Source organism: Cohnella sp. GbtcB17 (assembly GCF_019091135.1).
Classification (GTDB): Bacteria; Bacillota; Bacilli; order Paenibacillales; family Paenibacillaceae; genus Cohnella.
In genome coordinates, this window is the sequence record NZ_JAGXJW010000023.1 from 1 (window position 1) to 110,299 (window position 110,299).

The 110,299-nt window shown below is 58.1% G+C and carries 91 protein-coding genes and 2 pseudogenes; 67 read left to right on the forward strand and 26 right to left on the reverse strand.

Going from position 1 to position 110,299, the window contains the following annotated elements; genetic code table 11:
* Nucleotides 1–1,387, reverse strand: a 1,387-nt coding sequence (locus KVT38_RS14300; protein WP_217594407.1) for a DEAD/DEAH box helicase, incomplete at its 3' end; no start/stop codon positions are given.
* Nucleotides 1,388–1,716: 329 nt separating this feature from the next.
* Here KVT38_RS14300 and KVT38_RS14305 point away from each other — a divergent pair.
* Nucleotides 1,717–4,392 carry an adenosylcobalamin-dependent ribonucleoside-diphosphate reductase gene (locus tag KVT38_RS14305; protein WP_368859097.1) on the forward strand — a complete coding sequence of 892 codons (2,676 nt, stop codon included), beginning with the start codon at nt 1,717–1,719 and terminating at the stop codon, nt 4,390–4,392.
* 61 nt (nt 4,393–4,453) lie between these two features.
* Nucleotides 4,454–4,756 (forward strand): DUF5597 domain-containing protein, encoded by a 303-nt coding sequence (locus KVT38_RS35190; protein WP_217594408.1) that lies wholly within the window; start codon nt 4,454–4,456, stop codon nt 4,754–4,756.
* Nucleotides 4,757–5,359: 603 nt separating this feature from the next.
* On the opposite strand, the gene KVT38_RS34770 is transcribed toward KVT38_RS35190, so the two are convergent.
* From KVT38_RS34770 to KVT38_RS14330, 4 genes are all read right to left on the reverse strand, one after another.
* Nucleotides 5,360–5,908 carry an MMPL family transporter gene (locus tag KVT38_RS34770; RefSeq protein ID WP_368859099.1) on the reverse strand — a complete coding sequence of 183 codons (549 nt, stop codon included), beginning with the start codon at nt 5,906–5,908 and terminating at the stop codon, nt 5,360–5,362.
* Between the two features lie 18 nt (nt 5,909–5,926).
* Entirely contained in the window at nt 5,927–6,724 is a 798-nt protein-coding gene (locus KVT38_RS14320; RefSeq protein WP_217594409.1) for a hypothetical protein, read from the reverse strand.
* 169 nt (nt 6,725–6,893) lie between these two features.
* Nucleotides 6,894–7,517 (reverse strand): hypothetical protein, encoded by a 624-nt coding sequence (locus tag KVT38_RS14325; RefSeq protein ID WP_217594410.1) that lies wholly within the window; start codon nt 7,515–7,517, stop codon nt 6,894–6,896.
* Nucleotides 7,518–7,539: 22 nt separating this feature from the next.
* Nucleotides 7,540–8,226 carry a zinc metalloprotease gene (locus KVT38_RS14330; RefSeq protein WP_217594411.1) on the reverse strand — a complete coding sequence of 229 codons (687 nt, stop codon included), beginning with the start codon at nt 8,224–8,226 and terminating at the stop codon, nt 7,540–7,542.
* A gap of 700 nt (nt 8,227–8,926) precedes the next feature.
* Between KVT38_RS14330 and KVT38_RS35195 the strand changes: the two are divergent.
* The 3 genes and pseudogenes from KVT38_RS35195 to KVT38_RS35870 all read left to right on the forward strand — a co-directional run.
* Nucleotides 8,927–9,097 (forward strand): annotated as a pseudogene (locus KVT38_RS35195) (IS110 family transposase); the annotation flags it as partial.
* Between the two features lie 401 nt (nt 9,098–9,498).
* Nucleotides 9,499–9,633 carry a hypothetical protein gene (locus KVT38_RS35200; protein WP_256454857.1) on the forward strand — a complete coding sequence of 45 codons (135 nt, stop codon included), beginning with the start codon at nt 9,499–9,501 and terminating at the stop codon, nt 9,631–9,633.
* 163 nt (nt 9,634–9,796) lie between these two features.
* Nucleotides 9,797–10,063 (forward strand): annotated as a pseudogene (locus tag KVT38_RS35870) (transposase zinc-binding domain-containing protein); the annotation flags it as partial.
* A gap of 67 nt (nt 10,064–10,130) precedes the next feature.
* Here KVT38_RS35870 and KVT38_RS14340 read toward each other — a convergent pair.
* Genes KVT38_RS14340 through KVT38_RS14360 form a run of 5 tightly spaced genes read right to left on the reverse strand, consistent with a single transcriptional unit; the run spans nt 10,131 to nt 14,444 of the window.
* Nucleotides 10,131–10,907 carry a 3-hydroxybutyrate dehydrogenase gene (locus KVT38_RS14340; protein ID WP_217594485.1) on the reverse strand — a complete coding sequence of 259 codons (777 nt, stop codon included), beginning with the start codon at nt 10,905–10,907 and terminating at the stop codon, nt 10,131–10,133.
* Nucleotides 10,908–10,946: 39 nt separating this feature from the next.
* Nucleotides 10,947–11,600, reverse strand: a complete 654-nt coding sequence (locus KVT38_RS14345) for a 3-oxoacid CoA-transferase subunit B (protein WP_217594486.1) — start codon at nt 11,598–11,600, stop codon at nt 10,947–10,949.
* 36 nt (nt 11,601–11,636) lie between these two features.
* The gene (locus tag KVT38_RS14350) at nt 11,637–12,323 is read right to left on the reverse strand and encodes a CoA transferase subunit A (RefSeq protein WP_217594412.1); all 687 of its coding nucleotides are present in this window, start codon (nt 12,321–12,323) and stop codon (nt 11,637–11,639) included.
* A gap of 25 nt (nt 12,324–12,348) precedes the next feature.
* Nucleotides 12,349–13,536 (reverse strand): acetyl-CoA C-acetyltransferase, encoded by a 1,188-nt coding sequence (locus tag KVT38_RS14355; RefSeq protein WP_217594413.1) that lies wholly within the window; start codon nt 13,534–13,536, stop codon nt 12,349–12,351.
* Nucleotides 13,533–14,444 (reverse strand): 3-hydroxyacyl-CoA dehydrogenase family protein, encoded by a 912-nt coding sequence (locus KVT38_RS14360; protein ID WP_217594414.1) that lies wholly within the window; start codon nt 14,442–14,444, stop codon nt 13,533–13,535. The genes KVT38_RS14355 and KVT38_RS14360 overlap by 4 nt, the downstream gene beginning before the upstream one ends.
* Before the next feature lie 137 nt (nt 14,445–14,581).
* On the opposite strand from KVT38_RS14360, the gene KVT38_RS14365 reads away from it, so the two are divergent.
* The gene (locus KVT38_RS14365) at nt 14,582–15,475 is read left to right on the forward strand and encodes a LysR family transcriptional regulator (protein ID WP_217594415.1); all 894 of its coding nucleotides are present in this window, start codon (nt 14,582–14,584) and stop codon (nt 15,473–15,475) included.
* 165 nt (nt 15,476–15,640) lie between these two features.
* On the opposite strand, the gene KVT38_RS14370 is transcribed toward KVT38_RS14365, so the two are convergent.
* Nucleotides 15,641–16,225 (reverse strand): SCO family protein, encoded by a 585-nt coding sequence (locus KVT38_RS14370; protein ID WP_217594416.1) that lies wholly within the window; start codon nt 16,223–16,225, stop codon nt 15,641–15,643.
* A gap of 471 nt (nt 16,226–16,696) precedes the next feature.
* Here KVT38_RS14370 and KVT38_RS14375 point away from each other — a divergent pair, with 471 nt between their 5' ends.
* From KVT38_RS14375 to KVT38_RS14410, 9 genes are all read left to right on the forward strand, one after another.
* Nucleotides 16,697–17,707, forward strand: coding sequence for a LacI family DNA-binding transcriptional regulator (locus KVT38_RS14375; protein ID WP_217594417.1), 1,011 nt, complete (start codon nt 16,697–16,699; stop codon nt 17,705–17,707).
* Nucleotides 17,708–17,943: 236 nt separating this feature from the next.
* A complete protein-coding gene (locus KVT38_RS35205) occupies nt 17,944–18,078 on the forward strand; it encodes a hypothetical protein (RefSeq protein ID WP_256454858.1) in 135 nt (44 codons plus the stop codon).
* A 6-nt stretch (nt 18,079–18,084) separates the two neighbouring features.
* Nucleotides 18,085–19,458: a sugar ABC transporter ATP-binding protein gene (locus tag KVT38_RS14380; protein ID WP_254639226.1), complete on the forward strand. Its 1,374-nt coding sequence runs from the start codon at nt 18,085–18,087 to the stop codon at nt 19,456–19,458.
* Nucleotides 19,455–20,417: an ABC transporter permease gene (locus KVT38_RS14385; RefSeq protein ID WP_217594418.1), complete on the forward strand. Its 963-nt coding sequence runs from the start codon at nt 19,455–19,457 to the stop codon at nt 20,415–20,417. Before KVT38_RS14380 ends, KVT38_RS14385 begins: the two co-directional genes overlap by 4 nt.
* A complete protein-coding gene (locus tag KVT38_RS14390) occupies nt 20,414–21,367 on the forward strand; it encodes an ABC transporter permease (RefSeq protein WP_217594419.1) in 954 nt (317 codons plus the stop codon). The genes KVT38_RS14385 and KVT38_RS14390 overlap by 4 nt, the downstream gene beginning before the upstream one ends.
* On the forward strand, nt 21,364–22,425 hold the full coding sequence (locus KVT38_RS14395) for an autoinducer 2 ABC transporter substrate-binding protein (RefSeq protein WP_217594420.1): 1,062 nt from the start codon (nt 21,364–21,366) through the stop codon (nt 22,423–22,425). Before KVT38_RS14390 ends, KVT38_RS14395 begins: the two co-directional genes overlap by 4 nt.
* A 53-nt stretch (nt 22,426–22,478) precedes the next feature.
* A complete protein-coding gene (locus KVT38_RS14400; RefSeq protein WP_217594421.1) occupies nt 22,479–22,988 on the forward strand; it encodes an ureidoglycolate lyase in 510 nt (169 codons plus the stop codon).
* 18 nt (nt 22,989–23,006) lie between these two features.
* The gene (locus KVT38_RS14405) at nt 23,007–24,335 is read left to right on the forward strand and encodes an ArgE/DapE family deacylase (protein WP_254639227.1); all 1,329 of its coding nucleotides are present in this window, start codon (nt 23,007–23,009) and stop codon (nt 24,333–24,335) included.
* A gap of 63 nt (nt 24,336–24,398) precedes the next feature.
* On the forward strand, nt 24,399–25,130 hold the full coding sequence (locus KVT38_RS14410) for a glutamine amidotransferase (protein WP_217594422.1): 732 nt from the start codon (nt 24,399–24,401) through the stop codon (nt 25,128–25,130).
* A 77-nt stretch (nt 25,131–25,207) separates the two neighbouring features.
* Here KVT38_RS14410 and KVT38_RS14415 read toward each other — a convergent pair whose 3' ends face one another.
* Together KVT38_RS14415 and KVT38_RS14420 are read right to left on the reverse strand one after the other, a co-directional pair.
* Complete coding sequence (locus KVT38_RS14415; RefSeq protein ID WP_217594423.1) at nt 25,208–26,398, reverse strand: ATP-binding protein; 1,191 nt, start codon at nt 26,396–26,398, stop codon at nt 25,208–25,210.
* Between the two features lie 219 nt (nt 26,399–26,617).
* Nucleotides 26,618–27,679 (reverse strand): LLM class flavin-dependent oxidoreductase, encoded by a 1,062-nt coding sequence (locus KVT38_RS14420; RefSeq protein WP_217594424.1) that lies wholly within the window; start codon nt 27,677–27,679, stop codon nt 26,618–26,620.
* Between the two features lie 148 nt (nt 27,680–27,827).
* Between KVT38_RS14420 and KVT38_RS14425 the strand changes: the two genes are divergently transcribed.
* The 9 genes from KVT38_RS14425 to KVT38_RS14465 all read left to right on the forward strand — a co-directional run bounded on the left by KVT38_RS14425 (nt 27,828) and on the right by KVT38_RS14465 (nt 38,252).
* Complete coding sequence (locus KVT38_RS14425) at nt 27,828–29,531, forward strand: sensor histidine kinase (RefSeq protein ID WP_217594425.1); 1,704 nt, start codon at nt 27,828–27,830, stop codon at nt 29,529–29,531.
* On the forward strand, nt 29,528–31,201 hold the full coding sequence (locus KVT38_RS14430; RefSeq protein ID WP_217594426.1) for a response regulator: 1,674 nt from the start codon (nt 29,528–29,530) through the stop codon (nt 31,199–31,201). The genes KVT38_RS14425 and KVT38_RS14430 overlap by 4 nt, the downstream gene beginning before the upstream one ends.
* Before the next feature lie 177 nt (nt 31,202–31,378).
* Nucleotides 31,379–32,737, forward strand: a complete 1,359-nt coding sequence (locus KVT38_RS14435; RefSeq protein WP_217594427.1) for an ABC transporter substrate-binding protein — start codon at nt 31,379–31,381, stop codon at nt 32,735–32,737.
* A 77-nt stretch (nt 32,738–32,814) separates the two neighbouring features.
* Entirely contained in the window at nt 32,815–33,687 is an 873-nt protein-coding gene (locus KVT38_RS14440) for a carbohydrate ABC transporter permease (protein WP_254639228.1), read from the forward strand.
* A 9-nt stretch (nt 33,688–33,696) separates the two neighbouring features.
* Nucleotides 33,697–34,524, forward strand: coding sequence for a carbohydrate ABC transporter permease (locus KVT38_RS14445; protein WP_217594428.1), 828 nt, complete (start codon nt 33,697–33,699; stop codon nt 34,522–34,524).
* Nucleotides 34,524–35,483 carry a phosphoglycerate dehydrogenase gene (locus KVT38_RS14450; protein WP_217594429.1) on the forward strand — a complete coding sequence of 320 codons (960 nt, stop codon included), beginning with the start codon at nt 34,524–34,526 and terminating at the stop codon, nt 35,481–35,483. Before KVT38_RS14445 ends, KVT38_RS14450 begins: the two co-directional genes overlap by 1 nt.
* Before the next feature lie 79 nt (nt 35,484–35,562).
* Complete coding sequence (locus tag KVT38_RS14455) at nt 35,563–36,456, forward strand: dihydrodipicolinate synthase family protein (RefSeq protein ID WP_217594430.1); 894 nt, start codon at nt 35,563–35,565, stop codon at nt 36,454–36,456.
* Nucleotides 36,457–36,476: 20 nt separating this feature from the next.
* Nucleotides 36,477–37,490: an ureidoglycolate dehydrogenase gene (allD, locus tag KVT38_RS14460; protein WP_217594431.1), complete on the forward strand. Its 1,014-nt coding sequence runs from the start codon at nt 36,477–36,479 to the stop codon at nt 37,488–37,490.
* 372 nt (nt 37,491–37,862) lie between these two features.
* On the forward strand, nt 37,863–38,252 hold the full coding sequence (locus KVT38_RS14465; RefSeq protein WP_217594432.1) for a hypothetical protein: 390 nt from the start codon (nt 37,863–37,865) through the stop codon (nt 38,250–38,252).
* Here KVT38_RS14465 and KVT38_RS14470 read toward each other — a convergent pair.
* A complete protein-coding gene (locus KVT38_RS14470) occupies nt 38,243–39,679 on the reverse strand; it encodes an MFS transporter (RefSeq protein WP_217594433.1) in 1,437 nt (478 codons plus the stop codon). The genes KVT38_RS14465 and KVT38_RS14470 overlap by 10 nt on opposite strands.
* A gap of 144 nt (nt 39,680–39,823) precedes the next feature.
* Here KVT38_RS14470 and KVT38_RS14475 point away from each other — a divergent pair, with 144 nt between their 5' ends.
* On the forward strand, nt 39,824–40,798 hold the full coding sequence (locus KVT38_RS14475; RefSeq protein ID WP_217594434.1) for an AraC family transcriptional regulator: 975 nt from the start codon (nt 39,824–39,826) through the stop codon (nt 40,796–40,798).
* Nucleotides 40,799–40,835: 37 nt separating this feature from the next.
* Here the strand turns inward: KVT38_RS14475 and KVT38_RS14480 are convergent, their stop codons facing one another.
* The gene (locus KVT38_RS14480; protein ID WP_254639229.1) at nt 40,836–41,912 is read right to left on the reverse strand and encodes a LacI family DNA-binding transcriptional regulator; all 1,077 of its coding nucleotides are present in this window, start codon (nt 41,910–41,912) and stop codon (nt 40,836–40,838) included.
* A 245-nt stretch (nt 41,913–42,157) separates the two neighbouring features.
* Between KVT38_RS14480 and KVT38_RS14485 the strand changes: the two genes are divergently transcribed.
* The 11 genes from KVT38_RS14485 (at nt 42,158) to KVT38_RS14535 (ending at nt 60,115) form a co-directional block, all read left to right on the forward strand.
* Nucleotides 42,158–44,794: a glycoside hydrolase family 78 protein gene (locus KVT38_RS14485; RefSeq protein WP_217594436.1), complete on the forward strand. Its 2,637-nt coding sequence runs from the start codon at nt 42,158–42,160 to the stop codon at nt 44,792–44,794.
* Between the two features lie 110 nt (nt 44,795–44,904).
* Nucleotides 44,905–46,764, forward strand: coding sequence for a cache domain-containing sensor histidine kinase (locus tag KVT38_RS14490; protein ID WP_217594437.1), 1,860 nt, complete (start codon nt 44,905–44,907; stop codon nt 46,762–46,764).
* Between the two features lie 84 nt (nt 46,765–46,848).
* Nucleotides 46,849–48,195, forward strand: a complete 1,347-nt coding sequence (locus KVT38_RS14495; protein ID WP_217594438.1) for an ABC transporter substrate-binding protein — start codon at nt 46,849–46,851, stop codon at nt 48,193–48,195.
* A gap of 119 nt (nt 48,196–48,314) precedes the next feature.
* Nucleotides 48,315–49,184, forward strand: coding sequence for a carbohydrate ABC transporter permease (locus tag KVT38_RS14500; protein ID WP_217594439.1), 870 nt, complete (start codon nt 48,315–48,317; stop codon nt 49,182–49,184).
* On the forward strand, nt 49,184–50,002 hold the full coding sequence (locus tag KVT38_RS14505) for a carbohydrate ABC transporter permease (protein WP_217594440.1): 819 nt from the start codon (nt 49,184–49,186) through the stop codon (nt 50,000–50,002). The genes KVT38_RS14500 and KVT38_RS14505 overlap by 1 nt, the downstream gene beginning before the upstream one ends.
* Before the next feature lie 35 nt (nt 50,003–50,037).
* Nucleotides 50,038–51,642 carry a response regulator gene (locus tag KVT38_RS14510; RefSeq protein ID WP_217594441.1) on the forward strand — a complete coding sequence of 535 codons (1,605 nt, stop codon included), beginning with the start codon at nt 50,038–50,040 and terminating at the stop codon, nt 51,640–51,642.
* Between the two features lie 16 nt (nt 51,643–51,658).
* Nucleotides 51,659–53,386 carry a glycoside hydrolase family 127 protein gene (locus tag KVT38_RS14515; protein ID WP_217594442.1) on the forward strand — a complete coding sequence of 576 codons (1,728 nt, stop codon included), beginning with the start codon at nt 51,659–51,661 and terminating at the stop codon, nt 53,384–53,386.
* A gap of 16 nt (nt 53,387–53,402) precedes the next feature.
* The gene (locus tag KVT38_RS14520; protein ID WP_217594443.1) at nt 53,403–54,086 is read left to right on the forward strand and encodes an aspartate/glutamate racemase family protein; all 684 of its coding nucleotides are present in this window, start codon (nt 53,403–53,405) and stop codon (nt 54,084–54,086) included.
* Complete coding sequence (locus tag KVT38_RS14525) at nt 54,083–55,399, forward strand: ribulose-bisphosphate carboxylase large subunit family protein (RefSeq protein ID WP_217594444.1); 1,317 nt, start codon at nt 54,083–54,085, stop codon at nt 55,397–55,399. The genes KVT38_RS14520 and KVT38_RS14525 overlap by 4 nt, the downstream gene beginning before the upstream one ends.
* A 5-nt stretch (nt 55,400–55,404) precedes the next feature.
* On the forward strand, nt 55,405–56,904 hold the full coding sequence (locus tag KVT38_RS14530; RefSeq protein WP_217594445.1) for a four-carbon acid sugar kinase family protein: 1,500 nt from the start codon (nt 55,405–55,407) through the stop codon (nt 56,902–56,904).
* Nucleotides 56,905–56,908: 4 nt separating this feature from the next.
* Nucleotides 56,909–60,115 carry a glycoside hydrolase family 2 TIM barrel-domain containing protein gene (locus KVT38_RS14535; RefSeq protein WP_217594446.1) on the forward strand — a complete coding sequence of 1,069 codons (3,207 nt, stop codon included), beginning with the start codon at nt 56,909–56,911 and terminating at the stop codon, nt 60,113–60,115.
* A gap of 71 nt (nt 60,116–60,186) precedes the next feature.
* On the opposite strand, the gene KVT38_RS14540 is transcribed toward KVT38_RS14535, so the two are convergent.
* Nucleotides 60,187–61,056 (reverse strand): AraC family transcriptional regulator, encoded by an 870-nt coding sequence (locus tag KVT38_RS14540; protein WP_217594447.1) that lies wholly within the window; start codon nt 61,054–61,056, stop codon nt 60,187–60,189.
* A 147-nt stretch (nt 61,057–61,203) separates the two neighbouring features.
* Between KVT38_RS14540 and KVT38_RS14545 the strand changes: the two genes are divergently transcribed.
* From KVT38_RS14545 to KVT38_RS14555, 3 genes are read left to right on the forward strand one after another with little or no spacing between them, the layout of a single operon-like run.
* Nucleotides 61,204–62,034 carry an amidohydrolase family protein gene (locus tag KVT38_RS14545; RefSeq protein WP_217594448.1) on the forward strand — a complete coding sequence of 277 codons (831 nt, stop codon included), beginning with the start codon at nt 61,204–61,206 and terminating at the stop codon, nt 62,032–62,034.
* 36 nt (nt 62,035–62,070) lie between these two features.
* Nucleotides 62,071–63,024, forward strand: coding sequence for an aldo/keto reductase (locus tag KVT38_RS14550; RefSeq protein WP_217594449.1), 954 nt, complete (start codon nt 62,071–62,073; stop codon nt 63,022–63,024).
* Nucleotides 63,021–64,037, forward strand: a complete 1,017-nt coding sequence (locus KVT38_RS14555; protein WP_217594450.1) for a zinc-binding alcohol dehydrogenase family protein — start codon at nt 63,021–63,023, stop codon at nt 64,035–64,037. Before KVT38_RS14550 ends, KVT38_RS14555 begins: the two co-directional genes overlap by 4 nt.
* A gap of 177 nt (nt 64,038–64,214) precedes the next feature.
* On the opposite strand, the gene KVT38_RS14560 is transcribed toward KVT38_RS14555, so the two are convergent.
* The gene (locus KVT38_RS14560; protein ID WP_217594451.1) at nt 64,215–64,502 is read right to left on the reverse strand and encodes a type II toxin-antitoxin system Phd/YefM family antitoxin; all 288 of its coding nucleotides are present in this window, start codon (nt 64,500–64,502) and stop codon (nt 64,215–64,217) included.
* Nucleotides 64,503–64,590: 88 nt separating this feature from the next.
* On the opposite strand from KVT38_RS14560, the gene KVT38_RS34775 reads away from it, so the two are divergent.
* Together KVT38_RS34775 and KVT38_RS14570 are read left to right on the forward strand one after the other, a co-directional pair.
* Complete coding sequence (locus KVT38_RS34775) at nt 64,591–64,785, forward strand: HAD family hydrolase (protein ID WP_254639230.1); 195 nt, start codon at nt 64,591–64,593, stop codon at nt 64,783–64,785.
* A 164-nt stretch (nt 64,786–64,949) separates the two neighbouring features.
* On the forward strand, nt 64,950–65,408 hold the full coding sequence (locus KVT38_RS14570) for a DUF2691 family protein (RefSeq protein ID WP_217594452.1): 459 nt from the start codon (nt 64,950–64,952) through the stop codon (nt 65,406–65,408).
* Nucleotides 65,409–65,977: 569 nt separating this feature from the next.
* On the opposite strand, the gene KVT38_RS14575 is transcribed toward KVT38_RS14570, so the two are convergent.
* On the reverse strand, nt 65,978–66,775 hold the full coding sequence (locus KVT38_RS14575) for a helix-turn-helix domain-containing protein (protein WP_217594453.1): 798 nt from the start codon (nt 66,773–66,775) through the stop codon (nt 65,978–65,980).
* 128 nt (nt 66,776–66,903) lie between these two features.
* On the opposite strand from KVT38_RS14575, the gene KVT38_RS14580 reads away from it, so the two are divergent.
* Together KVT38_RS14580 and KVT38_RS14585 are read left to right on the forward strand one after the other, a co-directional pair.
* Nucleotides 66,904–69,153: an FAD-dependent oxidoreductase gene (locus KVT38_RS14580; protein ID WP_217594454.1), complete on the forward strand. Its 2,250-nt coding sequence runs from the start codon at nt 66,904–66,906 to the stop codon at nt 69,151–69,153.
* Nucleotides 69,154–69,336: 183 nt separating this feature from the next.
* On the forward strand, nt 69,337–69,969 hold the full coding sequence (locus KVT38_RS14585) for a zinc dependent phospholipase C family protein (protein WP_217594455.1): 633 nt from the start codon (nt 69,337–69,339) through the stop codon (nt 69,967–69,969).
* Between the two features lie 3 nt (nt 69,970–69,972).
* Here KVT38_RS14585 and KVT38_RS14590 read toward each other — a convergent pair whose 3' ends face one another.
* From KVT38_RS14590 to KVT38_RS14600, 3 genes are read right to left on the reverse strand one after another with little or no spacing between them, the layout of a single operon-like run.
* Nucleotides 69,973–70,341: a GntR family transcriptional regulator gene (locus KVT38_RS14590; RefSeq protein ID WP_217594489.1), complete on the reverse strand. Its 369-nt coding sequence runs from the start codon at nt 70,339–70,341 to the stop codon at nt 69,973–69,975.
* On the reverse strand, nt 70,341–70,994 hold the full coding sequence (locus KVT38_RS14595) for an ABC-2 transporter permease (RefSeq protein ID WP_217594456.1): 654 nt from the start codon (nt 70,992–70,994) through the stop codon (nt 70,341–70,343). The genes KVT38_RS14590 and KVT38_RS14595 overlap by 1 nt, the downstream gene beginning before the upstream one ends.
* Nucleotides 70,987–71,841 (reverse strand): ABC transporter ATP-binding protein, encoded by an 855-nt coding sequence (locus tag KVT38_RS14600; protein ID WP_217594457.1) that lies wholly within the window; start codon nt 71,839–71,841, stop codon nt 70,987–70,989. The genes KVT38_RS14595 and KVT38_RS14600 overlap by 8 nt, the downstream gene beginning before the upstream one ends.
* Before the next feature lie 177 nt (nt 71,842–72,018).
* Between KVT38_RS14600 and KVT38_RS14605 the strand changes: the two genes are divergently transcribed.
* The 3 genes from KVT38_RS14605 to KVT38_RS14615 all read left to right on the forward strand — a co-directional run bounded on the left by KVT38_RS14605 (nt 72,019) and on the right by KVT38_RS14615 (nt 75,448).
* Nucleotides 72,019–72,768 (forward strand): creatininase family protein, encoded by a 750-nt coding sequence (locus KVT38_RS14605; RefSeq protein ID WP_217594458.1) that lies wholly within the window; start codon nt 72,019–72,021, stop codon nt 72,766–72,768.
* The gene (locus KVT38_RS14610) at nt 72,765–73,646 is read left to right on the forward strand and encodes a GNAT family N-acetyltransferase (RefSeq protein WP_217594459.1); all 882 of its coding nucleotides are present in this window, start codon (nt 72,765–72,767) and stop codon (nt 73,644–73,646) included. The genes KVT38_RS14605 and KVT38_RS14610 overlap by 4 nt, the downstream gene beginning before the upstream one ends.
* Nucleotides 73,647–73,795: 149 nt before the next feature.
* Nucleotides 73,796–75,448, forward strand: a complete 1,653-nt coding sequence (locus tag KVT38_RS14615; RefSeq protein WP_217594460.1) for an S-layer homology domain-containing protein — start codon at nt 73,796–73,798, stop codon at nt 75,446–75,448.
* A gap of 28 nt (nt 75,449–75,476) precedes the next feature.
* Here KVT38_RS14615 and KVT38_RS14620 read toward each other — a convergent pair whose 3' ends face one another.
* Both KVT38_RS14620 and KVT38_RS14625 read right to left on the reverse strand, forming a co-directional pair.
* On the reverse strand, nt 75,477–76,109 hold the full coding sequence (locus tag KVT38_RS14620; protein ID WP_254639231.1) for a GntR family transcriptional regulator: 633 nt from the start codon (nt 76,107–76,109) through the stop codon (nt 75,477–75,479).
* Nucleotides 76,106–76,909, reverse strand: coding sequence for a sugar phosphate isomerase/epimerase family protein (locus KVT38_RS14625; protein WP_217594462.1), 804 nt, complete (start codon nt 76,907–76,909; stop codon nt 76,106–76,108). The genes KVT38_RS14620 and KVT38_RS14625 overlap by 4 nt, the downstream gene beginning before the upstream one ends.
* A 186-nt stretch (nt 76,910–77,095) precedes the next feature.
* Between KVT38_RS14625 and KVT38_RS14630 the strand changes: the two genes are divergently transcribed.
* Genes KVT38_RS14630 through KVT38_RS14645 form a run of 4 tightly spaced genes read left to right on the forward strand, consistent with a single transcriptional unit; the run spans nt 77,096 to nt 81,071 of the window.
* On the forward strand, nt 77,096–77,950 hold the full coding sequence (locus KVT38_RS14630) for a phosphogluconate dehydrogenase C-terminal domain-containing protein (protein WP_217594463.1): 855 nt from the start codon (nt 77,096–77,098) through the stop codon (nt 77,948–77,950).
* Nucleotides 77,951–77,962: 12 nt separating this feature from the next.
* Nucleotides 77,963–79,030: a Gfo/Idh/MocA family protein gene (locus tag KVT38_RS14635; protein ID WP_217594464.1), complete on the forward strand. Its 1,068-nt coding sequence runs from the start codon at nt 77,963–77,965 to the stop codon at nt 79,028–79,030.
* The gene (locus KVT38_RS14640; protein WP_217594465.1) at nt 79,027–79,788 is read left to right on the forward strand and encodes an amidohydrolase family protein; all 762 of its coding nucleotides are present in this window, start codon (nt 79,027–79,029) and stop codon (nt 79,786–79,788) included. Before KVT38_RS14635 ends, KVT38_RS14640 begins: the two co-directional genes overlap by 4 nt.
* Entirely contained in the window at nt 79,785–81,071 is a 1,287-nt protein-coding gene (locus KVT38_RS14645) for a glycoside hydrolase family 140 protein (RefSeq protein WP_217594466.1), read from the forward strand. The genes KVT38_RS14640 and KVT38_RS14645 overlap by 4 nt, the downstream gene beginning before the upstream one ends.
* A 77-nt stretch (nt 81,072–81,148) precedes the next feature.
* On the opposite strand, the gene KVT38_RS14650 is transcribed toward KVT38_RS14645, so the two are convergent.
* Nucleotides 81,149–82,102: a TRM11 family SAM-dependent methyltransferase gene (locus tag KVT38_RS14650; protein ID WP_217594467.1), complete on the reverse strand. Its 954-nt coding sequence runs from the start codon at nt 82,100–82,102 to the stop codon at nt 81,149–81,151.
* Between the two features lie 191 nt (nt 82,103–82,293).
* Between KVT38_RS14650 and KVT38_RS35555 the strand changes: the two genes are divergently transcribed.
* The 12 genes from KVT38_RS35555 to KVT38_RS14710 all read left to right on the forward strand — a co-directional run bounded on the left by KVT38_RS35555 (nt 82,294) and on the right by KVT38_RS14710 (nt 102,052).
* On the forward strand, nt 82,294–83,010 hold the full coding sequence (locus KVT38_RS35555) for a GNAT family N-acetyltransferase (RefSeq protein WP_368859098.1): 717 nt from the start codon (nt 82,294–82,296) through the stop codon (nt 83,008–83,010).
* 280 nt (nt 83,011–83,290) lie between these two features.
* Nucleotides 83,291–85,561, forward strand: a complete 2,271-nt coding sequence (locus KVT38_RS34780) for a fibronectin type III domain-containing protein (RefSeq protein ID WP_254639232.1) — start codon at nt 83,291–83,293, stop codon at nt 85,559–85,561.
* 604 nt (nt 85,562–86,165) lie between these two features.
* Nucleotides 86,166–88,523: an MGH1-like glycoside hydrolase domain-containing protein gene (locus KVT38_RS14665; RefSeq protein WP_217594468.1), complete on the forward strand. Its 2,358-nt coding sequence runs from the start codon at nt 86,166–86,168 to the stop codon at nt 88,521–88,523.
* Nucleotides 88,524–88,690: 167 nt separating this feature from the next.
* Nucleotides 88,691–89,605, forward strand: coding sequence for an ABC transporter permease (locus KVT38_RS14670; protein WP_217594469.1), 915 nt, complete (start codon nt 88,691–88,693; stop codon nt 89,603–89,605).
* A gap of 15 nt (nt 89,606–89,620) precedes the next feature.
* Complete coding sequence (locus KVT38_RS14675; protein WP_254639233.1) at nt 89,621–90,571, forward strand: carbohydrate ABC transporter permease; 951 nt, start codon at nt 89,621–89,623, stop codon at nt 90,569–90,571.
* A 101-nt stretch (nt 90,572–90,672) separates the two neighbouring features.
* Nucleotides 90,673–92,211: an ABC transporter substrate-binding protein gene (locus tag KVT38_RS14680; protein ID WP_217594470.1), complete on the forward strand. Its 1,539-nt coding sequence runs from the start codon at nt 90,673–90,675 to the stop codon at nt 92,209–92,211.
* A 72-nt stretch (nt 92,212–92,283) separates the two neighbouring features.
* On the forward strand, nt 92,284–94,611 hold the full coding sequence (locus tag KVT38_RS14685; protein ID WP_217594471.1) for an AraC family transcriptional regulator: 2,328 nt from the start codon (nt 92,284–92,286) through the stop codon (nt 94,609–94,611).
* Nucleotides 94,612–94,742: 131 nt separating this feature from the next.
* A complete protein-coding gene (locus KVT38_RS14690) occupies nt 94,743–95,711 on the forward strand; it encodes an alginate lyase family protein (RefSeq protein ID WP_217594472.1) in 969 nt (322 codons plus the stop codon).
* A 332-nt stretch (nt 95,712–96,043) separates the two neighbouring features.
* Nucleotides 96,044–97,564 carry a malate:quinone oxidoreductase gene (locus tag KVT38_RS14695; protein WP_217594473.1) on the forward strand — a complete coding sequence of 507 codons (1,521 nt, stop codon included), beginning with the start codon at nt 96,044–96,046 and terminating at the stop codon, nt 97,562–97,564.
* A gap of 174 nt (nt 97,565–97,738) precedes the next feature.
* Nucleotides 97,739–99,640 (forward strand): PAS domain S-box protein, encoded by a 1,902-nt coding sequence (locus KVT38_RS14700; RefSeq protein ID WP_217594474.1) that lies wholly within the window; start codon nt 97,739–97,741, stop codon nt 99,638–99,640.
* Between the two features lie 123 nt (nt 99,641–99,763).
* Nucleotides 99,764–100,534 carry a YheC/YheD family protein gene (locus KVT38_RS14705; protein ID WP_217594475.1) on the forward strand — a complete coding sequence of 257 codons (771 nt, stop codon included), beginning with the start codon at nt 99,764–99,766 and terminating at the stop codon, nt 100,532–100,534.
* Nucleotides 100,535–100,747: 213 nt separating this feature from the next.
* Nucleotides 100,748–102,052: an FAD-binding protein gene (locus tag KVT38_RS14710; protein WP_217594476.1), complete on the forward strand. Its 1,305-nt coding sequence runs from the start codon at nt 100,748–100,750 to the stop codon at nt 102,050–102,052.
* A gap of 6 nt (nt 102,053–102,058) precedes the next feature.
* Here the strand turns inward: KVT38_RS14710 and KVT38_RS14715 are convergent, their stop codons facing one another.
* Nucleotides 102,059–102,898, reverse strand: a complete 840-nt coding sequence (locus KVT38_RS14715; protein WP_217594477.1) for an AraC family transcriptional regulator — start codon at nt 102,896–102,898, stop codon at nt 102,059–102,061.
* Between the two features lie 148 nt (nt 102,899–103,046).
* Here KVT38_RS14715 and KVT38_RS14720 point away from each other — a divergent pair, with 148 nt between their 5' ends.
* The gene (locus KVT38_RS14720; protein ID WP_217594478.1) at nt 103,047–105,119 is read left to right on the forward strand and encodes a beta-galactosidase; all 2,073 of its coding nucleotides are present in this window, start codon (nt 103,047–103,049) and stop codon (nt 105,117–105,119) included.
* Between the two features lie 123 nt (nt 105,120–105,242).
* A complete protein-coding gene (locus tag KVT38_RS14725; RefSeq protein ID WP_217594479.1) occupies nt 105,243–106,358 on the forward strand; it encodes a glucuronyl esterase domain-containing protein in 1,116 nt (371 codons plus the stop codon).
* 153 nt (nt 106,359–106,511) lie between these two features.
* Here the strand turns inward: KVT38_RS14725 and KVT38_RS14730 are convergent, their stop codons facing one another.
* Nucleotides 106,512–107,396 carry a helix-turn-helix domain-containing protein gene (locus KVT38_RS14730; RefSeq protein WP_217594480.1) on the reverse strand — a complete coding sequence of 295 codons (885 nt, stop codon included), beginning with the start codon at nt 107,394–107,396 and terminating at the stop codon, nt 106,512–106,514.
* 147 nt (nt 107,397–107,543) lie between these two features.
* Between KVT38_RS14730 and KVT38_RS14735 the strand changes: the two genes are divergently transcribed.
* The 3 genes from KVT38_RS14735 to KVT38_RS14745 form a co-directional block, all read left to right on the forward strand.
* Nucleotides 107,544–108,302 carry a sugar phosphate isomerase/epimerase family protein gene (locus tag KVT38_RS14735; protein ID WP_217594481.1) on the forward strand — a complete coding sequence of 253 codons (759 nt, stop codon included), beginning with the start codon at nt 107,544–107,546 and terminating at the stop codon, nt 108,300–108,302.
* 32 nt (nt 108,303–108,334) lie between these two features.
* Nucleotides 108,335–109,498 (forward strand): Gfo/Idh/MocA family protein, encoded by a 1,164-nt coding sequence (locus tag KVT38_RS14740; protein ID WP_217594482.1) that lies wholly within the window; start codon nt 108,335–108,337, stop codon nt 109,496–109,498.
* The coding region (locus KVT38_RS14745) for a Gfo/Idh/MocA family protein (protein WP_217594483.1) at nt 109,495–110,299 on the forward strand (805 nt) is incomplete at its 3' end. The genes KVT38_RS14740 and KVT38_RS14745, both read left to right, overlap by 4 nt.

Consider the following 110,299-nt stretch of genomic DNA (forward strand, 5'->3'; position numbering starts at 1 on the left):
CGGCCTCGGTCGCCACCATCACCTGCGTGCGCCTGCGGTACAGGTCCATCATCCAGTCCTTTTTCCCACGGTTCATCCCGCCGCGGTAGGGGACGGCGATCAGCCCGTGCTCCTGGAAAAAGCGGAGGAGGTATTCCTGCGTCTGGCGGTACTCGGTGAATACGATGACTTTATCGCCGATCTCCTCGATGAGCTTCATCGTCGCTTCGGCCTTCGTGTTCGCCTTGACGTTGCGAATGAACTCGACGAGCTCCCAGATTTTCGGGCGGCGCGGAGAGTCTTCGGGCGTTTTTTTGAACAGGTTGACGAGCGTCAGAAATACCGCGTCGCGACTCGAGCATACTTCGCGCTGCAGCGTGACGAGCGACAGCATGCTGGACATGTCGACGCCTTCGACGGTCGCGTTCTCCCGGACGTAGCGGGTGACGGCCTCGTACAGCGCTTGCTCCTCGGGCGACAGCCGCAGCGGCACGTTGGCCACGAAGCGCTTCGTGAACTCGACACCGCCGTCGGTGCGGCGGTTGCGGATCATGACCTGGCCGAGCGCCTCCTGCAGCTTGTCTTCGTTTTTGGCGACCCGCTTGCCGGCGACGTAGTTCGCGGAGAAGTCGCCTTCGCCGCCGAGCTGGCCGGGCTTGAGCAGGGTGATCAGGTTATACAGCTCGTTCATGTCGTTTTGCACGGGCGTCGCCGTCAGCAGCAGGCAATATTTCTTTCGGATGTCGCTGACGAATTGGTAGTTCCCGGTCTTCTTGTTCTTGAGCTTGTGCGCCTCGTCGATGACGAGCATGTCGTATTCGGTATCGAGCAGCAGCTCGCGGTGCGGGTCGCGCTTGGCCGTGTCGATCGAGGCGACGACGATATCGTTGTTCCAGTGATAAGCCTTCTTCTGCGCGATGGCGGGAATGCCGAATTTGCCGTTCAGCTCGCGCACCCACTGCAGGACGAGCGATGCCGGCACGAGGATGAGCGCTCGCTTCACGAGCCCGCGGACCATGTACTCCTTCAGGATCAATCCGGCTTCGATCGTCTTGCCGAGACCGACTTCGTCTGCGAGAATCGCTCTGCCCCGCATCTCGTGAAGGACGCGCCGGGCCGTATCCTCCTGATGGGGAAGCGGCGTGAGGCCGGGCAGCACCCGCATGCATTGCAGTTCGTGGAAGTCGGTGACTAGCTGCGCTTCCTCGGCTTCCCACGACATCTTGTACAGCGACCAGTCGTCCCACGGCCCTCCGCGGTCGGCTCTGCGCTCGAGTTCTTCGAACGCGGCGCGGTCGACGTGCAGGTCGACGAGCGGATGCAGCTTGCGGACGTTGCGTGCAGCTTCCTCAGACGCGGCGGCGGCATTCGCCGTTCTGCTGCCGGAAGGGAGGGCGTTCGGCTGCATGCTGGCCGGCGTCGCGCCTTCGTCCGGCGCGAGGGAAGGGGCGATGCTGACGGCGATTTTGACTTCGGCCTCGGAGCCGTGGGGATGATGGAATGGGGGACGCAGACGCTTCTCCTCCTCTTGGGTCTATTCTTCTAGTATGAGCAAGCGCGCGTTTTTCATAACCTCCGTACGTCACCTAATCAGGCGCGTTCGGCAGCTCGCGCCGGATGCCCGAATTTTTTGGGACATTTGTCGCAATTGACGGATGAGCCTCTCGAATATCTATATTTCGTAGCGTATAATGGGTAAAGTCGCAATATATTGTGTCCTATGAGGAGAGTGGCGAAGTGAGCGTCCAATTGAATAACGGCGGGGCGAACAAGTCCGCAGGCCGTCGTCTCGAAGGTTTGAGCGAGAAAATTTTCCTCGATCGGTACGCATGGAAAAACGCCGATACGAACGCGGTCAAGGTCGGCGACACGGTGCTGGCGCTGACGAAGGACGATCCGAAGTTCCCGGCCAAGGAAGTCGGCGAGGTTGTCGCACGGGACGGCAAGCGGGTGACCGTGCGCACGCGCGCGGGCGATCTGGTCGAGACGTCGCCGGAAAAGCTGACGCTGACGATCGAGCAGACGCCGGAGGAAATGTGGGACCGGCTGGCGGGCGCGATGGCGTCCGTCGAAGCGCCGGAGCGTCAGGAAACGTGGCGCGAGCGCTTCCGCTGGCTGCTCGACGACTGGAAGCTCGTGCCGGGCGGCCGCATCGCGGCGGGAGCCGGCGCCAGCGACGAGCTGACGCTGTTCAACTGCTACGTTATTCCGTCGCCGAAGGACAGCCGAGGCGGCATCATGGAGACGCTGACCGAGATGACCGAGATCATGTCGCGCGGCGGCGGCGTCGGCATCAATCTGTCGTCGCTGCGTCCGCGCCGGTCGATCGTGCGCGGGGTGAACGGCTCCTCAAGCGGCGCCGTGTCGTGGGGCGGCCTGTTCAGCTACACGACCGGATTGATCGAACAGGGCGGCAGCCGGCGCGGCGCGCTCATGCTCATGATGAACGACTGGCATCCAGACGTCGTCGATTTCATCACGGTTAAGCAGACGATGGGGCAGGTTACGAACGCCAATTTGTCGGTTTGCGTGAGCAACGGCTTCATGAAGGCGGTCAAAGAGGACCTGGACTGGGAGCTCGTGTTCCCCGACACGTCCGACGCCGAGTACGACGCGCTGTGGGACGGCGATCTGGACAAGTGGAAGTCGCTCGGCAAGCAGGTTATCCCGTACCGCACCGTCCGCGCGCGCGAAGTGTGGCGCACGATCATCGAGTCCGCCTGGAAATCGGCCGAGCCGGGCGTCGTGTTTATGGAGTATTACAATCAGATGTCGAACAGCTGGTACTTTAATCCTATAATTTGCACTAATCCATGCGGAGAACAAGGGCTTCCGGCATGGGGTGTTTGTAACCTGTCGGCCGTCAATCTGTCCCGCTTCTACGACGAAGCGAAGCATGACGTCGCCTGGGAAGAGCTTGGACGGGTCGTCCGATATTCGACGCGATTCCTCGACAACGTCATCGACAAGACGCCTTATCACTTCCCGGAAAATGAGGCGAATCAGAAGCTCGAACGCCGCGTCGGTCTCGGCACGATGGGACTCGCGGAGCTGATGATCCGGCTCGAGATCCGTTACGGCAGCCCGGAGAGCCTCGCGTTCCTCGACAAGCTGTACGGCTTTATGGCGAAGGAGGCATACCTGGCCTCCACGGAGATCGCAGCTGAGAAAGGTTCGTTCCCGGCATTCGATGCGGAGCCGTTCCTGCAAAGCGGCTTCATGAAAAACATGATCGAGACGTATCCGGAGGTCGGCGCGGCGGTGCGCGAGCGCGGCATGCGCAACGTCACCGTGCTGACGCAGGCGCCGACGGGCTCGACCGGCACGATGGTCGGAACGTCGACGGGCATCGAACCGTACTTCGCGTTCGAGTTCTTCCGGCAGAGCCGGCTCGGCTACGACAAGCAGCTCGTGCCGATCGCGCAGGAGTGGCAGGACGCGCATCCCGGCGAGCAGCTGCCGGCGTGGTTCGTGACCGCGATGGATCTGTCCGCGAAGGATCATATCCGCGCGCAGGCCGCGATCCAGCGCTGGGTGGACAGCTCGATCTCCAAGACGGCGAACTGTCCGTCCGACTTCACGGTTGAGGAGACGGCGGAGCTGTACGAGCTCGCGTTCGAGCTGGGCTGCAAGGGCGTCACGATCTACCGCGACGGCAGCCGCGACGTGCAGGTGCTGAGCACGACGAAGGATGAAAAAAAGGACGAGAAAAAGGAAGAGGGCAAGGACGATGCGGCGCCGATCGCCGAAGCGGTAGCGGCGGTGCAAGCCGTACTGCCGGCGACGTCGGCTCAAGCGGCGCCTAGCGCGCCGGCAACATCGGTTGTGCCTGTCGTGTCGGCGCCGGCCGACAAAGCCTACAAGAGCCGCCCGAAAATTCTGCGTGGGGCGACGTACAAGTTCAATACGCCGTTCGGCATGGCGTATATTACGGTCAACGACCTCGATGGCACGCCTGGCGAGATCTTCCTTAACGTAGGCAAGGCAGGCTCCGACGTATTCGCGATGGCCGAAGCGCTCGGCCGCGTCTGCTCGCTGTTCCTGCGGTACGGCGACCACGGCGACAAGGTCCAGCTGCTCGTCAAGCACCTCAAGGGCATCGGCGGCTCCGGCGCCGTCGGCTTCGGTCCGAACCGCGACGAGTCGATCGCGGACGCCGTCGCCAAAGCGCTCGAGCTGCACGCCGGCATGCTGGCCGAAGAAGCCGCTGCATCCGAGGCGCTGGACGACGCTTCAAGCGGCAGTGCAGCGGGTTCGATCGCAGCGACCGCGATTCCCGCGCCGGCGGCTTACGGCTACGGCAAGTCCGGCCACACCTCGACGGACCTGTGCCCGTCCTGCGGCTCCGCGTCGCTCATCAACGTCGAGGGCTGCAAGACGTGCACGAACTGCGGATACAGCAAGTGCAGCTAACCGATGACTGGCGATACAGATAATCGGGCAAGTAGGGATAGAAAAATTGGAAGAAAGCGCAGTGGATACCAATCTACTAGCGGCGCTGACTATTGAGTCTTCCGGCTTTACCCTGAATGGTACTGGACCCTATCTCGCACGCAGTTACGAACTGCTGGGGAACATGCTAGGGATCATTCAAAAATTCCGTGGCACCGGGAAAATGACGGGTTTTCTGCAAGAGAACACGCTGGGATGCACTTTGCCTTTTTCCCAATATGATCTGAACATAACCTATTCAACCAGGCAAGAAGGGAAACCGATATCCGGTGGAATCGTCATCGAGCTCTCGGATTATGAAATTATATTTAGGTATTGGATTTAGTGTTGAGTTCCTTCCGAAAAACCGAGAAACGTGTAAAGTCGGATATATTAGAATTGGAGAAGGAACTTTCGATCAGAATGAATAGGTACGGGAACGCGTCTTGAATGGTGATGAGGCGTACTTAAAAGTCGCAAGTCAACCAGCCTCCCTCTTCGTTGAGAAATGTACAAATATAATTAATGCAGGTATAACCCAGTTTTAATTAAAACGTTCCATTTTGAAACCTCATGTGCGCTTAAATTCCGCACATGGGGTGTTTTGATATGAGGAATAGAGCCATTTCTATTTTAATCAACCCAGTTTGATCGAAATAAAATGGAGAACGCTCCACCAATTCTTTTTGGAAGGTGAGTCGTAAGCGAAATGAAACTGGTTAAAAATGAAGTAAGTAGGGACGCTACCATGAAGGTGAATATAAAACTGATTTTGAAATATAATATACTGCCTATTCCCAAGCCTAATAATGCTAAGTACTGTACCATGTCGGGAAGTTATGTCGAAAGATTCTTGAACGAAAATAACAGCTCGTAAATAAAAAATAAATCAGATATCGTAATAAGAAAAATAAGCAACATGTCCAAAAATTTCGAATGAACAAGGTGATTATTCCGACCAAAAGCGTGAGAACAAGAGAATATAAGATTCATGCATCAATTCTATCCCGGATTTACCTTGGTACCAAGGAAGCAAAAGACTGGTTCCGTAGACGAGCAAACTGACAATACTTATGGAATCGATTTTGCGCAACACTTTTATTATAAAACTTTTCATAGTGATGAAAATGAACAGGCCAGCCAGATAAACCGACTGGCCTGTTAAAGACTGTTTACTGAACGACTTTACGGAGTGGTTCAGCTTGGCACTTGAGAAGCGATTGCCTCCTACATCTATCTTGGGCAGTATTCGAACAAGCCACTTAGGGAAGTACCAGGCGGATTTACCAAGCAGTGTCATGGCTGCCGGTACAATCATGAGTCTTACGATAAAAGCGTCGAAGAAAATGCCGAAAGCCAGAGCGAGACCCATCGATTTTTCCATTGTATCCTCAGCGAAAATAAAGCTCGCGAATACGGACACCATAATTAAGCCTGCAGCCGTAACGATTTTACCACTGTTTTTAAGACCAAAGAAGTAATCTGGCAGGTTGAGGATTCTATATTCGTATGAGAGCTAGTAGCGAAGATCGCTTCCCGCATATTCCATGGTAATCGGATTAAAATACATCTTAATGTTTCCCAGCAAGCCATCCAACTCTGTGCTAAATTGAACGGATACAACAAGTTCTAGTTTTTTGTTTCGGTCCAACGGCTGCTCGACGTTTTCTCCAGCTTCCAGGACTACGATGGCTTTCTCCATCGGAGTTGTCAAAGTTTTCTTTTCCTTATCAGACAGACGATTCCAAGCCAGCTCGCGGTACTGTTTTTCCTCTTTAACTTTGTCATAGTGGTAGACATAGTAGTACCAGCTGCCGCCAAGATCCGTATAGTTTTTTACGTAACTAAATTTTGATGGATCATCTTTAAGCAATTCCGGTAGGTTGATATAGATGATGCCTTGTCGAAACAAGCCAGGTTCTTCTTCGATTAAAATATCAATGGTTTTAGTAGGGTCATCGTTTAAGGAGGAAATCTCTTTTATTACATCTTCTTGGAATAGCTGTTGAGCGAATGACTGAATAGCGGGGTCTTTAATCTTGATGATGTTGTAATCTTGATGAAGAATGACAGGGCGGGACTGGAAAACACTTTCATTCTCGAGAATGTAGTTGCCCATTTCTTCTATGTTCTCACGTCTCTTTTGAAAATATTTTAGCACATCCGCCTCAGGATGTTTTATTACTTCGGTAATATTCAAGGGGATGATTAGATCGCTCACGTTTACTTGCTCCTTGCCATTGCTTTCACAACCGCTTGCCGTAAGGACAAAACAGATCAGGATCGGAATAATTTTTACCGACAATTTTTTCATAATGATCCCTCCGATCAATTGTTGTTTATTCGCTTGAAATATACATGCACAACACTCAAAAGTCCTTTGGTAGGGGATCTACTTTGAATAATAAATGAAAGAAAGATGCAGCTAACAACGGTCGTAACTTTAAAAGGAAAGCCGCAATACAGCGGCTTTCCTTTTAAAGTTATTCAATATCCTTGATTTTCCTCTTCACTTCATCGTATGCTTCGTTTTTTAAATTCGCAAATTCTTTTGTGCTGTCGAACATAGGTATGACTTTATTGTCTGCATTAACTTTTAAATAACCTGCGACAGGATGAACGTCGATGTATCTACCTATTGGTTCGCTGAAAGCCAAGTTAAAGATTAATTCATCGCTGATTTTCAATTCCGGGCGGAGATTTATTTCATCCTCCCTAATAAACAATATGATTTCCTTATCTTCAAGTTGCCCTTTTATTACATCTGTGACTGAAATGGTATAGTTTGTTCCCGAACGAATATGAGTTGATTTTCCGCCCTGCGCATCGACTGCTGTCCTCTCGGGAGTTCCTTCTATTAATTGGACTTCTTCTTGTACATTTTCCGCTTTAACAATTTCTCCTTTGACAATCAAAGGGGAATGATCAACTAATTCCTTCAAGCTTTGGGGATTCCTAATTTGAATTAACCTTCCGCTTGCAGTTTCAACAATTTGGGATTCTACTGCGGGCTCTTCTGCCGCCTTGGTTTTATTTCCCGAAAGCTCAACGCTGCTATAGACAGTGACCGCCAGAACGGTACAGGCTATTAAAAGGTATTTTTTCATAAGGTGTGTTCCTTTCCTTGGATTAATATCCATACATATTTTTAACATCGTTTACTTCATGATTCTGGGGGAGGTAGCTCGTCCCGACATTAGTAAAATACGTATAACTCATTATTGAAGGATCTGTATTCGGATTAGCCGGCGAGTAATCAGATAAATGAGAATGACCTAAAGCAAGAACATGTCCGAGTTCATGGCTCATAGTAAACCGATAAGTATAAGCTGTTCCTGAATTAGGACTTGGATTTAAATAAATGTTTGCCCCTTTTAGCTGTTTGGTAGAGGCATTCGCAGTAGCGTATGAAGTAATAGATGAACCATTAGTATCATATAATTCTGTAACTCCTAATGTTTCAGTAAAAAAACCATCGGGGTACATAGTGTCCCAATATTGCTGAGTAGTAGTGACCATATAAGTATTTGGCACTTGTGATGCGCTGGCGGTTGTAACTTCCACAGGAACCGCAGAAGAGTGCCAAGCCGTCCGAGCATCCTCATAGTATGTTGCCCAAGATCCGGATAGACTTTGTTGGTTAATCATTACTTTTAGTCGTCCAGTGCTCGTGTTTTTTGGAGTCCATCTGAGTGGAATCGTGCTGATCGTCGAGCCACTTTTTACATAGTAAATTTCGTGAGCAAAAGAATTTGCACTAGTTAAGAACGCAAAGATTGAAAACATAGACAGCGTAAATGTTAATTTTTTTTTCATTATAAGGACACTTCCTTTGCGTCAATAGTAACTTATTAAAAATGGCTTGTTTTCATACCTTTCAAAAGGAAATATTAGATTGCTCATTAAAAATTCTTGAAACAGAAGAGCGCTAAAGGCCTATGATCTCATCACATCACCTTCCTTTGGGATAAGTTAGATATCCACCCAAAGTAGTAAATTATGTATAAATTTTTGGATATAGATAAATTGTACTATTTTCTAGATATGTAAAAATATTTATTGTAGATGTAAAATGATGAACCATACTTATTTATCAAGATTTACTTTACTTGGCCAATTGTCCTATACGAATGAGTTAACATCCCTTTAAAGAAATCGATTTATGAGTATAACCTTATCAAAGAATGATTTGATACTTATAGTCTGTAGACAATATTTCACTACAACCTTATTATGAAATTCCCAATTACTCGTATGTGATACATATATCTAGTATACAATAAATTACACAATATTTAAAATATGTAAATTTGATTCGAGTTATCTTCTTGCTAAAATAATACTCAAACTGATGAGGAATTACTGATTTTAGTTCATAAGCAGGGTGGAACGATAGTCGGAGTCTAAGGTGGATCTACGCCTACTTTCCAGGATGTCAAAATTCAATGACAGAGAGCCGTTGGCGAGTTTGAAACTCGCCAGCGGCTGTTTTAGCGGAAGGAGTTCGCTGCGACCGAATCTTGTGCATCATTTTAAAGCAGCAGATATTATGTGTGGCGTGGTGAATCCACTGCAAGTGAATCGGACGAAAGAACTCGACGACAATTCTCCGACGAAGAATGACGTTAAAGACGCACGCGTCATTGCCCAACTGGTCAATGACGGACGGTACGCCGTACCCAGCCTGCCGCAGGACGTTGAGATATTTGTTTTTGTGGGAACGCAAATGCCTCAGATGACTGCAAGTATAGAAAGGCGTAGTAAGATTCAAAATTTTGTTTAGAGGATTTTGGTGAGTGAAAGCCTCGATCAATTCTGATCGAGGTTTTTTGCGCAGTTTTTAATCATCACGAGTACCCTAACTTACGGCGGAATACCACCGTACTTATTTGCCGAAAACAGAAGTTATAAATAACTGACAATTTAAGAGACGATAAGTTAGTATTATGACATTTAATGATACAGCATATGTCATTTTGATCTTACAATAGCCGGGTAAAAGGCATTTATTTAATGACAAAAGAAGATACAGCGGACACAAGCAAGTGAGGAGATCCGGACGCGGGCGAGCAAGGCGAGGGGATGGCCATGGCCGGCCTGATCTGCGGGATTATCGGGGCGGTGGTTTACTTTGCCTTGATCGTGCTCATGATTATCGGTTTCGTCGACGCAGACGACTACTATAATTACAGCGACTTTTCCAACGTGATTATAGGAACATAGGCTGCGCGCCGGCCACAACTTTCTCTGAAAAAGCATACGGCGAATGGGCTGTCCGTCGGTCATGCAACATGACCGAAAAGACAGCCCATATATTATGATGTATACGCAACTGGAAAGTCTTAAATCCCCTTTCAACATTGATCGAGGCTTTTTACGTTAAAATATGATACAAAAGCAATGTCAGCGAAACGTAAATTTGGAAGTGTGCCATATGTCGAAGTGCGACGACGCGCGTAATGGCTTCAAGCTCCTGGTATGTGAAGGATGCCACGATTTGAAGATGGTGTCCTGCAGGTGTTAGGGACGGTTTTGCACACTGCTCCTGCGGGGAAACCGAAGAGTGGAGCCGGTTGCTCATGGATGACGTGCTGCAGGTTCATCATCTTCATGTGGTTTTACGATTGATGAGGGGCTGTGGGATGTTTTTTTGTGGAGCGTGAGTATAGTAGCAATGCTCTGTTGCGGTTGGACTTCATTTTCATTGACTGCTTCAAACGTTATTGCGCAGTATAGCCCCCATCAAGCAAGACGGCCTGACCGGTAACTCCCTTGGCTTTCTCGCTGGCGAGGAACAGGGCATAATCCGCAATCTCGCCCACTTCCAGGAATCGGCGCTGCGGAACAAGCGGGAAAATGACTTCTTCCAGCACTTTCTCCACGGGTATGCTGCGGGCAGCGGCCAAATCTTGCAGCTGTCCACGCACCAAAGGCGTATCGACATAACCCGGACATAACGCGTTAACCGTAATGCCGAACGGGGCTGCTTCCAGTGCCGCTACTTTGGTTAAGCCGATGACCCCATGCTTGGCGCTATTGTAAGCCGCTTTGCCCGGGAAACCGACAATTCCGTTAATCGAAGCAATATTGAGAATGCGTCCGTAGTTCCGTTGCTTCATAAGGGGGAGGGTGTGTTTGATGGCGATGAAGGGCGCAGTCAGCATAATCTTGATCATGAGCTCGAACTTTTCAGTCGGAAAATCCTCGATTGGCGCGACGTGCTGCATGCCTGCATTGTTGACAAAAATGTCCAATCGGCCATACAGGGATGCCGTTTGTTCGATGAGTTCGATGATGTCCTTTTCCACCGTCATGTCCGCTTGAATAGCAACCGCTCTGCAGCCGGACTCGGCTAATTCCCGTACGGCTACTTCAAGTACAGGGCCGTTGCGATCCGAAAGAACGACCGTTGCGCCTTGCCGGGCAAAGCGCTCGGCAATATTCAGTCCGATACCTTGGGCGGCACCGGTGACGATAACAACGCGATTCGTGTAAATGGTCCTCACCTTTTCCGCGGAAGTCGTTAAACCAGCTCACTAATAGGCATTCATCAGCAGCGTTTCGGACATCAGCAGCGGCGGCTCCGTTGCGCCACGGATATCCTCGATCGAGCAGCCTTCGGCGACCTCGACCAGAAGCAGGCCTTCAGCCGTAACATCAATAACCGCCCGGTCGGTAATGATCCGATTCACAACTTGCTTGCCGGTCAAGGGCAGGCTGCAATGGTTAAGGATTTTGGGCTGACCTGCCTTGTTGACATGGTCCATAATGACTACGATCCTCTTCGCGCCGTGTACCAGGTCCATCGCTCCTCCCATGCCCTTGACCAACTTGCCGGGAATCGACCAATTGGCCAGATCTCCGACTGCGGACACTTCCATGCCGCCCAGAATAGCCAGATCGGTATGCCCGCCCCGTATCATGGCGGACGAATCGGCACTGCTGAAATAAGCTGCACCGGTCATAGCGGTGACGGTTTCTTTGCCGGCATTAATCAAGTCGGGGTCGACGCGATCCGGCGACGGATAGGGGCCGATGCCGAGTAGACCGTTCTCGGACTGCAGCACGACTTGTTTGTCCGGCGAGATATAATTGGCAACCAGGGTGGGGATGCCGATTCCGAGATTGACATAATAGCCGTCAAGAAGTTCCTTTTCCGCGCGCCTGGCAATTCGTTCGCGAATGGACATCGGTTCGCTCAATTCTCCGTTCTCCTCCTTGGCCAATCAACGTGTCGTTAGCCGCTCAATTCGCTTCTCCTGTTTCCCTACAATGATTTGCTGTACGTAAACGCCCGGTGTGTCAATGGATTCCGGATGCAGATCGCCCGTTTCAAACAACTGCTCCACCTCCGCGATCGTGACCTTGCCTGCGGTCGCCATCATCGGATTGAAGTTGCGGGCCGTCTTGTTATAGATGAGATTTCCCATCCGATCTGCGCGTGCCGCACGAACGAGGCTGAAATCAGCGGTTAAAGCGTGCTCAAGAATATATTCCTTGCCGCCGAAGACGCGGGTTTCGCGTCCGTCGGCTAACGGAGTTCCGACCCCGGCAGGCGTGTAGAATGCCGGTATGCCGGCGCCTCCCGCTCTAATTCTCTCGGCAAGCGTGCCTTGCGGGACAAGTTCGGCTTCAATTTCGCCGCTTAATACCTGACGCTCGAACTCTTTGTTCTCACCGACATAGGAGGCGATGACCCGCTTAATCTGCTTGTTGCGGAGGAGCAATCCCAGTCCCCAATCGTCGACCCCGCAATTATTGGAAATCACGGTTAAATTGCGAGTGCCGCGGTCAGCCAGCGCGACAAGCAACTGCTCCGGAATGCCCACCAAGCCGAAGCCCCCGACCATGAGCGTCGCGCCGTCCGGAATGCGGCTGACGGCATCTTGAAAGGAAAGCAGTATTTGTTTCATCGCGCGATCGTCTCCCTTCGCATCGTTAAATGGCCTCGACAACGGTCGCAATCCCTTGACCGCCACCGATACAGAGCGAGGCTAACCCGTATCGGGAGCCGCGGCGCCTTAACTCGTGAAGCATCGTAACCAGCACACGGGCGCCGCTCGCGCCGATCGGATGACCCAGGGCGATGGCACCACCGTTAACGTTAAAGATCTCCGAATCAACATCGAAATGCCTGGTAAAGGCCAAAGACTGCGCGGCGAATGCTTCGTTCACCTCAAGCAGGCTGATATCGGCCATGCTTAGACTGGCTTTCTCGAGCGCGCGCTGCGAAGCGGGAACCGGACCGATTCCCATCATGGCGGGATCGACGCCCGCAGAAGCGTGAGAGCGAACGATGGCGAGAGGCTTCACACCAAGCGCCGCGGCCCTGCGTTCGGACATAATGACTAACGCCGCTGCGCCGTCGTTGATTCCGGAAGAGTTGCCGGCCGTAACGATTCCGTCTGGCTTGAATGCCGGACGCAGCTTGGCAAGCGCTTCTAGCGTCGTATCCGGGCGCGGGTACTCATCCGCGGCCGCGGTCAGCGATGCGCCTTTTTTCTGCGGAATGTCCACGCTGACGATCTCGTCGGTGAACCGTCCGGCTGAGACGGCTTCGGAGGCTTTCCTCTGGCTGTCCACCGCAAAGCGATCTAGCTCTTCGCGCTTAAATCCATATTTCTCGCAAATCTTCTCGGCTGTGATTCCCATATGGTAGTCGTTCGTTGCGCACCAGAGCCCATCCCGGATCATCGAATCAGTAACGGTCTGATCTCCCATCCGGTAACCGGAGCGGGCGCCTTGCAGCAGATATGGAGCCAAGCTCATATTCTCCATGCCGCCGGCTACGACGATGTCGCTGTCACCGCAAATAATGGCGTTATAAGCCAAGCTGACCGCCTTCATTCCCGACCCGCACACTTTGTTGATCGTCATCGCGGTGCATTCTACGGGTAACCCGGCGGTTAGCGCGGCTTGGCGGGCCGGATTCTGGCCCAGTCCTGCCTGCAGGACATTGCCCATGATGACTTCATCCACTTGCGCGGGGTCGATCCCCGCACGGCGGATCGCTTCGGCAATGGCGACGGCTCCCAGCGTGACGGCCGAAACGTCCTTGAACATCCCGTTGAAGTTACCGACCGGGGTCCGGACCGCGCTTGCGATCACCACGTTATTCGTAGTCACTGGGGAGGTCCCTCCGTATTCTTATTCGTTTTTAACGAGATCAGCTTTTGCAGATTGCTATGCAGTTCCTCGGCCGTTCCGACAGGATCCTCGTAGCTGTAATAACCTTGGCCGCTTTTGATGCCGAGATGGTCTTCTGCGGTTCTCGTCAAAATGGATTCCGGTTCATCCGTGCTCACGCTGAGCTTGGGGAAGAGATGCCCGGTTACCTTGGACCAAATATCGAGCCCGCCCAAATCCGCAATCTCGAACGGCCCATTGAATGCCCAACGCAGACCGAGTCCTTCCTTGACGGCCGTATCGATCTGTTCGACGTCGGCAACTCCGTTTTCCAGCAGGTAGCATGCTTCCCTCATCAATGCCGCTTGCAAGCGATTGGCTATAAATCCAGGAACGTCCTTGTTAAGTACGATCGGGGCTTTCCCGCATACGCGCATCAGCTCAACGATTTCCTCCATGTCCGCAGGAGAGGTTGTGGGCAATCCCACGATCTCGACCAGGGGAATAAGATGCGCCGGGTTGAAAAAATGGGTGATGACCATCCTGTCGGCGAACGGCTGTCCTTCTGCCAGCGTTTCGAGCGCAAAGGTGGAGGTGTTGGAGACAACGATGGTCTGTTCCTTAATGATCCGTGCCAATCGACCGTACACGTCCCGCTTGATCGTCAGCTGCTCAGGAACGGCTTCCACGATCAGGTCGGCGTCTGTAACCGCTTTCTCAAGTTCGCTGAAAAAGAGGACTGCGCAATGTTCATCGGCTCTCTCCAGCGAGAGCAGCTTCTCCCTGGCGGAAGGCAGCAAAGCTGCATTCGGTTCATACAACGATACGGCGAAGCCGTGGGTGGCGAAAAGATGGGCGATCCCGATCCCCATTGTGCCGGCTCCCAGGACAGCGATGCTCTTGATCATGAAATGGCCTCCTCATCGAACGCCAAGACCGTATGATGCAGGTCCTATATTCTTATTTTACAATCGATATTTTTATAGGTAAAATACATATATAGAATATTATATATGCAATTTATCTATATAAAGGTGAGAATGCTATGGATTTACGGCAATTAAGTTATTTTATGGCGGTGGCTAGTCATGCCAGCTTCTCCAAGGCTAGCGAATCTATTCATCTCTCTCAGCCTACGCTGAGCAAAATGGTAAAAAACCTGGAGGAGGAGCTAGGCGTCGTGCTGCTCAACCGCTCCACGCGGAAAGTCGTGTTAACGGAAGCGGGGAAAGTCGTGCAGACGCATTCCCAGACGATATTGAATGCGATGCAGAACCTGCTGTCGGCGGTAGCGGATTTGACAGAGATGAGGAAGGGGCGATTCACCTTGGGACTGCCACCGGTAATCGGGGCAAGCTTCTTCCCCAAGGTGATCTCCGATTTCCATCAACTGTACCCGGATATCCACATTCAGCTTGTCGAGGAGGGAGGCAAGAGGATCGAACAGCTGCTGCTGGAGGGTGCGATAGATTTGGGCGTGGTCGTGCTGCCGGTTGACGAGAGGCTGTTCGAGATCGTGCCGGTTGTGGAGAGACATTTAAATCTGGTTGTTCCCCTGTCACATAAATTGTCGGGGAGGGAGAAGGTACTGCTGACCGATCTTCGGGACGAATCGTTCATTCTCTTCCATCAGGAATTCAACCTGCATGATCGGGTGAAGGAAGCGTGCGTCCGCGAAGGGTTCGAGCCGAGGGTTGCCTACGAAAGTACGCAGTGGGATTTCATCTATGAGCTGGTATGCGCAGGTGAAGGGATATCGTTGCTTCCGGAGACGATCTGCGCGAAGTTCGATCCGGGCATGGTTAAGGTCATCCACCTGATCGAGCCTGATATACGTTGGGATCTGGGGATCATATGGAAGAAGGACGGCTATGTGTCCCATGCGGCGCAAGGATGGATCAGTTTTGCTCAGCAGGTATTCGGAAGGGCTGGAAGGTAGGCATTTAATTATCGCGAGCCGGTGGATGACCACCGGCCATTGGATAATGACAATCCCGCTTTGAAAAGCGGGATTGTTCGATCAGTTGGAACCAACATTGTACAACGAACGGCACAGGCACGATGAGCGAAGCGCGGTGGACGGAGCTGCAGTGGGTCATTCCCGTTATGCGCGCTCTTTGAGCAGCGCTTTAATATCCTTCACGATGCGTTCGTTATCCATGTCCATCCCCATCTTATAGACACGCCGAATTCTTTGTTTTCGGTCAATCAGAATGAGGGAGGTCGCGTTATGTACGAATTGGCCGTCTCCAAAGTTTTGCACGTCTGCGCCGTATTGGCCGGCAACATCGGCCGTTTCCGTTTCTTCGCCGCGTAGCAGTACCCAGCCTGATAGATCCATTTTCATTTTGGCCGCATAGTTCCGGAGCACTTCCGGCGTATCCCGTTTGGGATCGAACGTAACGGCGATCATCTTCATCTCCTCTCCGAACATCCCCTGTTTCTTCAGTTCATTTTGAATGAGCACCATGTTGTAGCTCGTGGCCGGGCAAATGTCCGGGCAACTGGTGAACATGAATTCCATCAATCGCACCTTACCGTCCAGGCTGTCGGAGCTGAAGGGCTGACCGTTCAAATCCTGCAGCGAAAACTTGGGAGCGGCGCCCACCACGCGAAGCCCGTTGTCCGGATGCAGCCTGTTGTACCCAATATAAGCGACTAGAACAAGCAGTGTGGTGCACAAAACCATAGGGAATAGGTATCTTCGAATTCGATCGGACATCCCGATGCTCCTCTCGATATAATCGACATCATTCTAACACCGGCATGCTGTACGAACTATGACTCGAAAGGGTCAATTCTTCGGATTTACAAATATTGCGACTCTTTAAGAGTATGATTTGTTATTCTGATCGAGTTTACACAGCTGAATCAAATATATTGCGTTATATATTCTTACGTAAAATAAAAGTAATCATCGGTTTTTTACGATAATTTCCTTTAAATTTAAAAATCACGTCATATTTTATGACTGATAGCGCTTTACTTTTTATTTAATTTTCAGAAACCTATTGAAATCTGATTTTTCGTGTATTAAAATGAAAACAGAAATTGCGTAAACGTTTTTACAAAATACATCGAGTATTTAAAAGGAATAGCGTATTAAAAGAAAGTGTATTCGTAAAAACGTTATTACTTCTTTCGGAAATTGGGGGGCGCCGTGTCGAATCGGAATATCACGATCAAAGACGTAGCCAAGCAAGCCAACGTATCCGTAGCCACCGTATCCCGGGTCATCAACGGACTGGACCGCGTGAGCGACGCTACCCGCAAGCGGGTGCTCAAGATCATACAAGAGCTCAACTTCGTGCCGAATACGATGGCCGCCTCGATGGTAAACAAAAAGACGAAGATGCTCTCCGTCGTCGTGCCCGATATTCAGAATCCCTTTTACACGGCGGTGATCGAAGGCACGGTAGAGGTGGCGAAGCGGGAAGGATTCTTTACGCTGGTGCTCTCGACCAACGGAGACGAGACCGAGGAAGAAGAGTTTCTGGAGAGCTTCCTGGGGAAAAACGTGGACGGCATTATTATGATCGGCAGCCACAAGGAGGCGGATTTTTACCGGAGAATTCAGAAGCCGACCATCCTCGTGGACCGATATTTCAACGACTGCGGTTTTGACGGCGTGATGATCGACAACTACCGCGGGGCGTACGAGGCGATTAAGCATTTTATCGAGTTCGGGCACGAACGGATTGCCATCGTCGACGGCGAGCACGACTTCAACGACGGGAAGGACCGTTTCTGGGGTTATCAGCAAGCGATGCTGGAGAGCGGACTTAAGCCGGATCCCGATCTCCATAAGCAGGGCCGCTGGGCGGAGGATGAGGGCTACCGGATGACCACCGAGCTGCTGCAATCCAAGAAGCCTCCAACGGCCATCTTCGCCGCCAACAACGTACTGTGCAAAGGCGCCATCCGGGCCATCCGTGATCTGAATCTGGAGTTGGGGGAGGATATCTCGCTGATCGGCTTCGACGAGAACGAGCTGGCGCAATTCGTAAAGCCGCAGGTAACGGTCGTACGCAGACCGACCAGGGAGATGGGCGTGCAGGCGACGGAACTGCTCGTTCGCAAGATTAGAGACGCATCGCAGGAGCAGGGCAATCCCATGCGTGTCGTGCTTAGCGTAGAACTGCTCAAACGAGGCTCCGTCAAAAAAATGTAGTAAACCGTGCTAGGATGCCGGCGGCGGCTACGCGAGCGATGGCAGCTTATTTGACTGCGAAGCTGTCCGCTCGCAAGGCAATGCCCGACGAACACTCCCCGCTATTTTTCAAGAAAATCGCATTGCTGCACCCAAAGACTTTGATGCATTAACGCTGAGTCTTGTTAAACATACGCAAAATCAGCCTTACGCAAGCCCTGAATAACCCTATCGACCGATAGAGGGAGGGAGTTATCATGGATCAGCCGGTTCTGACGATGGAAGGAATCAGCAAGGAATTTCCCGGCGTGAAGGCTTTGTCCAACGTTCGATTCGAACTTTATCCGGGCGAGGTTCATGCTCTGATGGGCGAGAACGATGCCGGTCAATAGACACTCATGAAGATTCTCTCCGGGGTGTACCAAGCGACGGAGGGCGTGATCCGCCTGAAGGGCAAGGAGGTCGCGTTCGGCAGCCCGCTCGACGCCCAGAAGCAGGGCGTATCGATCATCCACCAGGAATTCAACTTGTTCGCCAACCTGTCCGCAGCCGAGAACATCTTCATTGATCGTCCGGAGATGGTCGGCAGGCTCGGGCGGATCCGATGGTCGAAGCTGAACGCCGAGGCGCAGCGGCTCGTCGACTCGATCGGCGGCGGTGAGATCGACGTTCGCCGCGAAGTCCGCCACCTGGGCGTGCACAGCCAGCAGGTGATCGAGATCGCCAAGGCGCTTTCCTTTAAGGCCGATGTGCTGATCATGGACGAGCCTTCGGCGGCGCTGCCCGAAAATGAAGTGCAAAAGATGTTCGACGTTGTGAAGCGGCTGAAGGCGCAAGGCGTCGCGATCGTATACGTCTCGCACCGGATGAAGGAAATATTCGAGATCGCGGACAAGGTGACCGTGCTCCGCGACGGCGCCTGGATCGATACCCGGCGCATCGAAGAGGTCACGGAGCAAAGCCTGATTCAGATGATGGTCGGCAAGGAAGTGAATCAGCTCTACCCGGTCCGCGATCAGGAGCCCGGCGACGAACGGGTGCTGGAGGTCAGGCAGCTATCGCTGGACGCGGCCCACGCCGTGTCGTTCGAGCTGCGCAAAGGCGAGATTCTGGGACTGTTCGGCTTGCCGGGCTCGGGTTCCCATACGATCGCCGAGCGGCTGTTCGGTCTGAAGCGGGGAACGGGCGACGTTCTCGTAGGCGGTGCGCCGGTGCGAATCCGCCGTCCCGCGGACGCCAAGGCGAAGCGCATCGCCTATGTGCCGCCGGATCGTCACCGCCAGGGCATCATCAAGCCGATGACCATCCGCCAGAATCTCTCGCTTCCGCTGCTGCCCGAGCTTTCGAAGGGCCCGCTGTTGGACGGGAAACGGATCGAACAGGTGAGCCGGGAATATGTGGACAAGCTGCGGATCAAGGCGCCAAGCGATGAGCAGAGCGTCGACTTCCTGAGCGGCGGCAATCAGCAGAAGGACGTCATCGGCAAGTGGCTGGCGGCCCGGCCGGAGATTCTTATTCTCGAAGAGCCGACCCGCGGCGACGACGTGGGCGCCAAGGCGGAGATCTACGGCATCATACACCAGCTGGCGCAAGAGGGCTTAAGCATTCTGCTGATCTCTTCGGAGATGCCCGAGGTGATCGGGCTCAGCGATCGCATTCTCGTTCTGTACAAGGGCGAGATCGTGCACGAGTTCGCCCGCGGGGAGGCCGACCAGGAGCAGCTGCTCGGACGCGCTTCGCATCCGCGCGCTGCGGAAGGAGGCTTCTCATGAAGCGGATCGCCAATATTCACGAAGCGCCCATTATCCTATTCACTTTGATCGTTATTGCCTTGTTTTCAAGCTTGTCCCCGGATTTCCTCCAGTTTGACAACGCCAGGCTTATATTGGATCAGAACATTTCCTCCTTCATCGTTGCGATCGGCATGACCATGGTTATTTTGCTGGGCGGCATGGACCTGTCCGTCGGCTCCGTGCTGGCGCTTACCGCCACCTCCGTGGGCGTCTTCCTCAATCACGGGATGCATCCGTGGCTCGCAGCGCTGCTGGGCGTCTGCATCGGCGTCCTGTGCGGGGCCGTGAACGGCTACTTTATCGCCAAGTGGAAAATTCCGGACATCATCGTGACGCTGGCGACTATGTATATTTTCCGCGGCATCGCGGTCGGCATCAGCGGCGGCACATGGATGACCAACTTCCCCGAAGGCTTCCGTTACTTCGGCCAAGGCGAGCTGTTCGGCGCGTCCTTCCCGCTGCTCGTTGCAATCGTATTGATCGCCATCTTCATCTACGTGATGAGATTTACCCGAAGCGGGCGCAAGATTTATGCGATCGGCGGAAACGGTTCCGCCGCCAAGCTGGCAGGCATCAACGTCGCCCGGACGAAGTTCACCGTTTACGTGTGGACGGGCATGCTGGTCGGCATCGCCGCGGTGATCTTCGCATCGAAGGTAGGGAGCGTACAAGCCTCGACGGCCGGGAGCAGTCTGTCCTTCGAAGTGATGGCAGCCGTGCTCATCGGCGGCGGCAGCATCTTTGGCGGCGTCGGTACGGTGGCGGGTACGATGATCGGCGTTCTGTTCATGGGCATGATCAAAAACGGCTTGATCATCTCCAAGATCTCGCCTTTTTGGGTAGATGCCACGACCGGATTTCTGATTATTCTGGCAATTGTCATCAATACGTTGCAGCGAATCAGACAAAACAAAAGCAAAGAGGGTGATCTGCTATGAGCGAACGGACGATTCGGCTCCCGTTCAGGCAGAACAAGCTGCTGGTCCAGCTCTTCCTGCTGCTCTTCATTCTCGTCCTGTTCAGCTTCCTCTCCCCCTATTTTTTTACCGTCACGAACTTTATGAACGTGTTCAATCAAATGGTCGAGGTCGGCTTGATCGCGATCCCGATGACGATGATCGTCATCTCGGGCGCGATGGATCTCTCGGTCGGCTCGATCCTCGGCTTCTCGGCCGTCTGCATGGGTATCGCATTCGAGCATGGCCTGAACATCTGGGCCAGCGTCGTCGTCGCGCTCGTCGCGGGACTGCTGTGCGGCGCGGTCAACGGTTACCTGATCGCCCGGCACCGCATGCAGGCGATCGTGGTGACGATCGGGATGCTGGTCATGCTGCGAGGCCTTGTGTACGTGTTCAATGAGGGCAGGCCGATTAGCGGGTACCCGGACAGCTTTTATTTCCTCGGCCAGGAGTATGTCGCAGGCGTTCCGTTTAACGCGATTTTCCTTGCGCTCCTGTTCTTGCTGGCCAACTTCGTCATGAAGCGCACAAGGTTCGGCACATACGTGTACGGCATTGGCAACAACGAAGAAGCGGTTCACTACTCCGGGATTTCCGTCGTGCGAACGCGAATGATCTTGTTCCTGCTCAGCGGCTTGTTCTCGGCTACGGCTGGTGTCTTCCTGGTGTCGCGTCTGGCAAGCGCGGAAGCGACATCAGGTACCAATATAGAGCTGGATGTCCTCACAGCTACATTGATAGGCGGCACGCATATTTTCGGAGGGAGGGGGAGCTTGTCGGGGACGTTCGTCGGGCTGCTGATCATCGTTTTCCTGCGCAATGGCTTGAATCTGCTGGGGGTATCGGTACTCTATCAGGCGGTTATCCTGGGCGCTTTACTGCTCATCGCTGTAGGCAACAAATCATTTAAAGGGAGGTCTTTTCAATGAAAAAAGTAATTTTGACCGTACTCACAGGCGTTATGGCACTAAGCTTGGCGGCATGCGGCAACAACAACGGCAACAACGGCAACGGCGGCGGCAGTCAAGCGGCGCCGGCCGCCAGCGGGAGCGCGTCCGCCGGCTCGTCCTCCGCATCCCGGACGTACTTCATTAATCCGAAGTCCATCGGTCCGGCCTATTGGGCGGCCGCTCAGAAGGGAGCCGAGCAGGCAGCCGGCGATCTGAACGTCAAGGTCGTCTACAACGCGCCGACCGAAGCCGACTCCGCCAAGCAAATCAACATGATTCAAGACATGCTGACGCGCAAGGTGGACGGCATCGGCGTATCGCCGAACGACGCGAAGGCTGTCGGTCCGATCTTCAAGAAGGCGCTCGGGCAGGACGTCAAGATCGTGACCTGGGACAGCGACGCACCCGAGACGGACCGTCAATATTATGTCGCTCCGGACACCGACAAGACCGTAGGCGAGCTGCTGGCCAAGACGATCGGCGACGAGATCGGCGGCAAGGGCAAAGTGGCCTTCATGGTCGCAGGACTCGGCTCGGAAAATCAAATCGCCAAGTCGGACGCGGCCAAGGCATACTTCGCGGCGAACTATCCGGACATCGAGGTGGTGACGACCGTCTCCAGCGACGACGATCAGCAGAAGGCCTACGCCAACGCGCAAAATCTGATCAAGACTTACCCGGATCTGAACGGCATCATCGGCTTCGCGGGCGGCGAGCCGCCGGCAGCGGCCGAAGTCGTCGAGCAGGCGGTCAAAGCAGGCACCTTGAAGGCAGGCCAGGTTGCGATTACGGGCATCGCCGTGCCGAGCGTCGTCAAAAACTATATCAAAAACGGCACGATCAAGACGGACATCATCTGGGATCCGGGTAAGCTGGCCTACACGACGGTCTATGTGCTCGATCAGCTGGCGCAAGGCAAGGAGATCACGGACGGCATGGACATTCCGACGGTCGGCAAGGTGATCGTGGACGGCAAAAACGTCTTCATCGGCACGCTTCAGGTGACCAAGGATAACGTGGACAGCTTCGGTTTCTAATTGCGCTTTTGTATTGAAAGATTGCTTTGAAAGATCTTTGGGAGGTTCATTTCATGCAGCATCAATTGCAAATTCAGGAGCTGACGCCGCAGGCGTTCGCTCCCTATGGCAAAGTGATCGATCTGCCCGGCGGCGCCCCTTCCAAGACCGGGGACGGCTGGGACTGCTGGAGCTATGTCCAGATGCTCGATGCGAACGTGCCGATCGGCTTCGGCCTGGTCGTTACCAGGCGGCGCGAGCTGGTCGTGGCTGCGATGGAGCGGCATGTCAGCCGCGAGGAGCTGCTGCTCACGTTCGACCGGGAGATTATCCAGCCTGTGGCGCGATGCGCCGACATCGACGATCCGGAAGAGAGGCCGGACCCCGCTACGGCGATGTGCTTCAAAATAAAACCCGGTCAAGCGATCGTGATCGGCCGCGGCGTCTGGCACAGCCCGGCGTATGCGGCCGGGGACGACGCCCGGTATCTGTTCGGCATCGAGAAAAAAGCCGACAAGTTCGGCGACGAGATGGTGAATCCGTGGGTGAATTTTCAAAACGACGACACGATTCGCTTCGGCTAACCCGGAAGGAGCAACAGCATGATTGACAGAGAAGGTATGAATCAGGAACAGCGCATCATGCAGTGGATCGACGGGCACCGGGAGGAGATTCTGACCTTTCTGCAGCAGCTCATTCGCATTCCCAGCGTCAACCCGTGGTTTTTCGACGAACCGGCGCCTTCGAAGGAAAAGGAGCTTCAGCAATTTTTGCTCGAAAAACTGTCCGGGCTCGGTGCGAGCACCGAGCTGTGGGAGCCAGTCGCGGACGAGCTGAAGCAGTATGAAGGAATGGCCGGATACTATCCGGGCAGAGACTTTGCAGGCCGGCCCAATCTGGCGGCGACTTTCGAACCCGATGCGAAGGGCAAGTCGCTGCTGCTATTCGGCCATATCGACGTCGTCATGGCGGGGAGCAAGTGGACCGTCGACCCGTTCGAAGGCGTCATCCAGGACGGCAAAATGTACGGCCGCGGCACGGTCGATATGAAAGGCGGCGTCGCCGCGATGATCATGGCGGTCGAAGCGGTCCTCCGCAGCGGCTTCAAACCGAAGGGTTCCGTGGTCGTCGGGACGGTCGTGGACGAAGAAGCCGGCGGCATGGGCGCGCTGGACTTCATTCATCATGGCTATCGGGCCGACGCCTGTATCTTGACCGAGCCGACCTCGCTCACGATCGCTCCGCTGTGCAGAGGCATATTGTGGGGCAAGATCAAGGTGCAGGGCCGCAGCGGACATATCGAGATGCCGCAGGCGGACTGGAAGGACGGCGGCGCGGTCGACGCGATCAAAAAGGCGCGGTATGTGCTGGGCAAGCTCGACAGTCTGAACGAAGACTGGGCGGTGCGCAAGACGCATCCGTACCTGTCGATCCCGTGCCAGGTGCATGTCGCGCAGCTGAACGCCGGCGAGTATCCGACTTCGTTTGCGAACGAAGCGGAGATTGTGTTTAATGCGCAGTATTTGCCGTCCGAACGCGACGAGAAGCTGGTTGGCGGCAACGTGAAGAAGGAGCTGACGGCATTTCTCGCCGCGGCGGCGAAGGAGGACCCATGGCTGAGCGAGCATCCGCCGGAGATCGAGTGGCTGGTGGACGCCGACTGCGCGGAGACCGATGCCGCTCATCCTTTCGTGCAGACCTGCGTCAGCTCGTTGAAGGCGATCGGCGAAGAAGGGAAGATCGAAGGGCTGGGCTTCCATACGGACATGGGCTGGCCGGTCAACGTCGGCATTCCGACGGTCAACTTCGGTCCGGGCGATCCGAGCCTGGCTCATCACAGCGACGAATTCACGCCGGTGGAGGAAGTGATTCAGGCCGTCAAAATGATCGCGAAAACGATCGTCGACTGGTGCGGCGTCGAAGAGGCATGAGCATTCGATCCGGCGCTGGCGCGGAAGCTGCAGCTAGATCAAACTTTGGAGGTTAAGGCCATCATGAAAATTTTGTTCGTCGGCGAATCCTGGATCGTCCATATGATCCATACGAAGGGCTACGACAGCTTCACCTCGACCAAGTACGAGGAAGGCGCGACCTATCTGCTGTCGTGCCTGCGGGACAACGGCATCGACGTCACCTATATGCCGGCGCATGAAGTGCAGGTGCGGTTCCCGCAGTCGCTTGCGGAGCTCAAAGCCTATGACGCCATCGTGCTGAGCGACGTCGGCGCGAATACGTTTCTGCTGCAAAATGCGACCTTTTACCAGATGCAGGTCGTTCCGAACGCGCTCGAGCTCATTAAGCAGTTCGTGGCCGAAGGCGGCGGTCTGCTGATGGTCGGGGGCTACCTGACCTTCATGGGCATCGAGGGCAAGGCCAATTACAAAAACACGGTGCTGGCCGACGTGCTGCCGGTCGTCATGGCGGACGGGGACGACCGCGCGGAAATGCCGAGCGGCGTCGCGCCTGTCGCGACCGCGTCGCATCCGCTGACGGACGGGCTGGGCGAGTGGCCGAAGCTGCTCGGCTACAATCGGCTGACCGCCAAGCCGGACGCGGAGCAGCTGCTCGCTCACGGCGACGACGCGATCCTGACCGTCGGCACCTTTGGCGCCGGCAAGACGGCGGCGTTCGCCAGCGACTGCTCGCCGCACTGGGGCTCGCTGGAATTCATGAACTGGGCGCATTATCCCGCATTCTGGTCCAATCTGATCCGGTATTTGAAATAAAATGCCGCCTTCCGAAAACAGAAAAGAGCCATTCTTCGATCCGAGAGAAGAATGGCTCTTTTCATTCATTTTTCGGATTATAAAGGGTGGGCCGGGAGGTGAAGATGAAAGGTCGTGCCCTGGCCTAATTTGCTTGTTACGTTAATCGAGCCTCCGTGCTGGTGAATCGTTGTAAATACTTGCGTTAATCCCATGCCCGTTCCGTCGTTTTTCGTTGAAAAAAAGGGCGTCCCCAACATTTTCATTTGTTCTTCCGGAATTCCCACGCCCGAATCTTTAAACTTGAGATGAATAAATCCGTCTTTGTAAAAATGCTCAATCGTAAGTTCGCCTTTTCCTTCAATCGATTCCAGCGCATTTTTGATCAAATTAAAAAACGCTTTAAACAACAAGTTTTTCTTGCCGCTAATTTGCTTATCCTGATCAAGGAAAACTTTGGTGACCTTAATGTTATACAATTTTTCTTGGAACAAAAATATCAGGGAATCCAACTCCGGACATAATTGGATGGAAACGCTTGGTTCATCGTCCAAATCCGGTTTGGCGACTTGCAATAAATTGTTGAGCGTTTTAATTGCATTGTCCAGCTCTTCTACGATAATATCGAAATACGAGTGGCTGACCTGCTTCTGCAAAAGTTGAACAAACCCCTTTACGGTCGTCAACGGGTTTCGAACCTCATGCGCAATCCCGGCCGCCATTTGCCCGATTGCGGATAATTTCTCGGCAGCGGACAAGCGTTTTTCCGCGGCTTTCCGTGTCGTGCTGTCCAGCACCCTGAGTTGAATAAGCGTCTCATGGCCCATAACGTACGGCGCAACCGCGATAACGACATCCATGAACTCGCCGTCTTTCCGAATCATTTTTTGTTCGACAAGCTCAACGGGTTCGCTGTTGCTGTTACTAATATTGGAAAACTGCTCGATAAAAACGCCATGATCGTCCGGATGCAAAAATTGCCGGATATCGACACCAATAATTTCATCAGGGTAGGACAAACCTAGGAAATTGAATCCGGTTTGATTCACGTAGATCACTTTCCAATGTTGAAGCACAAATATCGCTTCGAGTGAATACTTAACCAATTGATCGTAATCCAATTCTGCTTTCCCAAGCATTTTAGTCAAGATACTGCCCTCCCGTCCTTCGATCAAAATATTGCGGCGCAGCAATTCTTTTCTGATTTGCTTTACAAATTCGATGTCAAGACTTGATTCCAATGCGGTGGAATAAGCTGTAAGCAATTGTTGATCGGTAATGCTGTGCATGGTGGGCCTCCGCCATTTTCAATATGAGGATTGGTGAATAAGGATTAAGAAGGGATATCCGCGCTATGTATAAATCTGTACTATTATTATCCTTTTCTTCTCTAACAACTGTCAAACTATTTGGTTCGACATTCGCATGAACGCATGAAGAAGAAGACCGGGCACATATCGCCCGGTCTCCGTTTGTTTTCACGCCTAGTTTTAAGCGCTAGTCGATCATTATTGCGCGGCTTGGCGGGCCAGCTCCTTGTGAACGATCGGCGCCACCTTCGTGCCGAGCAGCTCGATGGTGCGAAGCAGCTCACGGTGCGGCAGGGTGCTTACGTCCGCGTGCAGCAGGAAGCGCGTCAGGCCCAGATTTTGCCGCAGCAGTACGATCTTCTCGGCCACGTACTCCGGATCGCCGACATAGAGAGCGCCGCGCAGACTGCGGGCAGCGTCGAACGAATCGCGTGTATACGGCGGCCAGCCGCGCTCGCGCCCGATTGTGTTCATCTGGGCTGCCGTCGACGGGTAGAACAGATCCGCCGCCTTTTCGGTCGTATCCGAGATGAAGCCGTGCGAGTGCGTCGCGATCTGCAGCTTGCTCACGTCGTGTCCGGCCTTCGCGGCCGCTTCCTTGTAGAGGGCAACGAGCGGCGCGAACCGCTCAGGCATGCCGCCGATGATGGCGAACACGACCGGCAGTCCGAGCGTGCCGGCGCGTACTGCGGACTCGGGGTTGCCGCCGGTGCCGATCCATACGGGCAGCGGCTCCTGGACGGCGCGCGGGTAGACGCCAAGGTTTTTGATCGCGGGACGATGACCGCCGCGCCAGTTAACCTTTTCCGATTCGCGAATCGCGAGCAGCAGCTCCAGCTTCTCGTCGAACAGGCTGTCGTAGTGATTCAAGTCGTACCCGAACAGCGGGAACGATTCGATAAACGAGCCGCGGCCCGCCATAATCTCCGCCCGGCCGTTCGACAGGCCGTCGAGTGTCGAGAATGCCTGGTACACGCGAACCGGGTCGTCGGACGACAAGACGGTCACGGCGCTCGAGAGCCGGATCCGCTTGGTCGTGGCCGCTGCCGCGGCCAGGATGACGGCAGGCGCCGAGCTCGCATAATCCGCGCGGTGATGTTCGCCGATCGCATAGACGTCAAGGCCGACTTGCTCGGCCAGATTAATCTCTTCGACAGCCTGCCGCAGCCGCTCGGCGTGCGTGACGCCGCCGTCTCTTGGAGCGGCCTCGAGAAAAGTGCTGATTCCTATTTCCATTTTAGAAGTCGTTAGATCGGACATGATGAATCGTCTCCCTTCCGGATAAAGCCATTATACTTTAAATTTTAAGGTAACTCAACAATCGTAAGTTTATTTCTCGTCTTGATCGATATCCGCCGTTTTGCTTTAATTAGATTCAACTCTCAAACGACGCTGGAGGCCGGAAACGATGAAAATCACGACGTTCGGAAAAGTCGTCGGTCTGATCTTATGTTTGCTCATTCCGATCATTGTGCTGTACGGCTATTCGTACCGAGTCAGCATCGATACGGTGCGGGGAACGATCGAGGACCAGAACAGCAGCCGGCTGGGCTTTTTCGTCAATCAAATGGACATGATGGTCGATCAGCTGGTGAAGCACTCCGTGACGACAAGCCGGGATTACAGTATCAGAGAATACCTGGAAGGCCGTTCGAGAGACGACTTGCGCGTGCAGCTGCAGCGGCAATCGAGAATCGTCGACATGCTGAATATGCAGACGAGTACGAGCGCCTGGAGCAATCAGATTATCTTTTATTTAAAGGATTCCAAGGAGACGATCTCCACCGATTACTCGGCCAAATACAACGAATCGTCGATTGTCGGGCGGAAGCTCGGCGAATGGTCGCACGAGAACTTGCTTACGTTCGGCAATAAGGAAAATCTGTTCACGCGCCTCCAGGAGACCGATCATCCAAATGTGCTGGTCGAGGTGAGATTCAACGACGTGAATCTGAAAAACATGCTGGTCTCGCTGAAGCAGCAGGCGGCACGCGAGCCGTTTCTGTATTTTCCCGGCGAAGATCCGATCATGGGCTTCAACGCCGACTTCGCCGCCGTGAAGCAGACGGCCGCCGAACTGGACAGGCAGACGCTTGCGGGCAGCGGGAGCTTTAACGTCAAGCTGAACGGCGGCAAATATATTGTGCACTATGTCCGCTCGGCGTCGCTCGGCTGGTACTTGGTGGATATGGTGCCGCTCGGGACGTATTTTGCCCCGATCAACACGAGCCGCAATCTGGTATACGCTTCCATCGCGCTGCTCATGACGTTAAGCGTGCTGGCAGCGCTGCTGCTGTACCGCAACGTGCAGCGGCCGATCAGCCTGCTGCTGCGCGGCGTTCGGCATGTGCGGGACGGCGATTTCTCGTTCCGGCTGTCCAAGCGGCCTGGCAACGAGTTCGATTTTCTGTTCCTCAGCTTCAATGAGATGGCCAAGCAGATCCAGGAGCTCATCGACAAGGTTTACAAGGAGACGCTGCGTTCCAAGGAAGCGACGCTCAAGCAGCTTCAGTCGCAGATCAATCCGCATTTTTTGTATAATTGCCTTTTTTACATCAAGAACATGGCCAACCTGGGAGAGAAGCAGGCCGTCGTCGACATGGCGCTTAATCTCGGCGAATATTACCGCTATACGACCCGGCAGGAGCAGGAGACGACTACGCTTGGGGAGGAGCTCAAGCTGATCCGCAACTATTTGAACATCCAGTCGATGCGTCTCCAGCGGTTCCACTTCGAGATCGAGATCCCGGAGACGATGCTCGCCTTGCGTATTCCGAGGCTGCTGCTGCAGCCCCTGGTGGAGAACGCGGTCATACACGGCGTGGAGAACAGCGTCCAGTTCGGGCTGATCGTCGTTCGAGGCGAGCAGGGAAGCGGCGTGAACCGAATCGCGGTAGACGACAACGGACCGGGCGTCCCCGATGAGAAGCTGGCCGCGCTGCAAGGGAGGCTCGCGGTGCCGATGGACGAGCAAACGGGCACAGGCTTGTGGAACATCCATCAGCGCCTGATCTATATGTACGGGGGACGCTCGGGTCTGACGTTTGCGAAGTCCCCGCTCGGCGGATTCAGGGCGGAATTGGTCTGGGAAGAGAAGGAGGGCTCGGCATGAGCGACCGGGAAGAGCTTCAATTGCTGCTGGTGGACGACGAGGCAAGCGTAGTCGACAGCCTGGCGGAGACGCTGCCTTGGCCGGACATCGGCATTGCGAACGTTTTTAAAGCGTATTCCGGACAGGAAGCGCTGGAAATTCTAAATACGAATTCGGTGGATGTCATCATATCCGATATCCGGATGCCGGGCATGGACGTCATGGAGCTGCTCGCGCAGGTGAAGCGCAGGTGGAAGAGAATCAAGTTCATCCTGCTGTCCGGCCATGCGGAGTTCGCTTACGCCCAGCAGGCGCTGGCGCACGAGACGTTCGATTATTTGCTTAAGCCCGCCAGCGACGAAGAGATACTAACCAAGGTGGAGCTGGCGGTGGAGGCGCTTCGCCGGGAGCGGGACGAGTACCGGATGCACGAGCGCGTAGCGAAGGCGTTTCAGGAAAGCCTGCCCAAGCTGCGGGGCGAGCTGCTCAGCGAGCTGCTGCAGGGCTTCAAATATTCTCCCGAGCGGCTCGAGAAGCGGATGGACTCGTTAAAAATCGATTTGCGGCCGGGCGCCCCGTATTCGTTGATGCTGGTGCGCGTGGAGGGGCAGCTGTTGGAAATGGATTTTTACAGCCTCTCCCTGATGGAATATGCGATCGTCAATATGGCCGAGGAATGGTTCGAGGACCGGTTCAGGCTCTGGTCGTGCAAAAGCGTGCACGGATACCTCGCGTTCGTCGTCACCGCGACACCCGAAGCTGCAGGCGAGCTGACGCCGGATGGATTGGAGCAGGAGCTCCGGCACAAGGCCTCCCAGCTGCAGCTGAGCGTCGACCATTATTTGCACGGCACGGTATCTGTATTGATCAGCAAGCGAGGCGAGTTTCCGCTTGACGTGAAGCGCTTGTACGACGACCTGCTGCTGGCGCTCCGCAGACACATCGGCAGCCAGACGGGCCTGTTCGTGCAGGCCGCGGACGAGATCGAGCAGCAGCCGGTCCATTCGCTGCAGCGGCTGTACGAGCCGCCCCTGCTGCTGCATCTGCTGGAATCGGGCAACTGGGAGCTGACCGAGGAAAAGCTGACGGGCATCTGGAGCGAGCTGAATCAGCGGTGGGCTCATTCGCCGGAGCATCTGACGGAAGTTTTTTTCACCGTGTACGCCTCATACGCCTCCTTCGCCCACAAGAACGGACGGGCGCTCGCCGACATGATCGGGCCTTCGCTGTCCGATGTCGCGGGGCTGCTGCCGAGCCGGTCGGCGGCGTCCCTGCAGAGCTGGATGCTCGATTCGTTCCGCATGATCCGCCAGAGCATGGAGAACGAAGAGCGGGACGATCGCGAGGTCGCCGTGGGCAAGATCAAGAGCTTCGTCCAGAAGCATCTGGTGGAGGACGTGTCGCTGCAGACGCTGGCCGACTATATGTACATGCACCCGGTCCACGTATCGCGATTGTTCAAGCTCCAGACGGGCGAGAACCTGAGCGACTATGTGCTCCGTTTGAAGATGGAGATGGCCGCCTCGCTGCTCGCGAACCCCGCGATGAAAAGCTATGAAGTCTCGCTGCGGCTCGGCTATCAGAACCCGAATTATTTTAACAAGGTGTTTAAGAAATACTACTCGTTGACGCCGCAGGAATACAGGCAGAAGCTTGCATCGACGGTCGACGACCCAAGGACGCGTCCATAAGAGGCGCGTTTTTTGTTGGCGCAGCGACGGCGCATCGTTCGGGTATCCTGTTAATTTTGTATCATCGGCGTTAAATTGTTGCCATTTTAACCGCTGCGAGATCGTTTTATGATGATGTTGTAGCCGGACAGGACAGCCGGTCACACGCTGAACTCTACACAACTTGGAGGTTCGTCAATGAAAAAGACTTGGTGGAATAAAGTAGCGGCCGTCACTCTGCTCTCCGCGCTTCTCGCCGGTTGCGGCAATAACGGCGGCGATAACGCCGGCAATAACGGCGCAAGCAATGCTGCGGGCTCGTCCGGCGCAGCGGCGCCTGCCGGCCAGAAGGGCAAGCTTACCTTCTGGATGAAAAAGCAGCTGTTCGAGGATCAAAACAATCTGATCGTCGAGCGCGCCAAGCAATTCGGCAAAGAGAATAATGTCGACGTCAACGTCGAGGTCATCGCATACGAGGATTTCTATCCGAAATGGACCGCGGCGATCGAGTCGAAAAGCGTGCCGGACGTTTCCTTCTTCGGTTATCAGGAGGTCGGCCAATTTTACGGACAAGGCGTGCTCGAGGATGTAAGCGATCTCGTGGGCGAGCTTGAAAGCAAAAACGGCGAAATTCGCCCGAACGTCAAAAAAGCGGTCACCTTCGGCGGCAAACAGTACGGCGTGCCGTTCTGGACGGAATCCCAGGTGCTCTACTACCGCAAGGACATGCTTCAAGCGGCCGGATACACGGCGCCGCCGGCGACCTGGGACGAATTCAGAGAAATGTCCAAGAAGCTGACCGATCCGGGAAAAGGTTTGTACGGCGCGGGCGTCGGCTACGGCAAAGGCAATTCCGACGCCGAGTTCCTGACTCGCGGCATCATCTGGTCCTACGGCGGCTCCGTCGATACGAAGGACGGCAAAACCGTCATCGCCGATTCGCCCGAGACGGTTCAGGCGGCATCGTTCATCCGCGATCTGTTCCTGACCGACAAGAGCACGCCGCCGAGCGCGATCGGCTGGGACGACAGCGGCAACAACAAAGCGTACTTGAGCGGACAGGCCGCCATGATCTTCAACACCGGCAGCGTGCTGGCGACGATCAAGAAGGACAACCCGGACCTGTACGAAAAGACGGGCATCGCGCCTTATCCGGCAGGACCGAAGGGCACGTTTATTCCGGGCATCAGCAACAACCTCGGCATTTTCAAGGACTCGAAAAACAAGGATCTGGCCAAGAAATTCATCGCCTACATCCTCGCGCCGGACTGGTACAAGACATGGGTGGAAGCAGGCGCACCGCTGACGGGCCCGATCTACACGGCGCTCACGAAGGAAGCGGTATGGCAGGAGGAGAAAAACAAGGCGTTCGTCGATTCGGTCGATGGCTTCAACTTCCTCGGCTACCCGGGCGAATACAATCCGAAGGCCGGCGAAGTGTTCAACATGCGGGTCGTCAACGATACGTTCCAGAAGCTGCTCCTTGAATCCAGCTATACGCCGGAGGCCGCAATCAAGGATCTGCAGGCGAAGGTGCAGGAAATATACAACAAATAAAGCACACGGCAAAGAAAAGGAGGGGATGACGGTCCGTCCGTTCATCCCTTCATTACGAATGTAAGGCGGGATTCCACTTGAAAATACGATTGGACAACAAGCTAGCGTACCTGCTGATGAGTCCCGTGCTCGTGTATCTGCTGGCGATTATGCTGCTGCCGTTCGGTTGGGCGCTGTACCTGAGCTTCACCGACAAGACGGTCGGCGTGCCCGCCCACTTTATTGGCTTCGGCAATTATGTCGAACTGCTCAAGGATTCGATGTTCTGGAAGGCCGTCAAAAACACGATTATTTTCACCGCGGTCGCGGTCGTGCTGAAGTCGGTTTTCGGCATGGTCATGGCGCTCGTGCTGAACGAGAAAATCATTTTCCGCAACTTGTTTAGGGTGCTGCTGTTCCTGCCCTGGACGATCCCGACCATCGTCTCCGTATTCACCTGGCAATGGATCTACTCCGACGTCGGCGGAGTGCTGAACTACCTGCTGCTGAAAATCAATGCGATCGGCCGCCCGATCGGCTGGCTGGCCAAGCCCGACCTCGCCATGATGTCCGTCATCATCGTCAACGTCTGGCGCGGCATTCCGTTCATGGGCATCGCGATCCTGGCCGGCCTACAGTCGGTCTCCAAGGAAATGTACGAGGCGGCCATGCTGGACGGGGCCGGCGCGGTCAAGCGTTTCTTTTATATGACGCTCCCATCGGTCAAGGAGGTCACGATCCTCGCGGCCGTCATGACGACGATCTGGACGCTGAACGACTTCGAGATTATATGGCTGCTCACGCGCGGCGGTCCGGACAACGGAACGCAGGTGCTGTCCACGCTCAGCTACACGATCGGATTTTTGAATATGAGTCTGGGCAAAGCGATCGCCATCGCCATTATGACGATGCCGCCGTTGATCATGCTGATCAACTATGTGACCAAGCGCTCGCTCGCCTCGGCGGATTAGGTGATTCTTATGGAAAACAGATCGGTAACCAAACAAGTCGTCGTCTATGTCACGCTGGCCTTCATGCTATTATGCGCTTTATTTCCGCTCTACTGGATGATCAACACCTCCTTCAAATCGCAAGGCGAGATCTATAATCTGACGCCGAACTTCTGGCCGAAGAACTTCACCTGGGCGGGCTACGACAAGCTGTTCGAAAAAGGCTTCCTGAAAAACGTCAAAAACAGCCTCGTCGTCTCCCTGGTCGTATCCGTGTTCTCGATCGCCGTCAGCATGCTGGCCGCCTATGCGATCTCGAAGCTGAAGTTCAGCGGACGCGGCGTCATCTCCAAAGGCATTCTGTACGCGTACCTGATGCCCCGCTCGGTGCTGTTCATTCCGCTGTATATGCTCGTATCCGCGCTTGGCGCGGGCAACTCGATCTGGGGCCTCATGCTGATCTATCCGACGATCACGATTCCTTATGCGACCTGGATGCTCATCTCGTACTTCAAGTCGATACCGGTCGAGATCGAGGAGGCGGCGATGATCGACGGATGCAGCCGGTCGCGGACGCTGCGAAGCATCGTGCTCCCGCTGGCGGCGCCGGGTCTCGCGGCTACGTTCATCTTCTCCTTCACGCTTTGCTGGAGCGAATATCTCTATGCCCTCGTCGTCGTGACCAAGGGCTCGGACAAGACGATCACGCTCGGCTTGGCCGATATGATCGTCGGCGACGTGTTCGCCTGGGGACCGCTCATGGGCGGCTCGATCATCGCTTCGATTCCGGTCGTCATCATGTACCTGTTCACATCCAAATATATGGTTAGCGGCATGACCGTAGGAGGCGTCAAGTAATGGCGGCTAAAAAAGTGCTCGTCACGGCGACGAACTATTCCGCGCTCTGCGCGGAGGCCAAGCGGCTGCTCGAGGAAGCGGGCTGCGAGATTGTCGAGAATCAGCTCGGTCGACCGCATACGTATGAAGAGCTGATCCCGCTCGTCGGCGACATCGACGCCGTAGTAGCCGGCGTCGATACGTGGGACGAAGCCGTATTCAAGCAGGCGCCCAAGCTGAAGGCGATCGCACGCTTCGGCGTCGGCGTGGACAATATCGATCTGGAGCAGGCCAAGGCGTACGGCATTCAAGTGACAAACGTGCCGGGCGGCAATGCCAACGCGGTCGCCGAGCTGACCGTCGGCCTGATCCTGTCGATGATGCGCAACATCCCCGCGCTCCAGGAATCGGCCAAGCGCGCGTACTGGGACCGCCGGGTGGGTGTGGAGCTGGCGGGCAGAACGGTAGGTCTGCTCGGCTTCGGCAACATCGCGCAGATGGTCGCCAGGAAGCTTCAGGGGTTCGATGTCCGGTTGATCGCCTACGACAAGTTCCCCAATCCGGCCAAAGCGGAGGCGCTGGGCGTACAGCTGGTCGACTCGGACGAGGTGCTGCGGCAGAGCGACGTCGTCAGCATGCATCTGCCGAGTCTCAAGGAGACGCATCATATGATGAGTGACGCGCAGTTCGGCCTGATGAAGGAGAGCGCCTACTTCGTTAATACGGCGCGCGGCGCCCTTGTCGACGAGCAGGCGCTGTACAGGGCGCTTCAATCCAATCGCATCGCCGGCGCGGCTATCGACGTCTATGAGCGCGAACCGGTCGCCGCGGACAATCCGCTGCTGAAGCTGGACAATCTGCTCGCGACGCCGCATACGGCCGCCGAGACGGAAGAGACTTATCGACGCGTCGGGCTGGCGACGGCGCAGGCGCTGCTGGACGTGTTCGAAGGCCGCAAGCCGGCTAACCTGCTCGGCTGAGGGGCGCAGCGCTCGATTACCTCCCTTATTGAAATTATCGCTATCCCGAATCTAATATAAAACGCGCTGGAGGATTTCCATGAAACGTTTATATGGCGTTACGACCGCGATGGTCACCCCTTTCGACCAGGATGGACAAGTGAATCTGGAGAAAGTCGCGAAGCTGACGGAATTTCTGATCTCGAAGGGCGTACATTGCCTCTTCCCGCTCGGCACGACCGGCGAGATGATCCGGCTGAGCGTGCCGGAGCGCAAGGCGATTGCCGAGACGGTCGTCAAGACGGCGGCGGGCCGCGTCACCGTGTTCATTCATGCCGGTACGGCGACGCTGGACGATACGATCGCGCTCGCACGGCACGCGCACGAGATCGGCGCCGACGGCATCGGCGTCGTCACGCCGCTGTTCCTCGGCGCAAACGACAGAGAGATGGAAGAATACTATGTCGCGGTCTCCGCCAGCATTCCGGACGACTTCCCGATGTACCTGTACAACATCCCGCAGTGCGCGTCGAACGATCTGAAGACCGACGTCGCGCAGCGCGTGGCGGATCGCTGCAAAAACGTCGTCGGCGTGAAGTACAGCTATCCCGACATGCTGCGGACGAACGAATACTTGGCGATCAACGACGGAAGCTTCTCTGTCATGCAGGGGGCGGACCGGCTGCTGCTGCCCGCGCTCGCGATGGGGTGCGACGGTGTCATCTCCGGCGTGTCCTGCGTCTACCCCGAGCCGTTCGTTGCGGTATACAACGCGTATCAGGAAAAGGATCTGGAAAAAGCGCGCGCACTGCAGCGGATCGCGATCCGGTACTGCGAAGTGCTGAAAAGCGGCAGCAACATGTCTTACTTCAAAGAAGCGCTGAAGCTGCGGGGCATAGACGTCGGGTTCATGCGTGCGCCGCAGCTTGATCTGCCGGCCGAGGAAGTGCAGGAGTTGCAGCGGAAGCTGAGCGAGCTGCCGCAATTCGGTTAAGGCGAAGGAGATAAGAGCCAGTGACTGACGTTGTCGTAGCTTGCGATGAGCTGATGCGGCTTTGTTCCAAAAAACTGCAGGAAGCCGGCGTGCCCGCCGAACAGGCGGATATCGTCGCAGAAGTACTGGTGCACGCAGATGCGCGCGGCGTCCGTTCGCACGGCGTCCTGCGTACGGAGCACTACGCGCGGCGCGTTCGGGAAGGCGGCCTCAATACGAATCCTCAATTCTCCATCCGGAATACCGGCCCCGTCACCGCCATCTTCGACGGGGACGACGGATTGGGCCATGTCGTCTCCAAGGCGGCCATGGATCATGCCATCGCGCTGGCCAATAAGAACGGGGTCGGCATGGTCGGCGTCGTGAACAGCAGCCACTGCGGGGCGTTGTCCTACTTCGTCAATCAGGCGGCACAGGCGGGCCTGATCGGAATGGCGATGACGCATACGGACAAAGGCGTGGTTCCCTATGGCGGAGCCGAATCGTTTTTCGGCACGAATCCGATCGCTTACGGATTCCCGGCGAGGCGTCACAGCCCGGTCATACTGGATATGGCGACGAGCAAGGTCGCCTTCGGCAAAGTGTTCCATGCGCGGGAAGCGGGCATCGACATCCCGGACGACTGGGGCGTGGACGCATCCGGCAAGCCGACGTCTAATCCGCACGACGTCACGGCGTTGCTGCCGTTCGGAGGACCGAAGGGCTACGGTCTGGCCATGGTCGTCGACATTATGTCGGGCATCATGACGGGCTCGGCGTTTGGACCGCATATTTCGGAGATGTACGGGTCTTACGACCAAAAACGCAAGCTCGGACATTTTTACTGCGTGATCAATCCAGCGATGTTCGGCGACCCGGATTTTTTTCTGGACAATATGGACCGCATGATCGACGAGCTCCATCAGTCGAAGCCGGCAGAAGGATTCGGACAGGTGATGGTTCCCGGGGAGCCCGAACAATTGCGGGAAGCGAAGAGCTTGCGGGAAGGTGTGGCTGTGACGGAGACGATTTATAGATATTTGAAGGGAAACTAGTTCTTCGAAGAGAGGCTGTGGCGGAAGTATCATCGCATTGGTGGGGGAGTAGCCTCCAAACCCGTCATGTGGTGCTGTACAGAGCTACTTTGTCTTGGTAACACCTATTTGCTCCTCGCACCTCAAAGACCGGGCTTAACCGCCCGGTCTTTTCTCTTTTATCCTGAACTAGAGCGTTCTAGGGTAACAACCAGTCACGCGGTTAGGTTGAACGGTCATAACCGCTCCGCGCTCCCGGCAGACAGGAGCTGGATGAATGTGGAATTACGTCGATATTTGGGGTATGTTTATATAAATATGATCTCCGGGAGCCATCATCGTTTGAGAGACTCGGCGGCACACATTAACCTTTGAGGAGGCAAGCAGGCAAATATGACTCCATCCGTGAACCTGGACTTGAATGGCCGCAACGACTTGACCTACACCATCACGACTCAGGGGGCTACATACCAAAACGATGCGATCGAGGCCTCCGTTATTATCGACATCCTTGTGGGATTTGAAACCGAACCCGATGACTTTATCGTCATCGAGCCAAGCGCCCCGATTGAGGGAAGCGTCTATATGCAGGCTGCGCCGTCTCCCGACTCCCGCAACGGGATCGACGTAGAACTGCGTCTGGAGTTGTCCGACGGAACCTTCAACCACTACAGTTATTCGACGACGGACAAGGATGAAGCCATTCGGCTGTTGCTCGATTATTGGGGCCGGCAGCGCTTGCCCGACTGGACGAACTGGACGGACATCACGGATCAGTTCTGACTCCGGGGGGCTTCTTGCCGGCCTATGCTGCCACGCCCCGCTCTGCGGGCCGCTGCGCGCAGCGGTATTAGCAGAAGGATAGACGTGACCAAGGCGGTTGCCTGGAAGACGGCGGATCCGAGCAAGCTATGCGACACCGCATGCGCGAATGGCTGCCCGGAGCCTTGGCCGGCATGAAAGGTTGTGTTAAAAACGGTGACGAGAATCGCGAGGCCCAGCGAGGCGCCGCTCTGATGCGCCACGTTGATCAGTCCCGAGGCCGCGCCGGCATCGCGAGCGTCGACGTTCGTGAGCCCAAGCGCGGTGAGCGGTTGGAACATTAATCCGGACCCGATGCCCATGACGGCCATCAGGAAAAACATTTGCGGGAAATATGCCGTTTGCTCGGCGATCGTCCGGCTCATCCAGAGCGTCCCGATGACCGCCAGCAGCAGGCCGACGATCAATAATATCCGGTTGCCGTACCGGCGAACGAGGCTTTGCATCACGAACATCATGCCGAATTGCGCCGCGGTAAACGGAAGAAAGGCTAAGCCCGCTTCAAGAGAACCGAAGCCAAGCACATTTTGCAAATACTGCGGGATAAAGAAAAAGAGCGAAAAGTTGCCGCCGACCAGCAGAAACCGACCCACATAAGCCCCGGAGCGCTGACGGCTCGCGAACAACCGCAGCGGCACGATCGGCTCGACCGCACGCTTTTCGACAAGCACGAAGGCGGTCAGCGACGCGATCCCGATGCCGAGCCAGATCCATGTCCCCGCCGAATCCCAGCCTTGACCCGCGGCTTGGACAAAGCCGTAAACCAATCCGCTCATGCCGATGACGGACGTCAGCGCCCCCCACAGATCGAACCGTCCGGTCCTCGTCTCCGATTCCGTCACGTGGCGCCACACCAGGTACATTAAAACGATGCCGATGGGAACATTGATAAACATCCCGACGCGCCACGATATAAAATCGGTAAAAAATCCGCCGAGCAACAGACCGACGCCGCCGCCCGCGCCGGCTACCGCGCTGTACATCGCGATCGCCCTCGACCGCTCCTTTTCCTCCGTAAACGTGGCCGACAGCAGAGCCAGCGCAGCCGGCGTGGCCAGCGCGGCCGCAAAGCCTTGAAATGCCCGCGAAACAAGCAACACTTCGGCAGTCGGCGCCAGACCGGCGAGCAGCGACGTCAGCGTAAAAAGCCCGATCCCCGCGCCGAGCATCCTTCTGCGGCCCAGCAGGTCTCCGGCCCGGGCGCCAAGCAGCAGAAAGCCGCCGAAGGCTAAAATATAGCTGTTCTGAACCCATGTCAAACTGACGGTCGACATATGAAGCGAGCGGCCGATCTCGGGGATCGACGTCACCATGACGGAGGCGTCCAGCACGACAAGCAGCTGACACGCGATAATGATCGTTAAAATAATGCCTTTCGATTGCAGCATGCAGGCAAGTTCCTTTCCGCGTTAGAATGTGTGACTCTGATCCGTATTATGAATCGAATCGGAGGCGGGAAGTAGACCTTTCCTGCTTGAAAATTGCCTAAAGCTGCAATATGATACTTGAAAGAGTGAAGGAGGTCGAGCGAAATGCCGGAGTCGGGATCGGATGCGGGCGGGACGCAAGACAAGCCGGTATCCATTCATAAGAAGGCGTTGGGCCAGCTTCTGGCCTTTACCGAACGATTTTCGTTGGCAGAAGGACGTACGTCGACCGTCGTGCCGTACTTATCCATCGTGAAGCGCAGCCGGGAAACGGAGTGCATCCCGGGCGTTTTGACGCCTTCTTTTTGTCTGATCCTTCAAGGCGGGAAGAAGCTGTATCTGGGACAGGAGGTATACCGTTATGGAGCGGGCGATTATCTGGCGTCGCTGATTGACATCCCCGCCTCCGCGCAAGTCGTGGGGGCGACGGAGCGCTCGCCGTATATCGGGCTGCGCATCGACTTTACGACGCAGGAGATCGCATCCGTGGTGATGGAGGCGGGGATCGACGCGGAATCCTGGGAGAAAGGCTTGAGCAAGGGCGCTTTTGTCGGGAAGTCGGATGCGGAGCTGCTGGACATCTTTTCGCGGCTTCTGAAGCTGCTCGACAAGCCGAGCGACGCTCGTTTTCTGTCCGAGCTGCTCAAGCGGGAAATGATTTTTCATTTGCTGTCGGGCGATAACGGCCATCTGTTTTTTCAGAAGGTGCTGTTCGATCAACGGGCGGACGGCGTCGGCAAGGCGATCCAGTGGATCAAAGAAAACTATTCACGCTCGTTCACCGTCGAGGAGCTCGCCAAATCGTGCAACATGAGCGTCTCCGGACTGCATCACAAGTTCAAGGCGATCACGACGATCGGCCCGCTGCAATATCAGAAGCAGCTTCGCCTTCAGGAGGCGCGGCGCCTGATGCTGAGCGGGCCGGTGGGCGCGACGACGGCCGCGCTGGCCGTCGGCTACGAGAGTCCGTCGCAGTTCAATCGGGAATATCGCAGGCTGTTCGGCCTGCCGCCGCTGCAGGATATCAAGGCGATGCGCAAGTCGGCCGTCCCATGGACCGGAGCCGCTGCGGTAGATTAAAGAAAGCATCGTGCGGGGGCGATCGAACTTAAAACGGTTAGACCGAGGGAGGCGCCGCGCTCGATCTGCGCTCGATCAAGGCGGTAGCGACGGAGATATTCATGCCGCCTTCGGACGGCGAATCGCCAAGCAAGGTCGCTAGCCGGACGGCGCTGCGCACCATCTTTTCTTTGTCTACGCGAACGGTTGTCAGCTCGGGCGATACGATGACCGCTTCGGCGATATCGTCGAAGCCGACGACGGATACATCTTCGGGAACCCGGATGCCAAGCTCCGCAAGCGACTTCATGACGCCGATCGCGATAAAATCGCTCTCGCAGAATATGGCCGTCGGCAGCGGCTTTCCGTCGTTCCGCAACTTTGCGATTTTGTTCTGAAATGCGGCTTGCGCCGCGGGCACCATCGGGTCGACGGAATACTCATGGTCGGCCGCCACGACGACCGACCATTCCCGCATCGCTTCCTCGAAGCCCCTCCGGCGCGCGTCGAAGTTCGGGATGCGGACGTCCGACGCGGCGTAGCCGATCGTCCGATGTCCGGACCGGCACAGCCAGGTCCCGGCCTGATATCCCCCCAGCACGTTGTTCGTGTATACGAACGGGATGGAAAGCGTCTCGAAGCAAGTGTCCAGGACGATCAGCTTCGGCAGCCGCTCCGCGATGCGGGTTAACGTCTCTTTATCCAGATTGGTGCCAAGCAAAATGACGCCTCGTTCCGCGTGCATCTCCGCAATGGCCCGGAGATCGTCTTCAAAGCGCGCCATATCGATAGCCGAGATGAGCAGCGAAAAGCCGCCGGCGCGCGACCCTTGCTCGAGAAAATGTATGAGCTCGCGAAAAAAAGGCTGCCGGTCATACTGAGAAGTGACGATGCCGGCGTTCGCGATGACCAAAAACAGCAGCGATGGCGCCGCTTCTTCCGCAGGCGCATTCGCAGCCGTCGCAGCTTCCTGCGCGGGAGCGCTCCTTCGGGGCGTATAACCCGCTTTTTTTGCGACGCTCAAAATGCGCGTTCGCGTCTCTTCCCCGATCCCCGGTTTGCCGCTGAACGCAAGGGAAACGGCAGCTTTGGAAACGCCCGCCAGCCTCGCGATATCCTCCATCTTCACGAACATTGCTCCTCGAAAATTGTTGAGTTTAGTTTAAGCGGTTTAGGCGATGGTGACAAGTTTATTGTTATGAGTTTAGTTTTATTTAGAACAATTCAGTTTAATGGCCTTATTTTAGCGCTTTCAGTTTCGTATTGACGCTAAAAACGTATAGTGATACGATAAATTACAATAAAATAAACTAAAAAATATACTTAACAAATTATTTTTGACTTAACAAATCTAAACTTGAACGACATGGAGGAAGGAACATGAATTGGCAAGCGATAGACGGAAGAACGGAATACATGATCAACGCGCTCGGACTGGACGAGAAGGCGCCACGCTTTTTCTGGAAGCTGCAATCGGACGAACGAGGCGCAAAGCAATCGGCGTACCGCATTCTGGTCGCCTCATCGCTGGAAGCGCTTGCTAGAGATGATGGGGACATGTGGGATAGCGGCGAGGTCGCTTCGGACCGGACGACACATGTCGTTTACGAGGGCAAGCCGCTCCAATCGGAAGGACGATACTATTGGAAGGTCCGATCCTGGAACCGCCACGCTGTCGCATCGGATTGGAGCGAAGCGTTTTTCTGGACGATGGGCCTTCTTCGTCGCGACGAATGGAAAGGATCCTGGATCGGCGCCAAGGCGCAGCCGAACGTAGCGCTTCAACCGTCGCCTTACGTACGCAAGCCATTCCGGACGAACGGCGCAATCAGCCGGGCGACGGTGTACGCGACTGCGCTCGGTCTGTACGAGCTGCATATCAACGGCCGCCGGATCGGCGATCTGTTCGCACCCGGTTTTACCGATTACGACAAGCGCGTGCAGACGCAAGCCTACGACGTAACGCCGTGGCTAAATGAAGGGGAGAACGTCGTCGGCGCCGTGCTCGGCGACGGCTGGTACGCCGGAACCGTCGGTTTTCTCGGCAACCATGTGTATGGAGAACGTCCATTTTTCCTCCTCCAACTCAATATCGAATACGCCGACGGCAGCCGCGAATCCGTCGAGACCGATGCCGGCTGGCGAACCGCCAGAGGACCGATCGTCTACTCCGACATGATCAAGGGGGAGACGTACGACGCCCGGCTGGAGCTGACGGGATGGGATCAGCCGGATTACGACGATTCGGGCTGGGAGCGGCCCGATGTTCGTGCGGGCTATAACGGCCTGCTGACCGCATCGGTCGAGCCCCCGATCCGCGTGACGCAGGAGATGAAGCCGATCTCGATTCGCAAGACGGAGCAAGGCACTTATATATACGATATGGGGCAAAATATGGTCGGATGGACGGAGCTGCGGGTTCGCGGCGCACGAGGGACCAAAGTGACCTTGAGCCATGCCGAGATGCTAAATCCCGACGGCACGCTTTATTTGGACAATCTGCGGATCGCCGTTCAGCAGGAGCATTACATTTTGAAGGGCGAAGGCGAAGAACGGTACGAGCCGCACTTCACGTTTCACGGCTTCCGCTACGTCGAGTTGATCGGCTATCCGGGCGAGCCGGATCTGGATACGATCGTCGGCAAAGTCGTTCATTCAGACACGCGCCCGACAGGAAGCCTGCGGACCTCCGATCCGATGGTCAACCAATTGATATCGAACATCTCCTGGGGACAGCGGGGCAACTTTCTCTCGGTACCGACCGACTGCCCGCAGCGGGACGAACGGCTAGGGTGGACAGGCGACGCCCAGATTTTCGCGCGGACGGCCTCCTATAACATGGACGTATCCCGGTTTTTCACGAAATTTATGTGGGACATGATCGATTGCCAGCAGCCGTCGGGCGCGTTTACCGACGTGGCGCCGGACGCGGGCTGGATCCGCCACAAGATGTGGAATACGAGGCTAAACTGGTTCGCGCCGGACAATGCCGGATGGGGCGATGCAGGCGTCGTTATTCCATGGACGCTGTATTTGATGTATGGGGATACGCGCATATTGGAAACGCATTACGACGCGATGGTGCGGTGGGTCGAGTACCTGCGGACGAACAGCAAAGGCCTGATCCGTCCCGACTACGCGAACTACGGCGACTGGCTGTCGATCGAAGCGGATACGCCGAACGAGGTGCTGGCGACGGCCTACTTCGCGTACAGCGCCAAGCTGCTGAGCCGAATCGCCGGCGCGCTTGGCCGACGCGACGACGAAGAGACGTATGCGAATCTGCATCGGGCCATCGCGGATGCGTTCCGCCGGGCGTTCGTCGCAGAGGACGGTCGCATTCACGGCGAGACGCAGACGGTGTACGTGCTCGCCCTGCAGTTCGAACTGCTCACCGAACGGCTAAGGGAGCTGGCGATCGGCCATCTCGCTGACAATATCGCTGCCCGCGGCGGCCGGCTATCCACCGGCTTCCTCGGCGTCGGCTACCTGCTGCCCGCGCTGACGGACAACGGAAGGCTGGATGTCGCGTACGGCCTGCTGACGCAGGAAGAGTTCCCGTCCTGGATGTACTCCATCAAGCACGGCGCGACGACGATCTGGGAACGCTGGGACGGCTGGACCGAACACAACGGCTTCCAGACGCCGTCGATGAACTCCTTTAACCATTACTCGCTCGGCTCGGTGGGCGAGTGGATGTACCGCTACATGGGCGGCATCGAGGCCGATCCATCGGCCCCGGGCTTCCGCCGCGCAATCATTCGGCCCCGTCCGGGCGGCCGGATCACGTCGGTCGAAGCTTCCTACGATTCGCTATACGGCACCTACGAATCGGCCTGGACGCTGGACGCGGACGGCGTCTTCAAGCTCCGCGTCACGGTGCCGGCGAACGCGACCGCCATCGTCCATGTTCCGGGCAGCGGCATCGTCGCGGACGGCCGGCCGGCCGAGGCAGGCGAGTCGAGCTTCGAGCTCGGAGCGGGCGCGTACGCGTTCGAGAGCCGGTTGGGAGAGTAAGGCGATGCCAGCCGTTCCCTGTCTTCGAACCTCTTGAAGGCGGGTCGAAGGGAATGGTATAAAGAGAAGACATTCAAGAGCAGTCGAGTTCGAGAGAGGGAGAAGATTTTATGGGAACGAACGCCGGTCGATGGATCATCGGGAGGGTTCGGGCCTGGTTCTCCCAGATCCGAACGACGCTGCTCTTTAGCTATTTTATCGTCATCCTGCTGTGCATCGCGCTCGTCGGCACGGCTTCCTTTTATATTTCCTATCAGACAATGGCCGCTCGGATCGAATCCGCGGGCTCTCAGATCGTCGGACAGATCGAGAACAACATCGATAACGACTTCCACAGCAAACGCAATCTGCTGCTTGCCCCCTATTACGACCAGCAGTATATCGACGGCATCAACGCTTACGCCGAGATGAGCGAGCAGCAGAAGTTTCTGTTTCGCCAAAATCTCGTGAACCTATATTTGAAGAGCTTCAACGCCACGCCGATCCGCGGCTTCAGCCGTTTTCAGATCTATTACAGCAACGGCGAGCTGCTGGGCGCTTCCGACGACTTCAAGCCTCCCGCCGAAGCGAAAATCCGCAATGCCGACTGGTTCCTGCGCACGATCGCGGCCGACGGCGGCGTGTACTTCATGGGACGCGGCGAAGGCGACGGCAGCATCGACGCGGACAACACCTCGTATGCGTCGTCTATTCTGATCCGGGACTTTTCCAATCCCGAGCGATTCATCGTCGTTCGCGTCGAATACAACGACGAGCTGTTCCGCACGATCGGACAGAGCGACGATCTGTCGGCCGGCAGCCGAATCGTCGTCTTCGATCAGAACGACAAGACCGTATATGCCTCCGGCACCTTGCCGGGCCCTGCGCCGGCAACCGAACTCGTCGCGCGGGCGACCGGTTCGAAGGGCAAGTTCTGGTTCAACAGCGATAGGGGAGACATGCTCGCCTCCTATACCCGATCGAATTATACGAACTGGAAGATTGTGCTCGTCATGCCGCGAAGCGAAATTTTCGGTCCGCTCGACCGCATCAAGACGACCGTGCTTTATACGGCACTGGTCGCATTCGCATTTACCTTCCTGTTGTCCGTCCTGTTCGGAAGAGTCATCACGAAGCCGATTCTCAATTTGTACAAGACAGTTAACAGGCTGAAGCGAGGAGACTTCTCCGAGCGCGTGGCGGTCGGACCGAACAACGAGATCGGTCGGATCGCCGCGAACTTCAACGCCATGCAGGACGAGCTGCAGACGCTGATCGAGACGAAGTACGTCAACCAGATCAAGCTTCAGGAGGTAGAGCTCAAGATGCTCTACTCGCAGATTAATCCCCATTTTCTGTACAATACGCTCGACAGCATTCGCGCCATGGCGGACTACTACAAGGTCGGCGAGATCGGCGAGGTCGCGCAGGCACTCGCGGACATGTTCCGCTACAACACGAGGAACCGCGATGAGATCGTGACGCTCCAGGAGGAGCTCGAGCAGATCGACGCCTATATGAAAATACAAGGCATCCGCTTCGACGATAAAATCGTCTACGAGCAGGATATCGAAGCGTCGCTTTACGGTTTTCCCGTGCTCAAAATGACGCTGCAGCCGCTCGTCGAGAACGCCGTCTTCCACGGTATCGAGCGCAAGCGCGGGAAGGGAACGATCCGGATCTCCGCCCGCAGGGAGCCGGACGGCGTCCACCTCGCCGTCACGGACGACGGCGTCGGCATCTCCGAGACGCGTCTCGGCGAGCTCCGGGCGAAGCTGAACTGGCAGCTGCACCGCGAGGAGTGGCCCGATTCGGCTGCCGAAGGCGGCATCGGCGTGCGCAACGTCTATACGCGGTACGCGATCCGCTTCGGAGAGCGCATGTCATTTCGGATCGACAGCCGAAAGGGCGTAGGCACCCGCATCACGCTTGTGCTCCCGATCGACAACGATTTTGCGCTTCCGCAGATAAGGTCGGAATATTCAACATAAACGGTCGATTTCGTGAATGGGAGCCGGGAAAGCGCTTCCCTATAATCAAGTTGTAAGCGATTACGAAATGAAGGGGTTGCTCGAATGAGAAAATCGAGAGCATTGGCATCGGTCATGGTCCTGGCAGTAAGCGCGGCGGCGCTGGCCGCTTGCGGCGGCGGCAGCGGCAACAATCATGCAGGCGGCGCATCGTCCCCGGCAGCAAGCGGCACGTCCGGCGCCAAGCCGGCCAAAGACCCGGTCACGCTGACTTTTGTGATCTCCAATACGGAAGACACGACGGCGTTCACGAAGATCTTCGATGCCTACCAGCAGAAGACGGGCAACAAGGTCGAGCTGCAGGCACTTCCGGGCGGCGACTACGACAATCTGATCAAGACGCGGTTTTCCACGCAAGACTTCCCGGATCTGTTCCTCATGCAGCCGGGGACGAAGCAGTACGTGAAGCTGCGCGCGGACGAGACGCTGCACGAATGGTCGAACGAGGCCGGCGTGTGGGACAACGTCATCGACTCCATCAAGCAGGCGCAGGTACAGGACGACAAGATTTACGGCGTGCCTTACGGATCGACGGGCATGATGGGCGTGTTCTACAACAAGGATGTTTTCGCTAAGGCCGGCGTCACCCCGCCGAAGAACTACGCGGACCTCGTCGAGATCGCGAAGAAGATCAAGGCAGCCGGCGTGACGCCGTTCTACGAGGGCGTCAAGGATGCATGGCCGCCTCAAATCTTCTATTTCACGGGCTGGGTGACGCAGGTCGATCCGGCGATCGGCGGCGAAGGCGTGGCGAAGCTTAATTCGAACGAATTGAAACTGTCCGACATCGCGGAGCTGAAGGATCTGTTCGCGAAGCAGAAAGAATTGAAGGCGCTCGGCCTGTACCAAGACAACGTCATGTCGGGCACGTACGACGAGCTGCAAAACGAGTTCGGCGAAGGCAAGGTCGGGATGACGTTCATGCTGGACGGCGTCATCGCCCAGCTCGAGAAGAAGTTCGGCAAGGACTTTGTCGCGAAGAGCGTCGGCTTCTTCCCGTTCCCTTCCGCGACCGACACGGGCACGGCGATGATCACGCCGCCGAACCAGCTGATGGTGCCGGACAAGGCGAAGCACGCGGCGGAGGCGATCGAGCTCGTGAAGTTCATGCTCCAGCCGGAAAACGTCGACCTGTTCTACGCGAACAAGCCGGGAATCCCGATTTTCAAGGGAGCCACCAGCGAGCTTTATCCGGTACAGGAGGACGTCAAGAAATACATCGACGAAGGCAAGTCCAAGGTCAACATCCAGAACCGCCTGACGCCGTCCTTCGTGGACTTCTCCAAGACGCTGCAAAACTTCTTCCTCGACGGCAACATCGACAAGGCGATCAAGGAATTCAGCGACAACTACCAGAAAGACGGCAAAGCGAAGGTGCTCCCGGGCTTCTAAGTTTCAAGTCGTCGTAGCGGCAATAACGGCGCGCGGGGGACGGACGTCCCCCCGCCTCCGGCTGAACAAGCCGGGGACGACCGCCCCGGGCGGCCGCCGGGAGCCAAGGAGGAGACCTTATGGAGAGACGAAAATACCCGCTTTATTTTTCCTTCCCCGCTTTGTCCGTATTTCTGCTGTTCTTCATCGCGCCGACCTTGATCGGCGTCTACTACAGCTTCACCGACTGGAACGTCAACGCCGACTCGATTTCGTTTATCGGATTCGACAATTACAAGGCGCTGTTCGGGGAACCGAGACTCGGGAAAGCCTTGTCCAATACACTCATCTTCGCGGCCGCGGTCACGCTGCTCCAGAATGCGGTCGGCCTCGGGCTCGCGCTGCTCATGAACGAAGCGATCCGCATGCGCAACCTGTTCCGCACGATTTTTTTCATGCCGTACGTCATCGCGCCGATCGTCATCGGCTACGTGTTCCGCGCGATCTACCATCCGGAGCACGGCATCGTGAACGAGGCGCTCGGCTGGATCGGGCTTGGCTCGCTGGGCCAGGATTGGCTGAACGATCCGAAGTGGGCGCTTTTCTCCATCATCGCCACGGACATCTGGCGCGTAGCCGGGTTCGCGATGGTCGTTTACCTGGCGGGCCTGCAGTTCATTCCGAAGGATCTGACCGAAAGCGCTTCGATCGACGGAGCCAGCTACTGGCGCAGGTTCCGGCACATTGTTTTCCCGCTGCTGGCCGCCTCGTTCACGGTTAACGTCCTCTTGTCCGTCATCGGCTCGATGAAGGTGTTCGAGATGGTCATGGTGCTTACCGACGGCGGGCCCGGGTATACGACCGAAGTGTTCTACACCTACATCCGCAGCACGTTCAGCATGGGGCAAATGGGGTATTCGACGGCGATCAACCTGGTGCTGTTCGTCCTCGTGACGGTCGTCGGCGTACCGGTGCTGATGGCCCTGAAGAAGCGGGAGGTGGAGATGTAATGGAGCATCCGGGCCGCAAAACGTTCGTCAGCGCCATTGTCTTCCTCGGCGCGCTGGTCATTCTGGTGCCGTTCTACATGATCCTCGTCAATTCCTTTAAGGGGATACGGGAATCCGCCCTGTTCGGGATGGGGCTTCCGTCGAGTTGGAACTTCGATAACTACAAGGAAGTTTTCGACAAAGGCAACATTCTGAGAGGCTTCAAAAACAGCTTCCTCATCTCGGGTCTCGTCGTCGTCTGCGTGACGCTGTTCGCTTCGATGGCGGCATTCGTCATTCAGCGCCGGGACGACCGGTTCATGAGATCGACGTATCTCCTCTTCATCCTGGGGCTGATCGTCCCCGTATCGATCGTGCCGACGATTCGGCTGATGGGCGAGCTGCACATCCGAGGCACCTATTTCAGCCTCATTATGTATTACACGGCCGTTCTGCTGCCGTTCGCGGTGTTTCTGCTCGTCGGCTTCATGAAGCAGATTCCGCGGGAGCTCGATGAAGCAGCGCTGCTAGAGGGCTGCGGATATTTCCGCTTGTACTGGCGAATTATCCTTCCGCTGCTCGTCACCGTGCTCATCACCGTTACGATTGTCGTCATGGTCTCGGTATGGAACGATTTCTTCGGTCCGTTCTATCTCATGACGGACAGCACCAAATGGACGATCGTCCTGCAGATCTTTAACTTCGTCTCGCTGTACAACACGAATTGGGGCATCGTATTTGCCTTCATGGTCATCGTCATCGCCCCGATTCTGCTCGTGTACTTGCTGCTTCAGCGCTACATCATCGACGGTTTGACGGCGGGCTCGGTCAAGGGCTGAGGGGACATTTTTCGACGAAAGGGGGGCTTGACGACATGCGCAAAGTTCTCGTGGTCGACGACGAGAAGTGGATACGGCGCGGACTCATTCAGCTTATTCCATGGGAACGCTTCGGCCTTACGCTGGCGGGCGAAGCGGCGGACGGGCAGGACGCCTACGAGCTTGCGCTCGAAGAGAAGCCCGCCCTGATGTTCCTCGACATGCGGATGCCGGGGCTCGACGGCAAGCAGCTGCTCGGGAAGCTGCACGCCGAGCTGCCGGAGCTGCTGACGATCGTCGTCAGCGGCTACTCCGACTTCGAATATACGCAGGAGGCGATCCGCCACCGGGCGTTCGATTATTTGCTTAAGCCGGTGAAGAAGGAAGAACTTGCTTCCGTGCTGGAGAAGGCGCTTGCCGAGATCGGGCGGCGGGAAGCGCAGCGGGCGGCCGAGACCGCGACCGGCGACGACAAGGCAGGCGGATGGCTGCGCGAAGCGCTGACGCGGCGCGCGGGCGGCGATATGGCGGAAGGACAGCCGGCGATGCCGCCGCATGGATGGGCGGAAGGAGAATGCGTCGTCTTTGTCGCCCAGGCGGATGCTTATAGCGAGGAGCGACCGGACGCGGCGAAAGTTGCCGAAGAGGCGCGCGGGCGGCTCGAGCAGGCGCGTGCCTTCCATCTGGGCGGCGATTGGACGTTCGCGCTGACGCCTGGCGCGGACGGACGTTCCGAGATCGTCGGCGCGATCGGCGCGCGGCGATCGTTCGGCGGCGAACTGGGCCGCGTGCTGGCGGAGATTCGGAGCTTCCTGAGCGAAGCCGCCGGCACGACGTTCAGCCTCGGCGCTGGCATGTCGCCGGGCCTGCGTCCCCGGCAGCTGCAGGATGCTTGCCAAGCGGCGCGGGAGGCGCTCGGCGGACGGAAGCTCGGCGACTCTGGGGCGGTGCGGCTTGCGGGAGAGAACGGGGCGGACGCCTCGGCGGTGCTTTCTTATCCGCATGAGGCGGAAAAAGCCTTTCTTCTCGCGCTTCAGATGGGAGGCGGGGAATCGGCAAGCGAGCTTTTCAGACAGGTGTTCGATCGCATCGCGACGACCGAGGCGACGGTCGACGGAATGCAGCGCAACGCCGTGCTCCTCGTCCACTCCATCGAGAAGCAGCTGCAGTTTTCCGGCTCCAGCCTCGAGCGCGTCAGCGGATGCACGCCGCAGGCTTACTCCGAGATGCTCCGCCAGCGCAACGACCCCATCTCCGCCAGCAAGCTGTTCGAGCGGGAGATTATCCCGGCCATTCTATCGAGCGGCAGCCAGGCGGGGAGCAAGCAGGGCGAACGTCTCGTCAGGGAGATTCAGAAGCTCGTCGAAGCCCACTTCGATCAGCCGCTCTCGCTTCATCAGATCGCCGAGACGCGTTTCGTCAACCCGGATTACTTGAGCCGCTTGTTCAAGAAGACGGTCGGCCATACGTTCGTCGATTACTTGACGGATTACCGGATTCACAAATCGATCGAGCTCATGAAGATTCCCGCTTACAAAAACTACGAAATCGCCAAGATGGTCGGCTACGAGGACTACCGATACTTTAGCCAGATTTTCAAAAAGAAAACGGGCAAAACGATCGGCGAGTACCGGGGCCAAGCCGAATGTGCGAACAGATAAAAGGAGCGAACCTGCGATGACACGACGACTTATACCCGATACGCTGACGCTGGAAGAGAGAGCCGGCCATGCGCTGCACGCGATGGCCGGCATGGCCGATCCGGATTACGGCGGCATCCCGTTTTTCGCGGCGAACCTCATGAACGATCCCGCCAACCTGACGCACGGGGACTGGGACTTTGGCTCCTCTCACGGCCGCATGATCGACGGCATGATTCTCGCGCGGCATATGTCCGGAGAGACGTTCGGCGCGGAGACGGAGCAGCGCTATCGCGACAACTTCATGACCTTCTTCAAAGACGACGGATTGAGTTACCGGCAGGAAAATCCGAACTTCGGCTGGGAGCCGAACGCCAACCTGATCGACCAGCGCGCGGTCATCCTGTCGCTGACGACCTGGTACATGGCGACGGGAGACGCCAAGGTGAAGGAGGCGGCCGACCGCCACGTCGCCGCGCTGAAGCGAATCGCGATCAAGGAGCGCGAGGTGTGGTACTATCCGGCTTCCGAATACAAGGAGGGCGGCTGGCCGTCCGCGAACGCGATGCTGCTTCGCCTCGCGCCCGATCCAGCGGCGTTTTGCGGACGGCTCGTCATGCCGCTGCTGAAGTACCATGAGTTGACGGGCAACCGCGACGCGCTCGAGCTTTGCCAGTTTTTCGTCGCGCTCATCGTGGAGCGCAGCGGCGTGTTCAACAAGGACGGGAGCTTCAACGACGCGCTCGCCTACCGCAGCGGCCACTTCCACACCCGCCTTGGCACGCTTGACGCGATCGCGAGATTCGGCGCCTTCACCGGGGACGCTTCGCTCATCGCGTTCGTAGAGAAGAGCTATGCTTGGGCGCTGACTCAATGCACCGCCTTCGGCTGGACGCCGGGCGACATGAAGGAGCAGGCTTACGAGCACGAGACCTGCTCGCTCGTCGACCTGATCGCCACCGGCATCACGCTCGCGAAGAGCGGCTATACGAAGTATTGGGGCGTCGTGGAGCGCTTCATCCGCAACCACCTGACCGAGTCGCAGCTGCTCGATCTCGACTGGGTGAAGGAGACGGACGATCGTTCGGGGAATGTCGCCGGACGGATCAGCTACACGAACGTGGCCGCCAGCACGCGCGGCGCGTTCGCTGGGTATTCGGCGCCCAACGACTTCTGCTGCGACGTGAACCACGGGCGCGGACATACGAACGACCTGCAAATCTGCTGCCTGGGCTCGGGAACGCGCGGCCTTTATATGGGCTGGAGCAATACGGTGACTTCAGACAAGGATGGCAAGGTGAGCGTCAACTTCCTGCTTAACCGCGGTTCGGCCTGGCTGGACGTCGAGTCGTATTTGCCTCACGAAGGCAAAGTCGTGCTTCGCGTGAACAAGGATCTGCCGTCGCTGCAGGTTCGGATTCCGGAGTGGGCGGGCTTCGCCAAAGTACGCTTCGTCCGGGAGCGGGACGGCGCGGTATCCGAAGGACGAGGCTCGGAGCCGAGCCGCTGGCTGAAGGAAGTGTTTCTGCAGTTGAACGAGGCGTTCGCGGGAGAAACGATCACGATCACGTTCCCGCTATCTGAGCGCACGACGGTGGAGACGGCGATCGGCCAGACGTTCGCGACCGAATGGCGCGGCGACGATGTCGTCGGCATTACGCCGCGCGGCACGAAGCATCCGTTCTATTCGGGACGCAAGGTGTACGACGCGGCGCCGATGCGCGAGGGCGAGCTGCGCAGGCTCGAGCATGAATTCGTATGGTGAGGGAGGGGATCGGACGATGAAAACGGTCGTTGCCGTCTATACGGGCCAAGGCTTGGCCGACCCGCTGAAGAAGGTATTCCAGGAGCTGCTGCCGGACGTCCGGCTGGTCAATATTATCGACGATAGCCTGATCGGCGACGTCGTTAAGGCAGGACATGTGCCGCCGGGCGTTGCCAGAAGGCTCGTGCAATATTATCACAACGGCGAAGAGCTGGGCGCGGACGTCATCCTGAACACCTGCTCGTCCGTCGGAGAGGTGGCGGACGACGCGCGCAAGCTGATCGGCGTGCCGATCGTCAAGATCGACCAGGCAATGGCGGCGAAGGCTGCCGCGGGCTATGACCGAATTGCGGTGCTGGCTACGCTGCCGTCGACGCTCGAGCCGACGATGCGGCTGATCGAGAGACAGGCTTCGGCGGCGGGGCGCGCCGTCACCTTGGTGAACGGCCTGGCCGCTGGCGCGTTCGAGGCGTTAAACGGCGGCAGTCCGGAAGCGCACGACCGGCTCATTCTGGAGACGGCGCTGCGGGTGGCGGGCGATGCGGTCGCGATCGTCCTCGCCCAAGGCTCGATGGCCCGCATGGAGCAGAGGCTGGCCGAAGCGACGGGCAAGCCGGTGCTGTCGAGCCCGCGCCTCGGCGTCGAGCAGGTGCGCGCGGAGCTTGAGCGGCTTGCGCGCGCGGAGGAGGCTGCGCGATGAGCGGCGCCTTGAATGGGCAGTCGGCGGACGCCCCCAAGACGGGGCCTCGAGCATCCGGCAAGGATCGCATCTTCGCCGATTACTTCGTCGAGACGCCATGGCCGCTCGCGCGTGCGGCGGAGGTCATCGCGGGCGAACAGTCGACCGGCACCTTCACCGCCGTGCCGGGGGAGACCCAGGCATTAAAGGAGCGACATGGCGCGAGGATCGAGCAGATCGTGCCGCTGGAGGAAGCTTCGGCGCCGCTGCTCCCGGGCGCCAAGCCGCCCGCCGGCCATGACGGACGCTACCGGCGCGGCAGGATCACCGTATCGTATCCGATCGTCAACTTCGGTCCGTCGATCCCGAACCTGATGAGCGCGATCGCGGGCAACCTGTTCGAGCTTCAGGAGCTGTCGGGCTTGCGGCTGCTCGATATCGAGCTGCCCGACGCCTTCGCCCGGCGCTATCCGGGGCCGAAGTTCGGCCTCGCGGGAACCCGCAGGCTAACCGGCGTGTACGAACGCCCCATCCTCGGCTCGATCGTCAAGCCGAGCGTCGGCTTGTCGGCTCAAGAGCTCGGCAGCCTCGTCTATGAGCTGGCCGTCGCGGGACTCGATTTTATCAAGGACGACGAGCTGAACGCCAACCCGCCGTACTTGCCTCTCGAACAGAAGGTTCGGGCGGTTATGGACGCGATCGAGCGCGCGGCGGACGCGACGGGCAAGAAGACGATGTACGCGTTCAACATTACCGGGGACATCGACGAGATGCGCCGCCATCACGACGCTGTCGTCGAAGCGGGCGGCAACTGCGTTATGGCGAGCGTCATGAGCGTCGGCTTCGCGGGGCTCGCCCACCTGAACGGCTACAGCGAGGTGCCGATCCACGCGCACCGCAATCAATGGGGCATGCTCACCCGCAGTCCGGGGCTCGGCATGGAATTCACAGCCTTCCAGAAGCTGTGCCGGCTGGCGGGGGCGGATCATCTTCACGTGAACGGGCTGAACAGCAAGTTCTACGAGAGCAACGAATCCGTCGCGCGATCGATCCGGGCGTGCGCGACGCCGTTGTTCGGCGGCTACGAGACCGTGCCGGTCGTCTCTTCGGCGCAGTGGGCGGGCTCGGCTCCGCCGACGTACGCGGCCATCCGCAGCGTGGACGTGATGCATCTCGCGGGCGGCGGCATGCTCGCGCATCCGGACGGCCCCGCCGCGGGCTTCGCGAGCATGCGCCAAGGCTGGGAAGCGGCAGCGGCGGGTATCCCGCTCGAGACGTACGCGACAACCCATACCGAGCTCGCCCGAGCGATCGAGAAATACGGAAAGGGCTGAGACGCATGAATGTGCGAGATCGGATCGTTGAGGGAGGGGGCCGCGCCAAGCGGCCCCTGATCGGTTATTACGGAGACGACTTCACCGGATCGACGGACGTGCTTGAGGCGCTTTTCCGGCAGGGGCTGCGGACGATGCTGTTCCTGGATCCGCCGGATTCAGAGGCGGATCCAGGAACGGGGAGGAGCGAGCTGCTCGCCGGGCTCGACGCGTTCGGCATCGCCGGCGTCGGCCGCTCGCTCTCGCCGGAAGAGATGGCACGCGAGCTGCCGCCGATCTTCGAGCGCTTGAAGCAGGCCGGTCCGGCCGTCGTGCATTATAAAATCTGCTCCACCTTCGATTCGTCGCCGGAGACGGGGAGCATCGGCAAAGCCGCGGAGCTTGGACGCGTCGTATTCGGCGGGCGTTTCGTTCCGGTGCTTGCCGGCGTGCCCTATCTCGGACGTTATACGGTATTCGGCCATCACTTCGCGGCGGCGCCGGGCGCGGGGGTCTTTCGGCTGGACCGCCATCCGACGATGTCGCGGCATCCGGTCACGCCGATGGGTGAGTCCGACTTGCGCCTTCATCTGGCGAGACAGACTTCGCTTAAGGCTTCCTTGCTGGATATCGTCGCGCTGGACGGCGAAGCAGCCGAAGCGGGCGAACGGCTTGAGCGGGTCCTCTCCGAAGAGAGCCCCGATCTCCTGCTGTTCGACGTACTCGACGAGAAGCGGATGGCCGTTGCAGGGGCGTTGATCTGGCAAGAGGCGCTGCAACAGGAGAGCCCGCTGTTCGTGATCGGCTCGTCGGGCGTGGAGTACGCGCTTGGGGCGGCTTGGCGGGCGGCTGGCGCGCTGCCGGCCGCGGGCAACAAGGAGCGGCTGGGCGAAAACGCGCAACAGGCGGCCGTAGAAGCGAACGCGGGCGATGTGGGAGCATCCGTCGCCGGCGCCGCGAAGCCAGTCGATCGCCTGCTCGTCGTGTCGGGCAGCTGCTCGCCCGCGACCGCGAAGCAGATCGCCGAAGCCGAAGCAGACGGCTTCGCGTCCATTCGCATTCCGACGCTCGCGCTGATCGATCCAGAGCGAGCGGAGGAAGCGAGGGCGCAGCTGCTCTCGGAGGCGAAGGCGCTGCTGGACGAGGGCCGCAGCGTAATCTTGTATTCGGCCGGCGGACCGGACGATCCGGCCATCGGCGAGCTGCGGCAGGCGTTGACGGAGCAGGGGCGGCGCCCGGAGGACAGCAGCCGGCTGCTCGGCGCGGAGCTTGGCGGGCTCGCCCGCGCGCTGGCCTTCGAGACGGGCCTAACTCGCATTCTCGTCGCGGGCGGCGATACGTCCGGCTACGTCGCACGGGCGCTCGGCATTTATGCGCTCGAGTGCCGCCAGACGCTGGCGCCGGGCGTTCCGTTGTGCCGCGCGTACGCGGACGATGCGCGGCTCGACGGGCTCGAGCTCGTACTCAAAGGCGGACAGGTCGGAGGAGAACGGTTTTTTGAACGCGTAAGGAGAGGCGGCACATGAGCCGATGAACGAGCCTACGATTTTGCCGAACAACGAACACTATGCCGATAGAGATGCCGCATCGTCAAGTCTGCCTCCCGTCGACGTCCGGCCCGACTGGGCCAATCTTGCGGTGCTGGAGCGGAATGCCGAGCCTCCAAGAGCCGATCTGATTCCTTACGGCGGGACGAGCGACGCGCTCGCGGGCGAACGGGAGCGATCCCCTTACTTCCGGCTGCTGAACGGGATATGGCGGTTCCGCTATGTGGAATCGCCGTCCGCCGTCCCGGCCGGCTGCGAGCTCGCCGGCTTCGCGGACGAGAGCTGGGACTTGCTGCCGGTTCCGTCGAACTGGCAAATGCACGGATACGGCATTCCGCATTACTCGAGCTGCCCGTATCCTTTTCCGATCGATCCCCCGCATGTGCCGGCGAACAACCCGGTCGGCTGCTACCGCACCGCATTCGTCGTTCCCGAGGCGTGGGCGGGGCGAAGCGTCCGACTGCTGTTCGAAGGCGTCGATTCGGCGTTCCACGTCTGGGTGAACGGAAGCTTCGTCGGCTACGGGCAGGGAAGCCATAACACGTTCGAGTTCGACGTAACGGATACGCTTCGTCCCGGCGTGAACGAGCTTGCGGTCCGCGTTTATCAATGGTCGGACGGCAGCTACCTGGAGAGCCAGGACAAGTGGCGGCTGAGCGGCATTTTTCGGGATGTCTACCTCCTGTCGCTGCCGTCCGTGACGGTGCTGGACGCCTTCGTCAAGACGAGCTGGCTGCCGGACGGAGAGACGGCGGAACTGGACGTCACGCTGCAAATGTCGAATCTGTCGCTCGAAAAGGCGGGCGGCGGCCGGATCGAAGCATTTCTGGCGGATCTGGAGGGGAATGTCGCCATGCAGGCCGAATGGCCGGTCGCGCCGATGCTGCTTCCGGGCGAAGCCCGCGAGCTTCGGCTGCGCAAGCCGGTCGCCTCCGCGAAGCCCTGGACGGCCGAGACGCCGATCCTTTACGTCTTATTATTAAAGGTCATCGATAGGGAAGGCCGTCTTGCGGAAGTTAAACGGATTGCGGTCGGCTTCCGGGACATCCGGATCGAAGCGGGTCGCCTGCTCGTCAACGGGCGGCCGATCGTCGTCAAAGGCGTCAACCGCAACGAATTCGACGCCCGACTCGGCTATGTCACGACGAAGGAAGCGATGCTCGAGGACGTCCTGCTTATGAAGCGGCATCATATCAACGCAGTCCGGCTGTCCCACTATCCGAACGATCCCAGATGGCTGGACCTGTGCGACCGGTACGGCCTGTACGTCATCGACGAGGCGGACCTGGAGACGCACGGTTTTCATTTTGTCGGCGACGAAGGCTATTTAGCCAAACAACCGGCGTGGAAAGAGGCGTTCGTGCAGCGGGCGCGACGACTGGTCGAGCGGGATAAAAACCACCCGTCGGTCATCGTCTGGTCGCTCGGCAACGAGTCGGGCTACGGTCCGAACCACGATGCGATGGCGGAATGGGTGAGGCAGCAGGACGGGACGCGGCCGATTCACTACGAACGCGCCTACGACGCGCCGGTCGTCGACATCGTCAGCAGCATGTACCCGGCCGTCGGGACGATTGTCGAAGAGGGGCTCAAGGACGATCCGAGGCCGTACCTGATGTGCGAGTTCGGCCATGCGATGGGCAATTCGACCGGCAACCTGAAGGAATATTGGGACGCGATCTATGCGCATCCGCGGCTGCTCGGCGGCTTGATCTGGGAATGGGCGGATATGGCGATCGAGGTGACCGAGGCGTCGGCTCCGGCTCCGGCCGATCCGACTGCAGGCGAATCGCTCGAATCGGCAGGCGGCAAGGTCTACTCGTACGGAGGGGATTTCGGCGACGAGCCGCACAGCGGATCGTTTTGCCTGGACGGGCTTCTGTTTCCGGACCGCACGCCCAAAGCGTCTTTGCTGGAATACAAGAAGGCGATCGAGCCCGTCAAGGTCGTTGCTTGGAACGAACATACGGGAGAGCTCGTTTTGGAAAACCGGTACGACTTCTTGACGCTGTCGCATTTGAAAGGCGAATGGACGCTCTGTCGCGAAGGAGCGTCGCTGAAGGGCGGGCAGCTGCCTCTGCTCCGGACGCCGCCCGGCGGGCGGGAGACGCTTCGCCTTCCTTCGAAGGCGGAGCTGCCGGCCGAACCCGGTGAGTACTGGCTGCACCTTCGTTTTTCGCTTCGCGAAGGAACGCCTTGGGCGGCAAGCGGCTTCGAGATGGCTTGGTCGGACTTGCCGCTGGGCACCGTTACCGCCGCTATATCCGACACCGCAGCGCCGGATGCCGCAGCGCCATACCCGCCGCCGGAGCTGCTGTTTGCGAACGAGGAAGGGACCTCCGCGCGTCTCGCCATCGTTCGGTGCGAGGCCGATGCGTTCGTATTCGATCTCACGCGAGGGAAGCTCGCGAGCTGGAAAAAACGCGGAAGGGAGCTGTTGCTCTCCGGTCCAACTGTAAACCTGTGGCGCGCACCGGTGGACAACGACGTGCATCTGGCGAAGGAATGGCTCGCGGCCGGTTACGATCGTCTCGTGCACGATCTTCGACACGCCAAGATCGAACGGCTGGACGGGAGCGGCGCGATTCGCCTTCGGACCGAGTTCGCGCTTGGAGCGAGAGGGCAGGGGACGGCTTTCCTGGCAAGCCTGGACTACACGGTGAACGGCTGGGGCGAGCTGCTCGTCGAGGCGAAGCTGGAAGCGATCCGCTCCGAGCTGCCGCCGCTTCCCCGGTTCGGTCTGGAGCTGCGCCTGCCTCGCGAGCTCGACCGGCTGACCTGGTTCGGCCGAGGTCCGCACGAATGCTATGCCGACCGGAAGGAGAGCGGCAAGCTCGGCGTCTATGCCGGCACGGTGGCAGAGCAGTACGTGCCCTACATCAAGCCGCAGGAAAACGGGAACAAGGCGGACGTTCGCTGGGTCCGCTGCGAGGATGCCGACGGATTCGGGCTCCAAGCCGTTGCGGGCGGCGCGCTCATGAACTTCAGCGCGCACCATTACGCGACCTCGGATCTAGCGAGCACGAAGCACAGGCATGATCTGACGCCGCTGCAGGAGACGATTCTTAAGCTGGATGCCGCGCAGAGCGGACTCGGCAACCATAGCTGCGGCTATGCCCCGACGCTGGAGCCGTATTTGCTGCCCGCGTCGGAACGCAGAATTTTTTCGGTCGTGCTGTCTGCAAAATAAGGCCTAGTAAAAAGAACAGTCCTGGATGGGGATCGCATCCAGGACTGTTCTTTGCGCTTAAGCACTCTCCGTCACAGGAGGGGGCTTCGCCGATAAGCGGCCGGCGTACCGCCTGCGATGCGCTTGAACAGCCTGTGGAAGTGAGGCAGGCTCTCGAAGCCGCATTCGGCGGCGATCCTTGCGACGCCGTGATCCGTCGCAAGGAGCATTTCTTTCGCCTTGACGATGCGCTTGGCGGCGATAAAACCGGTGACGTTCATGCCGGTCATCTGCTTGAACAATCGGCTGAAGTGCGCGGGGCTGACGGACGCCCGCTTGCTCAGCTCGCGAAGCCCGATATCCTCGGCATAATGCTCGTCGATAAAAAGCAGCGCCTCGCGCATCCAGCGCGGTCCGATCGCCGGCGTCGCCGTATGCTGGCCGCGTCCCGCCGTCCCCGACTCCCGATTGACGGACAGCAGCAGACGCTGAATCAGCAAGGTTACCGCATGCCGCATCCCCATCTGTGAAGCCCTCAATTCTTCGTCGATCTCCCGCAAAATTTGTTCGAATCCCGCCATCAGCGCCGGGCTGCATGGCAGTCGATACAAGCGGCTCAGCCTGCTCCGATCGAAGCACTGTAAATAGGAGAAAGGCTCGCCGAGCGGCCGTGCCTGCACGAGCGCCGGGTTAAAAAAGAGTGCGGTGGACGTGACCGGATCCGCCGTGTCGGGAAAGGCGCGGTGGATCGTATTGCCGGGAATGAGAAACAGGCTGCCGGCGTGCATGTCGTAAAAGGTGCTGTCGATAAAAAAGGTGCCTTTGCCGTCGTGAACGTACACCATCTCATACCAATCGTGCAGATGATCGGGCAGCTCGCGCTGCTTCGTCTTGGTGTCCCTGTATACGAATGAAAATGGAAAAGCGGGCGAGGCGTTTAAGGGCTTAAAAATAGGCTTCATTTGGAATGCACCTGCGATTGGCGGTTTCTTTTCAAAATATCAAAAAAGGATATAAAATTGCAAGCGAACGCAATTTTATAATTGAACTGGGATGCTAGAATAAATGGAGAACGGTTACAAACACGCCACTTTAAAAGGAGATGCCTGATGAGAATCGATGCGCATCAGCATTACTGGAAGATCGATCGGGGCGATTATGGCTGGATCACGCCGGATATCCCGGTTTTGTATAGAGACTTTTTACCGCTCGATCTGAAGCCGCATCTGGATGCGCACCGGCTGGACGGGGCGATCGTCGTCCAAGCGGCGCCGACGCCCGAAGAGACGGAATTTCTCTTGTCGCTGGCCGGGCAGGACGACACGATTAAAGGCGTCGTCGGCTATCTGGACTTGACGGACGATCGGCATGCCGCGTACTACGAACGATTCGCCCGGCATCAGAAGTTCGTCGGATTCCGTCTGATGATCCAGGACATGCCCGACGCGGGCGTCATCCTCGCGCCATCGTACGTCGAAGCGCTGCGAGGCTATGCGGCACAAAGCGTGGCCGTCGATCTGCTCGTGAAGTCCGACCAGCTTAAGCCGTTGATCGATCTCGTCAAGCAGGTGCCGGGTTTGCACGGCGTGATCGACCATATCGCCAAGCCGCGTATCGCCGAGGGCGCGATGGAGCCTTGGGGTCGCCAGATCGCAGAGCTGGCTTCGCATCCGAACCTGTACTGCAAGCTGTCCGGCATGGTCACCGAAGCGGATCACGAGAACTGGAAAGCCGAGCAATTTGTTCCCTACGTCCGTCATGTGCTGGAGTGCTTCGGGCCGGACCGGGTTCTGTTCGGCAGCGATTGGCCGGTTTGCTTGCTGGCGGCCGGCTATGACGAGGTGGTCGATATCTTGGAGCGCGCGCTGCCGGACGCGTGGGGAGCGGCGGAGCGGGAGAAGCTGTACGGGCTGAATGCGAAGGCATTTTATCGACTGTAAGGGCTGGCTTATTCAAATGGCGGGAGGACTGGACAAATGAAATATCGTCAATTGGGGAAAACGGGCCTCGACGTCTCCGTATTAAGCTTCGGCGCTTCCTCGCTCGGCTCCGTATTTCGGCAAACCGACGAAGGAGAGAGCGTCCGGACGGTGCACGCGGCAATCGATGCCGGAATCAATTATTTCGACGTCTCGCCTTATTACGGATTGACCAAGGCGGAGGCTGTGCTGGGAAAGGCGCTGAAGGACATTCCGCGCGACAAGTACGTGCTGTCGACGAAGGCGGGGCGTTATGGAGTCGATGAGTTCGACTTTTCGTATGACCGGATCGTCGCGAGCGTGGACGAAAGCCTTGCGCGGCTGAATGTGGACGAGATCGATATTTTGTATTTGCACGATATCGAGTTCGTGCCGGCCGACATCATCATGAACGATGCGATTCCCGCGCTGCACCGGCTGAAGGAATCCGGCAAGATCCGGTTCGGCGGGATCTGCGGACTTCCGCTCGCCTTGTTCGAGGCGTTTATCCCCCGTGTCGAAGTTGACAGCATCATCTCGTATTGCCATTATTCCCTGAATGATACGAGTTTGCTCGGTTTGCTCCCGCTGCTTGAAGCGAACGGCACGGGACTCGTCAACGCTTCGCCGCTGTCCATGGGTCTGCTCGGTACGCGCGGCACGCCGGACTGGCATCCGGCTACGCCGCAGACGAAGGCTGTATGTCTCGAAGCTGCGCGCTATTGCGAGTCGCAGGGGGCGGATATCGCCAAGCTGGCGATTCAGTTTTCCACGTCGAACGAACGGATTCCGACGACGCTGGTGAGCACGGCCAATCCGGCCAACATTCAAAAAAACGCGGCTTGGACCGATGAGCCGATCGACGTAGGATTGCTGGCGGAGGTGCTTGAGATCCTGCAGCCGGTCCACAATCGGACATGGGTAAGCGGACGCGAGGAGTATAACGTCGGGATCGGAGGCGACGAAGCATGAGAGGCATCGTCTGCGCGGAAGTTGAGCGTTTTGTGCTGGTGGAAGATCTGCCTGAACCGGCGCTTGCGCCGGGCTTCGCTATCATCGCATTGAAAAGAATCGGCATTTGCGGAACCGATCTGCACGCCTACAAAGGCCGACAGCCGTTTTTCGCCTATCCCCGCATTCTGGGGCATGAGCTCGCGGGCGTCATCGAGGCGATCGGTCCGAATGACGAAGGGCTGAGGGTCGGCGATCGCGTCAGCGTCATTCCGTATATGCACTGCGGAACCTGTATCGCCTGCCGCGGCGGCAAGACGAACTGCTGTACGGATATGAAGGTGCTCGGCGTCCATATCGACGGCGGCATGCGGGAGCGGATCTCGGTCCCGGTCACGCATCTGATCGCGGCAAACGATCTGACGCTCGATCAGACCGCGACGCTGGAGCCGTTCGCCATCGGCGCGCATGCGGTGCGCCGGTCGGGGCTCGCGGCGGGTGAAACCGCGCTCGTCATCGGCGGCGGTCCGATCGGGCTTGGCGTCATGGCGTTCGCGAAGGCGCGCGGCGCGAAAGTCATCGCCATGGACGTCAACGAAGACCGGCTTGCGTTTTGCCGCGAATGGGCTGAAGTCGACGACACGGCAGGGGCCCTGACGGATCCGCTCGGCGGTCTGCTGGCGGCAAACGGCGGAGAGCTGCCGAGCGTCGTCTTCGACGCCACGGGCAATGCGCAGTCGATGACCGCCGCATTCGGCTACACGGCGCACGGGGGCAGACTGATTTACGTCGGACTCGTCAGCGCCGACATCACGTTCCACGATCCCGAGTTCCACAAGCGCGAGTTGACGCTGATGGCCAGCCGCAACGCAACTCGGGAGGACTTCGAGCGCGTGCTCGAGGTTATTCGTGCCGGGAACATTAACGTAGACCGCTATATCACGCACCGCGCAGACTTCAACGACATGATCGGACAATTCGAGACGTGGCTGAAGCCCGAATCGAAGGTGATCAAGGCGATGGTCGAGCTTTGATGAAACCGATATGAACTAAAAAAGATTGGCAGGCGATCAAGTCCTGCCAATCTTTTTTTGCTTGTTGAGATGGATCGAGTCGTATAATATTTACAAAAGAAAGTGAAATTTCCTTTTTTAAAAGTGAGCAAGCGATGTATTTCATAATTTCCGTAATCCCTGTGTCGCCGAGGGAAGTTATTTAATCGGAAGCTTTTTCTCCAGGATACGGCTCCTTAATTTGTTCATCAGCTCGGCGTGTTCGATTTTTGGAGTAGAAGGATCCGAGCTTTCTTTTTCGGCAGCAGCGAGCTTCTGATACGATTCAATAATCGCTTGCTGCTTTTCATAATAAGCATGACTCATCACCACTAAGTCTTCATGGCCGTTTTTGGTTATGAATACGGGCTCGCCTTCCATGTGACAGATCTCAGCGATGTAATTGAAGTTATCTCTCAGATCCGTTATCGGTTTGATGATCGGCATATTTCTCACCTCGTTTAGAAGGGTACCATGTATAGATCAATTTATCATAATTATGATAATTTAAACATCGACCTAGACGGAGGATCGTATGAATAATATTCAAGCCGTTCTTTTTGATCTGGATAATACGCTTCTGGATCGGACGCTTACTTTTCATAACTTCACTACGTCATTCGTATATACATACTTCGCCCATGATTTATTAGGCATTCGGGATTTCTTTGACTTCATTCTCGTTTCTGAGGTAGCTGGCGTTAAAAAAATCGGACAATTGAATATTTGAAATGGCATTTAATAATTGAAAGTGCAGGGCTGGGATGAAAACCATCTGGTTTGAAGTGAATCAACCGTGGAGAGAGGAAATTACCGTTAAACCTGAATATAGAATTAAACATTTAAGAGAGTTAGAAAACATACTGTAGCTCATAAACGAGTAGGAGATCGAAAATGTCGATTAGAGGATTAAGATTTCAAACCGATCAAGGAGACAATATTCAAACGGCCAGTATTTTTGCCTCCTTGGATGCTTATAAATATCGATGGTACATCGATAATTTAGATACGTTAGATCAGGAGTTAGACAGCGAATTTAACGTGAAATTCACGGATGGAGAAAAGTTGGTAAAGGCACTTCGTTTTCATAACGTGCATGCCATATTCGGTGAATTTACTGCTTTCGATAAAGATTACGAATGTACTTCAGACGAACCTGAAGTAAAGGATTGGAATGAGTTCGTTAAGAGCACGGCGAAGATGGTTGTGCTCATCGTCGACTGTTATTACATTGATGTGTATTTGAAGGATCTTGAAGTTTTAAAGCGCTTTTCTCGATTTATATTGAGTCAGGGGCTTACGCCGGAGCTTATCGATGAGACGGATGCGAGATACAAATTTAAGGTCTGGTGATTGTATAAAAACGATGAAAAATTAGTGACGCGGAGTTTGAAGCGGAAGAACCAAACATTTATATAAGATGCGGGTGATAAACGAGAAAGCGGTGAATCCATGATTTTTTACTTTAGTGTGTTTATGATCTTGGTCCTGGTGGGACTCGGTACGATTCAAACCAGTTTGAACAAACAGATTCAGAACGAGGAAAGGATCTTTGAGCGGTTGGATATGATTATTCTAGAGCTGAAGAACGAACGCAACTTGCATTAGAAGATTCAATTTACTTCAAAAGACCTCTGTGGAAGCCAGATGATGGCTGTAATAGAGGTCTTTTGTTGCGCTAAACGTCTTGTAAAGTAAATGGCCTCGCAGTCACTTCTGCCTCCACTGGAGTTACGCGATATTACCGCACAACTCGCCTCGCCGCCCACGTTTTGTCCGGAGTTGTACTGTTTTACCGCACAACAGCGTCCCCAGCCCACATTTTATCCGAAGTTGTGCGGTACTGCCGCACAATTGAGCTCGCAACCAACGATTTGCCTGGAATAATGCGATATTACCGCACAACGGCGAGCCCGCTCCGATCAAACGCGATGCAGTCGCCGATGGGCGGACGGCGTCATCCCCAGCTTTGCGCTGAATACGCGGCTCAGATAAAAGCCGTTCTCGTAGCCGCACTGCTGTGCGATCCAGTCGAGGGGCTGCGTCGTCTCCTCCAGCAGCCGGCAGGCACGTCCGAGCCGCAAACCGGTCACGAACTCGGTCGGCGTCGTCCGGTAGGCTGCGCGGAAGCGCCGTGTCAGCTGCACCGGACTGATGCCGAGCGCATCCGAGAGCTCGCGCATGGCGAGCGGCTCGTAGGCACGCTCGAGCAGCCATCTGCGCGCTTCAACCATCTCGGACGCGGGCGCGTCCGCCGCCGATCGCGAGGCCGATTCGGCGCGGCTTCGCTCGATTTCCATCAAGCGCCACAAATCCTCGATCATATGCTTCATCCGTCCGAACGCAGGCTCTTGCCGGATCGCGCCTCCGATTTCCTTCATGTACCGGAAGGTCGACATGAGGCGCTCCGCGTCGCGGACCGTCCACATCCCGCCAAGCGCGTCCGACTCTTCAGCATCCGGCGCAAGCGCCCAATCGAATTTGACGAGATGGAATGTCAGCGGCGACAGCGTCCGGCGATGAAAAACGATGCCGGGCGGGCATACGACGAGATCGCCGAATCCCGCTTCGCCTGCTAGCGCGCCGATCCGATATTCGAACCGTCCGCGCTCGACCGCGAACATGGTCCATGCCGATTCCGTATCGTGCGCCAATTGGAATTGCTCTTTTTTGATCCAATACATGTAAGCCACAGGGCGCAACGACCAATCGTGCCTCATAAGGGTGACGCTCCCAACTAAAATGAAATATCAGATATGCTTATCGTAATGTGGTGCATGTTATTTGGCAAGTGTGAGGTTTATGATGAAACAGAGGATAAGTAGGGATTCGGAAGGGAGAACGGGATATGCGCAGCGAAATCGTAAAAACGGATATTACCGTCGTCGGAGGCGGGCTTGCGGGCGTTAACGCGGCGATCGCGGCTGCACGGCTGGGGCGGACCGTCGCGCTCGTCAACAATCGTCCGGTTCTCGGCGGCAATTCAAGCAGCGAGGTGCGCGTCTGGGTGTGCGGGGCGACCGCACACGGCACTCAGCGCTACGCGAGAGAGACCGGCATCATGGGCGAGCTGTTCGTCGAAAACCAGTTTCGCAACAAGGATGGCAACCCGTACTTCTGGGATATGGTCGTGCTTGAGGCCGTGAAGGCGGAGCCGAATATTCAACTGTTCCTGAACACGGATGTGCATGAGGTCGAAGCGGACGGAGAAACGAACGACCGCACGATTCGGGCGGCGATCGGCTGGATGATGGGCTCGGAGCGGCGCATTCGCTTCGAGAGCGCGGTGTATCTCGACTGCACCGGGGACGGGCTGGTCGGCTTCCTGGCAGGCGCCCAGTATCGGCTGGGACGCGAGGCTAGAGAGGAGTTCGACGAAGAATGGGCGCCCGAGGTCGCCGACGACATCACCCTCGGCAGCACGCTGCTCTTCTATACGAAGGACGCCGGGCATCCGGTCAAGTATACGCCGCCGCGGATGGCGATCGACGTGACGAAGACGACGATACCCGAGCGGCGCATCATTCGGAGCGGGGATAACGGCTGTGCGTATTGGTGGATCGAATGGGGCGGCGAGCACGACACCGTTCACGACAACGAGCGGATTCGCGACGAGCTTTGGTCGGTCATCTACGGCATCTGGGATTATATTAAAAATTCCGGGAAGTTCGACGCGGACAACATGACGCTGGAATGGGTCGGCTCTCTGCCGGGCAAGCGCGAATACCGCCGGTTCGTCGGCGACTACGTGCTGAACCAGAACGACATTCTGGCGCAGCGGGAATTCGACGACCGCGTCGCGTTCGGCGGCTGGTCGATCGATCTTCACCCGCGGCAGGGCGTGTACGCGACCGAGTCGGGCTCGAAGCATCTGTTCTCGGACGGCGTTTATCACATTCCGTTCCGTTCGCTCTATTCGGCGAACGTGAACAATATGCTGATGGCCGGCCGCGACATCAGCGCATCGCACGTCGCATTTGGCACGACTCGCGTCATGGCGACCTGTGCTGTCATCGGCGAAGCCGCAGGCACTGGCGCGGCGCTGTGCGTCGCCAAAGGCATTACGCCGCGCGAGCTTCACGGCAATCACCTGCGCGAGCTGCAGCAGACGCTGCTGCGCCAGGACGCCTCGATCATCGGGCTGCGCGGCGACGACGAGGCCGATCTGGCGCGCCGCGCGCGTATCTCGGCTTCAAGCGAGCGCAGCCGCCTCGGCATCGAGCAGCCCGCGTACGCAATCGCGCTCGAGACCGACATCGGCATCACCGTGCCGGTCGATCCAAAGCTTGACGGCATCGAGCTGCTCGTAGACGCCGCGTCGCAGACGGCGCTTGTCGTCGAGCTATGGGACACCGGCCGGCCGGAGAACTACGTGCCGCATGCCAAGCTTGCGGAAGCGTCGGTCGACTTGTCCGCCGGCAGCCTGCAATGGGCGAAGCTTGACTTGAGCTGGACGCCGGAGACGGCTTGCAACGCCTTTCTCGTCGTCAAGGCGAACGAGGCGCTCTCGCTGCATATCGCGGACCGACCGAGCTCGGGCGTGCTCGCTTATCGGAAGAGCGATCTGGCCCGCGTCTCGCGGCCGAACGAAGAACGTCAGCAAGGGCAGCCGCTTGTCGAATGGAGCAAACACGAATTCGACCATGCCGTGCCATGCCTTCGCTTGACGGCTTCTACCGATGCCTTCGCCGCCAGCAAGGCGACCGACGGATATCTCCGTCCGTACGGCGGGCCGCATCTGTGGTCCTCCGAGCGGATGTCGGAAGATCGTCCGGAATGGCTGGAACTCGCATGGAGCGAGCCGACGCCGATCCGCGAGCTTCATCTCGTCTTTAACGACGACGTCAACGACGACTTGATCAATCTGCACCACCATATCACGTCCTACGAGACGATGCCGACGCTCGTCAAAGATTACCGCGTCGAGGCCCTTCAGAACGGGGCGTGGGTGACGGTCGCCGAAGGACGAGGCAACTACAAACGCAAAAACGTCCATCGCCTCGACGCTCCGATACGTACGGACCGCCTGCGCATCGTCGTCGAAGCGACGAATGGCACCGAGTATGCGGAGATCGTCGAAGTGCGAGTTTACGGCTAAGTCGCCTTCCGGAGATCTGGATTTTCGCTTTCCAAATACCAAGACGCGGTTTTGCTTCGCTGACGCGAAGCGGACCGCGTCTTTACCGTTTTTCTCCGGTTTGCGACAGCTCGTGATTGCTTGTTCTGTTAGTTAAGGAATAAAATAGGAGCATCTGTTGCGAGTAAAGAGGGGGATTTTCAAATGCCGTGGCCCATGGTCCACTTCGCAATATCCGAAATGCTTTTCGACGGGAACCCTACGCCTGACCTTCTACTGGGCAGCATCGCGCCGGACGCCGTTCATGTGAGGGGGCAAATCTCGCGAGAAGAAAAAGGCGCCACGCACCTCGTCCGAAACGGGCTGCTTCCCGATAAAGTACGGATCGTTCGCCAATTTATCGCTTACTCGTCCATGCGTCCCGAGCCGGCTTGGAAGGACTTCGTGCTGGGCTATTTCTCGCATATTTATACGGATGTGAGCTGGACGAATACTTTGTACGCCGACTTTGAACGTGAATGTGCCGGAGCAGAAGCAGGGGCTGGTGAAGGAAACCTCCGACGCATCTACAACGAAGAAGTCAGTCAGATCGAATTCGAGATTCAAAGAACGAGGGACGCTAGGATTATGCTTGAGAGACTTTCCACAGCAACAGGGTTTGCCTTGAAGCCCCTGGTGACAAGGGAAGAGGTCGTCGCTTATGGCCGCCAAAAATCGGAATGGCTGAACGACCCCAGCCAAGAACCCCGCATTCAACCGATTTACTTCACCGTCCAGAAGGTGAATTCATTCATTAAAGAAACCGCGGCAGAAATGAAAGAACTGTTCCTCGCTTGACGTTTATTCATAAACGTCCTTCAAAAGCGCAACGACTTCCTCGAAGGTGAGACCGAACGACTTGTAGTAGGCAACATCGATTGCCATTTGCCTTAATACCATATCGTTGCGCAAGCGGCGCATTTCTTCAGGCGTGAATTCGGCCACAAAGCATCCTTTGCCCGTGACGGTATGAATCAAGCGGGAGCGTTCGAGCTCCTCCCAGGCCTTTTTGACGGTGATGACGCTGATTTGCAATTCCACCGCTGCCTGCCGAATCGGGGGCAAGCAATAGCCGCTCGGGAGCTCGCCTTTCAAGATTTGGGCGCTGATCTGGTCGAACAGCTGCTGATAAATCGGCTTTTCGGATGCGCTCGAGATCGCTACGTTCATCATAGCTCCACTTTCTGAAATTGTCGGATCGCCATTCGGTAGGCCAGGATCGTTAAAGCGGCAAAAATTGCGATCCCCGCGACCAATACGGACGTCTGCCACGCGAGATGGCCGGTGCCGGTGTCGTTGATTACGCGAGACACGTCCGCGCTTGCGATCCCCGCCCATTGCGTGACGGCGGCAAAGAGCATCGCGGCAGAGATAGAAGCGATTGCCGCATTTCCGTGTTTGTACGCCGTCTTATAGTATATCGGGAAAAACACGACATTAAAAATGGCCAGCATGACGAGGCACAAGCCTAAGAAGCCGAGCGTCGGGGCGAAAAAGTAATAGACGAAGTCGGGATACAACAAGCGGTTGATGGCGCCGAAGATAACCGCGAACGCGACATGCAGCAGCTCCAGGCCGACGATGACGAGCATTCTCGCTTTGACCATGTCCTTCCTGGTGACGGGCATCATGGACGTGAACAACAAATCGTTCTGCGAGCGAAAGCTGGCAAACACGTTGGGAATCGTAATCCAGCAAAAGTACAGCAGGACAAGGAAATAGATCCAGCCGGGAACGAGCATCAAGGCGCCTGTGAGCACGGGCATCGCCAGAAACCACGGATTTACGCCCAGTTTGAAGTCTTTGAGCAACAAGTTATACATGCGCTTCCTCCTTTTTGGCGTAGTACACCATGATTTCCTCCAGGCTCGGCAAGGCGGACCGGATGCCGGAGTCCGGGTCGAAGTCCTTCGCGCGAATCAAGCCGGTAAAGCCGAAGGAATTGACTCTGTAGGAGATAAGCTTGCTTCTGACTTGGTCGAGCTCGCTCTCCTTGCCGTTCAGCAAACGGTAGGACGCCTTGAATTCCTCTTTGTCGGCGCTGTCGATAATTTGCCCGTTGTCGATGTACGTGATGAAGTCCGCGCACTTCTCCAGGTCCGACGTGATATGCGTGGAGAAAAGAATGCTGATCTCGCCGCCCGCGACGAGCGATTGGAAAATATCCAGCAGATCGTCACGCGCGACCGGATCGAGTCCGCTCGTCGGTTCGTCGAGTACGAGCAGCTTCGCGCCGTGCGAGAGGGCGACGGCCAGGTTGTATTTGACCTTCATGCCGGTCGACAATTCGGCGATTTTTTTATTTTCGTCCAGCTTGAATCGTTTTAAATAGGCGTAGTAGGTTTCATCGTCCCAATTTTTATAAAACGTTTTGATCACTTCGGTCAACTTGCTGATCTTGCTGCGGGTATAAAAATCGACATCGCCGAATGCGCAGCCGATCGCCTGCTTGAGCTCCAGCTCGTGATCCGCCATCCGCTTGCCTAGAATTCGCACATCGCCGCTGTCCAGCCGGGTCATGTTCAGGATCGATTTGATCGTCGTCGTTTTCCCTGCGCCGTTCGCGCCGATAAAGCCCATAATGTAGCCCTTTTCGAGTTGAAACGAGACATTTTTCAGCTGGAAGCGGTCAAATTTCTTATTCACGTTCTGAACGTCCAACGCCAGCATAACAAGCCTCCTTCGGGTGAATTGTGTATATCGTGCATGCACAATATATCATCCGAGCAAACGCGCCGTCAAACGAAAACCCGCTGACTTATATAAAAATGCCCTACTAAAAATTGAGGATGGACCATTGGACGCTGGAAAGACGCCTCCCATAATGAGATCAAAGGAGGCGTTTTTATGCTGACCGTCTATCATACGAAAAAGGATTTCGAGGCGTCGGATTGCCGGATCGCGGTGCTTCCGGTCGGCGCTACCGAACAGCACGGCAGTCATCTGCCGGTCGGTACGGATACGATTTTCGCGGAACGCTACGCGCAAAAATTGGCAGAGGCGCTGGACGCTTATTTGCTGCCGCCGCTCGCGATCTCCTCGTCCATCGAGCATCGGAACGCCAAAGGAACGGTCTACCTCAAGTCGGACACGCTCGCGCTCGTGCTCCGGGATATCGCCGAGTCGCTGCGGTTCTCCGGCTTTGACAAGCTGGTCATCGCGAACTTTCACGGCGGCAACTGGATCATCAAGCCTACGGTGCGAAACTTGAATCGGGAGCTCGCAAATTTCCGGACGATTCTGCTGTATGCGGGCGACGTGGCGAGGCCGAGATACGGCGAAATTTTTAACCATGTCCACAACGACATTCACGCCGGAGAGATGGAAACCTCGCTGATGCTCCACCTTCATCCGGAATACGTGGGGGACATCAAGCGGCAGCACGATCCGGCATTCGCGCCACAGGCGTTTATGGATTACTTCGATGTCGGCGATATTACGCCCGACGGCTATTGGGGATTCCCGGAGGATGCGACCGCGGAGAAAGGGAGCCTGGTGCTGGCGCTCATGCTGGAGGAAGGGCTCAAGTATCTCGAAGAGATCGAACGTGTCGCGGAACAAGTCAAGGCCAAGGCGGCCCGCGAGGCCCAGGAATGAACGGGCTGCGAATTCGGGCACTGTCCGAAAGCGACATCCCCTTCGCGATGGACCTTAAAAATATCGCGGGCTGGAACCAGACCGAGCGGGATTGGCAGGACTATCTCCATTTCGACCGCGAAGGCTGCTTCCTGGCCGAGTTCGATGGCGAAAAGGCCGGAACCATGACGACGATTCGCTACGGCGACCGCTTCGGCTGGATCGGCATGGTGCTCGTGCATCCCGACTATCGGGGGAGAGGCATCGCGACGCAGCTGCTGCAGCTGGGCATTCGGCATCTTCGCGAGCAGGGCGTGCGATGCGTCAAGCTCGACGCCACCGCGATGGGCAAAAAAGTATACGTCCCGCTCGGCTTCGCGGAGGAGTACGACGTTTGCAGATACGAGCGGAAGGCGATGGCGTCCGCGCTGAAGACGACCGGCGATGCCGCGTTGCCATACCGGGGCGAGATCCGGTCGGTAACGGAAGCGGACTTGGAAGAAATCGCGGTTTTCGACGCGGCGATATTCGGCGCGAATCGGAAAGCCGTCCTCGAGCGATTGCGAGTGCGGGAACCTAAATACGCCTTCGTAACGCGGGACTATCGTGGCATAACGGGATATTTGATGGCCCATCAGGGTTACGAGGCGGTTCAGATCGGACCATGGGCGGCAAAGGACGACCGCGCGGCGGAATCGCTGCTGGCGGTCCTGCTGGCCGAAGTCGGGACTGGCAGCGTCTTTTTCGATCTGCCATGTCCGAACGTCGGAGGCATTAGGCTGGCGGAAAAAGCCGGTTTTCGCGTCCAGCGCATGTTTTGCCGGATGTATCTGGGAGACAACGCGTATCCTGGCTCGCCGAAGCTCGTCTTCGGCACGTCAGGCGCTGAAAAAGGCTGATTAAGCGGCACGCCATGGCATATGGAACATGGAACATGGAACATACAGGCATCAGCTATGCTTGCCATTATTTGAGGATAGGTATCCGATCTCCGATTGATTACGATAGAGTGCGAGAGTCTATCAACGATCGGAGAGCGTGATACCTGATGCTGTCTAAATTAGCAGCCGCATCCCGAAGGACAGTTGCGGCCGCGGCGCTCGCCGGGGGGCTTGCGGGATGGTTAGGCGGACCCTGGTTGACGCCGGCTGCGGCTGCCGCTTCCGCCAACGCCTCAAGCTCGCTTCCGTTTGACGACGTGCGCAACAATTATGCCGCCCAGTCCATCTCGAACATGGCGGCCCTACATATCGTGACCGGCACGTCGGCGCATATGTTCGAGCCCGACAAGCCGGTGACCCGCGCGGAATTCATGACGATGCTGGACCGGCTGCTGCGCATCGAGCCCGTCGAGAGCGCGATACCTTCCTTTTCGGACGTGCCGAAGACAGCCTGGTTTTACCGGTGGGTGGAGCCCGCGATCCAGCTCGGATTGGCAAAGGGGACTTCAGACGCGTCGTTCGCGCCGAATCGTGCGGTGACGCGCGAAGAAGCGGCGGTGCTGATCGCGCGCGCTTTGAAGCAGCCCCTCGACGCGGGTTTTGTGCCGGCGGCGCAGCTTTACATGGATGAGGTGCACATCCATGCTTGGTCGCTGTCCGCGGTATACCGTATGAAGCAGCTCGGCCTCATGGGCGGCGATGCCGACGGCAGCTACCGGCCGGCTTCGCCGATGACGAGGCAGGAGGCGGCCGTCCTGCTCGACCGAATATGGTCGTATCCGGGATGGGCTGCCGAGATTCAAGCCGCGCCGGATACCCCGATCCAGCTCGGCTGGCAATACGGACAGTCGACCGCACAGTATGAAAAGGAGGTTCTCGCCTCCGGCATCAATACATTGTCGCCTCGCTCCTTTTTCCTCGACAAGACGGGCGGCGTTACCGACTACACGGATGCCGCGCTCGTCGATTGGGCGCACGCCAAAGGCAAGCAGGTGTGGACGATGGTCGGCAATCGCTCCGATCCAGCCGCCACGCATGCGATGCTGTCCGACGCCGGACGGCGAAGCGCGTTCGCGTTGAAGTTGGCCGGCTTGGTTCGGCAGTACGGTCTGGACGGGCTGAACGTAGACTTCGAGAACGTGGCACCCGGAGACCGGCAGTCGTTTACCGCTTTCGTATCGGAATTGGACGACGAGCTGGACGACCTGGACGCCGTCTTGTCGGTGAATGTTTCTCCCGACTTCGGCACCGATTGGACGGAAGCGTTCGATTATGCCGCGCTGGGGAGAGCGGCCGATTATGTCGTGCTGATGGGCTACGACGAGCATTGGAGCGGCGGCGCCGCGGGCTCGGTGTCTTCGCTGCCTTGGCTTCGGCAAGGCTTGACGACGCTGCTGAAGCAGGTGCCTGCCGGCCGGATCGTGCTCGCGCTGCCGCTGTACAACCGGGATTGGCGCACCGAAGGCGGCGCGACCTTCTCCGAAGTGATCAGCTTGCTTCAGCAGAACGAACGAGTGACGGCGAAGCGCGCCAAGGTAAGCTGGGAGGAGTCGATCGGCCAGAGCTACGCATACTACGGCAACGCCGCGTCCTTGCACCGGATCTGGCTGGAGGACGGCAGGTCGCTGGCATTGAAGGCGGGACTCGGCCAATCGTTCGGCGTAGCCGGCTACGGCTACTGGTATATGGGCGGGGAGAGCCTGGACGTCTGGACGAGCATGGCCAACGGCAGGCGGTTCGTTTCGTACGATTTTGAGTAAGCGCGCCTAAAGCCGCCTCGCCCGTGACTTAGTGGATCAGAATCCGCTTGCCGTATTCCAGATGGTCGGTCATGGCGGACGCGGCTTCGTCGGGGCGGCCAGCGACGATCAGCTCGAAGATGCGGACATGATCCTCGTAGGAAAAGCGGATGCGCGTCGTGTCCTTGCGAAGAACGCGGATGGCGATCCGGTACAGCTTGTCCTGCAAGTTTTCCATCGATTGAACGATCTCGACGTTCTCATGATACTTCGCGAGCTGCAGGTGAAAGGCCGAATCGACCGTCGTGAAGCCCGCGTTGTCGTTCTGGTCGGCCAATTCCTTCTGCCTCGCCAAATTGTCCCGGAACCAGGCGAGCTCGTCTTCCCGCCAGGCGCGCGCGGACAGCTTGCGGACGACATGCGTCTCCAGCGCGACGCGGATGTCGAAAAAGTCGACGGCGCGCTGGATGGAGAAGTCTGCGACGAAAAGTCCCTTGTTCGGGGTGTAACGAACCAGCCCTTCGCTCTCGAGCCGCTCGAGCGCCGACCGGATCGGCGTCCGGCTCATCGAGAGCTTTTCCTCGAGCATGCGCTCTGTCATATAGTCCCCCGGTTCGAATTCATTGCCGAGGATCAAGCTTTTCAGTTCCGCGTAAGCTTTTTCTTTAAGCGTCAATTTCATGCCTTCCATTCTCCTCGCACGAAGGATGCGCTGGCATCGAGCCATTCCCGCTCCAGCTCGATGGTCCGTTCGACGCTGCCTGCGAACGGCGGCCATAGTTCGATGATCCAATTCGGCCTCTGGCCGCTTTTATGCAGCTCCTCGCGCAGCAACGTCCAATTGAGGCGGCCGTGTCCGGCAGGCGTGCCGAGCACTGAAAAACCCATTTGATGGTCCACGCGCCGAATCTCGAAGTCCTTGACGTGCAAGCTTGCCGTATATGGCGCCAGCGCCCGGATGACCGCATCCGGGCTTTCGAGCGCGCCGAAGGAATTGACGGTGTCGAGGCAGCAGCCGAGGCTCGGCGAGTGGAAACGCTCGAACAGCGCTACCAGCTGGTCCGTCGTATGCAGCCCGTGATTTTCGATCGCGAGGACGATTCCCTTCGATTCGTAGCCGGGAAGCGCCGCCTCGAGATCCCTGCAGGCCGATTGCATATCCGCCTCGGTAATCAAAGTACGCACGAGCGGGGAGCCGATCCGGAAGGCGAGATCCGCATACAGCGCCAGCGAATCCGGCGAGGTGCCGCGAAGGCCGACCTCGAGCTGGATGCCCCATTCGCGCGCATGCCGGACGAGCTCGTCAAGCTCGGCATCGGGCAGCTCGTGCAGCGGCAAATTGTCGGCGAATTGAACGACACCGGCGCCCGCGTCCCTGGCCGCGGACAGCAGTCCCCTTGCCGTGAGAGGACGCACCGGCGGCTCGTATCCCGGCACGCCGATCGCCCAAGCGAGCGCATAACTGCCGATTCCCCATCCCATGCGCGATTCCCCCGTTTTTGCGATAAGTTGTTTCTTCTTTTTGAAGTTTATCACGCCTGATGCGGCCCTACAATACTTTCGGTATTTTTTTGGTATACCAATTGTATTCATATTGACGGCGTGTTAATCTTAGCATGAATTTGATGCGGAACGGGGCAATCGATCCGCGATCCGGGAGGGTACGATGTGACCAAGGTCGTTGCACTGATCGGCGCCGGCGGCAAAATGGGCTGCCGCATCACCGATAATTTGAAGGCATCGCCGTACGACATGCGTTATGTGGAAACGGGCGAGCGGGGCATCTTGCAATTGGCCCAGCGGGGGCTTGCGCCGACGCGTCAGGAGGAGGCCGTACCCGAAGCGGATATCGTCATCATGGCCGTGCCGGACGTGCGGATCGGCGCTGTATCGGCGAACGTCGTGCCGCTCATGAAAAGCGGGGCGATGATGATCTTGCTGGACCCTGCCGCGGCCTATTTGAAGCAACTGCCCGAGCGGGACGATGTCGTCTATTTCGTCTCTCACCCGTGCCATCCGCCCGTATTTAATGACGAGACGTCGCCGGAGGCGCGGCGCGATTACTTCGGGGGCGTCAAGGCGAAGCAGGCGATCGTCTGCTCGCTCGTGCAGGGAGACGAGTCGCACTACGAAGAAGGGGAGGAGACGGCCAAGGCGATGTTCGCTCCGGTATTCCGCTCGCACCGGATCACGCTGGCGCAGATGGCGATTCTTGAGCCGACGATGGCGGAGACGGTGAGCTCGATGCTGGCGACGCTCATGCGCGAGGCGATGGACGAAGCGGTAGATCGCGGCGTGCCCTACGAGGCGGCGCGCGACTTCATGCTCGGGCACGTCAACATTCAGCTCGCGATCGTATTCGGCGAGGCTGGCAATCCGTTCTCCGACGCCTGCAAGATCGCGATCGAATACGGCAAGCGCTTCATGATCCAGCCGGATTGGCGCCGCCTGTTCGAGCCGTCCTCGGTCTACGAACAGATCGACGCGATGCTCCATCCCGAGAAGCTGAATTCGGCTGGTTAGGAGAGTCGGGACATGAGCGAATGGAGGATCGGCCTCGTCGGCACAGGCTGGTGGTCGGAAAAGCATCTCGGCGCCTGGCAGCGGATCGAAGGCGTACGGATTGAAGCGCTGTGCGATCGCGATCCGGATCGGCTGGCGGCCAAAGCCCATCGGTACGGCGTGCCCGAAGAGCGGCGCTACGCCGATCTCGCGTCCATGCTGGCAAATGCGGATATCGATATCGTCGATATCGTCACCGGCCCGGAAACGCATGTCGAGCTGGTGCGGGAGGCGGCCGCTGCCGGCAAGCATATACTTTGCCAGAAGCCGTTTGCCCGGAGCGAAGAAGAAGCCCGCGAGATGGTCGAGCTGGCGCGCGCGGCGGGCGTACGGTTGATGGTCACGGAAAACTGGCGCTGGCTGTCGCGTTTTCGAACGATCAAGCGGCTGCTGGACGCTGGACATTGCGGCAGGCTTCATGCCATGCGATACGTTCATTCGGACTATTATACGCCGCGTATGCTCCCCGGCATCCCGTTGCCGCAACCCTTTTTCCGCGACATGCCTCGCTTGCTGTTCTACGAGATGGGTGCGCACTGGTACGATACGTGGCGGTTCCTTTTCGGAACGCCGTCCCGGCTCTACGCCGAGCTCGCGACGGTCAGCCCTTATGTTCGAGGAGAGGACGCGGGCATCGTCACGCTCGGTTACGACGACGGCCGGTACGGCTATATGGACATGAGCTGGGCGACGAGGCAGAAGCTGGAAGCGCCGCTCGGCGAAACGGTCGGGCCCGCGCATCTGGAGCAAATGGTCGTGGACGGGGAAGACGGGACAATCAAGCTGTATGCGAACGGCGCGATCGGCCTCGTGAAGCGTGACGGCGCTGAATCGACCGTGCTGGAAGCGCACCCGCTGGATCACGAGGAGAGCCACTTCCGCCTGCAGTCGCATTTTATCGAACGCCTGGCGGACGGGCGGCCTTTCGAGACGAGCGGCGAAGACAACCTGACGACGCTGCGCATGATATTCGGCACGTACGAGAGCGCTTCCCGCCATGTCCCGGTCTACTTGAACCGAGAGGAGCTAAGAACGAAATGACGATCATCGACGCGCACGCCCACCTCGGCGAGGATTGCGTCTTCGACGAGACGTTCACGGAAGAGGAGCTGCTGGACAAACACCGGTCGCACGGGATCGGATTGTCCATCGTTCAGCCGGCTTCCTGTCACGATCTCGAGACGGTGCGGACGCAGCACGACGCCATATTCGCGCTCTCCGAGCGGTACCCCGGACAGTTCCTCGGCATGGCCAATCCGAACCCGCACCTGAAGGACGACGTCTACGAGGAGGATGTCCGGCGCTGCATCGAGGAGCTCGGCTTCGTCGGCATCAAGCTGCATACGTCGGCGCATGCGGTTCATCCGGACAGCCGTGACGGACGCAAGGTGTTCGAGCAAGGCCGCAAATGGGGCGTTCCAGTCATGGTGCACACCGGCGCGGGCATCCCGTTCGCGAATCCGTCCAATCTGATGGCGGTCGCGGAGCGGTTCCCCGACGTGAACATCGTAATGGCCCACTGCGGCATGATGATCATGGCGGGCGAGACGGCGCTTGCGATGGAGCGGCACAACAATCTGTACGCAGACATCACTTGGACGGCTGGCTTCCAGATTCGGCGCTGGGCGGAGGCGTTCGGCGCGCGCCGATTCCTGTTCGGTTCGGATCACGCGGACAATGCCGGCGCCGAGATCGGCAAGCTGCGTACGTGCGGGCTGTCGGCGGAGGATCAGGCATGGATTTTCGGCAAAAGCGCGGAGGCGCTGTATCGCATTCAACCCGGGAGGGACGACACATGAGTCTGACGATCGACCCGTCGAAGTCTTATTTTCTAAAGGACGGGAAAAAGTTTTTTTACCTGGCGGATACCGTATGGAGCGTATTCTCCAACGCTACGATGGAGGAATGGGAGACGTACTTGGACTTCCGCGCGGCACAGGGCTTTAACGCGGTCCAGATCTCCGTCCTGCCGATCATCCACGACCGGAGCGAATCGGTCCTCGGTCTGTATCCGTTCCACGTACAGGAGGACGGGAGCTGGGACTTTTCTCGCATCGACGAGCCTTTCTTTGAACGAGCCGAGAAAATGACCGCGATGGCGCGCGACAAAGGTTTTCTGCCCGTGCTTGTCGTCCTCTGGGGCGATTATGCGCCGGGCAACTGGATGAGCCGGATCACGGAAGGCCGGTACGTCATGCCGCACGAGCATCTGACGCCGTACGTCGAATTCGTATCCCGCACGTTCGGCAAGTACGAGCCGATGTACTTCGTCAGCGGCGATACGAATTTCGAGACCGATGGGGCCGACGACTATTATGTTGAAGCGCTGCATGCACTTAAACGGCTCGAACCGAACGCGCTCGCGGCGATGCATTGCGGCGGCAGCGTGGTCGACCTGACCGGGCGGCTCGAGGCGGATCCGACGCTCGATTTTTACGCGTATCAATCGAGCCACAGCATCGACAGCCAGCACGAAACGTACGCGATGGCGCTGAAGCTGAACGACAAGCCGATCAAGCGGCCAGTCATGAACGTGGAGCCTTGCTACGAAGGCCATGGGTACGGGGGCAAATACGGGCGGTACGACGCGTTCATGATCCGCAGGGCGTTCTGGACGAGCGTGCTCTCCGGTGCGGCGACGGGCTTCGGCTACGGCGCGCACGGGGTCTGGTCGTGGCATCGCCGGGGCCAAGCGTTCAACAACGAAGGCTATTCGATGATGCCGTACGATTGGCGCACGTCGCTCCGGTTCGAGGGCGCGCGGGACGCCGCGTTCGGCAAGTGGCTGTTCGAGCGCTGCGATCTGTTCGGCTGGGAGCCTGCGCAGGCGCTGCTGGCGATCGAAGAACCCGAGATCCGCGTGGCTGCCTCGCCGGATCGCGCGGGCGTCGCGATATACGCGCCGTATGCCAGAACCTTGCCGCTTGTGCTTGGAGAGGAGCGATACGAATGGGAAGCGTTCGATCTGCGCACGCGCTATCCGCTCGTACCAAGCGTGCGGGCCGTCGGCACGGAGACGGTGCTGGCGCTGCCCGAAGCGAACGCAGACGTGCTGTATATCGGAAAAAGGGTTAACCGTTGAGCGGACTTGCCTGAATGAAAGGGACGAAGCAAAGGACGAAGCAAAGTGTGTCTGCTTCGTCCTTTTTGGCGTTGCCATTAGCGGCATAGCATTACGTCCCGGCGAAAAGCGCCTTTTTTGACGAAGCCGCGATCGGCAATGGCGAAACCGGCGGCCGCCAGCATGTCGTCGATCGGCTCGATGGAGACGACCGCGACGCGGTTCGCGATGCGACGGGCGTGCTTAAGAATGGACAGCTGTTCCCTGGCGGTGATTCTGGAGACGTGGTTGTACGGCAAGTCCACGATGGCCGCATCGTAGCCGGCGTTCGCTTCAGCGATCGGGCCGAGGACGATCTCGCCTTGCAGGCCAAAATACGCGAGGTTTTCGCGCGCGCCTGTCGCCAGCTGCGGATTGATCTCGCGGCCGACGATGTCGATGCCCATCGATAACGCCTCCACGAGCACGGTGCCGATGCCGCAGCAGGGATCGATGGCCGCGATGCCTGCTGGACGGGGCACCGCGATGTTCGCGACCGCTCTCGCGACTCGCGCGGGGAGCGCCATCGAGTATTGGCGCGGCTTGTCCGTATGGGTCAGCCATTCGGCGCGGTTTTTCACGTAAGGGCCAAAGTACCAACGGCCGCCGACCGTCACCACCCCAAACCTGCGTTGCGGATTACGCATATCCGCTTTTCCCTTAATCCGCATGCCGATTTTTCGCTCGATCTCCCGTTGATCCTCGTACGTCATTTTTTCGGCCACGGTCAGATCGTTCGTCTTCACGAAAGTCACCTTAAACGATTCTCGTAGCTCTGGCATATCCGCCAATCGAATCGAGAGGTCGTCGACGCTGTCGCCTTCGTACGTTGCTTCGATCCGTTCCCGGATAAAAGGGCTTCGGCTGGGATCGATCGCGACGTCGCTTTTAAAAACGGGCAGCTTGGGGTCGACGCCGAAAAAGGCGCGCAGCTCGAGCCGGCATAGCGAACGTTCGTCCTCGTGCGCGGCATAGGTGTAAATGTATGCGTTAGATTTTTTGAAAGGAAGCAATGCCTAACCCGCCTTTTATAGAAGTTCGTGCTGCCTATTATACAGCAGAAGCAGGATACGAGGCGCGCCGTATGGAATAAGATGGAGATCCTGTACGACAAAGGAGAATGAACTTGGAACCGAACCATAGTAACCTCCTCGCGGAATTTAAGGAGCTCGCTACGGAAGCGGAGCGGCTGCAGATCGCGTCCGTGTTATCGCAGCATTTCGGGGAGCCGATCGAGATTTCTGAACACGGTCTATCGAAGCGCGATAAAAACGAAGTCGAGATCGTTATGAATGTCATTAGCGGCTGGATACTCACGAAAAAGCATCGACCGAGTATTGTTGAAGCTCACGAAAGGCTTAAAGATACGAAATTACCGCGGAGCGTATCGTTCGGTCGCGTGGGCGACGGTCATGATCAGTTTAGTGTAGGGCTGGTACAAGCGGACATTCAGGATGCAGCCCTCATTCATGAAATGCAAGTCAGAGCGTTTATGCCATTGCTGCGTAAGTACGAGGATTTCGATACGAATCCGGCCAACGAAACGGTCGAGCAAATCGTCGAAAGGCTTCAACAACCTTTTTCCGAATACTGCCTTATCGTATTTAATACGCTGTCGGTCGGGGCGATACGAATTGTCGACAATCAAAATAAAACGTACCGGGTGAGTCCGATCTTCCTGTTGCCCGAGTACCAAGGCCGGGGGATCGCGCAAACCGTATTCGAGTTGATCGAGCGACAATACGCGGATGCCGAGAAATGGGAGCTGGCTACCATCCTGCAGGAGGCAGGCCTTTGCTACCTGTACGAAAAAATGGGCTACAGGAGAACCGAGGGAAGCAAGGTTATTAACGACAAGATGACGATCGTTTTTTATGAAAAGCGAATGGAAGGCGGGACGGATCGACAGTACCACGTTTGATCGAAGATGCGCGGGAAAAGAAGGAGCGAAATGACGTCGCCGCTCCTAATCCTCGCCTTGGCCGCAGTCGCTTCCGCCCCTTCGTCAACCGTCCGATGGGGCATACTTTCTCGCGTTCGGATGTAAATAGGAATCTGCCTTTGCAAGCGATTACAAAAATGTATAGTCTAAAATTTCGCGAAAGGCACGAATGTTCAAAATATATTGTATCGCGGGGACGGGACTGCGTGGAACAATGGGGTCGCACCACCATTTCGAAGCGCAGAGGAGGATTCTTGTAATGAGCAAAAGCAGTGCATCGCGTAGTTTGGTCTGGCTGTTAGTGGCGGTTCTGCTGGGCGGCATTGGCTTGTCCGCGTTCGCCGAACGCACGTACGCGGCGACGAATTACTACGTCAGCCCGTCGGGGAGCGATACGACCGGCACGGGCACGTCGGCGAGTCCGTGGAAGACGATCGCTTATGCGGCGGCGCATGTGCCGGCGGGCGCGGGCAACACGATCGTGCTGTCGGCGGGAACGTTCACGGAGACGCAGCCGATTCAACTGCCGGAAGGCGTAAACGTGACCGGGGCCGGCGTCTCGCAGACAACGATATCGGCCGGCTCGCTTCCGTACGCGAACGGCCGCAACGAGCTGTTCCTGCTGGTCTCTTCGTCGCACGCGAACGGCAATCAGACGCTTAGCGGGTTCAAGATCGACGGGCAGTCGAAGTCGCTTGAAGCGGGCTTCCATGTGGAAGCGCGAGACAACGTCGTTATCCATGACGTGAACGTGCAGAACACGAAGCATACGGCGATGCGGATCATCGCCAGCTGGAGCCCGACGGATACGACACCGCCGCCTTTCTATTTGACGGGTATCCAAGTATACAATTGCGTGCTTACGAATGCGGCTCAGGATCTGTCCAGCTGGACGTCCGGCGCCATCCTGATCGGCGGCGTGGACGGCGCGCTCCTCCATCACAACACGATCAACGAAACCGCGGGCTTCGGCATCAAGTTCGAGAGCAACGGCTGGTTCAAAGGGCTGAAGGTATACGACAACACGATTAATACGAACAGCTACGACACGAAATGGGGCGCGGACGCGTCTCTCGAATTTTGGAACATTTACGACGGCAGCGAGATTTATAACAATACGCTGAACAACTGGGTGTCGCTGGTCAACCGCTTCGCGGGTACGGGGACGACGGTGACTTTCCGCGACAACACCGTGATCAACACGCGCGACGATACGCCGGTGGCAGGCATCGAGCTGGCGGCGGGCAACGCCAAAGTGTATAACAACTACCTTGAGCAGTTCCGCTGGGGAGTCGGCATGTGGCAGGAGAAGTACGTCAGCAACAACGAGATCTACAACAACGTGTTTTATAACCGTGTGCTGCCGGCCGACGCCTACAATTCCGGCATCTTTTTCGAAAATCTCAACGTCGGCTATGCCTACGACAACAACAAGATCTACAACAACTACTTCAACAAATTCGAGCAGGCCGTCTGGTATAAAATCGTCGGCAATTCGCCCATTACGAACACAAAGTTCCAGAACAATATCGTCGAGGACATGTCCTACGCGCTCATCCTCACGGCATCGGATACGAATTACTTGTCCAACACGACGATGACGTACAACGTGATGAACAACGTGCCGACCGTGCTGCGCGGGCTGGGGGCGGCGCCGTTCAACCTCGTGACGACGAACAATCTGACGGGCAATCCCGGCCTGACCAAATCCGGCGCGAAGCCCGATCCGTACTTCAGGCCTTCTTCGTCGACGAGCCTCGTCGTCAACGCCGGCACGAACGTCGGATTGCCTTACAGCGGCTCTGCGCCGGATATCGGACGGTACGAATGGACCGGCACCGGCGGCGGTACGGATACGACGGCGCCGACAGCGCCGACCGGTCTGACCGCTCCGTCGAAGACGGATACGACGGTCAATCTGACCTGGACCGCGTCTACCGACAATGTCGGCGTAGCCGGCTACGACGTCTATCGAGGCGCGACGAAGGTGAATTCGTCTCTGATCTCGGGCACGAGCTATACCGTGACCGGACTCGCCGCGTCGACCGCATATTCGTTCACGGTCAAGGCGAAGGATGCGGCGGGCAATGAATCGGCAGCAAGCGCCGCTTTGTCCGTCACAACCAACGCCTCTTCCTCCGGCAGTGTATCCTATGAGGCCGAAGCGTCGGCCAACACGCTGACCGGCGGCGCCTGGAAGGCGACCTGCTCGACCTGCTCGGGCGGCTACTCGGTGAACAACATCGGCAACAACGACGGCACGCTGCAATTCAACGGCGTCGCCGCGCCTTCGGCGGGCAGCTATACGGTCAGGGTGTATTACAAAAACGGGGACGCTTCGGCAAGAACGGGCCTCGTCAGCGTAAATGGCGGTTCTCCGGTCACCGTAACTTTCGCGCCTATGGGCAGTTGGACGACGGTCGGCTATGTCGACGTGACGGTCAGCCTAAACGCGGGCGGCAATACGATCAAGTTTTACCACAACGCAGCATCGTACGCGCCGGATTTCGACAAGCTGACGCGGCTGTAAGAATAGTCGAGCGACGCCGGCATAGGCGTGAAAAGGGGGCCGAGTGGCCTCCTTTTGATTTTCCGGAAACAACATTTCATGCCTTCCCCGCAGCTTCGACGCGCAAGAAGTCCCCGCCAGGAACAAATCGAACCTCCACCGGAGCTTCGATGTACAAGAAATCCCAGTCAGAAACAAACCGACCCTCCACCGGAGCTTCGATGTACAAGAAATCCCCGCCAGGAACAAATCGAACCTCCACCGGAGCTTCGACACGCAAGAAGTCCCAACCAAGAATAAACCGATCCTCCCCCGAAGCTTCGACACGCAAGAAGTTCCAGCCAGGAACAATCCCAACTTCCCCACAGCTTCGATACGCTAGAAGTCCCCGCCAGGAACATCGTGCGGATTGTCAAAGCACCCACCAACGCGCTCCAATCTTCATTTTTGGCAGTCATGTACCAGATGCATAGTCGGCAATGGCCAGCTGGGGCATCGACGTTCACTTCGTACAGTAGCCGCCGGCGCCGCAGCGCAGCATAATGGGCCCAAGACGTCCGCAATCCGCAAGCGTACGGCGAACGACAATCGCAATAGATCATTTAAACATCGCCGGAGGTGCATCATGTCAAACGCTCCAATCGCCATCCTGCGATGGTGTCCCGCGGACGACCCGTCCGGCGGGAATCGCCCGCCAAGCCGGGACAACGAAGCTTGGCTGCTGCCATGCGAAGGGGCGCCGCGCCGGTACGAAGGGATCGTCGCCGTCCCCGAAGACGGCGTCGTCCTGATCGAGTGGCAATCGCCCAGGCCGCTGCGCCTCTGGCTGGACGGCATGCTCGTCGTCGACGAGCCGCTATACTGGCGCTCGTTCCAGCGGGAGATCCGGGGCGCCTTCGTCGTCCCGTGCCGAAAGGGCGAAGCCGTCCTTCGCGCGTTCACGGGCGAGCGGCCTTCATTCGCGCCGTACGCCGCGGCCAACTGTCCGTCGCGCAACCGTCAGAAGGTGCTGGACGCGGTACAGGCAGCCCGTCCCGATCTCATCCGGATATGCGGCACCGTGCATGCCGGCGTCGCCGGCATTCCGCCGGTTCACCTCCGCTTCGATCCGGTGCAGCATCAGGAAGGCGGCATCGTGTATCAGCGCGTCGAAGCGAAGCGGCTATCGGACCCGTTCGAGCCGCCGGGAACGGACGTACGCTCGACGCTCGAGCGGCCGCCGGCGCAGATCGCGCTACGTTCGGCGGCCGTGCCGTACGAGACGAAGTACGCGCAGTACGCTTCGCCTGCGCACCCAAGCGCGCCGGCGAAGCAGGCTCCGGCCGACCTCGCGATCGCGCATGTGCCGGTCGCCGACGCAGTCGACCCGCTGCCGCCCGCCCGCGGGGAGGACACCGAGACGCGTGCCGAGCCGCTGCTCGAGGTCGTCCGCACGGACGCGCTGACGCTGCGCTGCGCGTCGGCCGCCCCGTCCGCGCCAGGCATCCGCGTTCCGCTGCCGGTGTTCGAGTCGCTCGGCCGCCTGGCGCCCGAGCGGGAATACCGACGGCTGCGTTGGCCGTCGGTTCAAGAGCTGCTGGCCGCCGCCCCCGAGCCGGTGCTGCCGGCCGAATGGGCGGGGCTCGGCGAGTTGTACGCCGACGCCTGGCGCATGCTGCTGCGGCTCGTCCGCGAGCCCGCGCCGGACAGCGGCCTGCCCGGCGGCTACATCTCCACCGGCTCCAACTTCCCCGTCAACCAGTTCCTGTGGGATACGGCATTCACGGCGATCGCGGCCAAATACGGCGCAAGGGCGCTGCCGGTCCATGCGTCGCTCGACGTCATTTACAGCACGCAGTTCGACGGCGGCTACATTCACCGCGAGCTTGACGTGAGGGACCGGCAGCCCGTGCTGTACGAGCCCGACTTCGGACCGAATCCGCCCATCCTGACGCTGGCGGAGTGGAATCTGGCCTTGCTGACCGGCGACATCCTGCGGCTGAAGCGGGTCTATCCGGCGCTCAAAGCGTACCACCAGTGGATCGTGCGCAATCGCCGGCAGGCGAACGGGACGTACTGGACGACCGGCCTTGCCAACGGGTTGGACAATTCGCCGTCCTATGGCAGCGGCTATCCGTGCCTGACGGCGCAAATGGCGCACGACGCGGAGCTGCTCGGCAAGATCGCGGGGCTCATCGGCCGCGGCGAAGAGGCCGCGCAGTGGGCGCGCGAATACGAGGAGACCCGGAAAGCGCTGAACCTGCATCTGTGGGATCCCGACGCCCACATCTATGCCGCGTCGCTCGACGAAGGCGGGCACAATCCGAACAAGATCGTAACCGCGTTTTGGCCGTTGCTGGCCGGCGCCGTTCCCGCGAATCGCGTACACGATCTAGCGCGTCATTTGACCGATCCGGCTGCCTTCTGGCGCCCGCATCCGATTCCGAGCGTCGCGGCGGATTCGCCGCATTACGTCCCCGAAGGCGACTACTGGCGCGGTTCCGTATGGGCGCCAACGAACTATGCCGCGATCCGCGGCTTTCAGCGGGCTGGCATGACGGCGCTCGCCCGGCAAACCGCGCTCAAGCATCTGAACGCCGTACTGGCGACGTATCGCGACACCGGCTCGTTCTGGGAGAACTACGGCAGCGAGCGGTTCGCCAAGGGCAGCGCCGCAGCGCCGGAATACGCATGGACCGCGCTCGGACCGATCGCGCTGCTGCTCGAGACGGTCGTCGGGCTCGAGCCCGACTCGACCGCAGGCGAGCTGAGATGGAGCCCGCCCCCGCGCAAAGCCGTCGGTGCGAAGCGGTACCCGCTCGGCTCGGCGACGATCGACGTGACGCTGATCGACGAGGAGGACGGGTGGCATGTCCACGTGCGCACCGATAAGCCGTTCAGGCTCCGCCTCGAACTCCCCGGCTCCGATACCGCATACGACTGCCGTCCCGGCCATCAGCGCTGGCCGGTCGCCATGCCGGAGGCGGAGACCGCGCCGGAATAAGCTTTTATGCGCCGCATTCTGCGTTTTTGCGAGCAATGTGCCATTTATACAGTCGCGCCGGCGCGTAATGTTCAGTTCCGGCAGTATCCCGAGGTGCGGCTGCCTTCGCATAATAGGCATCAGACAGACGCAGCGATTTCGCACATCGAACCGAGGTGACCGCAGCAATGAGAAGAAGATGGTCTTTCCTGCGAGGGAAAAACGGAGAGTTAAGCGTGCTGTTCCTGCCGGGCTTTCTCTTTTTCCTCGTCATGTCCTACATTCCGATGGTCGGCATCGTCATCGCCTTCAAAGATTACAACCTGCGCAAGGGAATCTTCGGCAGCGAATGGGTCGGCTTCGACAATCTCAAGTTTTTCTTCGCCAGCGACACCGCCTGGCGCGTGACCCGCAACACGATCCTGTACAGCTTCAGCTACATCGTCCTCACGCTGGTCGTCTCCCTGGCGCTCGCGATTCTGTTGAACGAGCTGACGAGGCGCTGGATCAAGATTCACCAGACGATCATGTTCCTGCCTTACTTTCTCTCCTGGGTGCTCGTCTCGTACATCTCGAACGCGTTCCTCGACCATCAGAACGGCTTCCTGAACGCCATGCTGAAAAGCGCGGGCCTGCAGCCGGTCGAATGGTACTTCGGGGCCGAATACTGGCCGATCATTCTCAATCTGGTGCATTTGTGGAAAGCGGTCGGCTTCAACGTGCTGCTGTATTACGCGGGCATCATGGGCATCGACCAGAGCTATTACGAGGCTGCGAGAATCGACGGGGCGAACAAGCTGCAGATGGCGCTGAAAATAACGATCCCGCTGCTGGCGCCGCTCGTCACCATCCTGCTCATCTTGTCCATCGGCGGCATGTTCAGGGGCGACTTCGGCCTTCATTATTTCATCCCGAACAATACGGGTCTCATCTATTCGACGACGGATATCATCGACACGTACGTATTCCGCGCGCTGCGCACGATTGGCGACATCTCGATGTCGGCGGCGGTCGGCTTCTTTCAATCGGTCGTCGGCCTCGCGCTCGTGCTGTTCGCCAACCTGGTCGTCCGCAAGCTTAACGAAGAAAATTCACTTTGGTAAACGGGAGGAGCCCGCATGTCCACGATCCAAGCAACCGCAACCGCCGGCGCCGCGCCCGAGCTTCCGGCCGCGAGGTCCAAGGCGCTCGATTCCCGCCCGATTTACCGGTGGATGATCAACGCGCTTTTCATCGTCGTCTCGGCATGCATCTTCGTGCCGTTTCTGCTTGTCGTCGTCTCCAGTTTTTCTTCGGAGGATTCGATTCTCCGCCACGGCTATCAATTCATTCCCGAACGGTGGTCGCTCGGCGCGTACCGCCTCGTGTTCCAATCGCCCAAGATTCTGCTGCGGGCGTACGGCGTCACGATCGTCGTCACGGTCGTCGGGACCGCGGCCGGTTTGCTGCTGACGGCGATGACGGGCTGGGTGCTGTCGCGTTCGGATTACCGGTTTAACCGCCAGGCGACATTTTATGTGTTTTTTACGATGCTGTTCGGCGGCGGACTCGTTCCCTTCTATATATTAATGACGCAGTATTTGCATTTGAAGGACAGTCTGCTCGCCGTCATTATCCCCGGACTGCTGAGTCCGTTCCACATCATGGTCATGAAGGGCTTCATGTCGAAGATTCCGTTCGAGATGATCGAGTCCGCCAAGGTCGACGGTTCGAGCGAGATGCGAATTTTCTTCACGATGGTGCTGCCGCTGTCCACACCGGCGCTTACCACGCTGGGGCTGACGATCGCATTCAACTATTGGAACGAGTGGTTCAACGCGATGTTGTTCATCGACAAGCCGAATCTGGCGACGCTGCAGCTGCTGCTCGTCCGAATGCTGAGCACGATCGAATACTTGACGGCCAATACAGAGTTCGTCAAGCAGCTCGGCATCGACGTCGGGCAGCTGCCCAAGTACAGCGTGCGGATGGCGATGGCCATTTTAGCTGCGGGTCCGATGCTTTGCGTCTTTCCGTTTTTCCAGCGTTACTTCGTCTCCGGCCTGACGCTCGGCTCGCTCAAAGGCTGACTTTTCAAGCGGGAATCCGCGGGGCGGGACAGGCCCAAAAAACGCTTGTTCTCGCCGCCGCCGTCCAACATAATAAAAAAGAACAGGGAGGTTGTTTGAAAATGAAAAGATGGCGTACGGGGTTGACGGCGGCATTGTCGCTCGGACTGGCGCTTGCCGGCTGCGGCAACAACAATGGAGGAAACGAGGCGGCTTCGTCCGCGCCGGCTTCGCCTTCCGCGACCGCATCGGAGACGGCTTCGGCTGCGCCTTCGGGCACGGACGCCGCGGCGCTCGAGCCCGTCAAGCTCAAGTGGTATTACGTCCAGTTCGGCATTCCGCAGGACCAGCAGGCGGTAGCCGAAGCCTTCAACGAGATGACCAAGAAGTTGATCAACACAACGGTCGAGCTCGTGCCGATCGACGGCGGCGATTACGAGAACAAGCTGAATACGATCGTGGCTGCGAACGACGAATACGATCTCGTCTGGACCTCCAGCTGGCTGTTCAAATACGGAGACAACGTCAACAAAGGCGCGTTCATGGAGATTACCGACGAGATGCTGGACAAATACGCGCCGACGATCAAGGCGAGCTTCTCCCAGGTCGCCTGGAACGACGTCAAGGTCAAAGGGAAATTGTATGCGATTCCAAACTTTCAGACGTTCACGAAGACGCCGGGCTTCGTCATCCAGAAGCGCTTCGTCGACAAATACAATTTCGATACGAGCAAAGTCAAGACATACGCCGACCTCGAGCCGCTGCTCGCCCAGATCAAGCAGAACGATCCCGGCATCATTCCGTTCGCGATGAACAAGGACCAGACGAGACTAAGCGAAGCATACGGCATGCAATGGCTCGGCGGCGTCGACTACCGGCTGAGCGACCCGCTCACCGCCATCGACCTGCTCCAGACCGACGAATACAAGACCCATGTCAAGCTGATGAAAAGCTGGCACGACAAAGGCTATACGAACGCGGACGCCGCCACGGTCAGCGACCTGAAGCCGCTGCTCGCCTCCGGCAACGTCGCCGCCGTCCAGGACTTTACCCTCGCCCCGGGCAGCGAAGCGGGCCGCAAAGCCGACTTCGGCGGCAACGAGGTCGTCTACGTGCCGATCGCCGAGCCGACGTTCACGGGCGTCACGCCGACGATGAACGCGATCAACTACAATTCGAAGCACGCGGACCGGGCGCTCATGCTGCTCGAGCTGCTGAACACGAACGCCGATCTCTTTAACCTGCTCACGTTCGGCATCGAGGGCAAGCACTATACGAAGGTCGGCGACAACACGATTAAGATTATCGACAACGGCGGCTATTCCAACAATGCCGGCTGGATCTTCGGCAACGTCACGAACGGCTACCTGCTCGAGGGCCAGCCGGCGGATACGTGGGAGCGGGTCAAGAAGCTGAACGAGGAAGCGACCGTGCCGGCGCTGAGCGGCTTCAACTTCAACAGCGAAAACGTCAAGGCCGAGATGGCAAACATGGACGCGCTGTTCAAGGAGTACAGCCCGGGGCTTGAGACCGGCACGATCGAGCCGGACAAATACTTGCCGATGTTCATCGAGAAAATGAAGAAGGTCGGCGCCGAGACGGTGCTCAAAGAAAAGCAAAGGCAAATCGACGAATGGGCAAAAGCCAACGGCAAAAAATAAGCGCCTTAACTGGACCGCTCCCGCCCGGGGGCGGTCCTTCAAGGCCATTAATCCACGATGCGGGTGAAGCTGATGTCCTTGTTTCCGGCGATTCGATCCAGAAAATACTTGCAGCGGATCTGGCTGTCCGTGACCCTGCTCACCGTCGTGCTGCTTCTGACGGCGGCTTTTTCGATCATGTACACCTCCGAGCGAACCGTGCTGCGCGTGCAGCAGCGCGCGAACGCCAAAGCGCTCGCCCAGATCCGCTACAATGTCGCCCAGATGAACGAGATCGTCGCCGACACGGCCCAGACGCTCTACCAGAACAACGACGTTAAAATATTGCGCTACGCCAAAACCGACGACGACTTCATGTACCAGCGGATCGCGGCGCTCGATACGTTCGTCGGCACGTCGTCTTTCCTTCAATCGATATTCGTCTACAACGGGAACATGAAGCGGTTTTATATCGGCAACGGCAACGTGCGGGCGTTCAAAGCGCCTTACGAAAAGAAATTCGCCGCGCTGTTGACCGATTCCCGGCGCACGCCCAAGCTGCGCCTGCTGCCGATCGACCTGAACGAGGCCGGCACACGGCTGGGCAAAGTCGATTTTTTCAGCTATATTCTGTTCGATCCGAGCACCAAGGAAGGGCTCGACGACGCCTTGATTTTGAACGTAAAGTCGACATGGCTTTTCGATAATCTGGCCCTGATCGCGCAGGAGGACGGCGGACGGTCGGGCCAAGCGTACCTGATGGACGGCGCGGGCGTCATCCTCGGCGCGGACAACGAACGGGAACCCGAGGTCGCCCGTTTGGCGGAGCGGCTCGGCCCGCAGGCGGCAGGGGAGGAGACGGGCGGCTACCGCGTCATCAAGACGGGCGGGCGCAAGCAGTTCGTCACGTACATGCCGGCGGGCTTGCAGGATTGGACGCTCATCTACACCCAGCCTTACGGCGAGGTCGTGGGACAGGTTCAGCGGCTGCGGTACACGACGCTCCTGCTCACCGTGCTTTTCCTCGTGCTGGCGCTCTGCGTCGCAGTCGTCGTCTCGAAGCGGCTTTACCGTCCGGTCGAGCAGCTGTTCCGTTCCGTCGTTTCCAATACGCCGGACGCGATGGTGCGCGAGGCGCCGACGCAGGACGAGATGTCGTTCCTGTCCGGCTTGTACGGCCATATGGCCGACAGGGTCAAGCGCGCGGACTCGAATTTGACGGAGAACCGCTGGATTTTGAAAAGGTTCACGCTGCGTCAGCTCGTCCAGGAGAGCGAACTTCGGTCGCCGGAGCAGTGGGCCAAGGAAGCGAAGGACAACGGCCTGGCGGTCGACGCCTCGGGCGGTTACGCGATTTGCGTCGCGCGCATCGACGACGTATCTTCGCTTCTGAAGCGCGGGCCGGACGACCTTCGTCTCTACCACTACGCAATCTCGAACATCGCCGAAGAGATCGTATCCCGCGAGTATGCGATCGAAGTCGTCGACCTGAAGCCCGACCATCTCGTCTTGCTCGTCCAGCGCGGCGAACCCGGCTACGGCCGCCTGACGGCGCTGCTCGAGGAAGTGCAGCGTGTCGTCGGGGATTACTACCGGCTGACGTTCTCGGTTGCCGTCGGCGAGCCGGTCGACGACTGCCGGGAGCTGTCGGCCGCTTACGCGAGGACGCTTAATCTGTCGCTCTACAAATGGTTTTACGGCAGAGGAGCGATCCTGACGCCGGATATGGCGCATCAGCCTGAAGGCGGCGGAGGCGACGCGACGATTCCCTCCGATCTGGAGCGCAAGCTGGTCGAAGCGATCCGGGCGGGCCATCCCGACGCCGCCGACGCGGCGCTCGAGCGAATATTCGAGCTCGTCGCCGAGACGTCGTACGACGATTGCATTCATGCACTTTCGTATTTGGCCATCGTTATCAAGCGGACGGTGTCCGAGACGAACGCCAACAAGCTGAAGCCGATCTCCCACGACCTGTACCGGTTTCATACGACAGTGCTTGAGCAGGAGACGCTGGAGGACGCCAAGCACGCGTTCGCGCGTACGCTGCGCGAGCTCTGCTCCTTCCGGCAGGAAGCGCGCGATTCGGACGCGAACAGCTTCATGATCGAGACGATCAAGGAGATCGTCCGGGCGAATTACAAGGATCTCAACTTAAGCCTGCAGAGCGTGGCCGACATGCTCAAGATGTCTTCGGTTTACGTCGGGCGGCTGTTTAAAAAAGCGGAAGGCCTTTCGCTTGCGGACTACATTAACGAAGTTCGGCTGGAACAGACGATGCAGCTCCTCGAAAAGGGCAGCTTCACGGTCAACGAGATCATGGAGCAGACCGGCTTCAGCAACCAGAGCCACTTCTTCCGTTCGTTCAAAAAGAAATTCGGCACGACGCCGCGCGAATACCGTTTGAAAAAGAGCTTGTCCTAGCGTCGTTCGATTCGACCGACCGCCACGAATGAAATAACGGATATGCCCAGGATATTCCGTGCATGTTCAACCGAAAATAGGAACGCTATGATGCAACAAAAGAGGTTTGCGGAAAGGAAGATTGACCCGCCATGAAGACGTTCCCCGAGCCCGCGGTCGAAGCGCTGCTTCGCGAAGCACAGGCCAGCCTGAAGACGGCTTGCAGCGCGGTCCCCGTGTGGTCGATTCCCGGCTACTATTACGATCGCGAAGGCCATTTGACCGAGAAAAAACGAATGGAGCCCGATGCGCAGGCCGCCTATGCGACCGCGCTGGCGTACAGGGTCACCGGGGAGAGCGAATATGCGCGCAAGGCGATCGAGCTGCTCGACGGCTGGGCGACCGTGAACCGGGAGATCGGCGGCCACGACGGACCGCTCGTGTCGGCCTATCTCGGCGTCGGCTTCCTGCGCGCGGCGATCTGGCTCAAGCCGTTCGAGGGCTGGAGCGACGAGGCGAGAGCACGGTTCGCAGGCTGGCTGACCCGCGTATGCCTGCCCGCCTGGGAACGGATCGAAGGGCGCAACAATTGGTGGGATTGGAGCTTATACGCTCGCCTCGCGCTCCATCGGTTCACAGGGGACGAAGCGGCATTCGCCGGCGCCGCCGAGGCATTGAAGCTGCACATCGACCATGCGATTGCGGCCGACGGCTTCCTGCCGGAGGAAGCGGCCAGGGGGGCGAACGCCATGTGGTATCATTACTTCGCCCTGGCGCCGATGACGGCCGCGGCGAAGCTCGTGCTGGACGCGACCGGCGAGGACCTGTTCCGCTGGACATCGCCCGGCGGCAAAAGCATCAAGCGCGCACTCGACACGCTGCTTCGCTACGCGGATGGCAGCGCCGGCGAATGGCCGTTCGGCGAGGAGGCGCAGTACGTTCCGGCTCCGCTTGGCGCGGATACGTGGCCGGTCGACCTGTTCGAGGCGATGGCGATCGTATACGGGGACGAAGCCTATGCGCGCTTCGCAGCACCCTATCGGCCGGTGAAGGGACATCGCAATGCGAGCAGCGGCTATTTCCAATCGTATGCCTGGAACTACCCGTCGCTCTCCGTTTGAAGCGTGGATGAGGCATCGCCGCTCGGCGGCGAACCTTTTACACACAAACCAGACCGTACTTTCGTAAAATGGAAGGCATCCGGCTTCCTTTTGCGGAAAGTACGGTTTTTTGTGCGATAAAAATAGGCATGAGCCCATCGGCATGTCCGGTTTCGAAAGCGAATCCGTTTTTGATTTCGCCAGAAAAAAAGCAGTTTTGGCGAATAACTTATATCGATCATCTCTATAGTAAATATTTATTAAAGTCGGGTGGCAATAGTGTTAAAATAGATAAGGTTAATCGGACCCGGATAAAAAATTCGAGCAAATTTTACAATATAAGGATGGTCATAATGAGCAACGGACAAACGAGTGCAGACGTAATCTTGATCGGTGCGGGCATCATGAGCGCGACGCCCGGCGCTATGCTGAAGGAACTGGCCCCGAACTGGAAGATCACCGTCCTTGAAAAGCTGGCCGGCCCGGGCGAGGAGAGCTCGGGCGAATGGAACAACGCCGGTACGGGGCACGCGGCGCTGTGCGAGCTCAACTATACCGTCGAGAAGCCGGATGGCTCGATCGATATCAGCAAGGCGATCAGCATCAACGAGCAGTTCCAGGATTCGATGCAGTTCTGGTCCTATCTTGTCGAGCGCAAGCTGATCCGCAATCCGCAGGATTTTATTATGCCTCTTCCGCATATGAGTCTCGTACACGGTCAAAAGGACGTGTCCTTTTTGAAAAAACGGTACGAAGCGTTGTCGGCCAATCCATTGTTCGACGGCATGGAGTACACGGAGGACCACGCCAAGCTCAAGGAATGGATTCCGCTCATCATGAAAAACCGGAGCGGAAGCGAGCCGATCGCCGCCACCAAGGTCGAAGCCGGAACGGACGTGAACTTCGGCGCTTTGACGCGCATGCTGTTCGAGCATCTGAAGAATAACGGCGTCGAGATCAAGTACAAGCATAAAGTGGACGATATCCGGCGTACCCGTGACGGCGCTTGGGAGCTGAAGGTGCGCGCCGAAGGCGGTGGCGTCGAGCGCCACGCCGCGAAGTTCGTCTTCATCGGCGGCGGCGGCGGCAGTCTGCACCTGCTGCAAAAGACTGGCATTCCGGAAGGCAAGCATATCGGCGGATTCCCGGTCAGCGGCCTGTTCATGTCGTGCAACAATCCGGACGTCATCGCCAGGCATCACGCCAAGGTGTATGGCAAGGCGAAGGTCGGCGCGCCTCCGATGTCGGTGCCGCATCTGGACACCCGCTTCATCGACAACAAGAAGTCGCTTCTGTTCGGACCGTTCGCCGGCTTCTCGCCGAAGTTCCTGAAGACCGGCTCGATGTTCGATCTGATCACGTCGGTCAAGCCGCACAATCTCGTCACCATGATGGCAGCCGGCGCCAAAAACATGTCGCTCACCAAATACCTGATCCAGCAGGTGATGCTGTCCAAGGAACAGCGCATGGAGGAGCTCCGCGAGTTCTTGCCGGACGCGAAGAGCGAGGATTGGGACCTGGTCGTAGCCGGCCAGCGCGTGCAGGTTATCAAGGATACGGCTGCCGGCGGCAAAGGCACGCTGCAGTTCGGCACCGAGGTCGTGACGGCAGCCGACGGCTCGGTCGCCGCGCTGCTTGGCGCGTCCCCCGGCGCATCCACGGCCGTCTCGGTCATGTTGAACGTCATCAAAAGGTGCTTCCCGAAGCAAATGCAGGCTTGGGAGCCCAAGTTAAAAGAAATGATTCCGTCCTACGGCGCTTCATTGCTTAAAAATCCGGAGCTGCTACGCGAGATCCAGGCATCGACCGCGCAGTCGCTCCGCTTAAGCCCCGTCAAGTCGTATCAGAAGGCGGCCGGACAACCCGTTTCTTAATATAACCGTTTAACCGCTTGTTATCTATCGGTAGCGCGCATTCGGGTCTCCTGTACCCGGATGCCCGCGGCCTTTTTTGTTTAGTTTCAAAAAAAGCCTGAACGGGTAACGTTTCTTGAAGTTATGCCCGCATGCTATTTGCAACGGCAGAACGCACACACTTGGAGGTAAACTATGCATCGTGTCAACTTAGATCAGAATTCCTTCAACGGTCAAGTGTTTCAATACGCTTCCTTCGGCGTCGGACTCATCGATCCGAAGGGGCTTTTTTTAACCGTGAATCCGGCGATGGAGCGGATTTTCGGCTATAGCAAGGAAGAGTTCGACGGGCAATATTTCGGTTGCTTCTCGCATCCCGACGATCCGATTCATTCCATCGACGAGCTGAAGACGGTAATGGGGGAGACCGAGGTCGAGTGGCAGATGGAAAAGCGGTTTTTTCGAAAAGACGGCTCGACGCTCTGGACGATGTTGTCCGTGCGTCTATTCCGCAGCGACGAGGGCAAACCGCTTTATTATATCGTGCAGATCATCGACATCTCGAAGCAGAAATTGTCCGAGATTCAGCTCCAGGAGTCCGTCGAGCGATATACGTCGCTTAAAAAATACAACCATGATGCGGTAATCTCCTTTGATCTGCAAGGGCGCGTCATCAACGGAAACGCCGTGGCCGAAAAGCTCACGGGCTACTGCATCGCCGAGGAGCTCATCGGGATGGAGCTCGCCAACATTATCGGCCAGCCGAACGTGGACCGTATATTAGCGGATGCGCTGCATGACAGCACCATCGAGCAAAACATCGACACGCTGGTCACCAAAGACGGAGAGATCGTCGAAGTGATCACGAGCATCGCTCCGATTTTCGTCAACAACCGCAATATCGGCTTTTATTTGATTTGCAAGGACATCTCGGAGCAAAAAAGGCTCGTGCTGGCCAAAGAAATGGCGGAAGCGACCAACAAGGCGAAAAGCGAATTTCTCGCCATAATGAGTCATGAGATCCGTACGCCTATGAATGGGGTCATCGGCATGACCGACCTTCTGCTCGATTCGGAGCTCGACGAGGAAAGCAAGACGTACGTCGATATTATCCGCAAAAGCGGCGAAGCGCTGCTCGCCATCATCAACGACAACCTCGATCTGTCGAAGATCGAGGCAGGCAGAAGCGAGCTGCAGGAGACGACGTTCGATTTGCGCAGGTGCATTAAGGACAGCATGTCGGTCGTCTCCGCCAAAGCGGACGAAAAAAATCTCGAGCTGTCGTACGCCATCCATCACGACGTTCCCGATTACATTTACGGCGATGCCGACCGATTGAAGCAAGTGCTGCTCAACCTGCTCGGCAATGCCGTCAAGTTCACGCCAAGCGGCAAAGTATCGATCGCCGTCAAAAAAATAAAAGGCAAGACGCCGATGCTGGCGTTCACCGTAGCGGATACGGGCATCGGCATCCCGCCGGAGCGACTGGAGGACATCTTCGAGCCCTTCTCGCAGATCGACAGCTTTATGATGCGCAAGCACGAAGGCACGGGCCTCGGCCTATCGATCAGCAGGCGCATCGTCGAGCTGATGGGCGGGGAGATTCGCGCGGAGAGCGACGGCGCGAGCGGCTCCGCCTTTCAATTCACGATCCAGCTGCATGAGCCGACTGCCGAGCAGATGGCCCCGGAAGTCGCCGACAAGAAGGACGCGACCTTCGAACAAGCGAAAATATTGATCGGCGAAGACAATCCGATCAATACGCTCGTGCTCAAAAAGATGCTCGAAAAAATGGGCCATCGCGTTTCGGTGGCCAGCGACGGCAAGGAGGTTATCGAGGCCGCGCTTCGCGAATCCTTCGACTTTATTTTCATGGATATTCAAATGCCGGCCGTCAATGGCCTGGACGCGGCGCGCGAGATCAAGGCGCGTTCGGCGCCCGGCCGGTGCCCGCGGATCGTCGCGGTGACCGCGAACGCGCTGAAGGGCGATCGGGAAATGTGCCTGGCGGCGGGCATGGACGAATACGTGAGCAAGCCGGTGAAGCGCGAAGTGATTTTGCAAATTTTGGGCCAGTATATGAACAAGGCAGTTTAAGTCGTTCATTTCGAACAAGCGATTCCGTATTCTCCGGGCCATACGCCGTCATTCGCATAGGTGATCGGGCTCGCCTTCGCATATATAGGGAAGGGGGCCAATGCGAAGAGACGGGGGACGATCATGCACGGGAACAACAAGCTGGGCAAATACAGGCTGATGCGCAAGGATCGGACGACGGCGCGTCATCTGCCTCCGACCGCGCTCGCTTCCCTGAAGACCGTTCGGGATATGTTGCGACGCTATTCTGCCGTTTATATCAAACCGAGTCATGGCACCGGCGGCTACGGCATTTTTAAACTGTCCAGGTTCAAGGGCGGGTACCAGCTCAGACACGGCACCCGGAGCCGCTTCTATCCAAAGCTGGAGCAGGCTTATGCCGCTTTCAACAAGGCGCGGGCGAACAAGACGTACTTGGTGCAAATGGGGATTCCGCTGCTTCGCTACAAACGCCGGCCGTTCGATCTGCGGGTCATGGTCCAGCGGAATCCGAAGGGAGCCTGGGAGGCGACAGGCATCGTCGGGCGGCTTGCCATGCCGAACAAGATCGTGACCAACTATCACAACGGCGGCAAGCCGATGCCGGCCGATACGCTGCTCTCGACTGCCGTTTCATCTGCCCGGCACAGGGGCTACAGGGGGCAGCTCGAAGGGCTTGCGTTGCGCGTAAGCCGCCATCTGAGCGGCTATTTCCCTCGATTCCGCGCCTATGGCGTCGACATCGGCATCGACCGGTCGCTGAAGCCCTGGATCATCGAGGTCAACTCTCGTCCGGACCGATCCATCTTTAACACGCTGTCCGACAAACGCATGTATCGCAAGATCATGGCTTACAGCCGGCTGTCAAAGGCAAGCTCGCCGGTGGTTCGCAAAGCTTCTCGCAAACGTTCCTGATCGATCGCAGCTTGCGGAAACTACGCTCGAGAGAGCGGCATCCTTCGTCGACCGAAGACGCTTGAACCGGCTTTGTCCGCGTCAAGCGTCTTTTTGCGCGACCCCATGAAGCCGAGCAGACGGGGCTTAGCGGACGGCGCCTAATCGTGTTATGTTAAAGAGTGAAAGCGTATTATTCGAATTTTTATCGAATCGAAAGGTGTGGACGCATGTATGCAAAATGATCGGGCCTACGACCGCAACTGGGCAGGCAATTACCGATATCGGGCCTCGGAGCTCGTCATTCCGGCCGGCGTCGAGGAGATTCAGGAACGGGTGGCGGGCAGCCGTCGCGTAAAGGCGCTCGGCTCGCGTCATTCGTTTAACGGGATCGCGGATACCGAGGGCACGATGCTGTCGTTGGAGCGGTTGAACCGGGTCGTCGCGCTTGATAGCGTGAACGGCAGGGTGACGGTCGAGGGGGGCATCCGTTACGGCGAATTGTGCGCCTTCCTGGATGAGCGCGGCTATGCGCTGCCCAACCTGGCTTCGCTGCCGCATATTACGGTGGCGGGCGCCTGCGCGACCGCGACGCACGGCTCGGGCGACCGAATCGGCAACCTGGCGACGTCGGTGCACGCGCTGGAAATCGTGACGGCGAGCGGGGACAAAATCGCGATCTCGCGCGACGACGGAGAAGGACTGCTGGAAGGCGCAGCCGTCGGGCTCGGCTGTCTCGGCATCGTAACCGCGGTCACCCTAAACGTCGTGCCGGCCTTCGACATGCACCAGACCGTCTACGAAAACCTGCCGCTCGCGGCGCTTGAGGACCATTTTGAAGCGATCTATTCGGCGGGGTACAGCGTCAGCCTGTTCACGGATTGGCGCCAGGCGGCGTTTAACCAGGTTTGGTTGAAACAAAAGGCAGAGGACGGCGTGCAACAACCGGCGGAGCCGGCGTTCTACGGCGCGAGCCGCGCGACCGAACGCAAGCATCCGGTACCGGGCATGCCGGCGGACCCTTGCAGCGAGCAGCTCGGCATCGTCGGAAAATGGTACGAGCGTCTGCCGCATTTTCGCATGAACTTCACGCCGAGCGCGGGCGAGGAGCTGCAGAGCGAGTATTTCGTTCCTCGCGCGAACGCGTACGACGCGCTGCGCGCCATCGAGCGGCTGCGGACGCAGATCGCGCCGTTATTGTATATTTGCGAGGTTCGCTCGATCGCCGCGGATGAGCTGTGGATGAGTCCATGCTACGGACGGGATTCGGTCGGCATTCATTTTACGTGGAAGCCCGATCAGGCGGCCGTCTCCCGGGTGCTGCCCCTGATCGAGGAAGCGCTCGAGCCCTATCAGGTCCGCCCGCACTGGGCCAAGCTGTTCGTTATGCCGCCGGCCCGGCTGCGCTCCCGCTACGCCAAGCTGCAGGATTTCGAGCGGCTGATCGCGCGGCTCGATCCGTCCGGCAAGTTCCGCAACGAATATACGGAGCTTTATCTGACGGGAGACGATCGTACCGCTGCGCTGGATCTGGATTAGGGCTGATTAAGGCTTTTTGTCCTTACGATAGCGGCCGGGCGGCACGCCGTAGGCTTGCTTGAACGAGCGGATGAAATAGTTGGGGTCCATGCCGACCTTGCCGGCCAGCTCCGACACCGGGGTGCGCGGATCCTCCTCCAGCCATACCGCGGCCTGATGGAGCCGGATGCGGCGAAGATACGCCAGCGGCGGCTGTCCGTACGCCTCGCGGAACAGGCGCTGGAAATGCTGGACCGAATAGCCGACAGCACCGGCGACGTTGGACATGACGAGCGGCTCGGCGAAATGCTCGTGCAGGTAATGGACGGCGCGCTCGAGCGCGGCGTCGGACAGGCGCGCGCGGGGCGGGGCGGCGGGAGCCGCCGGTCCCTCGGCGAGCGAGCCGAGCAGCACCAGCAGCTCGTAGAGACGCGCCGACAGCAGGTGCGCGGCGTCAGGGTCGGCTCGCCCTGCGAGCTGCCACAGCGCCCGGATGCTTGCGGCCGGCGCTGCCGTATCTTTGAGCGAGAGCGCCTTTCCCAAGGGCAGGCCGCATGCTTCGGCGATGCCCGCGGCGCAGGGCCCTTCGAAGCCGACGAAGCCGAGCAGCCAGGGCTGTTCGGGAATCGGCTCGTAGCGATGCGCTTCGTCGGCGGCGATCAGCAGCGCCTGGCCCGCTTCGATCGACAGCCGATCCCCGTCGGCAAATTCGAAGCGGCCTCGGCCTTCGAAGGACACAAAGCACTGCATGACCGGAAAACCGGCCGGACGGGAGACCGGATGCTGGGCGTGCGCGCCTACGCAATACAGGCTCACCGGGAGCCGCTCGCGGCGAACGGACGGGGACAGCCGGAACGGGAGCTGCATTCATTTCGCCTCTTTCTTCATTTTGTGCTTATTTTAACGTGCATTGTGCTAACGATTATACACGATCCGCGACTACAATCAGACTATAGTTTAGTTTTAAGGCGTTAGCAATGAGCGTGCAAGCACAAGCGCGAAGGAGAGAATCGGGATGGCGAAGCGATACGCGCCGGTGAGCGGCAAAATTCAAGGATTCATGCACGGGGCGGATTACAACCCCGACCAATGGCAGCACGATGAGCGGGTGCTCGAGGAGGATATCCGGCTCATGAAGCTGGCCGGCTGCAACGTGATGGCAGTCGGCATCTTCGCATGGGCGGCGATCGAGCCCGAAGAGGGCCGGTTCGAATTCGGCTGGCTGGACCGCGTGCTGGAGCGGTTCGAGGCGAACGGCATCTATGCCTGGCTCGCGACGCCGAGCGGCGCGCGTCCGGCATGGATGTCCGAGCACTATCCGGAGGTGCTGCGCGTCAACGCCCAGCGGGTGCGCAACCTGCACGGCTTCCGCCACAATCACTGCTACAGCTCGCCGGTTTACCGTGAGAAAACCGCGATCGTAAACGGCAAGCTGGCGGAGCGGTACGCCCGGCATCCCGCGGTCGTCGGCTGGCATATTTCCAACGAGTACGGCGGCGATTGTCATTGCGATTATTGCCAGGAAGCGTTTCGCGAATGGCTGCGGGCCGAATACGGCACGCTGGACGCGCTGAACGCCGCCTGGTGGACGTCCTTCTGGGCGCATACGTATACGAGCTGGTCGCAGGTCGAGTCGCCGTCGCCGCGCGGCGAGAATATGGTTCACGGACAGAATCTCGACTGGAAGCGCTTCGTCACCGCCCGGACCGTCGACTTCTGCGCGCACGAGATCGCGGCGGTGCGACCGTACAACCCGGACCTGCCCGTTACGACCAACCTGATGGAGGGGTACGAAGGGCTCGATTACCGCAAGTTCGCCGACATTCTCGACGTCGTATCCTGGGACGCATACCCGAAGTGGCACGGTGCGCGGGACGACATCGAAGTCGCGGCGTGGTTCGCGTTTAATCACGATTTGTTCCGCTCGCTGAAGGACAAGCCCTTCCTGCTCATGGAGAGCACGCCGAGCATGACCAACTGGCAGCCGATCAGCAAGCTGAAGAAGCCCGGCATGCACAAGCTGGCTTCCTTGCAGGCCGTCGCCCACGGCTCCGATTCGGTGCAGTACTTCCAGTGGCGCAAAAGCCGGGGCTCGAGCGAAAAGCTGCACGGCGCGGTCGTCGACCACGTCGGGCACGAGCATACGCGGGTTTTCTCCGACGTGGCGGAGCTCGGCGAGACGCTGAAGCGCATCGCGGACGCGGCGGGGACCGGCGTGGTCGCCAAAGCCGCGCTGCTGACCGACTGGGACAACCGTTGGGCGGTGGGCGACTCGCAGGGACCGCGCAATGCGGGCGTCCACTACGAAGATACGCTGATGGAGCACTACCGGGTGCTATGGTCGCTCGGCATCCAGGTCGACATCATCGGCTCCGAGGAGGACCGGGATCTGTCCCGTTACGATCTGATCGCGGCACCGATGATGTACCTGTGCCGCGCCTCGGCGGGCGAACGGCTGGAGCGCTTCGTCGAAGGGGGCGGCACGCTCGTGGCCACCTATTGGAGCGGCGTCGTCGACGAGCATGACCTGTGCCATCTCGGCGGCTTCCCCGGGCCGCTGCGCAGGACGCTCGGCATCTGGGCGGAGGAGATCGACGCGCTGTACGACGACGAGCGCAATGCGCTCGTCCCGGTCCCCGGCAACGCGCTTGGTCTCGAGCAGACGTACGCATCGCGGGAGCTGTGCGAGCTCGTGCACCTGGAGGGGGCGACGGCGCTGGCGACGTACCGCGACGACTTCTACGCGGGACGACCGGCGCTTACGGTGAACGCGCTTGGCAGCGGCCGAGCCTACTATCTCGCGACCCGGGCGGACGCCGCGCTTTTGGGCGAGCTGTATGCCAAGCTCGCCGGCGCGCTGTCGCTGCCAAGAGCGATCGCGTCGGATCTGCCGCACGGCGTGACGGCACATGTCCGCACGGATGGCGAGGCCGACTACGTGTTCGTGCAAAATTACAGCGGCGAGTCGCAAAACGTCAAGCTGGACGGCCTGAGCTACCGGGACGCCGAGACCGGGGAGCCGGTAACCGGCAACGAACTGAGCCTGGCGCAGAACGGCGTGCGTGTACTGATCCGGAAGTCCGAATAAGAGCAAGAGCCGGGATCGCTTCCCTATCAGGGGAAGCGATTTTAATTTTTCTCAAGAAAGCGCTATTATAAAATGGGCTTTGGTGCCGGTTTACACATTCTGGAGAGGATGGAGGCGGACGAGATGACGAATGAGCGCGGACTGCCCGATGTGCTCAGAGGCTTGAACGGAAACGCGATCGAGACGGTCGAAGCTTGGCGAAGCGCAAGGAGACCCGAGATTTTGGAGCTGTTCCGCACGCACGTATACGGCAGAGCGCCGGTGGGCCGGCCGGCATCCCTGACTTTCGAGACGGTCGTCACGCCCGGCGCGATGAACGGCGCGGTGGTCCGCAAGCAGGTCGATATGCGCTTTGAAGGACCGGGAGGGACCGGGAAAATTCGCCTGCTGCTATTCATCCCGAGTGGGCAAAAAGGCCCTGTTCCGGTATTTCTGTTCATCAACAATCGGGAAGCCTTGACGACCGATCCGGATCGGCGCGCCGCCGCTGCCTTCTGGCCTGCGGAACGGATCGTCGCCCGCGGCTATGCGGCGGCGGCATTCGACGTCGAGGAGGCGGATCCCGATGTGGACGACGGCTTTAAAGACGGCGTGCACGGCATCTTCGATCGGTACGACGGCGAGCGTCCGCAAGACGCTTGGGCGACGATCGCGGCCTGGGCGTGGGCGGCGAGCCGCGCGATGGATTATTTGGAGACGGATGCCGATCTCGATGCCGGCCGGGTTGCCGTCGTCGGACATTCCCGGGGCGGCAAAACGGCGCTTTGGGCCGGCGCCCTCGACGAACGCTTCGCGCTGGTCGTCAGCAACGAATCGGGCAGCACGGGGGCCGCGCTGTCGAGAGGCAAGCGCGGCGAGACGATCCAGGCGATTAACGATCAGTTCCCGCACTGGTTCAACGGCAATTATAAATCGTTTAACGGCCGGGAGGACGCGCTGCCTGTCGACCAGCATATGCTGATTGCGGCCATCGCGCCGCGCTACGTGTACGTCGCGAGCGCGGTTCAGGATCAGTGGGCGGATCCCGCGTCGGAGTTTGCGTCGCTCGTCGAAGCGGCTCCCGTCTATCGCCTATACGGCTACAACGGATTAGGGGAGTCTTCGTTCCCTGCGCCCGAGTCGCCGCTGATCGGGGAACGGATGGGCTATCATCTGCGCAGCGGCGTCCATGATTTGACGGACTACGATTGGGACAGATTTATGGACTTCGCGGATGCCGGCGCTTTGAAGCGATTCTGAAAGTCCGGGCTTGATTTTTCGTCATAATGGGTCCGATTCGCCGTTTTAACGATATCCCCTTCAAACAGGTGACGTCCCAATCGCTCAATCTGCGGTCGAAGAGAGGGCGCGGTCCGATTGCGTAGTCGCTTTCCTGAACGAAGGGGATATCTTTCAAATGAGCGAAATTGCCCTATCGTCCGATGTCGCGCCGGCGGTTCGCCCTTCGTCGTCCGTCGGCATCGTTCCGCGCTCGGTCGGGGCGTGCCCGTATATATTGCGATAGGCCCGAAAGAAGGAGGAGTAGTGGCCGAAGCCCGCGCTTAAAGAAGCGGCGCTTGCGGTCTCGCCCTGCATCATAAGCTGCCTGGCGAGCGCGACGCGTTTATGGATGACGTAGTTGCCGACGGTCGTGCCGGTCGCCTTGCGGAATATTTTGTTCAAATGATGCTTGCTGACGAAAAAACGGGCGGACAGCTCGTCAAGCGAGATGTCCTCGGCGATATGGGCGTTCAGATAGCCGATGATTCGTTCGACGGTCTGCCTCGGACGCTCCTCTCCCTCGGCACGTTGGATCGTCCTGCGCATATGGAGCAGCTGCGACAGCAGCGCGCCAAGCCGGATGCGCAGCGACAGGTCACGGATGTCTTCGCTCATCCCGGCGCAAGCGACGAGCTGCTCGACGTAGTCCTTGAGGCCGAACCGGTCGGCATCGGTAAAATAAATGTCTTCGGGGCCGGCGGCATCGTGGAACGGCGACAGCAGCAAGTCGCGTTCCTCGGGCCGCAGCATGGCGGCCTCGAAGTGTACCGCGAAGCGCTCGTAGGGACGATCGCTCTCCACCCTGGCGCCGTGAAATACGTTGGGAGAAATCAACAGCAGACTGTTTGGCTGCGGTACATAGTTGACGCCTTCGACGAGGTAGCTCGCCTCCCCTTCGACAAAATAATAGAGCTCGTAATGGGGATGGCAATGCAGCGCGTAAGCGTCGGTTTTGCATCTGTCCAGGCCGTGATGAAAGTAAATGTATTTTGTGTGCAGCTGCGTTAAATTTCCCATGACTCGCGCCGTCCTTTTCGAAAGGGATTTCAAAACCGCTAGATTTGCAATTTCAGTCGTGCTTTTCACAATAGCTGCCGGGCCTCGATTCACTATACTTAAAGGTAGCACAAATCCGGCAGTAAATACGAGGAGGAAGTGGAAGCCATGAAGCTGGGCGCGCAGCTGTATACCGTAAGATCTTATCTCCAGACGGAGGCCGACATTCGCAGATCGCTAGAGCGGATAGCAAAAATCGGGTATACATCGATCCAGGTGTCTGCGATGGGCAGCATCGCTCCGGAGACGCTGAGGAGCGTTTGCGACGAGCTGGGCCTCACGATCGCGCTGACGCATGTAAGCGCTGACCGCTTGCTGAACGACACCGCGGCACTCATTCGGGAGCACGATATTTTAGGTTGCAAATATATCGGTCTCGGCGGGCTTGCGGAGAAATATCGGACGGCGGAATGGTACGAATACTTCGCTCCGGACTTCCGCAAGGCTGCGGCCGAGCTTGCCGACGCCGGCAAGCTGTTCATGTATCACAACCACAACTTCGAATGGCAAAAAATCGGCGGCAAGCGGCTGATCGAACGGCTGGTCGAAGACTTCTCGCCGCAGGAGATGGGTATCACGCTCGATACTTATTGGGTGCAGGCTGCCGGCGCCGACGTCGTCGAATGGATCGGGAAGCTCGCCGACCGCATCCATTGCGTCCACCTCAAGGACATGGACGTGCGCGGCATGGAGCAAGTCATGGCGCCGGTCATGGCGGGCAACATGAACTTTCCCGCGATCCTGGATGCGATCGAGCGGGCGGGTACGACCGAGTATTTGCTGGTCGAACAGGATACGTGCGAGGGCAGTCCGTTCGATTGCCTGGACACCAGCTATCGCAATCTCGCGGCACTCGGCTATCGCTGACGGCCAATACCGGATAAGGGAGCGTTCAAGAGATGAACCAACTGAAGCTCGGCATCATCGGCATGGGGAACATGGGATCCTCGCATGCGAAAAAAATTGTGGCGGGCGCCGTGCCCGAAGTGCTGCTTACCGCGGTCGCCGAGCGCGAACCGGATCGGCTCGCGCAGGCCAAAGTGTACCTGCCCGCGCAGACCGCGCTGTTCGATTCCCCTGAGGCGCTTATGGACAGCGGGCTGTGCGACGCCGTGCTGATCGCGACGCCGCATTACGAGCATCCGGAGCTCTCGATCAAGGCGTTCGAGCGCGGCCTGCACGTGCTGTGCGAGAAGCCGGCGGGTGTATACGCCAAGCAGGTGCGGGAGATGAACGAGCGGGCCAAGGCGACCGGCGTCGTGTTCGCGATGATGTTCAACCAGCGGACGAACCCCGTTTACCGTAAAATGCACGAGCTTGTGAACGGCGGCGAGCTGGGCGCGATCAAACGCGTCAACTGGATTATTACGGACTGGTACCGGACGCAGGTGTATTACGATTCGGGGAGCTGGCGGGCGACCTGGGCCGGCGAAGGGGGCGGGGTGCTGCTCAACCAGTGTCCGCACAACCTGGACCTGCTGCAGTGGATTTGCGGCATGCCGAGTCGCGTCCGCGCCTTCTGCCATAACGGCAAATGGCACGATATCGAAGTCGAAGACGACGTCACCGCCTATCTCGAGTTCGAGAACGGCGCGACCGGCGTATTCGTGACGAGCACGGCGGATTGCCCGGGGACGAACCGGCTCGAGATCACGCTCGAGTGGGGCAAGCTCGTCTGCGAGAACGACAAGCTTACGCTCTACAAGCTCGACCGCAACGAGCGCGAATTCTGCTTCGACAAGACGGTCGGCGGCTTCGAGCGCCCGTCCTGGGCGGTGCAGGAGATTGAGACGGAGGGTGAAAACTCGCAGCATCTCGGCGTCATCGCCGCCTTCGCGGGACGTATCCTGAACGGCACGCCGCTCACGGCGGACGGGGCGGAGGGCATTCGCAGCCTCGAGCTGTCCAACGCGATGCATCTGTCCAGCTGGCAGGGGCGCACGATCGACATGCCGCCCGACGAGGATCTGTTCCTCGCGGAGCTGAACAAGCGCGCGGCCGCATCGCGGCATAAGACGGGGAGCGGCGCGGTGTTCAGCACGGAAGGGAGCTACGGATCATGAGCGAAACGCAAAAAAGCGACGGCATGAACTATGCGCCGAAAGGGAAGCCGAGTCCCGTCGTCTCGCCGGGCGAATTCGCGTTCGCGGCGATGGCCCTCGACCACGGCCATATTTACGGCATGGCGAACGGATTGACGGAGGCCGGCGCGACGCTGAAGTGGGTGTACGACCGCGACCGGGAGAAGGCCGAGCGCTTTGCAAAGTCGTTTCCCGGCGTTCGGATCGCGGACAGCGAGTCCGAGATTTTGGACGACCCGGAGATCGGGCTCGTCGCGGCGGCGGCCGTGCCTTCCGAGCGGTGCGCGCTCGGACTGCGCGTCATGGACGCCGGCAAGGACTACTTCACGGACAAGACGCCCTTCACGACGCTTGAGCAGCTGGCTTCCGCTCGGCAAAAAGCGGCGGAAACCGGACGCAAATATATGGTCTATTACAGCGAACGCATTCACTCCGAAGCGGCCGTCTACGCGGGACAGCTCGTGCGGGACGGCGCGATCGGACGCGTGATCCAGGTGATCGGGCTCGGTCCGCATCGGCTGAATGCGCCGAGCCGGCCGGAATGGTTTTTCCAAAAGGAAAAGTACGGCGGCATTCTGTGCGACATCGGCAGCCATCAAATCGAGCAATTTTTGCATTATGCCGGCTGCGCCGACGCGAAAGTGCTGCAGAGCAAGGTGTCGAATTACGCGAACCCGGAATACCCGGAGTTGGAGGATTTCGGCGATGCGACACTCGTCGGGGATAACGGGGCCACGCAGTACTTCCGCGTCGACTGGCTGACGCCGGACGGCCACGGCACCT

Bases quoted from the DNA above. Each gene is read 5' to 3' on its own strand.
- KVT38_RS14675 (WP_254639233.1), top strand. From the start codon at position 89,621: ATGTCCACGATCCAAGCAACCGCAACCGCCGGCGCCGCGCCCGAGCTT.
- KVT38_RS34780 (WP_254639232.1), top strand. From the start codon at position 83,291: ATGAGCAAAAGCAGTGCATCGCGTAGTTTGGTCTGGCTGTTAGTGGCG.
- KVT38_RS14575 (WP_217594453.1), bottom strand. From the start codon at position 66,775: ATGAGGCACGATTGGTCGTTGCGCCCTGTGGCTTACATGTATTGGATC.
- KVT38_RS14395 (WP_217594420.1), top strand. From the start codon at position 21,364: ATGAAAAAAGTAATTTTGACCGTACTCACAGGCGTTATGGCACTAAGC.
- KVT38_RS14540 (WP_217594447.1), bottom strand. From the start codon at position 61,056: ATGAAGCCTATTTTTAAGCCCTTAAACGCCTCGCCCGCTTTTCCATTT.
- KVT38_RS14680 (WP_217594470.1), top strand. From the start codon at position 90,673: ATGAAAAGATGGCGTACGGGGTTGACGGCGGCATTGTCGCTCGGACTG.
- KVT38_RS14445 (WP_217594428.1), top strand. From the start codon at position 33,697: ATGGAAAACAGATCGGTAACCAAACAAGTCGTCGTCTATGTCACGCTG.
- KVT38_RS14735 (WP_217594481.1), top strand. From the start codon at position 107,544: ATGAAGCTGGGCGCGCAGCTGTATACCGTAAGATCTTATCTCCAGACG.
- KVT38_RS14525 (WP_217594444.1), top strand. From the start codon at position 54,083: ATGAGCGGCGCCTTGAATGGGCAGTCGGCGGACGCCCCCAAGACGGGG.
- KVT38_RS14455 (WP_217594430.1), top strand. From the start codon at position 35,563: ATGAAACGTTTATATGGCGTTACGACCGCGATGGTCACCCCTTTCGAC.
- KVT38_RS14400 (WP_217594421.1), top strand. From the start codon at position 22,479: ATGCAGCATCAATTGCAAATTCAGGAGCTGACGCCGCAGGCGTTCGCT.
- KVT38_RS14415 (WP_217594423.1), bottom strand. From the start codon at position 26,398: ATGCACAGCATTACCGATCAACAATTGCTTACAGCTTATTCCACCGCA.
- KVT38_RS14550 (WP_217594449.1), top strand. From the start codon at position 62,071: ATGAAATATCGTCAATTGGGGAAAACGGGCCTCGACGTCTCCGTATTA.
- KVT38_RS14330 (WP_217594411.1), bottom strand. From the start codon at position 8,226: ATGAAAAAAAAATTAACATTTACGCTGTCTATGTTTTCAATCTTTGCG.
- KVT38_RS14635 (WP_217594464.1), top strand. From the start codon at position 77,963: ATGAGCGAATGGAGGATCGGCCTCGTCGGCACAGGCTGGTGGTCGGAA.
- KVT38_RS14365 (WP_217594415.1), top strand. From the start codon at position 14,582: ATGGATTTACGGCAATTAAGTTATTTTATGGCGGTGGCTAGTCATGCC.
- KVT38_RS14325 (WP_217594410.1), bottom strand. From the start codon at position 7,517: ATGAAAAAATACCTTTTAATAGCCTGTACCGTTCTGGCGGTCACTGTC.
- KVT38_RS14475 (WP_217594434.1), top strand. From the start codon at position 39,824: ATGCCGGAGTCGGGATCGGATGCGGGCGGGACGCAAGACAAGCCGGTA.
- KVT38_RS14510 (WP_217594441.1), top strand. From the start codon at position 50,038: ATGCGCAAAGTTCTCGTGGTCGACGACGAGAAGTGGATACGGCGCGGA.
- KVT38_RS14405 (WP_254639227.1), top strand. From the start codon at position 23,007: ATGATTGACAGAGAAGGTATGAATCAGGAACAGCGCATCATGCAGTGG.
- KVT38_RS14465 (WP_217594432.1), top strand. From the start codon at position 37,863: ATGACTCCATCCGTGAACCTGGACTTGAATGGCCGCAACGACTTGACC.
- KVT38_RS14585 (WP_217594455.1), top strand. From the start codon at position 69,337: ATGCCGTGGCCCATGGTCCACTTCGCAATATCCGAAATGCTTTTCGAC.
- KVT38_RS14730 (WP_217594480.1), bottom strand. From the start codon at position 107,396: ATGGGAAATTTAACGCAGCTGCACACAAAATACATTTACTTTCATCAC.
- KVT38_RS14345 (WP_217594486.1), bottom strand. From the start codon at position 11,600: ATGTCCATTCGCGAACGAATTGCCAGGCGCGCGGAAAAGGAACTTCTT.
- KVT38_RS14640 (WP_217594465.1), top strand. From the start codon at position 79,027: ATGACGATCATCGACGCGCACGCCCACCTCGGCGAGGATTGCGTCTTC.
- KVT38_RS14720 (WP_217594478.1), top strand. From the start codon at position 103,047: ATGGCGAAGCGATACGCGCCGGTGAGCGGCAAAATTCAAGGATTCATG.
- KVT38_RS14570 (WP_217594452.1), top strand. From the start codon at position 64,950: ATGTCGATTAGAGGATTAAGATTTCAAACCGATCAAGGAGACAATATT.
- KVT38_RS14685 (WP_217594471.1), top strand. From the start codon at position 92,284: ATGTCCTTGTTTCCGGCGATTCGATCCAGAAAATACTTGCAGCGGATC.
- KVT38_RS14435 (WP_217594427.1), top strand. From the start codon at position 31,379: ATGAAAAAGACTTGGTGGAATAAAGTAGCGGCCGTCACTCTGCTCTCC.
- KVT38_RS14740 (WP_217594482.1), top strand. From the start codon at position 108,335: ATGAACCAACTGAAGCTCGGCATCATCGGCATGGGGAACATGGGATCC.
- KVT38_RS14620 (WP_254639231.1), bottom strand. From the start codon at position 76,109: ATGAAATTGACGCTTAAAGAAAAAGCTTACGCGGAACTGAAAAGCTTG.
- KVT38_RS14725 (WP_217594479.1), top strand. From the start codon at position 105,243: ATGACGAATGAGCGCGGACTGCCCGATGTGCTCAGAGGCTTGAACGGA.
- KVT38_RS14590 (WP_217594489.1), bottom strand. From the start codon at position 70,341: ATGAACGTAGCGATCTCGAGCGCATCCGAAAAGCCGATTTATCAGCAG.
- KVT38_RS14605 (WP_217594458.1), top strand. From the start codon at position 72,019: ATGCTGACCGTCTATCATACGAAAAAGGATTTCGAGGCGTCGGATTGC.
- KVT38_RS14420 (WP_217594424.1), bottom strand. From the start codon at position 27,679: ATGTCCGATCTAACGACTTCTAAAATGGAAATAGGAATCAGCACTTTT.
- KVT38_RS14360 (WP_217594414.1), bottom strand. From the start codon at position 14,444: ATGATCAAGAGCATCGCTGTCCTGGGAGCCGGCACAATGGGGATCGGG.
- KVT38_RS14690 (WP_217594472.1), top strand. From the start codon at position 94,743: ATGAAGACGTTCCCCGAGCCCGCGGTCGAAGCGCTGCTTCGCGAAGCA.
- KVT38_RS34775 (WP_254639230.1), top strand. From the start codon at position 64,591: ATGAATAATATTCAAGCCGTTCTTTTTGATCTGGATAATACGCTTCTG.
- KVT38_RS14495 (WP_217594438.1), top strand. From the start codon at position 46,849: ATGAGAAAATCGAGAGCATTGGCATCGGTCATGGTCCTGGCAGTAAGC.
- KVT38_RS14530 (WP_217594445.1), top strand. From the start codon at position 55,405: ATGAATGTGCGAGATCGGATCGTTGAGGGAGGGGGCCGCGCCAAGCGG.
- KVT38_RS14645 (WP_217594466.1), top strand. From the start codon at position 79,785: ATGAGTCTGACGATCGACCCGTCGAAGTCTTATTTTCTAAAGGACGGG.
- KVT38_RS14515 (WP_217594442.1), top strand. From the start codon at position 51,659: ATGACACGACGACTTATACCCGATACGCTGACGCTGGAAGAGAGAGCC.
- KVT38_RS14350 (WP_217594412.1), bottom strand. From the start codon at position 12,323: ATGAAACAAATACTGCTTTCCTTTCAAGATGCCGTCAGCCGCATTCCG.
- KVT38_RS14490 (WP_217594437.1), top strand. From the start codon at position 44,905: ATGGGAACGAACGCCGGTCGATGGATCATCGGGAGGGTTCGGGCCTGG.
- KVT38_RS14470 (WP_217594433.1), bottom strand. From the start codon at position 39,679: ATGCTGCAATCGAAAGGCATTATTTTAACGATCATTATCGCGTGTCAG.
- KVT38_RS14370 (WP_217594416.1), bottom strand. From the start codon at position 16,225: ATGGTTTTGTGCACCACACTGCTTGTTCTAGTCGCTTATATTGGGTAC.
- KVT38_RS14535 (WP_217594446.1), top strand. From the start codon at position 56,909: ATGAACGAGCCTACGATTTTGCCGAACAACGAACACTATGCCGATAGA.
- KVT38_RS14600 (WP_217594457.1), bottom strand. From the start codon at position 71,841: ATGCTGGCGTTGGACGTTCAGAACGTGAATAAGAAATTTGACCGCTTC.
- KVT38_RS14385 (WP_217594418.1), top strand. From the start codon at position 19,455: ATGAAGCGGATCGCCAATATTCACGAAGCGCCCATTATCCTATTCACT.
- KVT38_RS14480 (WP_254639229.1), bottom strand. From the start codon at position 41,912: ATGTTCGTGAAGATGGAGGATATCGCGAGGCTGGCGGGCGTTTCCAAA.
- KVT38_RS14410 (WP_217594422.1), top strand. From the start codon at position 24,399: ATGAAAATTTTGTTCGTCGGCGAATCCTGGATCGTCCATATGATCCAT.
- KVT38_RS14615 (WP_217594460.1), top strand. From the start codon at position 73,796: ATGCTGTCTAAATTAGCAGCCGCATCCCGAAGGACAGTTGCGGCCGCG.
- KVT38_RS14665 (WP_217594468.1), top strand. From the start codon at position 86,166: ATGTCAAACGCTCCAATCGCCATCCTGCGATGGTGTCCCGCGGACGAC.
- KVT38_RS14560 (WP_217594451.1), bottom strand. From the start codon at position 64,502: ATGCCGATCATCAAACCGATAACGGATCTGAGAGATAACTTCAATTAC.
- KVT38_RS14705 (WP_217594475.1), top strand. From the start codon at position 99,764: ATGCACGGGAACAACAAGCTGGGCAAATACAGGCTGATGCGCAAGGAT.
- KVT38_RS14500 (WP_217594439.1), top strand. From the start codon at position 48,315: ATGGAGAGACGAAAATACCCGCTTTATTTTTCCTTCCCCGCTTTGTCC.
- KVT38_RS14555 (WP_217594450.1), top strand. From the start codon at position 63,021: ATGAGAGGCATCGTCTGCGCGGAAGTTGAGCGTTTTGTGCTGGTGGAA.
- KVT38_RS35200 (WP_256454857.1), top strand. From the start codon at position 9,499: ATGGCCGGCCTGATCTGCGGGATTATCGGGGCGGTGGTTTACTTTGCC.
- KVT38_RS14610 (WP_217594459.1), top strand. From the start codon at position 72,765: ATGAACGGGCTGCGAATTCGGGCACTGTCCGAAAGCGACATCCCCTTC.
- KVT38_RS14710 (WP_217594476.1), top strand. From the start codon at position 100,748: ATGCAAAATGATCGGGCCTACGACCGCAACTGGGCAGGCAATTACCGA.
- KVT38_RS14390 (WP_217594419.1), top strand. From the start codon at position 20,414: ATGAGCGAACGGACGATTCGGCTCCCGTTCAGGCAGAACAAGCTGCTG.
- KVT38_RS35205 (WP_256454858.1), top strand. From the start codon at position 17,944: ATGGATCAGCCGGTTCTGACGATGGAAGGAATCAGCAAGGAATTTCCC.
- KVT38_RS14505 (WP_217594440.1), top strand. From the start codon at position 49,184: ATGGAGCATCCGGGCCGCAAAACGTTCGTCAGCGCCATTGTCTTCCTC.
- KVT38_RS14715 (WP_217594477.1), bottom strand. From the start codon at position 102,898: ATGCAGCTCCCGTTCCGGCTGTCCCCGTCCGTTCGCCGCGAGCGGCTC.
- KVT38_RS14485 (WP_217594436.1), top strand. From the start codon at position 42,158: ATGAATTGGCAAGCGATAGACGGAAGAACGGAATACATGATCAACGCG.
- KVT38_RS14450 (WP_217594429.1), top strand. From the start codon at position 34,524: ATGGCGGCTAAAAAAGTGCTCGTCACGGCGACGAACTATTCCGCGCTC.
- KVT38_RS14595 (WP_217594456.1), bottom strand. From the start codon at position 70,994: ATGTATAACTTGTTGCTCAAAGACTTCAAACTGGGCGTAAATCCGTGG.
- KVT38_RS14430 (WP_217594426.1), top strand. From the start codon at position 29,528: ATGAGCGACCGGGAAGAGCTTCAATTGCTGCTGGTGGACGACGAGGCA.
- KVT38_RS14545 (WP_217594448.1), top strand. From the start codon at position 61,204: ATGAGAATCGATGCGCATCAGCATTACTGGAAGATCGATCGGGGCGAT.
- KVT38_RS14320 (WP_217594409.1), bottom strand. From the start codon at position 6,724: ATGAAAAAATTGTCGGTAAAAATTATTCCGATCCTGATCTGTTTTGTC.
- KVT38_RS14700 (WP_217594474.1), top strand. From the start codon at position 97,739: ATGCATCGTGTCAACTTAGATCAGAATTCCTTCAACGGTCAAGTGTTT.
- KVT38_RS14695 (WP_217594473.1), top strand. From the start codon at position 96,044: ATGAGCAACGGACAAACGAGTGCAGACGTAATCTTGATCGGTGCGGGC.
- KVT38_RS14625 (WP_217594462.1), bottom strand. From the start codon at position 76,909: ATGGGATGGGGAATCGGCAGTTATGCGCTCGCTTGGGCGATCGGCGTG.
- KVT38_RS14380 (WP_254639226.1), top strand. From the start codon at position 18,085: ATGAAGATTCTCTCCGGGGTGTACCAAGCGACGGAGGGCGTGATCCGC.
- KVT38_RS14520 (WP_217594443.1), top strand. From the start codon at position 53,403: ATGAAAACGGTCGTTGCCGTCTATACGGGCCAAGGCTTGGCCGACCCG.
- KVT38_RS14425 (WP_217594425.1), top strand. From the start codon at position 27,828: ATGAAAATCACGACGTTCGGAAAAGTCGTCGGTCTGATCTTATGTTTG.
- KVT38_RS14670 (WP_217594469.1), top strand. From the start codon at position 88,691: ATGAGAAGAAGATGGTCTTTCCTGCGAGGGAAAAACGGAGAGTTAAGC.
- KVT38_RS14580 (WP_217594454.1), top strand. From the start codon at position 66,904: ATGCGCAGCGAAATCGTAAAAACGGATATTACCGTCGTCGGAGGCGGG.